Below are 110609 nucleotides of genomic sequence, written 5' to 3' on the forward strand. Positions count from 1 at the left end.
CTTCCCCGCGGGCGGCTTCGTTCTGTGACGGCGTTGTGAGCGCCCCGCCGTCACCCCTTCGTGGCTCCCTGCTCGGTCGACTCCTGCCGGCTGTTCGACCAGGCGGCCCAGAGGGACGCGTAGCGGCCGCCGGCCGCCACCAGCTCCTCGTGGGTGCCGGTCTCGACCACCCGGCCGTCGTCCAGGACGACCACGCGGTCCGCGGTGGCCGCCTGGGGGAGCCGATGGGCCACCACCAGGCCCGTACGGCCCTCCAGCGCCTGCAGCGCGGCGGTCTCCAGGACCCGGGCGCCCGCGCTGCCCGCGTCGGCGGTGGCCTCGTCGAGGATGGCGATCGGAGGGTCGGCGAGCACAAGGCGGGCCAGGGCCAGATGCTGGGCCTGGCTCACCGTGAGCTGGTGCCCGCCCTCGCCCACGACGGTGGCGAGGCCGTCGGGGAGCGCCTCGGCCCACTCCAGGGCCCCGACCCGGTCCAGCGCCGCACGCAGATCGTCGTCGGTGGCCTCGGGCCGTGCCAGCCGCAGGTCCTCCGCGAGCGGGCCGGCGAACACATGGACCTCCTGGCTGATCAGCGTCACCGCACGCCGTACGCCCTCGGCACCCAGCTCCCGCGTGTCCACCCCGCCCAGCGAGATCTGCCCGCCGTCCGGCTCGTGGACACCGGCCACGAGCTTGGCCAGGGTGGTCTTGCCCGCCCCGCTCGCGCCCACGAGCGCGACGCGCTCTCCGCTGCGCACCTCCAGGTCGACGTCGCGGAGCACCACGTGTCCGGGGACGTAGGAGTGGCTGAGGGCGCTGACCTTGACCGAGCCGTCCACCGGCGTGCCGGGCCGTTGTGGCGCGCTCTCCGCCGGGAGGTTCGACACCCCGACGAGGCGGGCGAAGCTGGCGCCCGCGGACTGCGCGTCGTCGAGGAGGAACAGGGCGGCGTTGACCGGGTTGAAGAGGCTGTGGAAGTACAGCGCGGCGGCCGTCGCCGTACCGATGCTCACCGAGCGGTTGTCCACGAGCACGAATCCGGTGCCCAGGACCGCCGCCAGTCCGATGAACTCCGCCAGGTTCAGCCGCGAGAAGAACCCGGTGACGATGTGGATGCCGCGCAGCGCGAGATCGCGCGCCGCCCGCGACCGCTCGTCGAGGAGACCGGTGTGGCTGTCGCTCAGCCGGAAGGCCCGCACGGTCCGCACCCCTCCGACACTGTCGAGCAGCTGGTGCTGCAACGCACCGGTGGCGACGCGGTGTTCGGCGTAGACGGGCGCGGCGCGCCGCAGGTACCAGCGTACGGAGAGCACCTGCACCGGCATGGCCAGCAGCGCGGCCGGCAGGAACCGCCAGTCGAGGACGGCGAGACCGACGAGGGTCAGGACGATGGTGAGGGCGGAGCGGGAGAACTCGGGCAGCGCCTGGCGCACCGACTTCGCGATCACGGAGACGTCGCTGGTGACGCGGGAGACAAGGTCGCCCGAGCCGGCTGCCTCGACCCGTTCGAGCGGCAGCCGCAACGCCCGTTCGATGAACCGCTCCCGCAGCGTCGCGAGCACGGTCTCGCCGAGACGCGCGACGAGCGCGCTGCCGAGCGCGGTGGCCGCGCCGCGCGTCAGGGCGACCACGATCAGCAGGACCAGCGGGACCGTCAGCGCCTGCGCCCCCTGCTTCTCCACGACCAGGTCGACGATGTGGCCGAGCAGGGGGGCCGTGAGCAGGCCGATGCCGGTTCCCGCGACAAGGACGGTGAACGCGACCACCGCGAGGACGCCGTGTCCGCGCAGCATCGTGCGGAGCGCGGCGAGGCTCTCGGCACCGGTTGCGGTGGGCAGGAGTGCGCGCTCGGTGCCGGGTGCGGTCATGGCCTCTTCCGCCTCTGTCTCTCTCGCGGGTGGTTCGTCCTGTCGTCGCGCGTTGGAGCCGGGCCCGTCCGTCGCTTCGTCCGTCGTGTCGCGGGCCGTGGTGTGTCCGGACGTCATGCGAGGACCACCGCCCGGTACGTCGCGTCGGCGGCGGCCAGTTCGGCGTGCCGGCCCTCGGCCGTCACGGCGCCGTCGTCGAGGACCACCACGCGGTCGGCGACCGCGAGGAGCGCCGGGCTGGTCGTGACGAGGACCGTGGTGCGGCCCTTGCGGACTTCGCGCAGGCGGGAGGCGATACGGGACTCGGTCACCGTGTCCACGGCGGTGGTCGGGTCGTGCAGCACCAGGACGCGCCGGTCGGCGGCGAGCGCCCGGGCGAGCGCCACGCGCTGTCGCTGTCCGCCGGAGAGGGAGCGACCGCGCTCGGCGAGCACCGTGTCCTCACCCTCGGGCAGCAGCCGCGCGACCTCGTCGGCGGCCGACGCCCGCAGCGCATCCTCGACCGCGGTCGTCCCGGATCCGGCGCGTACGTTGTCCAGGAGACTGCTCTCGAACAGGTCGGCGTCGTGGTGGGCGACCAGGATGTGGCGGCGCAGGGCGTCGGGGTCGAGGTCGGTCAGCGGCACGCCGTCGAGCGCGACGACTCCGTCGACGGGGTCGGTCTCCCGGGACAGGCAGCGCAGCAGATCGCCGGCGGCGGCCGGGTCCCGGGTGACGATGCCCGTCACGCTGCCGGGGTGGATGTCGAGGTCCAACGAGCGCAGGGTGCCCAGCGAGACGCCCCGCAGGGTGAGGAGCCCCGCCGCTTCGGCGGGCGTCTCCTCTCCGCCTTCCACGGCGGCGGGCGAGGCCAGCACCTCCGCGATCCGGCGGGCGGACGCGCGGCCCTGGGCGAACTCGGCGTTGACGTAGGTCAGAAGCTGGAAGGGACCCAGCAGGAACTGCGCGAGCCCGACCGCGGCCACCAGGTCGCCGACGCTGATGGAGCCCCGCATCGCGAGATAGGCGCCCACCAGTCCGATGAGCGCGATGAAGACCCCGGTCAGGGCGAGAACGGCGCCTTCGTGGCCGGCTCGGCTCCGGGCCGCCCGCAGCGCCGCGGCCAGAGAGTCCTGGCTGGTCTCGCGGTAGCGGTCCACGGCGGCGGACTCGGCGCCCATGCCCTTGAGCACGCGCAGGCCGGTGACCAGGTCGGCGGCGACTCCGGAGGCATGCGCCGCACGCTCCTGCTCGGCCTCGCTGCGTCGCTCGAGCGGGAGGCTGATGCGGTGTCCGAGCCAGAGCAGCGGCGGGATGCCGAGCAGGACGAGCAGGCCGAGGGGGACGGAGATCCGCAGGAGCGCGATCGCACTGACCGCGAGGGCGGCGAGGGCGGCGAGCCCGTAGGTGAGGACGGTCGCCACCGACCCCACGCGGCGGGCGTCGTTGGTGGCGATGCTGGTGAGCGCGCCCGGCAGCCGGTTGGCGTCGGCGCCGCCCCGGGGGTCGAGCACCCGTGTGGTGAGCCGGAGCCGCAGTCGGTGCGCGGCGTGCTCGCCGGCGCCCTCGGTGATCCGGGCACTGGTGCGGTAGCACGTGGACAGGACGAGGAAGAGCCCCGCGAGGACCAGGAGCCAACGCAGCAGTGTGCCGGAGGATCCGGTCGACACCGCGGTGTCGATGATGACGCCGATGACGACAGGGACGAGCGCCTCGCACACCTGGTGGGTCATGCCCAGCAGGGAGGCCGCGACGACCCGGCGGCGTTCCCCTCTGATCGCCTCGCGGAGGACGTGTCCTCCCGTCGGCCCTTCGGCTGACATACGGCTCTCCTCCGTGAACATGGGGAATAGTTAGGTAAGGCTATACTAAGTAGATCCTTTGGGGGAGGGCCCCGGGCCCCATTGTCGACCCGACCTCACCGGTCAAGGTCGCGGCCGGGATGGAGAGTTGTCCGACTCGTCGCCGAGTGCCGCACGTTGACCGCCCTGCCGCATTCACTTAGCCTTACCTAAGTTCCGTCGATCCGTCGCAGTTGCATCCTCGTCGGAACGGCCCATGTCGTGCGGTACACCTGAGTTGACACCAGGGGAGTCGTCGTTGTCGGTGGAAGCCCGGGCGGTGTCCGAAGAGCAGGCGGCCCCTGCGGCCCTCCCTCGAACCGGCAGAGGCGCGACCGCCCTCCGGGGTACGGGGCTCCTCGTACTGCTCGGTGCCCTTGTGGTGGTCGCGCTGCTCAGTGTCTGGGTGGGCACCCGAGGCATCCCGTTCACCGCGACGTGGAGCGTGCTGTGGAATCCGGACGGTTCGGAGACCTCGATCATCATCCATGACTACCGCATCCCCAGGACCCTCCTCGGACTGCTCGTCGGCATGGCACTCGGCCTGTCCGGGGCACTGATGCAGGCCTTGACACGCAATCCGCTCGCCGACCCCGGCATGCTCGGCATCAGCCTGGGCGCCTCCGCCGGCGTCGTCGTGGCCATCGCGTTCCTCGGCGTCGGATCCGTCCTCGGGTACGTGTGGTTCGCCTTCCTCGGCACGGCCGTGGCGTCGGTCGCCGTCTACCTGCTGGGTTCCTCCGGGCGGAAACTGGCCACACCCGAACGCCTGGTCGTCGCGGGCGCGGCGGTCACCGCCGTGCTCTACGCCTTCAACTGGGCGGTACTGCTGCTCAATCCGCGCGCCTTCGACCAGTTCCGCTTCTGGACGGTGGGATCACTGTCGGGCCGCTACTTCGATGTCGTGTGGGTCATCCTGCCGTTCGTCGCCGTGGGCCTGCTGATCGCCCTCGTACTCGCCCCGGCACTCAACGCCCTCGCGATGGGCGACCAGGTCGGCCGGGCCCTGGGGCTGAACGTCGGCCGTACCCGTGCCCTCGGCGCCGTCGCGGTCATGCTGCTGTGCGGCGCCGCCACCGCCGCGGCGGGGCCGATCGGCTTCGTCGGGCTCGCGGTCCCGCACGTCGCCCGGTTCGTCGTCGGCCCCGACCAGCGCTGGGTGCTCACGTACTCGATGCTGCTCGCACCCGTCATGTTGATCGGCGCGGACGTCCTCGGCCGCGTGCTCGGTGCGCCGGGCGAGCTCCAGGTCGGGATCGTCACCGCGGTCCTCGGCGCGCCGCTGTTCATCGCGCTGTGCCGCCGACGGAAGCTGGTGATGCTGTGAGCCCCGTAAGTCCCGTACGGGAGACCGACGCCTCCGGCGCCACGACCACGCGCGAGGCGCGCGTGATCAGCGGTCTGGTCCTGCGCACCCGGAAGGGCGGTCTGTCCGTCCGCGTCCAGGGCCGGACCTTGGCCGTCACGACGGCCATGGTCGCCCTGCTCATGGTCGGAATGGTCGTCACGCTGACGAGCGGCGACTACGAACTGAGCGTCGGCGAAGTGCTCCAGGCCGTGGTGGGCAACGGCTCGGGTGGCGCGGACTTCATCGTCAACACCCTGCGCATGCCACGCCTGCTGACCGCGATGTGCGTCGGCGCGGCGCTCGCCGTCAGCGGGGCGATCCTGCAGAGCCTCACCGGCAACGCCCTGGGCAGCCCGGACATCATCGGCTTCACCAACGGCTCGGCCGTCGGGGCGCTCGTGGTCATCATCGTGCTGCACGGCAGCATGACCCAGATCGCCGTCGGCGCACTGATCGGTGGACTGGCCACCGCCGTCGTCATGTATCTCCTCATGCTGGGCAGGGGCCTGCAGGGCTTCCGGCTGGTGGTCGTCGGCATCGGCGTCAGCGCCCTGCTCCTCGCCGTCAACTCGTACCTGATCACCCGGGCGACCTGGCAGGAGGCCCTGGAGGCCCAGGCCTGGCTGATCGGCAGTCTGAGCAACCGGGGCTGGCCGCACGCCAACGCCATACTCGTCGCCGTCGCCGTACTGCTCCCGCTCGCCCTCGCCCTCTCGCGTCGCCTCTCGATGGTGGAGATGGGCGACACCACGGCCATGGCGCTCGGTGTGGGCGTGGCCCGCACGCGCACGGCGTTGCTGGTCATCAGCGTGGCTCTGGCCGCCTTCGCCACCGCCGTGACCGGCCCCATCTGGTTCATCGCCCTGGCGGCGCCCCAACTCGCCCGAAAGCTGACGGGTGCGTCCGGGCCCGCGCTGCTGCCCGCCGCGCTCATGGGCGCCCTGCTGCTGACCGCGAGCGATCTCCTCGCGCAGCGCCTCTTCGCCCCCGCACTCCTCCCGGTCGGTACGGCGACCGGCATCATCGGCGGGCTGTATCTCATCTGGCTGTTGGTCACCGAGTCCCGAAAGAGCCGCGTATGACGGGCATGACGCACACGATCGACACGACCGGTACGCCCGGGGCGGAGCGTCACGCTCCTCGCCTGCGGGCGGAGGACCTGACGCTCTCCTACGACCAGCGCGTCGTGGCCACCGGTCTCGGAGTCGACATCCCGGACCGCTCCTTCACGGTGATCATCGGGCCGAACGCCTGCGGCAAGTCGACCCTGCTCACCGCGCTCGCGCGGATGCTCAAGCCCCGAGCCGGGCAGGTCTACCTCGACGGCGCCGCCATCGCCTCGTACCGCTCCCGTGAAGTCGCCCGCAGACTCGGCCTGCTCCCGCAGGCCTCCACGGCGCCCGGCGGAATCACGGTCGGCGACCTCGTGGCCCGTGGACGCTATCCCCACCAGCGGATGCTGAAGCAGTGGTCCGCCGAGGACGAGGCGGCCGTGGTCGAGGCAATGCGGCAGACCGGCGTCCTCGACCTCGCCGACCGGCCCGTCGACGACCTCTCCGGCGGCCAGCGCCAGCGCGTATGGCTGTCGATGGTGCTCGCCCAGCAGACGTCCATCCTGCTCCTCGACGAACCGACGACCTTCCTCGACATCGCCCACCAGGTCGAAGTCCTCGACCTGTGCGCGGAGTTGCACGCACGCAAGGGCCACACCATCGTCGCGGTCCTGCACGACCTGAACCAGGCCTGCCGCTACGCCACCCACCTCATCGTCATGAAGCCCGGCGGCACGGTCGCCGCCGAAGGCCACCCCGCGAGCGTCATGACGGCCGAGCTCGTCCAGGACGTCTTCGGACTCCCGTGCCGGATCATCGAGGACCCGGAGACGGGAACGCCACTGATGGTGCCGGCCGCGCCGAGACGGTACGAGCCGTCCGAGCCGGTCGCCGGCGCCGCCGACGCGATGACGGTTGCCGAATCCTCCTAACCCAGGGACGGACCTCTCATGCTCTGCACGAGGCTGACCAACGCACACATCATCACCATGGACCCGGACCGTCCCGTCGCCCACGACCTGGGCATCTGGCGGGGCCGGATCGTGGGCCTGGACGAGGCCGTCACCTCGCTCCCGGCACGCGAGGTGATCGACCTCCAGGGTGCCACCGTGCTGCCCGGGTTCATCGACAGCCATGTGCACCTGGCCTGGACGGGGTTGAAGGCGAGCACGCCGAGCGTCGCACCCTGCGAACGCGTCGAGGACGTGCTGGCGGTCGTCGACGAGGCCGCCTCCCGGAAGGCCTCGCCCGGCGCATGGGTGGACATCGCCGGGTACGACCAGCGGTCCCTGGGCCGCCATCTGACCGCGAGGGAACTGGACCGGGTCAGCCACGGTCGCAAGGTGTTCGTCATGCACGACTCCGGACACGCCTGCGTGGTCAACAGCGCCGTCCTGGACATGCTTCCGGCCGACATCCCCCACCAGGACGGCTTCCTGGCGGAGAGCGCCATGACCGCGGCACGGCGGCTGCGCCTCCCGTACGCGCAGACCGAACTCGCCGACGCGATCGAGCACGCCGCCCGAGTCTGTCTCTCCGAAGGCGTGACCGCCTGCGCGGAGGCCGGCATCGGAGGGGGCCTGCTGGGCCACAGCCCCGTCGAGCTCGGCGCCTACCAGCTGCTGCGCGACCAGGGCCGACTGCCCTTGAGAGTCCAGCTCATGGCGGCCGGTGACACCTTGAGGCCGCTCGGCGCCCACGCGGACGACGGCATCCCGCGCGCCCTGGACCTCGGGGTGCGCACCGGCTTCGGCGACGACTGGCTCTCCCTCGGCGCCCTGAAGATCTACACCGACGGCGGCATGATGGCGCGCACCGCCGCCCTCACCTCCCCGTACGAAGGCACGTCCCGGACAGGCCAGTTGCAGGACGACCCCGACCGTCTGGCCGACCTGATCGTCGACGGACACCTCGCCGGCTGGCAGCTGGCCGTCCACGCCATCGGCGACCGGGCGGCCGACCTCGCCCTTGACGCACTGGAGCGGGCGCAGCGCCTCCGTCCCCGTCCGGAAGCCCGCCATCGCATCGAACACGCCGGCCTGATCCGCCCCGACCAGCTCCCACGCATGGCCCGCCTCGGAATCAGCGCCGTGATCCAGCCCAACTTCCTGCGCTACTTCGGCGACGACTACGCGACGATCATGGGCGAGGAGCGAGCGGCCTGGATGTACCGCGGTCGCGCGTTCCTCGACCACGGCGTCACCCTCGTCGCCAGCTCCGACCGGCCCGTCACGGACGGTGCGCCGCTGCGCGCCATCCAGTTCATGGTGGAACGCGCCTCCACCTCCGGCCGCATCATCGGTCCCGACGAGACCGTCACCGTCGACGAGGCCGTCCGCGCCTACACCGTCGCCGGCGCCTACGCCTCGCACTGGAACGACACCGCCGGCACCCTCACCCCGGGCAAGCGCGCCGACTTCGTGGTCCTGGGCGACGACCCGCACCGCGTGGATCCGTCGAGGATCGGGGACATCGAGGTCGTGTCGACGTTCGTGGACGGCCGGAACGCGACGGACGGCTGGAAGGCGTGAGCACACGGCCCGCGGGCGACCGATGCCGCCGGAGCAGGTGTCCGTAGGGCCTGCTCTAATGCCCTGTACGCGCCCGACCCTGGGCGCATACAGGGGGGAACGCTCATGCGACACGGACTTCGCGCTGCCATCGGAGCGGCGGTACTGCTGCTCACGGTCTCGACGGGCTGCTCGGGCGGCGACGGCAGCCCCGCCGCGCCGACCGCCTTCGGCAGCTCGGCCTCGACCGCCGCGCCGTCTCCGTCGCCTCCGGACCTGACCGAGGTGATCGACCGCACGCGTACCGAACTGATCGCTGCGGTGGGCACGGGAGCCGACGCCCCCGGCCGGCAGGGGCTGATGCTGGTGGAGGCGTGGCCGGACGGCGCCGCCTACGCCTGGGAGACCCGCGACCAGCGCCTGTGCTCGGCCACGGTCGGCGCGATCGCGGTCCGGGTACGGAACTGCGCCCACCGCCCCCTGGACCCGCCCGTCCGGTCCCCCAGGGGAGTTCAGGGGGTCTTCACCCTCTTCACCGATGGCTGGGTACAACTCTTCGCCGCGGACCACCAGGAGGTGACCTCCGCGACCTGCGGCGATACGCCCGTGGAAGTACGCCGGGTCGGCACGGTCGCGAGCGGGGCACGGACGCTGTACGCGGTGTGGTTCCCGGACTACACGAAGGGCAGCATCGCCCTGTCACTGAGCCACGACGGCGCGACATCCGAGGCCCCGTTCGAGCTCGGCGAAGCCGGGGACCACGCCTGCGTACCGACCTCCTGAGCACCGCACGCCGGCCGGGCCCGTCACCGAGCCGTCCCGGACGCAACGCCGGAGCGCGAAATCCCGTGCGACACAACGACGTTCATGCAACTCGCACGGGTGTACGTGTAGCGTGAACGGCACTCCGCAGTTGCTGATGCATGTGCAAAGGGGGGGGGACATGTCATTCGAAGAGGAGTGGGCGCAGCTCAGGACCGAAGCCGCCCGCAAGCAGGACGCGTCCATGCAGCTCGCCTCCGCAGGAGGTGGGCCCACGAGGCCGCCCAGCCTGATGGATATGGATCTGGGCCTGACGGACGGCCCGATACGGACCAAGGCATCCGGCATTCGCACCGCGAACTCCGATGCCAAGGACAAGTCCAAGCTCGATGACGCGGAAGCGGTGGGGAAGCTCCACTCGGGATGGGTCGCCGGTCCCGCGAGCAACGACTGTGTGACCGCCTGGCAGAACCGGCTGCACGAACTCGGCGACCTCGTCGAGGACGCTGCCGCCGCCCTGACCACGGCGATGGACAAGCAGATCAGCGACGACGGCTCCACCGCCCAGCGACTCAGGGCGCAGGCCGACTGGCTGGAGGACGCCTGATGGTCTCCGTCAACGAACTCAGCAGCGCCAAGCCGGACAAGTGGCGGTCCGCCGCCGACGACGCGGTCGCAGCCGCGAAACAATGCGAAGGAATCGGGTCCTACGCCCGGGACGAGGTCGCGTCCACGCTCCGCCAGTGCTGGGTGGGTGACACCGGAACGGCCGCCCGCACCCGGTTCGTGAAGCACGCCGACGACTACGAGGCGGCGGCTCTGGCCCTCAGAGCCATGGCACGGGCCTACGACGACCTGGCCGACGACATCACCGACGCGCAACGGGACCTGACCAGCGCACTCGACTACGCCCGCACCCACGAGCTGAAGGTCGACGACAGCGGACGGGTCCAGCTGGCCAAGGCCGTCGCCGTGCCCGCGGGCAGCACCGAACACCTGGAACCGGTACGCCATGCCCAGGGCATCATCGACGACGCCCTGTCGAAGGCGACCCGCGCCGATACCGAGGCAGCACGCGCCCTGCGGACCGTCGAGGGCCTCACCGCCATCACCGACCCGAAGCTCGTCAAGGAAGCGCTCAACAGCGGCAGCCCGTTGAGCATCGCCCTGCGACTGTCGGGCGGCCTCGACGGGCTGCATCCGATCAACGTGTCGCCGGCCCAACTGGCGGCGGTGGAGCGCGCCGCCCGCGAGACCGGCATGAGCAAGCGGCTCCTCCTCGCCATCCTCTGGCAGGAGCAGCAGTGGTACCAGAACCACAACCCCAGCCTGCGCGGACCGCTCAGCTCCTTCGGCCGGTTCTTCGACTGGACTCTCCAGCAGACCATCAAGCCGGACAAGTCGCTCGGCATCACGCACATGAAGCTGGAGACCGCGAGGACGGTCATCGAGAACAACAGGGAACGCTTCACGCTCGCGGACGGCACATACCTGGGCGACCTCAACGACTCCCAACTCACCAAGTACATAGAAGAGAATCCGAACGAGGACGTCCGGCTGAGCGCCTACCACCTCAAGCAGCTCCAGGAGCAGCCCTACGGCGCCGACACCGACAAGCAGCTGTTCACCCTCTACGCCGCGGACACCCCGGACGTCCGGGAGAAGAACGAGCAGCACGGTGACGAATCCGGAGCCCGAGGCGGCGACATCAAGATCCGCGGCGAGAACTGGGACAAGATACAGCCCCATCTCGACGACGCGATGGCGTGGGAAGCGCTGACCGACGAAGAGCGGTCCCAGGCGATCAAGCAACTGGAATCGGACACTCCCGCAGGACACCATGTCTCCATCGAACCGATCTACGCGGCGGGCGGCCCCACCACAGGCACCGGCAGCGGTGAACCCGAGCCGGGCACACCGTCGCCGAGCCCCAACCCGCCACCGACACCGCCCGGGAACGACTGAACACATGAAGAAGATCACCCTCGCCCTCGCGGCCGTCGCGCTCACGGTCGGCCTGACCGCGTGCGGCCCGGCGGAGACCGGCGGAGGATCCCGCCCGAAGACGCCGATGCCCACCGGCGTCCCGACCGGGCCCGAGTACGCCACGGCGGACGCCGTGATGAAGGCGATGGGCACGGGTGGCCTCGAGTGCAAGCTGCTTCGCCGCGCCCAGGCCAACTTCGGCTCGGGACTCGACTGCATGGCCGAGGTCGACGGAGCGGAGGTGGAGAACGAGATCCATGTTCTCGATCCGGCGAGGTTCAGCCGCGACGACATCGGCGACTCCATCGCCGGCCGACGCCAACCCCCGTACAGCCACACCATCGTGGCCGCGGGCAACTGGTACGTCTGGGTCAGGAACCCGGACTACGCCCCCCAGGTCGCCAAGGCGTTGCAGGGCGTGGTCCTGAAGCCCCTGGGGGAGAGCAAGAGCTGAGAGACGTCCCTGCTGGTGGGCGGCCGCGCGGGTTCGCAGGTGCCGGCCCCCGCCGGCGGGTGGCGCACAGGACTCGCGGCCGTCATGTTCGCCTGAGTATCCGTACTCATGCGCCCGTCCGCGTGATTGGGCATGGTGGCGGGCATGACCCGACCCTCCATGGGATCCGACCGTACCGGCGACCACCCAGACAGGGGCGCCGACATCGGCGCAGGGTGCGGTCTGATGTTCCTTGAGCTGATGCTGCTCGTGGTGATCTTCGGGGGCGTGGGTGGTCTCGGGGTTGTCCCTGGACCCCGCGAACCCTGGCACGACCGATTCGCTGTGGGGCTACCTGCCCTGGGCCGGCGGGGTGGGTGTGCTCGCCTTCGTGGCGGCCGCTATCGCCGCGAAGACCAGGGCCGTGGTGACCGTGATCAGCCAGGGCATCATGGCAACGCTCGTCGCTCTCATCATCGTCGGCGGGGTGACGGGCCAGCAGCACGAGGACGAACGCAACCGGCCCGCCCCCGAACAGCCCGGCATCGTCGTGGGGTGCCGCAGCGGCGGCGACTACAGCGAGTGCGCCCACACCGGGGGATGAAGCCGCCGAAGGCAGTGGCCACGTGCCGGCGTCCCGGCACTGTCGGCTCAGCGTCCGTACGTGTCACGGCAGAGGCTGACGATGCCGGGTGAGACGACACCGTCGGCCTGGCGGCACAGCGATCGCATTCCCGGCGTCTGCTGGGGCGTGCGCTTCGGTGTCGACTTGCGTTGCTTCTTCGGCGCGGGTGCGGCGGGCTTCACGGGCTTGCGGTGCGTCGTCTTCCTCCGCTGAGGCTGGTCGGGATGGACCGGGCGCCGGGGCGGCGTGCTCCGGTGCTGCTGCTTGTCGGGTTCGGTGGACTCGAGAGCCTCACGTGGCGCGGCCTGCCGGGGCGCGGGCCACTCCGCCACCGGAGCCGGAGGGCGTACGGCGGCGGGTGCGAGGTCGGCAGGTCGTGCCGGAGGCGCCGGGGGCGGGGTCCGGGGGAGGGAGATACATCCGGTGGTGATCAGGAGCGCGGCCAGGAGAAGCGGTGCGGCGGTGTGGCGAGGGTGCATGTGCCCACGCTGCCCGACCTGGCGCTGTTCGTGTACGACGCCGGGCATCGGTCCACCGTGACGAGTGAACGCAGGACCCGTCGGCGCACCGCAGATGGACACCGCCCTCCGGCCGACCTACAACATGACGTGCTTGACCTGCGTGTAGTCCAGGAGTCCGGACATGGAGAGGTCACTGCCGTAGCCGGAGTGTTTGACTCCGCCATGGGGCATCTCGGAGACCGTCGTGCCGTGGGTGTTGACCCAGACGATCCCGGTGTGGAGCGCGCGCGTCGCGCGCATCGCGCGGTCGTGGTCCCTGGTCCAGACGCTCGCGGCGAGGCCGAAGCGGACGTCGTCCGCGAGGTGGAGGGCCTCGGCCTCGTCGCTGAAGGGCTGGACGGTCACCACCGGGCCGAAGATCTCCTCCTGGACGATCTCGTCGTCCTGGCGCACACCGGCGACCACCGTGGGTTCGTGGAAGAAGCCGGGGCGTGGGACATGCCCGCCGCCGGTGACGACTTCGGCATGGGCCGGCACGCGGGCCAACAGGGCCTGGACCGCTGCCAGTTGCGACGCGCTGTTGAGCGGTCCCAGGTCCGTCCCGACGCGGAGTTCGCGCGTCGCCGCCACAAAGGCCGCCAGGAACGCGTCGTGGATCCGTTCATGCGCCAGGAACCGAGTCGGGGCGGTGCAGTCCTGGCCGGCGTTGTAGAACGCGACCGCGGCGAGGGCCGACGCCGTCGACTCGATGTCGACGTCGTCATGGACGATGACGGGCGCGTTGCCGCCCAGCTCCAGGTGGACCCGCTTGAGACCCGCCGCCGCGGCGGCCGCGATCTCCTGGCCCGCACGGACGCTGCCCGTGACCGCGATCAGGGCGACGGAGCGGTGGGCGGTGAGGGCCCGGCCCGTGTCACGGTCGCCGCAGACCACGTTGAGGACGCCCGGTGGCAGATGGGCCGCCGCGATCCGGGCCAGCAGCACGGAGGAGGACGGGGTGGTGTCCGCGGGCTTGAGGACGCTGGTGTTCCCGGCGGCGAGGGCAGGGGCGATCTTCCACGCCGCCATCATCAGCGGGTAGTTCCAGGGGGTGATCTGTGCGCAGACCCCGACAGGCTCGCGGCGCAGCAGTGACGTACGGCCCTCGGCGTACTCGGCCGCGGCGACGCCCGGCAGGTTCCGGGCCGCTCCGGCGAAGTAGCGGACGGTGTCGACGATCGCCGGCAGCTCCTCGGTCCGGAACTGCTCCGGAGGCTTCCCGGTGTCCCCGGACTCGGCGGCCGTCAGGGCGTCCGCGTGCGCCTCGATCGCGTCCGCCACGGCGAGCAGGGCGCGCTGCCGGGTGGCCGGAGTGGTCGTGGACCACTCCGTGTACGCGGCCGCCGCCGCGGCGCAGGCGGCGTCCGTGTCCGCCTGGCCGGAGCGCGGCGCGTGGCCGTGCACGCGCCCGGTGGAGGGGTCCACCAGCTCCATCGTCTCGCCGGAGACGGACGGGCGGTCCTCGCCCCCGATGTGGTTCTCCAGAGTGTCAGCCACGGCGCAGCGCCTCCTCGGCGGCGGCGCGTCCGGTGCGGACCGCGCCTTCCATGTAGCCGGCCACCCACTGGTCGGAGCCGCAGACGTAGAAGGGCGGTTCGTGTGTGCCGTGCCGGGGGCCGACGGCCATGACGTCCCCGGGCGTCCACTGGGTCACGTACCCCTGGGTCCACGGGTCGGTGCCCCACAGCCGCAGGAACGTGGCGAGCGGCCGGTGCGCCTCCTCGCCGTAGAGCCGGGCGACGTCGGCGAGGAGTTCGTCCGTGCGCAGTGGGCCGGGGATGCCGAGCAGGACGCCGTAGCGTTCCGGCGGGACCAGGGCCGAGAGTATGCCGTCGCTCTGCGGCCAGGTGCTGCCGAGGACCCCTTCGCATTCCGAGAGGCCGCTGAGACCGCGGTCGTGCCAGAAGGGTCGGGCGTAGGCGGCGGTGAACTTGGCGGCGAGGGCGTGGCGTTGGCGATGGAGCGAGGCGAGGCGCTCGTCGGTCACGCCGGTGACGGAGACCGAGCGGAGCGGACCGACGGGAAGGGCGCTGACGACGGCGCCCGCCGTGAGTGTCTCGCCACCCGCGAGGCGGACCGTGCAGCCACCGGGCCGGCGGACCGCCACAGCTTCGACGGGCGCACCCGTGCGTACCCGGCCCTCGAGCTCCGCCGCCATGCGCAGGGCGACCGTCGCCGATCCCTCGGCCACGCGCAGCCCCTCCCACGCCTCGTAGTCGTAGTGTCCGGGTCCGGGCACGGCCGCGTGCTTGCGCAGGGCGGCGAGCAGGGAGGTCCGTTCGTACGAGCCGTCGGCGAGGGCGAGTTGACCGATCTCCCAGAGACGTACGACCGCCGAAGTCGCGCCCTGCGCGCGCAGCCAGTCGCCGACCGACAGCCGGTCGAGAGCGGTGGCGTCCGGGTGGGCCCACGGGTCATCGGGGTCGACGCTGCCCGCGAGCGCCGAGAAGGCGGCGGTGACCTTCGCGTGGCAGGCGTCGTCCCCGGGACCGAACCAGTGGGGCGGGTCCCCGGCGGAGATCCCTTCCGGGGTGGCACGGACGAGGTCGCCGGGCTCGGCGACGTAACTGGGGACAAGGGTGAGGCCCAGCTCCCCGACGAGGCCGATGTAGGAGGTGTGCGCCCGCCCGACCACCTCGCCGCCGAGCTGGACGAGACGGCCGTCGGGCAGCGAGGCCTGTTCGACCCGGCCGCCGACGCGGTCGCGGGCCTCGACGACGAGGACGTCGGCTCCGCCCGCGGCGAGGTCGCGTGCGGCGGCGAGGCCGGCGAGCCCGGCGCCGAGCACGATGACGTCGTGGTTCATGGGGTGTTCTCCGATCGGTGCCAGGGGCGGGCGGGTCAGTCGAGGACCAGGCAGTGTTCGGGCTTCCACCCGATCTCGACCTGCTCACCGCCGCTCCAGCGGTCCTCCATACGGGAGCGGAAGGTGTTCTGCTCCAGTACGTGCACGGTGATGCCGGGGGCCAGTTCGATGAGATAGGTGGTGGTCGGGCCGGAGTAGACCGTCTCCCGTACGACGCCGGTGACCTTGGCCATGCCCGCTTCGAAGTCGGAGAGCCAGATCTTCTCGGGGCGGAGGGAGAGGCTGACCCGGCTGCCGTCGGCGACGCCGGTGCGCGTGCCGACCGGGAGGGCGGGGCCCTGGTCGAGTACGACCTCGCCGGAGCGGTAGGTGCCGGGGACGAGGTTGGAGGTGCCCAGGAAGGAGGCGGTGAAGCTGCTGGTGGGCCGCTCGTACACGTCCTCCGGCGTGCCGCACTGCTCGACACGTCCCTCGTTCATGACCGCGAGTCGGTCCGACATGGTCAGCGCCTCGTCCTGGTCGTGGGTGACGAACAGGAAGGTGATGCCGACCTCGCGCTGGATCTGCTTGAGCTCGACCTGCATCCGGCGGCGGAGCTTCAGGTCGAGGGCGGCCAACGGCTCGTCGAGCAGCAGGACCTGGGGACGGTTGACCAGGGCGCGGGCGAGGGCGACGCGCTGGCGCTGACCGCCGGAGAGCGTGGCCGGCTTGCGGTCGGCAAGATGTCCGAGCTGGACGAGATCGAGCATGTCGGTGACCCGCTGGCGGATCTCGGCGCGCGCGATGCGCTTGCGCTTGAGGCCGAAGGCCACGTTGTCCGCAAGCGAGAGGTGGTCGAAGAGGGCGTAGCTCTGGAAGACCGTGTTGACGTTGCGCTTGTTGGGCGGGAGGCCGGTCACGTCGTCGCCGCCGAGCAGAACGCTGCCCTCGGTGGGGTCGGCGAAGCCGCCGATCATGCGGAGCAGGGTCGTCTTGCCGCAGCCGGAGGGACCGAGGAGGGAGAAGAACTCGCCCTGGGCGATGTCGAGGCTGATGTCGCGGACGGCGTAGGCGTGTGCGGAGGTGCCGGGGGAGGCATGGGTGGCGGCGGGCGCGCCGGCGTACTGCTTGCTGACCCGGTCGAGCCGGACGGCGGGGTGCGGGTGCATGGAGGTCACTTCCCGGAGAGCAGGTCGAGGCCGCCGCGCCGGCCGAACAGGCGCGGGATGGCGAGCGCGAGGACGATGAGTCCGATGGAGCCGGCCAGCATGAGGGTGCCGACGGCGTTGATGGTCGGCTGGACGCCGAACCTGATCGCCGAGTAGATGCGGACCGACAGGGGCTGTGGGTCGACGCCGGTGGTGAAGTAGGCGAGGACGAAGTCGTCGAAGACGAGGGCGAAGATCAGGACCGCCGAGGCGAGGATGCTGGGGAGCAGCGCGGGCAGGGTGACGAGGCGCAGTGCCTGCCGGCGGGTGGCACCGAGGTCCATCGCCGCCTCCTCGATCTCCGGGTTGAGGGCGGCGATGCGCGAGCGCAGGATCACCGTCACGTAGGAGATGGAGAACGTGATCTCGGCGAGCATCACGGTCGTGGTCGACAAGGTGATGCCCAGGCCCTTGAACAGGAGCATCGCGGCGACGCCGGTGACGATCTCCGGGGTGATCAGCGGCACGAGCATGACCAGACCGGCGAAGGAGCCGAGCCGGCCTCGGCTGCGGACCAGACCGAGCGCCAGGGCCACGCCGAGGACCAGCGAGCCGGCCATGGCGACGAGGGAGACCTGCAGGCTCATGCCGAGCGAGTCGAGGAGCACGTCGTCGCGGAGGAACGCCCGGTACCAGCGCAGGCTGACGTCCTCGAAGACGGTGAGGGACTTCTGCGAGTTGAAGGAGAAGAGGACGACGACGCCGACGGGGAGGTAGAGGAGGGCGAAGAAGAGCGCGGTGACCGCGATGGCGAAGCGCGGCCGGCGTTCGGCTCCGCGGCGCGCCACGCGCTTTCGGCGGACGGGGGGAGGGGCGGACGGGGGCGTGTCAGGAAGCTCCGTAGGGAGTACGTCCGGCGGGTCCGGCTGCGGGTCCGACGGGGCGTTTGCCAGGTCGGGTGGTGGGTCCGCAGTGGTGTTCGCCGGGTCGGGCTGCGGGTCCGACGTGGTGTTCGCCGGGGGAACCGGTCGGGTCATCGGGCCGCCTCCGCCTCGTCCTTGCGGGTACGTCGCAGATAGCCGAGCATCCCGAGGAACAGGACCGCCATCAGCAGCATGGTCAGGGCCGACCCGAGCGGCCAGTTCTGGCCCTGGAAGAACTTGTCCTGGATCAGGTTGCCGATCATGATCTGGTCGGGACCTCCCATGAGTTGGGCGCTGACGAAGTCACCCATGGCGGGCAGGAAGACGAGGACGCATCCGGCCGCCGCGCCCTGCCGGGTGGCGGGGACGGTGACGAAGAGGAAGGTCCGCAGAGGACCTCCGTACAGATCGCGTCCGGCCTCGATGAGCGAGGTGTCCATGCGTTCCATGGCCGCGTACAGCGGGATGATCATGAAGACGATGAATCCGTAGACGAGTCCGGCGACGACGCCGACGCCGGTCTGCAGGATCCGTGTGCCGTCGTCGGCGACGCCGATCGCGCGCAGTGCCCTCAGCAGAGGCCCGTCGTCGGAGAGAACGACGGACCAGCCGTACATCCGTACCAGGTAGTTGGCGAAGAACGGCACGACGATCGCGGCGATCAGCAGGTTCTTGAAGCGTCCGCCGCTCATCGCGATGGCGTACGCGACCGGGTAGGCCACGGCCAGGCAGATGACACAGGTGATGAGCGCGTAGCCGAGGGAGCGCAGCAGGACGGTGCGGTACGCCGGGTCGGCCAGCGCGGCGAAGTTGGCGAAGTCGAGTCCGAACTGCGGGTTTCCGAGCGGGTCCGTGGTGCCGAAGGCGAGGGTGGCCACCAGGATCAGCGAGGCGACGAGAAAGGCCGTCATCCACAAGGTGCCCGGCAGCATCAGCCAGGTCCACAGCCGGTCCGGCCGTCGCCGTCGATTGCGCAGTTCCATGTCAGCCGGCCTTCACATCGGTCCAGGCGGCGTCGCGGGCCTTCTCGCCCTGCGCGGAGCCGTTGCGGTAGAACAGGTCGTCCTTGAGGTCGGACGTGGTCACCTGACACTGCGGGAAGGGCTCCACGAGCGCGGCGTACGTGTCCTCGCTGCCGCGGACCGGCATCGGGTAGCCGATGTACTCGATGTTCTTCTTCACGTTCTCCGGGCGGAGCATGTAGTCGATGAAGAGCATCGCGGTGCCGGGGTGCTGTGCGTCGGCGGGGATGGCGTAGCAGTCGGAGTTGACGGGTGCGCCCTCCCGGGCGACCTGGAAGCCGAAGACGGACGGGTCCTTCGCCTGGGCGAGCATGGCGGCCATGTCCCCGCTCCACGCCTGGGTCATGTCGGCGTTGCCGTTGAGGAGGTTGTTGTAACTGTCGCTGGAGAAGCCGCGCAGTCGGGGGCGGAGCGAGCGGAGGGTGTCGGTGACGATCTCGAGGTCGTCGGGGCTGTCGGTGGTGAGACGGAGGTGGTGCTTGAGCGCGCCGATGCCGAGCACCTCGTCGCGGTCGTCGAGGACGAAGACCTTGCCCTTGGCCTGGTCGTTCCACAGGTCGTCCCAGGAGCCGGTCAGATCGCCGAGCCGGTCCCTGCGCCAGCCGATGCCGGTCTTGTACATGGTGAAGGGGATCGTGTGTGCGGACAGCGGGTCGTACCAGGGGTTGGCGAAGTAGTCGTAGGTGCCGAACACCGCCTCGGCGTTCTTCAGCCGGGTGTGGTCGATCCGGCGCAGTCGGCCTCCCTGGGTGAGGCGCTCCGCCCACTTCGCGGTGGGGAAGACGATGTCGTAGCGGTTACCGGCGTTGAGCTTGGCGACCATGCCTTCCATCGAGTCGAAGTTCGACTGGACGACCTTGACGCCGTACTCCTTCTCGAAGCCAGCGAAGACGGCGGGGTCGACGAAGTCGGCCCAGTTGAAATAGACCAGGTCGCCGTCGACCTTGACGTCGATCGGCTTGTCCTCGGCCGCCTTTCCGGCCGGGTCGCCGGCGGACGAGAATCCGCAGCCGGCCGCCGTGAGGCCGAGGGCCGCGGCGCTTCCGGCGCGGAGCAGTGAACGTCGGGACAGGGAACGTGCCTCGGGGGACATCTGGGTCCTCTCCGTAGGGCCGCGGGGGGACGGCGGAGGAACGAACGGGACGTCGGGGCGCGGTGCGCGGGGACGCGGTGTGCGGGGGTGGGGTGACGCGGAGCGGGGTGCGCAGAGGTGGTCCGGTGCAGCGGGCCTCGGCCGGGTGGGTCGGGTGCAGCCGGGTGAGACGGGGGTAGCCCACCTGGGCCGCGGTGGCTCACCCGTCCGCTGCGTCGAGATCCGCCCGGATGCGCTCGGCGAACCAACCCACCGCCGACTCCCGTCGCGACAGCGGACCCGGCTCGAACCCGGGGGTGGAGAGACCCCGTTGGACGCGGGCGACCAGTTCGGCGTCCTCGTCGTTGGTGATCCAGCCGATGTGGATGTTGAGGCGCCGGGCGAGCCGGGTGCGCAGGCTCGTGCCGCGGCGGGTGTAGAACCCGCCTGGTACGGCCACCCGTTCCGTCGCTGTCGGGATCGCGGTCCAGGCCAGGACGTGGTCGGGGTAGAAGTCGATGAGGGTGTTGGGGTAGATCACCGCGTAACGCCAGACCCGACGGTCGGCCTCGCCGAGGCCGGGCATGGGTGCGGCGATGCGCTGGTAGAGGCGTTCGGCCCAGTTCGAGGACGGTTTGTCCCGCAGGGGCGAGGTGAAGAGCACGTACGACTCCTCGATCTCGCAGGTGTAGCCCTGGTAGTCGAGCAGTCGCATCAGGCCGGGGTGTGCGACCGGGACGTGGTACCCCTCCAGGTAGTTGTCGACCGCCACCTTCCAGTTGGCGTCCTGCACTTCGGCGCGGGCGAGGTCGTGGATCCGGTCGCGGCCGACCGGCACCAGATCGGCTCCGGCGTAGTGGCCGACCGCCTCGGCGAGTCCCGCGCACTGTTCTGCCAGCGGCACGGCGTCGAGGTCGAGGTTGACGAAGACGAAGCCGAGGAACGACTCGACGCGGGCGGGGAAGAGACCGAGTCGGGGCTTGTCGAGGCATGGGATCTGCCGCGCCTCCGGGGCTCCGACCAGGCTTCCGTCGAGCCGGTACGTCCAGCCGTGGTACGGGCATCGGATCGCCTTGCCGGCCGGTTCGGGGTCGGTGACCAGGCGCGTTCCGCGGTGCCGGCACACGTTGAGGTGGGCGGCCAGACCGCCGTCCTCGGTGCGGACGACCAGCACCTCCCGGTCCGCGACCTTGGCGGCGAGCCGGGCTCCGGGGTTCGGCAGGTCGGATTCGTGACAGACGACCTGCCAGGACTTGGCGAAGACATGCCGCATCTCGGCGGAGGCGGTGTCGGGGTCGGTGTAGTACCGGGCCGAGAGTGCGGGACCGGGGACGTCCTCGACGGGCGCGCTCCGGCTCGGAGCGTTCCGGGCTGCGGCGTCCTGCGCGGGGTCGGCCAGGGCGGGGGTGTCCTGGGGAGGGGTGTCGTTCGTAGGGCCGACCAGGGCGGGGGTGTCCTGGACGGGGGCTTCCTGGGCGGGGGCCACGTGGGCCGGAGCGTCCCGGCTGGACGGCTCCCGGCCTGGCGGGCTGAGCGGTGTTTCGGGGGCTCTGGATTGCATCGTGTGACTCCTCCGTGCCGGCCGTGCGGCGATCGGTGTCGGGCATCGATGTAGAGACGACCCAGCTGCGGGCAGGTGGTCGGGGCGGGCGCCGGGACCAGACTGACCGATTGGACAGCCAGAGTGCTGGCTGAATTCCGTCGGGTCAAGACTTGTACGCTGACCGATCGGTCAGCTAGCGTTATTCCTGGCTGACCGATCGGTCAGTGAATCTGCTCCACGTCGCTGCTCCGGCGTTCATCCGCCTCTGACCTGCGCATCTGCTCGTCGGATCGGACGCAGCCCGGCGCGCCCCGCACCCGCCAGGGGGCCGCGCACCTCTTCCTCCCTCCCTCTGCCGCACGCCACCGGCACTCCCGTGGCGAGCCCCGGGCCCACATACCGCGCCCTCGGCTCCCTCGGCCACCCGTCCGGTCCGGCCACGGCATCCCACCTCTCGCGGAGGCACCCATGAGCGCTCGTCGGCGTCTGGACTGGCTCGGGCTCACCCCCGAACCCGAGCGGGAACTGCCCGCGGCGGTCGCCGCGCTGCGCGTCGCCTCGGGTGCCGCATCAGGCACTGCATCGGGTGCCGGGCACACGTCGTCCGCCGCCCGGGCGGAGCTCGCGGCCGCCGAGCGGCGCCGCGTCGAACGCCTGGTCCTGCGGGGCAACCGACACAGCTGGCTGCGCTACCTCGCCGAGGTCACGGCCCTTGTCACAGCCGTGGCGGCACGGACGGTGAGGTCCGGCGACGGCCAGGGCGACTGTGACGGCCAGGGCGACAGCCAAGGCCACGGTGAAGGCCAAGGCCACGGCGAAGGCCGAGCTCAGGGCCAGTTTCAGGGCCAAGGCCGAGCTCAAGGCCAAGTGCCCAACCAAAGCCGCGACCCCGACGCCGTCAAGAAAAGCCCCCCACCCCCGCCCGAAGACCACGCGGCAGCCCTCCTCGCTGCCGAGGTGGTCCTCGACCACCACCACATGCTCATCGGCCTCCCGGGCGCGGGATACGGCCGCACCTCGGGAGACCGCGCCGCGCTGGAAAGGGCGGTACGGACCCTGCGCACCCAGCACCCCCGCACTGGAGAGAGCCGATGACCACGATCCGGTACCCGACGGCACAGTCCCCGGGATCCGTACTCGGAGCGGCGCCGGACGTCACCGAGAGCGCCTCCGCCTACCGCGCGACCGGCGGGTACGCCGAGGCCACCGGCCCGGACGAGCTGCTGCGCCACCTCGAGGCGTCCGGACTGCGCGGCCGCGGCGGGGCCGGCTTTCCGGCCGCCGTCAAGCTCCGTGCCGTACGCGAGCAGGGCGGCGCCCCGGTCGTCGTGGCCAATGGGGAGGAGGGCGAGCCCGGTTCGGTCAAGGACCGCTGGCTGTTGCGGGCCCGTCCCCACCTGGTCCTCGACGGCCTCGCCCACGCTGCCGCGATCACCGGTGCCGTACGCGGCTACGTCTACCTCTCGGACCCGGAAGCGGGCGCACGCGTCCGCCGGGCCCTCGCCGAGCACCGCTCGCCCCTGCCCGTCGAGGTCGTGGAGACCGCCCATACCTACGTCGCCGGCGAGGAGACCGCCGTCGTACGCAGGATCGACGGCGGCCCTGCCCTGCCCACCGCCAAACCGCCCCGCCCCTTCGAGAAGGGCGTCGGCGGCGCCCCGACCCTGGTCGCCAACGTCGAGACGCTCGCCCGGATCGCCCTGACGGCCGCCCGACCCGGTCTGCGCGACCGGATCGCCCGGACCACCCTGGTCACGTTGTCCGGCGGGACCACGACCGCCGTGCTCACCGAAGTCCCGTACGGCGTCCCGCTGCGCACCCTCGCGGCGCTGCAGGGCACCCCCGACGCGGCCGGCGCACTCATGGGCGGGCTGTTCGGCGGACTCGTCGACGCCCGCGCCCTGGACCTCCCCCTCGAACCGGACGCACTCGCCGCGGCCGGCACCGCGCTCGGCTGCGGAGCGATCCGCTTCCTCGCCGCCGACACCTGCCCGGTCTCCACCGCCGCCGACGCGGTGGGCCACCTCGCGGCCGAGAGCGCGCGCCAGTGCGGAGTCTGCGTGTCCGGTACGGCGGCGATCCGCGACGCCCTGGACGCCCTCGCGGCGGGCTCGGCAGGACCCGACACCGCCGCCCACCTCCACCGGTGGTCGCAGGGCCTGCCAGGGCGCGGCGCGTGCGGTCTGCTCGACGCCGCCGCGGGTACCGCCGGCAGCCTCCTGCACGTCTTCCCCGACCTCGTCCCGTACCACCTCGACCTGCCGTGCGCCGCCTGCGCCGCACGTCCCCGCACGGGCGCTCCCGGGCGCCTCACCGTGGCCGTACCAGCGGTCACGGACGCCGCCGCCGCGTCCACCACCCCCGCCACCCCGTCCCGTACTCCGCTGCCCGTGCTGAAAGGAACGCCGTGAAACTCCTGTTGGACTCCACCCTCTGCCAGGGCTACGGACTGTGCCAGGAACACGCACCCGAGCTCGTCGAACTCGACGAGTGGGGGTACGCGAACGTCATCGCCCTCTCCGTCCCGCCCGCCGCCGAGGACGAGGCGCGTGCCTGCGCGGCCAGCTGCCCGAACTCCGCCCTTCGACTGGAGCGTTGACATGGGACGCGACCTGACCTCGCTCTTCGACCCCGGCTCCGTCGCCGTCGTCGGCGCCAGCGACGACCCGGCCAAGTACGGCCACGCCGTCGCCTCCCAGGCGCTGCGCGCCCCCGACCGGCGGCCCGTGCACCTCGTCAACCGGCGCGGCGGCACCGTCCTCGGCCGCACGGCGGCCACCTCCCTCGCCGAGATCGGCGAACCCGTCGAACTGGTGGTGATCTCCGTACCCGGTGCCGGTTTCGAGGCCGCCGTGGACGACGCGCTGGCCTGCGGGGCGAAGGCGATCGTCGGCATCACCGCCGGATTCGCGGAGGCCGGCCCCGCCGGACTGGCCCGGCAGCGGGCGGTCGCCACGCGCGTCCGGGACGCCGGAGCCGTCCTCGTCGGCCCCAACTGCCTGGGCATCGCCGACAACACCACCGAGCTGTACCTCGCCTCGGACCGCTTCGCACCCGGCGGCGTCGCCCTGCTGAGCCAGAGCGGCAACCTCGCCCTCGAACTACAGCTCCGCGGCGCGCCGCACGGCCTCGGCTTCTCCCGCTTCGTCTCCCTCGGCAACCAGGCCGACGTCACCCTCGTCGACCTCGTCGAGGACTGTGCCCGCCACGAGGCCACCTCGGTGATCGCCGTGTACGCGGAGGACTTCGGCGACGGCAGGGCGTTCGCCCGGGCCGCGGCCGAGGCGGGCAAACCGGTCGTCCTGCTCACCGCCGGCCGGGGCACCGCCTCGGCACGCAGCGCCCAGTCGCACACCGGAGCGCTCACCACCTCGGCGGACGTGGTCGCCGCCGCCTGCCGCGACGCGGGCGTCGAACTCGTGCGTACACCACGGGAGATGACCGTGGTCCTGGCCGCCCTGAGCGGCGGGGCGCGTACGAACGGACGGCGGACCGCGGTCTTCACCGACGGCGGCGGACACGGCGCCATCGCGGCCGACGCCGCCGAGGACGCCGGGCTCGACGTGCCGGAGCTCGACGCGCCGACGCAGGACCGGCTGCGGACGGTGCTCTGGGAGCAGTCCGCGGTCGGCAACCCGGTCGACCTGGCCGGGATGGGGGAGCAGCGCCCTCTCTCGTACGCCGACACCGTCGCGGAACTGCTCGCGTCGGAGGAGGTCGACGCCGTCCTCATGACGGGGTACTTCGGTGGCTACGCCGCCTCCGACGGTGGCCTGGGCGGGGGCCCCGCCGGCGGCTCCGTCCTGGCGGAGGGCGAGACACGGGCGGCGAAGGAGATCGTCGCGCACCTCGCCGCCACGCCGAAGCCCCTGGTCGTGCAGTCGATGTACCCGCAGTCGCCGAGCTGTCGGGTGTTGGTGGAGGGCGGGGTCCCGGTGTTCTCCGCCACCGAGGACGCCGCCCGCGCCTTGGCGGCGATGACGGGCCGGGCGGTGGTCGGTTCGCCATCGGAAGCGACGCCCGAGGCACCAGCCGAGGCGACCGCTGACGTGCCCTCCGAAGCTTCATCCGAGACGCCCTCCGGGCCTTCGTCCGGGGCGTCTTCCGGGACCGCGTCCCCGGCGGCCCCCGGGTCGTCGGCACGGCCGTCGTCCGGGTCCACATGCCATACGTCGTCCCGCATCGCGCCGCTGCCCGCTGCCCAGCCGCCGCTGCGGGACCCCGGCTACCACGGGATCCGAGCGCTGCTGGAAGACGCCGGAGTGCCCTTCCCGCCCGCCCGCGAGATCACCGACGAGGCCGGACTGCTGGCCGCGGCGGGGGAGTTCGACGGCCCCTACGTGCTGAAGGCCCTGCACGTGCTGCACAAGTCCGACGCCGGCGGTGTGGCGCTGCGCCTGGCCGACCGCGACGCCCTCCTCGCCGCGTACCGGGACATGCATGCCCGGCTCGGCGCCCCCTCGTACTCGGTCGAGGCGATGGCCGACCTCTCGGACGGTGTCGAGCTGATCGTGGGCGTGAACCGCGACCCGAGGTTCGGGCCGGTGGCCATGGTCGGGCTCGGAGGGGTACTCACCGAGACCCTGCGCGACGTCGCCTTCTCGCTCGCGCCCGTACCCGCCGGGCGGGCCGAAGAGCTGCTCCGCGGGCTGCGGACCGCCGCGCTGCTTGCGGGCGTACGGGGCCGACCGGCCGTCGACGTGGCCGCCGCGGCCGCCGTGATCGAACGCATCACCGCCGTGGCCGCCGCCCACCCGGAGATCGCCGAACTGGAGGTCAACCCCCTCCTTGTACGCCCTGAGGGTGCCCTGGCCCTGGACGCCCGGGCCGTCCTCGGCTGAGATCGCCCAACCCCGAACCGGCCCCGGCCTCCGCCCCCAGCCCGGCGCAAGGCACAGGAGCCGTCCCGGGCCGCCCGCCTCACGCCCCTCCCATCCCCTTTCCCTGGAGGACACATGGACTTCCGCTACACACCCGAGCAGGCCGACCTCAAGGCGCGTGCCGCCGCCTACACCCAGCTGCTGATGACGTACGAGGACCAGTCCGAGGAGGCCGGCGGCCCGCTCCCCGCCGACACCGTCCGCGAACTGACGCGTGCCGCCATCGACGCGGGCGTCTACGCCATCAACATGCCCGCCCAGTGGGGCGGTGCCGGTCTGTCCCTCCTCGACCAGGTCATCGTCGAAGAGGAGTTCGGCAAGGTCACCAACTGCCTCTGGGACATCCCCTGGCGGCCCGCGAACGTCCTCGCGTACGGCACCGAGGCGCAGCGCGAGAAGTACCTGCTGCCCGTGATCCGCGGCGAGCGCTTCGACGCCTTCGCGGTGACCGAGCCCGGGGCGGGCTCCGACCCCGGATCGGGTACCAGCACCGCGACCCGCACCGAGGGCGGCTGGCTGCTGAACGGCGAGAAGTGGTTCGTGACCTGCGGGGACATCGCCGACTTCCTGCTGGTGCAGGCCGATGCCGGTCCGGAGCGGGCCGCGACCCTGTTCTTCGTGGACAAGCAGGCGCCCGGCGTGGAGATGACCCGGGTCCCGCGTTTCATGCACTCCGCGGTCAACGGGCATCCCGAGTTCACCTTCACGGACGTGTTCGTTCCGGACGAGGACGTGCTCGGCGGGGTCGGCAACGGCTACGAGCTGACGAAGGAGTGGTTCACCGACGAGCGGCTGATGATCGCCGCCAGGACCGTGGGGGCGGCCGAGCGGGCTCTGGAGCTGGCCCGCGACTGGGCGGTGGAGCGCCGCCAGTTCGGTTCCCCCATCGCCGACTTCCAGTTGATTCAGGGGATGCTCGCCGACTGCGCCGTCGACATCGCCGTCAATCGCGCCTACACCCACCAGGTCGCCTGGGAGGCCGATCAGCCGCACACCGACCGCAAGACCCTGCACGCCAAGGCCTCGACGGCGAAGCTCGCGGCGAGCGAGGCCGCGGGGCGGGTCATCGACCGGTGCGTGCAGATCTTCGGCGGCCGAGGCTACGACCGCTCGTACCCGGTCGAGCGGATGTACCGCGAGCTGCGCGTCGACCGCATCTGGGAGGGCACCTCCGAGATCCAGCGACTGATCATCGCCAACGAGTTGATCAAGCGCGGCACACAGGCACTCGCGCTGCCCGGCAACTGACGACCGTCCCCCTGCCACGACGTTCCTCCGCACGACGCCCCTCCGCACGACGTCCCCCTCGCGCGACGCCCACCACGCCGTCCTGCCTCCCCACCACGCCGTTCCCACCACGACCCAGAGGACTCACCCCATGGACTTCCGTCTCACCGCCCGTCAGGAAGAGCTCAAGGGCGCGGCGCGCGCCCTGACCGAGTTCATCACCAAGTACGAGCTCGACTGCGAGGAGAACAACGGCCTGCCCCCGCAGGCCCACACCGAGATCCGCGACGCCGTCCTCGACAGCGGTCTGCAGGCGGTCAACATGCCGGCGGAGTGGGGCGGCGCCGGCCTCACCATCCTGGAGCAGGTCACGGTCCAGGAGGAGCTGGGCCGGCTCACCGGCGCACTGTGGGACATGGTGTGGCGCCCGGCCAACGCCCTCTCCTTCTGCACGCCCGAGCAGCGCGAGCGGTACCTCGTGCCCGTGATCCGGGGGCAGCGCCGCGACTGCTACGCGGTGAGTGAGCGGGAGGCCGGTTCCGACCCGCAGAGCCTGCGGACCACGGCGACGCGGACCACCGGCGGCTGGGTGCTCAACGGCGAGAAGTGGTTCGTCACCGTCGGCGACCACGCCGACTTCATGATCGTGCTCGCCGTGGCAGGGGAGGAGCGGGCCCCCACCCTCTTCCTCGTCGACAAGGACACACCGGGCGTCGAGATGACCCGCGTGCCCCGCTGGATGCACACATTCGTCTACGAGCACCCCGAGTTCACCTTCACCGATGTGCACGTCCCCGACGAGGCCGTGCTCGGGGAGGTGGGCAACGGTTACGACATCACCCGCTCCTGGTTCTCCGAGGAACGCCTCATGATCGCCGCCCGGACGATCGGCGCGGCCGAGCGGGCTCTGGAGCTGGCCCGCGACTGGGCGGTGGAGCGCCGCCAGTTCGGCTCCCGCATCGCCGACTTCCAGCTGATCCAGGGGATGCTCGCCGACTGCGCGGTGGACATCGCCGTCAACCGCGCCTACACCCACCAGGTCGCCTGGGAGGTCGACGAGGGCCGGATCGACCGCAAGACGCTGCACGCCAAGGCGGCCATCGCCAAGCTGTCGGCGAGCGAGGCGTCCGGCCGAGTCATCGACCGGTGCCTGCAGATCTTCGGTGGGCGTGGCTACGACCGCTCGTACCCCGTCGAGCGTCTCTACCGCGAGCTGCGCGTCGACCGCATCTGGGAAGGCACCTCCGAGATCCAGCGCCTGATCATCGCGGGCGAACTCGTCAAGCGCGGCACGGGTGTTCTGCAGATGCCGGCCGCGCGGGAGACGGCCAACCGATGACCGACGTCGAACGGGTCGGGATCGTGGGTTGCGGCCTGATGGGCTCCGGCATCGCCGAGGTCTGCGCCCGCGCCGGCCGGGACGTCGTGGTGGTGGAGTCGGACGGGCCGGCCGCGGAGGCCGGCCTGCGCCGCATCACCCGCTCCCTCACGCGGGCCGCGGCCGCCGGAAAGCTGACGGCGGCCGAGCGGGACGCCGCGACCGACCGGATCACGCTGACCACCGACTGGGACCGGATGGCGGACCGGGACCTCGTCGTGGAGGCGGTGGCCGAGGACGAGCGCGCGAAGCTGGAGGTCTTCGCCCGGCTCGACGCGACGGTGGAACGCCGGGACGCCGTGCTGGCGACCAACACCTCTTCCATCCCGGTCATCCGGCTGGCCGCCGCCACTTCGCGGCCGGCGCAGGTGGTCGGACTGCACTTCTTCAACCCCGTACCGGTACTTCCGCTGGTCGAGCTCGTACCGTCGCTGCTCACCGGGGAGGAGACCGCCCTGCGGGCGCGCGTCTTCGCCTCCGACGTCCTGGGTAAACGGGTCATCCGCGCACAGGACCGGTCCGGCTTCGTCGTGAACGCACTCCTCGTGCCGTACCTGCTGGCCGCGGTGCGGATGGCGGAGTCCGGCACGGCGTCCGCGGAGGACATCGACCAGGGCATGACCCTGGGCTGCGCCCACCCGCTGGGACCGCTCGCACTTGCCGATCTGATCGGCCTGGACACCGTCCAGGCCATCGCGCGGTCGATGTACGCGGAGTACCGGGAGCCGTTGTACGCGCCGCCTCCGCTGCTGGCCCGGATGGTGGACGCGGGCCTGCTCGGCCGCAAGACGGGCCGGGGGTTCCACACCTACCCGGCCCGAACGGGCGACGGGCAGGGATGATGGTCCGGCGGGCCCGGCCGCCCGGGCCCGCCCACCCGCACCACAAGCACTGACACGGGGAGTAGCCAACGTGACCAAGGCCGAGCGCGCACTCGAGACGCGTGAGCGAATCCTCACGGCCGCGTGCGAGGTGATCGCCGACATCGGCTTCGAGAACATCAGTATGCGTAAGGTTGCCGAGCACGCCGGTGTGTCGAAGGCCCTGCTGCACTACCACTTCGACACCCGCGAGAAGCTCTTCGCCGAAGCGATGACGCACTCCTTCGCCCAGACCGGCACGGACCTCGACGCCGACGCCGACCAGGTCCCGGCGGCGGTCGTCCTGGCCCGCATCCTGAGCACCATGCTTCCCACGGACGCCGTACTCCGCCAGGACTGGAAACTCTGGCAGGAGCTCTGGGTACGCGCGGGTCGTGACGCGACGGCCCGGCACCTCGCCGTCGACCTCTATGACCAGCTCCACACCTGGGTCGGCGGGGCGGTCGAACGGGGCATCGCCTCAGGTGAGTTCACCGAGTGCGACGTCGCTTCGGTCAGCACCCTGACCCTGGCGCTCTGTGACGGTCTCGGCATCCGCGTGATGCTCGACGACCCCCGCGTCGATCTCGCCACCGCCAGATCGACCATCTGGCGAACGATCGCTCCCACCCTCGGAATCGCACCCGACTTCCCGGTGATCTGACGCCACACGACGAGAGCGCCTTGGCCGAACACGTCTCTCGTGGAGGGGAGATCGATCGTGGGTGCGGATCCGGCTCCCTTCGTGGCACGATGACGACATGCTGATCAGAAAGGGCGATGCCGCGTAGGCGCCCGAAGGCCGTCCGCGCGGAGCGGTGGCGGCCTCGTAGACATGTTGTGGTTCGTCGGATCGGTGGCGTTTCCGCGAGGACTCGTGCAGCCGTCCGCCGCGTCGAGAACGAGCGGATGTGGACCGACGCGGTCGCCGACGCGCTCGACCGTTTCGAGTGGGCGTTCCAACAGCCCGGCCGTTATCTGAACGCGTCCCCCGTCTGGCAGCCGGGATTGGAGGTGGAGTATGCCCGCGACGATCTGGAGGAGGCCATGCTTCACCTCCCTCACGGTGCTCGGCGTGATCTCGGCCGGCTGATCGCTCGCATCGACGACGAGTTCGAGCGTCGCACTCTGCCGAACCCTTGGCAGGCGAACGATCGGACGGCGGGCGGCTGGTGGTGGTCGAGGATCCGCGAGCACTGAGCCTGCCCACGTGTCCCGATGAGCCCTTGTCAGCTCATGGCCCCGTCCCTGGGCGTCGTGCTCCTCGCCGGGCCGTGGCACGGTAAGGGTGGGTGCGGCTCGCGAGAGGGAGCAGGATGACACGCAGGCAGGTATGGGGCATAGCCGCGGCGGCGTTCGTGGTGGGTGGCGCGCTGGGGTTCGCGGTGGCGGTCGTTCAGGAGGACGAGCTGCCTCCGGTGACGGCCGGAGTGCCGCAGCCTGCGGAGTCGGTCGTCCCGAAGACCAGGGCGGGACTGGTCGATGCGTGGACGGCCGAGCTCAAGCGTGCGGGCCAGGAGCTGCCGGCGGGTTGGGCGGCGCTGACCACGGACGAGATCCGGGGACGCTACCTGCACCAGCGGATCGTGAACGCTCCGGCCGCCGAGGACATCGACCCGGACCTGGGTAGCCGCGTGGACGAGTGACGGAACGGATCCGGTCGACTTCCCGTTTGCGTACGGTAGTCGGCGAGGGTGCGCGCCGGCCGCAAGGGTTCGCCGGGTCCCGACCCGGTGCGAGCGTCACGGAGAAGTCGCGTGCGGCCGATTCGCATGTCTGCGAGCATGCGTCGCTGTGGAGATCAACAACTGTGTCGTCCGTCGTTCGGTCGACTCCGATGCCGCTGCGATGGCCGAGGTGTGGCTGCGTTCCTTCACAGCGGCGCTGCCGAGCGTGCGCCGGGCGCATACGGACGACCAGGTCCGGTCCTGGATCGGAGAGGTCGTCGTGCCTCGCCAGGACGCGTGGGTGGCGACGGTCGGGGGCTCGGTGGTCGGGATGATGGTCCTGGACGGCGAGGACCTGGACCAGCTCTATCTCGATCCGGCCTGGCAGGGCCAGGGCATCGGCGGCCGCCTCGTCCACCAGGCGAAGCAGCGTTGTCCGGCCGGGTTGGCGCTGTGGACGTTCCAGGTCAATGAGCCGGCACGCCGCTTCTACGAGCCGCACGGCTTCGTCGCGGCCGAGTGCACCGACGGTCACCGCAACGAAGAACGTGAGCCGGACATCCGGTACGTGTGGCGCCCCGGGCAGGTTCGCGCCGGGGACACCCGGTGACAGCGGCAGTCCGTTTCGATCACATGGCCGCTTGCGGACGCGAGGTGCGGACGGTCACACCGAGGCGCGCACCATGCGCGCGAGGATTGTCCGGCCGCGATAGACGAGGTTCGGTTCCTGCTTCGTGATCCCCGCGGCGAGGTAGGAAACGCCCAGACGTGCGGTGAAGAGGGGCAGAGCCCGCCGCTCGGTGTCGGACAACCCGCGTCCGTAGCCGTCGAGGAAGGCCGGCTTGAGATCCGGGCGCGTGGGCCAGGACGCGCAGCACAGCCAGACGAAGTCCTCGACGGCGATGCCGTGGTCGGACTTCTCGAAGTCGATGAGGCTGTGGGTGCCGCGCCTGTGGTCCCAGAGCCAGTTGCGAGTCGAGTAGTCGCCGTGCCGGAAGACCAGCGGGAGATCCTCGGCGAGCCCGGGCAGCTCGCGGCCCGCTCGCTTGACCAGGTCACGCTGGGCGTCGGTGAGGTGCTCGGAGACGTGCTGCAAGCAGGCTGTGGCCTCGTCCGCCTTCTGGGCGACCGACGTCATGACGTCGTCGCGTACTCCCCGGGTGGCCGGCACGGGATGATCGTGCCACCGCCTGAGCAGCCGGCCGGCGAGTTCGTGTACGCGGGTTTCGGCATCGGCGGTGAGCGGGAAGCCGCGGACTACGTGACCCGACAGAGGCGAGGTCATGATGGCCCGCAGGCCGAGATCCGAGGCCAAGAGGCGAGGTGCCTCACCGGTGGCGAGACAGCGGGCCGCATGGCGGTAGCCGCGTACCTCGCGCGCGAAGTCCTCCGGGGTCGGGCTCAACTTCACGTACACCGCTGCCCTGTCGCAGGTCACGCGCCAGACCTTGGAGTCGCCGCGTGGCCAGGAGACGTCGAGGACGTCCATGACGTTCGCATGGCCGGGCAGACGGTGTGCGACCCACTGCTGCAGGTCGGCGGGCATGGGGGCGTCGAGCGTCACGTACGACCCTCCGAATCGCACGGACACAGGGGAGTGGGTGGGGGTGTCCGCAACGGTGGCCTCCTCTTGCTCTGTGCCGCTCGCCCCGGCGATCGATCCCGCTGCCGGTCGCATCTAAAGGGGCGGTCGCGAGGCCGCTGAACAGGAAGCGCGCACGGCTACGGCGACTCTGGCCTTGTACGTGACCTCGACCGAGGGGCTCGAGCCACCGGCGCGGCGACTTCGCTCGTGAAGCGACTCCCCGCGCTCCCGTCCTACGGCTGCGTTATGAGACATGGGTACCGGCCTCGTGATCGGGGGGCGGACGTCGGCGCTCCGACATTTCCGGCCTACCCGCGCCACACGCCGTCCTACGCGGTGATCGCCCCAGGTTCATCCGAACAGGAACGCCTCGCACCCATCCGCTGACGCCTGCGACGCGGTAGCCGGGCCGTACGGCAGCTGGTTCACCCACCCCAGCGACAACCTGCGCCACACATCCACTCCGGGGAAGTCGCCCTACCCCTCCACGCCCCGGCGCCCGCGGCTCGCCGCGCGATGCGCGGGCGCACCCCGTCCGATGCGACCATTCGGCGGCGGTCGGCTCGGATCTCGGCGTTCTGCTGCACGAACTCCGGGAAGGCCGGGAGCCGGGCCCGGCCCCCGCCCCGTCGGCCGATCCGCTCCCGTACCCCGTCCCGTACCAGGGTGCCCGCGGAACCTGCGCGACCTGGCCCGCCGAAGCCGCGTACCGCTACACCGGCCCGCCGTGGAACGACCCCGCGGCCCGGTTACGTGCTGACTGCCGGAACCCGAGCAAGAGGTGAGAGCCGCGGACCACGGCCGCGGCGCGGCGGCTGCCGGGCTCCCTCCAGTCGCACAGGCGCAGGGCGCCGCCGGTCATCCGGGCTTGCTGCAGTAACCCTGCTGGAAGGCGGCCCAGAAGTCGCTGTCGATCCCGGTATCGACGAACGAGCTCCAGTTGGTGTGGGCGACGAGCTGGCCGCGCCCGTCGCGGCTGTTGAGGGCGAAGGTCAGGTACCCCGGCGCGGTGCCGCCGTGGCCGTACGCGAGGCCGCATTCGGTGGCGTAGACGTACATGCCCAAGCCGTACGCGACGGCCGGTGGGGCGCTGCCGGTCGTGGGGACGGTGTCGGTGAGCATGGCGCGGAGAAGGGGCGAAGGAAGGAGACGTCCTTGCAGCAAGGCCCGGTAGAAGCGTGCCGTGTCGGCCGCGGTGGTCACCAGAGCGCCCGACGCGCCGGCCTCGGACGGGCTGAACGCGGTGACGTCGAATCGCGTGGCGTCCGGCGCGTTCGGCAACAGGAGCGAGACGTCCGCGTAGCCGTGGACATGGGCTCCGTCGATCGTGGTCTGCGCCAGCGGGTACGAGGTGTCGCGCAGTCCGAGAGGCTTGAAGATGCGGCGTTCGAGATGGGTGCGCAGGTCGCGGTCGGTGACCCGTTCGACGATCAGGTCGAGCAGCAGATAGTTGGTGTTGGAGTACCGGAATCGGGTGCCGGGAGCCGGGAAGTAGCGGGGCTGGGCAAGGCCGATGCCGATCAGCTGCTCGCGGGGCCAGTACTGGTCGATGCTGCGGAAGTGCGGAAGCAGCCCGTCGATGTAGTCGTACAGCCCGCTCGTGTGGTTGAGCAGCTGGCGCACCGTGATGGGCGCTCCGGACAAGGCGTTGTCCGCACGGACCTGATCGGGCAGCAGGCTCTGCACGGTGTCGTCGAGCCGTACCCGGTGCTCGGCGACGAGTTGCAGGACGACCGTCGCGGTGAAGGTCTTGGTGACGCTCCCGGCGCGGAACTTCAGGTCCGGTGTCATCGGCGCACCGGTGGCCCTGTCGGCGACGCCGGCGGCGCCGAAGCGGTCGGTCAGACCGTCGTGGGCGAGCAGGAACGCGCCCGGGTTGGGGTTCGGGTCGGCCACGACTTGGTCGACGAGGGCCTGCAGAGCCGGGTCGCGATGGCTTCCCGCCGGCCGTCCTGCGCCGGCCTGGCCCGCGGAAGCCATTCCGGGTGGCAGGAGAAGGGCGACAGCAAGTGCCAGGCCTAACAGGCGGGTTGAGCGTCGTCGGATCACAGGTAGCTCCTCTCCGATAACAATATAGGCGTACGGTTATAGCACGCGGTACGGTCCTCTCGTGCCGAGAGTTGCCGACCATGACGCCCGCCACGGGCAGATCACCGACGCTGTCCAACGCCTGATCGTGCGGGACGGACTCACCGCCGTGACCGTTGCGCGGACCGCTGCTGAAGCGGGCGTGTCCGTGGGTCTGGTGCAGCACTACTTCACGGCGAAGGACGAGATGCTGCTGGCCACGTTCACCCGGGTCAACGGGCGTTTCACCGCACGAGTGGACGAGCTGGTGGACCGGGGTGAGGCCGAGGGCCGCACCATCGCCGAGATGCTGCGGCAGGCGCTGGCCGAGTTGATTCCGCTCGACGACGCCCGCCGCGCAGAGTTCCTGGTCCGACTCGCTTTCGGGGGACAGGCAGCGCACAACGCCCGCCTTGCCACCGTCCAGCGAGAGACCCTCGCGGGCATCCGTTCACGCGTCGCTCGGGCCATCGGCAATGGCACGGTGTGTGGCGAGGTCGCCCGGGGTGTCGACGCGGACGACGCGGCCCGGCGGATCGTCGCGTTCACGGAAGGGCTTGCCCTGCACACGCACATCGACCCCGACCGCACGCCGGTGACGGCGACACTCGCCGCACTGGACGATCAACTCGGCCGCGTATTCACCGGAATCTGCCGACGTGCACAGCTCGGCCGGGGGAGGCTGGGATCCGCTGAGTGACCGGGTGGGTCACAGCGACCACCAGCAGTACAACTGCAGACCGTCTGCCCGCGCGCGACGGGCCAGACCGGCCAGGACCTCCAGAACGACGGCCGCGGTCTTGTCGTCGACCTGGATCTGCTGGAGCTCGGCCGTCATGGACCACGGCTCGGCGAAGGCCGCCAGGTCGTCCGGTGTCGCCGCGACGAGTGCGTCGGTCAGGGTGTCCGACAGGCTGAACACGAACGACCCCTCGGATTCGGGCGAGGACAGCAGCTCCCCCGACCGCGGGCGCGTGCCGGCCTCCTCGTAGCTGCAGCCGGTTGCGATCGCTTCGAGATGGGCGATGGCGACCACGGGGTCGATGTGCTTGAGGTGGACGACGTCGAGCGCGCCCGCGACCGGCCCTCCAGACATCTCGACAACCGCCGCGGCAGCATTGTCGTCGGGGGCGGAGAAGTAGTCGCACAACGTCATGCCGCGATCCTGACATCCACGGCTGACAAGCCGGTCGACCTGTTGACAGGGGCCGGCCTCGGGCGGTCGGCCTGTTGGCGTCTGGAGCACGTGCTGTCGACTGCGAACAACATCGTCGACGACCCGCCCACGCCGTTTCCCGAGTACGCCACGGAACTCCTGGGACGGACTTCCTGGTCGTTCTGGTGGGATTAGGCGTGGACGGCCGGGCTGTTCTGCTTGCGGCCAGGTTCACTCGTCAGAGCATGGCGCGCCTACGTCATGGCGTCGATTGCGGATCCGCGCGACCGAGCATCTCGGCGAGCGGAGTGCCGGTTCGGGCCGCCGCGATTCGGCGCGCCCCCAGTTGGGCTCGGGTACGGGGGCGGAACTTGGGTTCCTTGCCGCAGCCGCAGGATTCGCGGCCCTCGTACCGAAGTCCGGCGTTCAACACCGCGGCCACCACACTCCATGCCCGGGTGTCCCGGCGCCGCGGGGCCGCGAAGTCGTGGCCGGCGCAGAGCATGGGCGCCGAGCATCGGGGGCATCGGTGCTCCCCGGGCCTGGGGTGCCGCTTGAACGCGACGCGACAGGGCACGCACGCGTAGTGCAGCTTGTAGGGCTTCTCGGCGTAGTGGCACACGAGGTGACCGTACCCCGTCAGGAAGTGCCGCCGCCGTGTCGAGTGTTCCCCGGGTGTGTCTGCAACTGGCTGCGCAAGGCGTTGAGTTGATGGGAGTGCTCGACGGCGGAGGTCTCGTCGAGTGCGGTGAGGGCGAGCACGAGTACGTCGGCGACGGCGAGGCCGGTCAGTGATTCGTTGGTGTTGCCGGTGGGAGTGTAGGGGGCGAGAAGGACCGCCTCGACGCGGTCTTCGAAGGCTTCGCGCAGTTCGTCGGTGATGAAGACGACCCGGGCGCCGACCGAGCGGGCCCGTTCCACGAGCACGGTGAGCTCGGACAGGGGCCGTCCGGGCTGGAAGATCACCACCGCGTCGCCCTGTGCAAGGGAGAGGAGCGGGTCGGCCAGCGCGAAGCCGGTGTCGCCGACGAACCGCGCCCGGTGGCCGGCTGCTGCCGCCCCGTCTGATGAAGGAGATGCGAGAGATGCGGCCCATGAACCCCGCGAGGCCCGGGCGCTTCTACGGCCTGGGGCGGGAGAGCAACGGCAACACGTGCCCGTCCGACGGGCCGATCGTCGGACACACGGGGGAGGTCGTCGGATACCAGACCCTCAGCTTCACCTCGGCGGACGGCAAGCGGCAGGTCACCCTGTCCGTCAACACCGGCCTGACCATGCCCGACGAAGCGGCGAAGGCCGCGATGAAGGTGCTCTCCACCGCTCTGTGCCGAGCCCAGTGACCCATATGAATTCAGGTTCTTTGCGGAGGCGATGAACAGATCTCCTCCCGCCCCCGTATGAAAGGCCGGACGCGTCCCCCCGGTTGCCCTCTCGGCGATCGCAGTCCGTACCCCCACACAGGAGGCGAAGAGTTGAGTCACAGGCGAATACCCAAGCGGAAGGCCATTCTTGCGGGTGCAGGGGCGGTGGGCATCGTCGCGGCGGCGATCGTGCTGCCGCAGGCCAATGCCTCGCAGGACGGCGCGGGGGAGCAGTCGGGCTCGCCGAGAAAGATGAGCGCCGCATCGGCCACGCGACTCCTTCAGCAGCTGGGCAAGGAGCTCGGTGACTCCTACGGCGGCGCCTACTACGACGCGGACAAGCAGCAGCTCGTCGTCAACGTCGTGGGTGACAACAACAATGTCAACGTCGAGGTCACGAGGGCCGGCGCGGTCGCACGCAGCGTGCAGAACAGCCGCTCGGCACTCACCTCCGCGATGAACTCGCTGAGCACCAAGGCATCGGTTCCCGGCACCGCGTGGGCGATCGACCCGAGGACGAACCAGGTCCTGGTCACCGCCGACCGTACGGTCACCGGTGAGCGTTGGGACAAGGTCGAGAGCGCGGTCCGCGCGCTGGGCGAGGGCGTCGCCCGCATCCAGAAGTCCAAGGGCGAGTTCAAGCCCTTCATCGAGGGTGGCGATGCCATCTTCGGCGGCGGCTCGCGCTGTTCGCTCGGCTTCAACGTCACCACCCAGGACGGTCAGCCCGGCTTCCTCACGGCGGGACACTGCGGCGTCGCCGTCGAGCAGTGGTCGGAGCAGCAGAACGGCGAGCCGATCGGCACCGTGCAGGAGGCCGTCTTCCCGGGTGAGGGCGACTTCGCACTCGTGACGTACGACGACCCGAACACCGAAGCCCCGAGCGCCGTGGACATCGGCGACGGTCAGATCGTGGAGATCGGGCAGGCGGCCGACGCGGCGGTCGGCCAGGAAGTGTTCCGCATGGGCAGCACGACCGGTCTGCGGGACGGCCAGGTGACCGGCCTCGACGCCACCGTGAACTACCCCGAGGGCACGGTCTCGGGGCTCATCCAGACCAACGTCTGTGCGGAGCCCGGCGACAGTGGCGGCGCCCTGTTCACCCGGGAGGGGAACGCCGTCGGCCTCACCTCCGGTGGCAGCGGCGACTGCACCTCGGGCGGCGAGACGTTCTTCCAGCCGGTGACGACCGCCCTGGCCGCCGTCGGCGCCCAGATCGGCGCGGGTGGCGCCGGTGACGGTGGCGCTGACAACGGTGGCGCCGGTGACGGTGGCGCCGACAACGGTGGCATCGGTGACGGTGGCGCCGGTGACGGTGGCGCTGACAACGGTGGCATCGGTGACGGTGGCGCCGACAACGGTGGCGCTGAGGCCGGTGGCATCGACGACGGTGACAACGGCGGCGACGTCGGCGACGGCGACGGTGGCATCGAGGAAGGCGGCGACGGGCACGGCGTCGGCTGACCGGCGACGGAGGGGAGCGGCCCTGGGCGCGGATTGCTGCCCAGGGCCGCAGCCCGTTGTCCAGGGCGGTGACGGATCGCGACGCGGTCCCTCCCGGAACTTCACCGCAGCCCCCGAGAGGCGGCGGGCCTCCCCCTTGCAGGGTCGCTCGTGTCGAGTGGCAGAGACCGCACCGTACGACGACGCAGCCGGCGGCCGGCCCGTTCAGCGGCCCGCTTCGGGCGGACGAACGCCCGAGACGTAGGCGCGCAGGCCGGTCCAGTTGCCGAGGTCGGGCAGTGGATGGGCCGGCCAGGCGGCGGCGTACGGCGGAGGCCGACCCCCGCCCCACACCACGATCGCGACCGGCTGGTCGAGAGCGGTGGCGGCCAGTCGTTCCGGCGTGATGCTCTCGTCGTGGCCGTCGGGCTGGCGGGAGGCGCAGCCGGCGCGGAACGCGACGCGGATGGCCTCCACGCCGCTGACCACGCACGGCGGCCGTACGCCCAGGGCGTTCAGTTCGGCGGTGACGCGCCCGAGGTCGACCGTGTCGCGGCGCACCCGGTCGGCCGTACTGTCGGCCATCGCGTACTGGATCGCCAGGTGCGCTGTCACGGTCAGGACCACGATCCGGCGCCCGCGCCCCCGGGGCCGGCACGCCCGGACCAGGCCGTACGCGACGGGCAACGCGAGCAGCGCGTAGGCAGGCAGCAGGAAACGCGGTGCCGCGTATCCGACGGTGAACAGGTACGGGGCGGCGAGCACCGTACCGACCACGGTCGCCACCACCACCTCGGTACCGTGGTGACGGGCGCGGACGGCGGCCCGTACACCCGCCGCGACCAGCAGAGGCAGCGCGACGAACCACAGGGTGGCGACGGGATATCGCCAGGGAACGTCACACGGGCGGCACAGCAACCGCCCGCCCAGGGCGCGCACATGGTCGTCGACGGAGAAGTACCAGCCGAGCCGGCCCTGGATCTCGCTGGCCCGGTCCAGCCTCTCGGCGAGCCCGCCGTACGACACGTACGCCTCCGCGATCCATTCGGCGGATCCGACAGCCAGACCCGCGCCGAGCGCGACGATCAGCAGCCACCACCGCCGAGCCCGCATCGCCACGGCCGCGACCGCGAGCGGCAGGGCGAGCCACACGGCGTCCGTGGGACGCATCAGCGCGGCGAACGCCACCCCGGCGGCCATGCCGACCGGCGCCCACCGGTCGTCCGGGTCCCGTACGGCCCGCACGAAGCAGCCGACCGCGGCGAGCGCCCCGTAGGCGACCCAGAGGTTGGGCATCGCCTGCGAGGCATAGAACATGGTGACCCACAGGCCGGCGAACAGCCCGCCCGCGAACCCGAGAACGGGTGCGGGCAGCAGTCGGCGCCATACCCACAGCGCGAGGAACAGTCCGCAGCCGGCCAGCACGGCCATGTAGACGCGTAGCGCTGTGATGGAAGGGGTCAGCGCGGTGAGGGGTGCGACGAGGTAGGTGATGCCGCGGGCACGTGGCGCGCTGAAGAACGCCGCCGGTGCCTCTCCGCTCACCTGGCTGACGTACACCGTCTCGTCCCAGCCGAGCCCGAGCCCCGGCGAGATCAGGGCGAGATGGAAGAGTGTCAGGGCGGCGGAGACGCCGGCGAGCCACGGCAGCGGATTACCGGCGGCCGTGTCGGCAGGCCGCTTCTGCCATGCTCTGCCCGCCACACCGGCCCGCACCTGGCTGATCACGCCGTTGTCCCGCATGACAGTCAGGCTGCCGTCGGCGGCGGGTCGACTCCCGACCCGACGCGCGTTCCATTCAGGTGAGCCACTCCTGCGGGTGCCGACGGCCGCACGGCACGGGGGACAGCGGACACCACCCGCCCGGCCGAACCGTGCTCAGCGGACGGGCCCGCCGTTCACCTCGGACTGAGCGAGGATGCGCCGAAGCCAGCGGGAACGGGCCTCGCGGGCATCCTGACTGAGCGCTGCCTCCGGCGCGAAGGTGTCGAAGCCATGGAAGGCCCCGGGCCATACGTGCAATTCGGCCTGGCCACCGGCCCGCCAGATCGCGTTGGCGTACGCCACGTCTTCATCCCTGAAGGTCTCGGCCGACCCGACCTCGATGTACGCCGGCGGCAGCCCGGACAGATCCGTGGCACGGGCAGGAGCCGCGTAGGGCGGCAGGTCCGCGGCGCCGTAGCGGTCGCCCAGCAGCGCCCGCCACGCGGTCGCGTTGGAGGTCCGGTCCCAGGTGTCGACACCTGCCATCTGGCGACTGGAGAACGTGTCGTTACGGTCGTCGAGCATCGGACACAGAAGCAGCTGACCGATCGGGGTGGGACCGCCCCGGTCGCGGGTCAGCAGGGCGAGCGCCGCGGCGAGACCAGCGCCGGCACTCTTCCCTCCGATGACGATGCGGTCCGCGTCGATGCCCAGTTCGGCCGCGTGCGCGGTCACCCAGAGAAGTCCGGCGTAACAGTCCTCCAGGGGCCCGGGATACTGCACCTGCGGAGCCAGCCCGTACTCGACGGAGACGACCGCCAACCCCAGCGGGAGTGCCCATTCGCGCAGGACCTGCGGAAGCACGGACCATGCGTTGCCCATGATCATCCCGCCGCCGTGCATGTAGTACAGCAACGGCAGGGGGCCGGAGAGCGCGGCGGGCCGTGCGCTCACGAGCGTGACGTCCCGCCCGCCCAAGGCTCCCGGTACCCGCAGCTCAGCCATCTCGAAGAGGCCATCCGCCCGGAGATCGCCGACCGTCGGCCTCGGTCGGGCCGCGGCATCCCGCTCCTGCCGCTCCGCAAGGTTCTCCGGCGTGAACGGCTCCCTCGCCTCGTCCCCGAAAGCCGCCAGGACCGCACGCAGTTCGGGGTCGAACGGGGGCGCGACCCACGTCGTCGGGACAGCACCTGGCTCCGACCGCGCACCACCGTCACTCACGACAGGCCGTCCCGCCGAGAAAGGGAGCACCGGCCGACACCCCGACCGGAACTGGTTGTCGGCACAGCCGCCGTGCACGCAGGGAATGCTCGCGCGAGGTCCATGCGGCGTAGTCAATCACCTCGGTACGACACGGCCGCCCCAGGCCCACGTCGTCTCTTGACCTCAACCAAGCTTCAGATTTTACGGTGCTTGCACCAACGATTCGCGCAAGGGGAGCACCGCACATGACGACCCGACACCTCTCCGACACGGACCTCGCCGCACAGCCCGCCGCGTACTGGACCGGACTGGCCTACGAAGCCCTCATCGCGTCCACACGAGCCCATCTGGTCGAACTGGGCTTCACTCAGCCACAGTTCTGGCTGCTGCGCAACCTGTCGAAGCGCGACATCTCGCCCGACGGCCATGGCATGACGATCCCCGAACTCCAGCAGGCCATGCGCACCTACATCAGGCCCGAGGACGACCTCGAAGCCGAGGCCGAAGCGCTCCTGGAGCGTGGCTTCCTCACCCGTGACGACAGGGGACGACTGTGGATCACCGAATCGGGGGACGAGGCCCGGGCCGAGATCAGGCGGCACGCGCCGGCACTCCGCGGCCGCATCCACCGGGGCATCGACGACGCGGACTACGTCACCACCCTCAAGGTGCTCCGGCAGATGATCCGGAACACCGGCGGCACCCTGCCCTAGGCGGTTTCTGACGCTCGCGCCGTCGGCGCGGAGTTGCCCGGCTGCTTCCCGGTGCGCCTGGGAGGCGCGGGCGAAGTGGTCGAAGAGGACGTCAAGTTGCTCGGGCGAGTATCCGCCGAGGATCTCCCCGATCTTCCGCCGACTCCACGCGGCCGTGTCGACATCGTCGGCGAGGACGTCGGGGCGGTGCTTGAGCGTCCTTCGCACCGTCACGACGGCGCCGTCCTTCGGCAGCGTTTCCCGGTGGGCGTGGAGAGCGACGCGGAGCCGTGGCAGTGGCCGCGTTGACCCGTTCGGCTATTGGTATTAGCTTTAAGCTAATCAAGTTAGCCACTTGGAGGGTGTCGTGACTGAGTACCTTGCCGTCGACAGCGGCACGATCGCTTACGAGGTGGCGGGGTCCGGCCCGCTGATCGTTCTCGCGCACGGCATTGGCGACAGCCGCGCTGCCTACCGTGCTGTGATCCCGCAGCTGGTGGCGGCGGGCTATCGGGTCGCCGCAGTCGATCTTCGCGGCTGCGGCGAGTCCAGCGTCGGGTGGCCGGACTGGAGCCGCACCGCCATCGCCGGCGACCTGCTCGCCGTGATCCGCCACCTGGGCGGCCCGGCCGTGCTCGTCGGCCACTCGGTCTCCGGCGGCGCCGCCACCATCGCCGCGGCGCAGGAGCCCTCGCTGATCACCGCGGTTGTGGAGTTGGCGCCGGTTACCCGCAAGATGTCGATCCGCCTCGGGGACCTGCGGGTGAAGCGCTTCCGGCGGGGCATGCTGCGGCTGCTCGGCACGGGTGTGTTCGGCTCGGTGTCGCTCTGGCGCTCGTACCTCGACGTGGCCTACCCCGGCGTGAAGCCGGCCGACTGGGCCGAGCGGCTCGGCCGCATCGACTCCTTGATGCGCGATCCGAGCCGGATGAAGGCCCTGCAGGGCATGGGCCGCAGCGCCCCGACCGATGCCGGCGCGCAGCTCGGCAACGTCCCCTGCCCGGTCCTGGTCGTCATGGGCGCGCTCGACCCCGACTGGGCCGACCCGCACGCCGAGGGGTCGGCGATCGTCGATGCCCTGCCGTCCGGCCTCGGCCGCCTTGAGATGATCGAGGGCGCCGGGCACTACCCGCACGACCAGTTCTCCGACCAGGTGGTTTCACTCATGCTCTCCTTCCTCCGCTCGACCGCCGCTCGTGCCTAGGGCCGGCCTGGACCCGGCGACCGTGGTCGCGGCCGGCGCCGCCCTCGCCGACGAGGTGGGCCTGGGCAACCTGACGATGGGTTTGCTGGCCGAGCGGCTGGGCGTGCGCACCCCGTCCCTGTACAAGCACGTGGGCGGCCAGGAAGACCTCAACCGGCGCATCGCGGCCCTGGCATTGCGTGAGGCCGCCGACGACATCGGCGGCGCGGTCCAGGGGTACGCGGGCCTCGACGCCCTGGAGGCCGCGGCGCGCTCCTTCCGCGCCTTCGTCCTGGAGCACCCCGGCCGGTACGCCGCGACGATCGGCGTGGAACCGTCCGACCCCGACGATCCGCTGGCCACCGCGGGTCAGCAGCTGCTCAGCGCATTCATGGCGGTCCTGCGCGGCTATGAGATCGCAGAGCCCGACGTGGACCACGCCCTGCGCATGCTCCGCAGCCTCTTCCACGGCTTCTCCACCTTGCAGTCGGCAGGAGGCTTCCAGTGGAGCGCCGACGTCGACGAGAGCTTCGAGTGGCTGATCGCCTTCGCCGACCGGGGCCTGCGCACGCTGTGAGAATGCCGTCGCCGTCGACCGCTTCGACGACATCGGCGGTCCGCCCCGCCTCTGGCCGTGATCATGTACGCGCCAGGCCGTCGAGTCCGGCCCGCCACGCCTCCCGGATACGCGTCCGGACGTCAGCCGAGCCCGTAGGTCCGGGCGAGTGCGTCGACGATGCCGGCCATGGCTCGGCGCAGTTCGGGCGGTGCGACGACCTCGACGTCGATACCGAGCCGCAGCAGCTCGCCGCAGGCATGGTCGGTGCTCTCGGTCGGGATGACGGCCTCGACCCAGCCGTCGTCGCCGACAGCGGTGGCGGTGGATTCAACGGCCCGCACGACCTCGAGGGGCACGTTGTCGGGCAGGCGTTGCAGTCCCCGCGGGGAGAGGCGAACGGTGGCTGTGCCGGTGTAGCGGCGGCTTCGGAAGTCGTCGAGGTAGGAGGCCCAGTACGTACCCAGGTCGAAGTCCCGCGGCCGTTCGAACTGCTCGTCGCTCAGCGCGGCGTCGAGGACCTGGGTGATGCGGTAGGTCGCGATCCGGCTTCTCGTGGCGGCCACGAGGTACCAGACGCCGGACTTGAGTACCAGGCCGTAGGGGCGGACGCGGCGATCCACCTCCTGAGGCGCGCGCCAGCGGCGGTAGCGCACGTCCACCGCACGTCGGGTGAGGACCGCGTCGACGAACAGGGGGAGATGAGGCGTCTCCTCGGGGTCCCGGTACCAGCCGGGTGCGTCCAGGTGGAACACCGCCGCGGTCCGCGCCGCCTCCTCGCGCAGTCCATCCGGCAGCGCGGCCAGTAGCTTCAGCCGTGCCGCCGTCACCTCCGTCGCCAGGCCCAGATCGGCGGCCGGCCCCGGCAGTCCGGCGAACAGCAGAGCCCGCGCCTCGCCCTCGGTCATCCCGGTGAGTCGTGTGCGATAGCCGTCGAGCAACTGATAGCCGCCACCGGGGCCCGGCTCCGCGTACACCGGGACCCCGGCGGTCTGCAGACGCGCCACGTCACGGTAGGCGGTCCGCACGGAGACCCCCAGCTCGTCGGCGATGCCTCGCGCGGACATGCGGCCACGGGATTGCAGCAACAGCAGCAGCGACAGCAATCGACCGGCGGACATGGACTCATTCTCCTCGAAAACACTGACAGCCCCTGACACACGGCCTGTCTACCTTCGATACGAGCCCGGCTCCGCCCGAACGAGCCGGTAGCCACATCCGGTAACGCCCACCGAACAGGAGCCCCGCCGTGCCCTCCACCGACCCCGTCGGCCACCACGCAGTGATCGAGCTCCGCCAGTACACGCTGCGCCCCGGCCGACGGGACGAGCTCATCGACCTGTTCGACCGGGAGTTCGTCGAGACTCAGGAGCAGACGGGGATGATCGTGCTCGGCCAGTTCAGGGACCTCGACGATCCGGACCGCTTCGTCTGGCTGCGCGGATTCCGGGACATGACGGTGCGCCACCGCGCGCTGACGGCCTTCTACGGCGGCCCCGTCTGGGCCGAACACGGACCCCGGGCCAACGCCACCATGATCGCCTCCGACGACGTCCTGCTGCTGAGTCCCCTGTCGGCCGAGACCGGATTCACCGTCTCTCCGGCCCAGCGGCCGCGCGGGAGTGCTGCCGCATCTGACCGGTTCGTGTCCGCCACTGTCTGGTCCTTCCCACCCGGAAAGTCCGACGGCGCCGCACTGATCCGGGACGGCCTCGTTCCAGTCCTACGCACGACGGGGCCCGCGCCGCTGGCCGTCCTCACCACGGAGACGGCGCACAACACATTCACCAGACTGCCGGTCCGTACGGGAGAGAACGTCACCGCGGTCTTCACCGCGTACGCGGACGAGGAAGCTCATCGCCGACACGTCGCCGCGATCCAGGCCCATCCCCTCGCGCGGGACGAGATCCTGCCGGGTATCGGCCGGGAACAGGCATCAGCCCCTCGGATGCTCCGACTGGCGCCCACCGGCCGCTCACTCATCCGCTGATCGGCCGGCCGGCCGATCCGGTCGGTGGGTGACGGTAGTGTTCCGGCGTGACGTCCGTGCCGCGCCGGTTCCCGCCCTACCCGATCCGTGGCGTGCGGGTACGGCATCAACGGCAGAACTGCGCACCGCACTTCGCCCAGATCGAAGTGGACTTCGAGCCCGCGGCCCAGGGCTTCTCGTTCGAGGTGGCCGAGGGGCTGACGGTGGACTACGAACCCCGGGATCGCCTTCCCGGGTTCTTCGCGGCGATCGCCGAGGGGCTCGAGGAGCAGCTGAGCCGCCCCGAGCACGGAATCGTGACCGCCACCCACGTGGTGCTGCGTCAGGTCCGGGCCGAGGAGTTCGGCTCGCACGACCTGGCGTTCAGGATCGCGGGCTACCTCGCAGCCCGCAAGGCTCTGGAGCACACCGAGCCACCGCGCGCCTGAGGGCGGCGATGACGGTTGCGAGGATGGGAGCCGCGGACCTCGCCGGGCCGCCCGGAGCCGGGCCGCCCGGAGCCGGGCAGCCCGGAGCCGGGCAGCCCGGAGCCGGGCAGCCCGGGAGGCGCGTCGCTCGCTCGGCTGCGCTGCCGCTCCCTCATGGGTGCGCCTCTGCCGTTCGCCCGACGCCCGACCCTACGGTGAACACCATGAGCGACCCGGAGCAGAACAAGGACACCGCCAAGGCGTTCTACGACCTGATGTTCAACCAGTGCCGTCCCGCCGAGGCCATCGATCAGTACGCCGGCGACACCTACATTCAGCACAATCCCGATGTTGCCGACGGCAAGCAGGCGTTCATCGACTATTTCGACCGCATGGCTGCCGAGTACCCGGGCAAGCGTGTCGAGTTCAAGCGCGCCTTCGCGGAAGGCGACCACGTCGTGCTGCATTGCCACCAGACCTGGCCCGACGACGAGTACGCAGGCATCGACATCTTCCGCTTCGACGAGAACGGCAAGATCGTCGAACACTGGGACGTCCTCCAGGTCATCCCGCCCACGTCCAAGAACGCCAACACTATGTTCTGACTGTCGACGGTCGGGTCGCACATCGGCCTCTGCCACGCCCGGAAATCCACGAGCCAACGGGGCCGCCGGCCAGGCAGGATGCCCTCCGTGAACCCTGTCCTGCGTGGCCTCGCCGCCAATACCTCACTGCCGTCCGAGCTGGTCGACCGGCTGATCACGGTCGCCGACACCGACACCGACACCGACATCGCCGCAGCGCTGGCCGGTCGCTCGGACCTCAGCCAGGCGCAGGCGGTCGAGTTGGCCTCGCGCTTCGAAGAGAACGCAGGTCGGCTTGCGCACGAGGGCACGCTGACCGTCGCAGACATCGACCCCGTGGCGCAGCCGCACATCGCCCTCGCCCTGCTCCGTGAAGGCGCCGACCGCCCGGAATGGGCGCGCCGCCTCGCGGAGGATCCGATGGTCGAGCGCCGGGCACAACTGGCTGCCTGCCCAGGCCTCCCGCTCGACGTGGCGGAGAAGCTCGCCGTGGACACGGACGTACGGGTCGTCGCGGAGCTCGCTCTGTGGACGACGCCGGAACTCGCTGCGAGGCTCGCGGCCCATCCGCACGCCGAGGTCCGCAGCGGGGTGGCGGCCAACGAGGCAACGCCGCCAGCCGTGCTTGCGGCGCTGATCACCGGCGAGGGGCTGCCTCTCGCGCAGCGGTGCCTCGTCTGCGACCGCGAAGAGACGCCGTTCGTGCATGATCCACAATGTCCTCGGCTCGACTGCGATCTACGGCCGGGCGCGTCCTGCGACGGCTCCCACGACTCCACCATCCTCGACATTCGGCAGGCGGCACTGCGGAACCGGGCCACACCGGCCGAGGCAGTCGTCGACCTTGTCGACCATCCTTCCACGCTGCTTCGCTGGGAAATCGCAGCCCGGACAGACCTGCCGTCGGAGGCATACGAACGGCTCGCCGCAGATGCCAATCCCGGGGTTCGAGCCGACCTCGCCTCGAACTCCGCGATCGACCACGCCCTCATCCGCGTGCTGGCCTCAGACCGCGACCACGACGTGCGGCGCAAGCTCGCGCACAACCCACACGTGCCGCTCGACGTGCTCACCGACCTGGCAGCCACGACCAAGATCGGCCCGACCTTGCTGCCGCGGATCGCCGCCGCCTCTCCCGCAGAGATCGAGGCGTTGGCCGCGTCACCGAACGCGGTGGTCCGGATGCTCCTGGCCCAACGACGTGATCTGCCGCCGGAGATTCGCGATGCGCTGGCCACCGACCCCGATGTGAAGGTGGTCAAGTCCATCGCCACGCATCCGGGCCTCTCCGAGGCCCAGTTGCGCGCCATGGTCGACCGTCATGGAGCTCGGGTCGTCGCACGGGTCGCGACCAACGGGGACGCGACCCCGGCGCTGCTGGAGGATCTGTCACGGCACGAACCGCCGGTGCAGAAAGCGTTCCGCGAGGTCGCACGGCATCGCCATGCCACGGCCCCCGCGCTTCTGGCCTGCCTGGCGGACAAACAGGCAAGGCCCATTGCCGCCGGCCACCCGTCCCTCCCACCGCAAGTCATCGCCGATCTGCTCACCGACGCGGACTGGCAGGTGGCCGAAGCGGCGGCCGCCAACCCGTCGCTACCGCTTGCCGTGATGGCGGAGCTGGTGCCCTGTCCGCCGAGGCCGTAGGGCTACTCGGTCCGAATGGTGTCTGTCGGGACCTCGAAGATGATGTCGAGTCCGTCGCGCTCGTTCCCCCGCTCGCCGACCCGTGTGAACCCGAAGCCCGCGATGGTGGCCAGCGAGGCGTTGTTGTCGGATCTGATGGTGGCCCGTACGGTCCTGACACCGGGTTCGGCAGCGGCCCTGTCGAGCAGCGCCGCCACCATGGCACGGGCATAGCCCTGACGGCGGTACCCGGGCACGACGGTGTAGCCGATCTCGACCACGCCGGCCTCGTCCGGCGGCCCGTGGAACCCGGCATCGCCTACGACGGATCCGTCCGGCTCGGACACCGCGGCCCGTGTGATCCAGGGCGCCACGGACGGGTCCTGGGTGAGCTGGTCTGCGCGATAGCCGAAGATCCAGCGGGCCCGCTCGCCGACGAAGTGTTCGTCGAGGGCGACCCCGGCCTCGGCGCTGCCGCCGGCGAGATCACCGTCGGCAAGCGCCCGCAGCGCCTTTGCGTTGAGCTCGACGAAGCGGACGCGCTTGGGAAGAGAGAGGAGTTCGTTGTTCATCGCGGCGATACTCGCCCAGCACCAGAGGGCTGTCCATCGCTTTACGGCGTCGGCGGGCGCCGTACCCAGCCCAGGTGCATTATTTGCTGATCACACGGCCCGGACCCGGCACCGTCCGAGGGTGGCAGCGGCGGGTGCGCGCGGCCAGACGTCGGCCGGCGGCGAGCCGCCGCGGGTGGCGGAACGCCCACTGCGCGGCCCGCATGGCGGCACGCTCGGCCGCGCGTCCCTTGGCGGGTTCGAGGGTGACCTTGACGCCGACGCGTGCCGCCACCGACGGCGTTCACGCATGGGCAAGTCGTACTTCGGCCGCTTGCCAGGCCGCGGTGCCGCCCCGCGGCTCGTACCGTTCCAACGGTTGTGTGTCTGCGATCAGTTGACGCATCGATGCCAGGTCGCCCACCAGGCCACGGCCCCTGGCCTGCACGAGCACGTTGCCGAGCGCGGCGGCCTCGGTCGGGCCGGCCACGACGGGCAGCCCGCAGGCATCGGCGGTGAGCCGGCACAGCAGCGCGTTGCGCGTGCCGCCGCCGACGATGTGGACGACGTCGACGGGACGGTCGGCGAGTCGTTGGGCGTCCTCGATCGCCTTGCGATGGGCGAGGGCGAGGGAGTCGAGAATGCAGCGGGTGACTTCGGCGGGTGTCACGGGGACCGGCTGCCCGGATCCGCGGCACGCCTCGGCGATGCGCTCCGGCATGCGGCCCGGAGTGAGGAAGACGGTGTCACCCGCGTCGACGACCGAGCGCAGTGCCGGGACCGCGGCTGCCTCGCGCAGCAGTCCGGCCAGGTCCGGGTCGCCCCAGGCGCGTACGCATTCCTGGAGCAGCCACAGGCCCATGATGTTGCGGTGGTAGCGGACGGTGCCGTCCAGGCCGAGTTCGTTGGTGAAGTTGGCGGCGCGGCTGTCCTCCGTGAGCACCGGCGCCGTCAGCTCCAGGCCGGCGAGGGACCAGGTCCCGGTGCAGATGTAGGCGAAGCGTTCCCCGGTGGCCGGGACGGCGGCCACGGCGGAGGCGGTGTCGTGCGACCCGACGGCCGTCACCGGTACGGGACCGGCCAGCCCCGTCATCTCCAGCACCTCGGGCCGTAGGACACCCGCCGGATCGCCGGGCTGACGCAGGGGTGCGAACAGGCTCAGGTCGATGCCGAGCCGGGTGGCGATGTCGCGGGACCAGTCCCGGGTCCGGGGGTCGATGAGCTGGGTGGTGGATGCGTTGGTCAGCTCGGTGCCCTGCTCACCGGTCAGCCAGTACGTCAGCAGGTCGGGGATGAGCAACAGGCGCCGTGCTTGGGTCAGTTGGGTCGAGGAGGCTGCGGCCGTCAGTTGGTACAGGGTGTTGAACGGCGCGTACTGCAGACCGGTCGCCGCGTACAGCTCGGCTGCCGGGACGGTCGCCCACGCCTTCTCCGCGACGCCGTCGGTGCGCGTGTCCCGGTAGTGGACGGGATTGCCGAGCAGAGCCCCGTCGGCGTCGAGCAGTCCGTAGTCCACGGCCCAGCTGTCGATGCCGACGGAATCCACCGCGCCGGCCGCCCTCAGCCCGTCCAGGACTCCCGTGTACAGGGACAGCACGTCCCAGCGCAGTCCCTCGGGCACCCGGACGGGCCGGTTCGGGAAGCGGTGCGCCTCGCTCAGCTCCAGGCTGCCGGGGCCCACGCGGCCGACCATGACACGCCCGCTGGAGGCGCCGAGGTCGACCGCTGCACAGCTCGCCGCCTTCGACTTCACGGCCGCGCTCACCGCAGGAAGGCGGCCGCGACGCCGGCGTCGACCGGGACGTGCAGCCCGGTGGTGTGCGTCAACTCGCCTCCTGTGAGGGCGAATACGGCGTTTGCGACATGCTCGGGCAGGACCTCACGTTTGAGGATGGTCCGTTGCGCGTAGAATTCGCCGAGCCTCTCCTCCTCGATGCCGTACGTCGCGGCTCGCTGGGCGCCCCAGCCACCGGCGAAGATGCCCGAACCGCGCACCACACCGTCCGGGTTGACTCCGTTGACCCGGATGCCGTGCTCGCCCAATTCGGCTGCCAGGAGCCGCACTTGATGTGCCTGATCGGCCTTGGTCGCGGAGTAGGCGATGTTGTCGGGGCCGGCGAAGACCGCGTTCTTGGAAGCGATGTAGACGATGTCGCCGCCCAGTTCCTGCGCGATCATCACGCGGGCCGCCTCGCGGGAGACGAGGAAGGAACCGCGGGCCATGATGTCGTGTTGGAGGTCCCAGTCCTTCGCCGACGTCTCCAACAGCGGCTTGGAGATGGAGATTCCGGCGTTGTTGACGACGAGGTCGACCCCGCCGAAGGCGAGCGCGGCGACCTTGAAGGCATCGGCGATCTGCGCCTCCGAGGTGACGTCGACGGTCACGGCGACGGCCTTGTCCGGTCCGCCCAGCTCGTCGGCCACGGCGGTGGCGTTCTCGGTGTGGAGGTCGGCGACGACGACACACGCGCCCTCGGCCACCAGCCGGCGCGCGATCGCCTTCCCGATTCCGCTGCCCGCGCCGGTGACCAGGGCCACCCGCGTCGCCAGCGCCCCGGGCGCGGGAAGCCGCTGAAGCTTGGCCTCCTCCAATGCCCAGTACTCGATGCGGAACTTCTCCGACTCCTCGATCGGTGCGTACGAGGACACCGCCTCGGCGCCCCGCATCACATAGATCGCGTTGACGTAGAACTCGCCGGCCACGCGTGCCGTCTGCTTGTCCTTGCCGAAGGAGAACATGCCGACACCGGGGACGAGCACGATCGCGGGATCGGCGCCCCGCATGGCGGGGGAGTCGGGCTCGGCGTGGCGCCGGTAGTAGGCGGCGTACTCCTCGCGGTAGGCCGCGTGGAGTTCCTTGAGTCGCGCGATCGCCTCGTCCAGCGGTGCGGTGGGAGCCACGTCCAGGACGAGGGGTCGCACCTTGGTGCGCAGAAAATGGTCCGGACAGGAGGTGCCGAGCGCGGTGAGCCGGGGGTGTTCGGCCCGCGCCACGAAGTCGAGCACGGCGTCGGAGTCGTCGAAGTGTCCGACCTGCGGCCGGTCCTGGGAGGCGATCGCCCGCACATATGGCGCGAGTGCGGCGGCCCGCTCACGCCGCTCGCCCTCGGGCAGCGCCTCGTAGCCCTCGATGACGGGCCCGAAGGGCTCCGGCTTCCCCCGCTCGGCGAGGAACGTCTCCGAGGTCCGGATGATGTGCAGCGAGTTCCGCTCGCACTCCTCGGAGCTGTCACCCCAGGCGGTGATGCCGTGCCCGCCGAGAACGCACCCGATGGCCTGCGGATTGGCCTCCTTGACCGCCGCGATGTCCAGCCCCAGCTGGAATCCGGGTCGCCGCCACGGCACCCACACCACACGGTCCCCGAAGCACTCGGCGGTCAGCTTCTCCCCGTCGGCGGCGCATGCCAGCGCGATCCCGGAGTCGGGGTGCAGATGGTCGACGTGGGCGGCGTCGACGAGCCCGTGCATGGCGGTGTCGATCGAGGGAGCCGCACCGCCCTTGCCGTGGAGGCAGTAGTCGAACGCGGCGACCATCTCGTCCTCGCGCTCGACACCCGGGTATACGTCGACAAGTCCCCGCAGTCGGTCCAGGCGCAGCACGGCGAGCCCGGCCTCGGTCAGCGTGCCGAGGTCACCGCCAGACCCCTTCACCCACATCAGCTCGACGTCCCGCCCGGTGACGGGGTCGGTGTCGGTGCCCTGAGCGGAGGCGTTGCCGCCGGCGTAGTTGGTGTTGCGAGGATCGGCGCCGAGCCGATGGGAACGGGCCAGAAGAGCGGCGGCCTCGGGATGGGGCGTCATGATCGGACTTCCTCCTTGCGTCATCGGAATGGTGCGGGTGTACGCGAGGCGGGGAGTCAGGCGCCCCAGCCGGCCTGGGTGCCGCCGACCCGCTCGGCGGCGATGTGCTGCTGCCAGCCGGAGCGGCGGTAGGCGGCGATCGGGTCGGGGGCGAGCCCCGACTCCTCGCGGAGCTCGGCGAGCAGGGGTCGTACGTCAGTGTCGTAGGCGTCCATGAGCACGGCGTTCGCCGCGAGGACGTCGCCTTCCCGCTGCGCCGCGGCGAGCGCGTCCCCGTCGACCAGCAGCGCCTTCGCCGTCGCCTCCTGCACGTTCATCACCGAGCGGATGATGGCCGGGATCTTGGCCTCGACGTTGTGGCACTGGTCGAGCATGAACGCGACGTCGGAGGTGAGACCGCCGCCGCGCACCACCTCGTACATGATCCGGAAGAGCTGGAACGGGTCGGCCGCGCCCACCATGAGGTCGTCGTCGGCGTAGAAGCGGGAGTTGAAGTCGAACCCGCCGAGCCTCTCCTCGCGCAGCAGGGTGGCGACGATGAACTCGATGTTGGTGCCGGGCGCGTGGTGGCCGGTGTCGACGACGACCTGGGCCTTGTCGCCGAGCTTGAGGCAGTGGGCGTAGGCCGTGCCCCAGTCCGGTACGTCGGTGGTGTAGAAGGCCGGCTCGAAGAACTTGTACTCCAGGAGCATCCGCTGCCCCTCGCCGAGCCGCTGGTACACCTCGGCAAGCCCTTCGGCGAGGCGGTCCTGGCGCTGACGGATGTCGTCCTGGCCGGGATAGTTCGTGCCGTCGGCGAACCACAGCTTCAGATCGCGCGAACCGGTCGCGTCCATGATGTCGACGCACTCCAGCAGATGATCGACGGCCTTGCGCCGTACGGCCGCGTCCGGATGGCAGATGCTGCCCAGCCTGTAGTCGTCGTCCTGGAACGTGTTGGAGTTGATCGCTCCGAGTTTCACGCCGCGCTCTCCGGCGTACTTCGCGAGCGCCGTGTAGTCGTCGACCCTGTCCCAGGGGATGTGCAGGGCGACCGTGGGGGCCGCGCCCGTGAACTCGTGCACCTTGGCGGCGTCGGCCAGCTTCTCCTGCGGGGTGCGGGGCACGCCCTCCTGGGTGAACACCTTGAAACGGGTCCCCGAATTCCCGTACGCCCACGAAGGCGTCTCCATGGCCTGGGTCTTCAGCGCGGCCTTCACCGCGGCAAGGTCGGTCACTCGAGGGCTCCTCCGGCTCGGCGCTCTGAAACGATTCAAGCGGAAGCTAGGCGCTGGCTGCTGAAGGTGTCAACCCCGCCTGACCGCAAGCCCGATGGCAGGACTCGGCAGTGCACTCGCCGCAGGGATCCGCCTCACCGGCGCCTGGCCCCTGGTGGGCGCGGGCGCCGCTCACGAGGCCGACGGCACGGCATCGCACGTCTCGTGTCGGCCGGTGGAGCGGGTGCCGGCCGATGCCGACATCCGGGTGCCGGCCGATGCCGACATCCGGGTGCCGGCCGACGCCGACATCCGGGAGGCGGCGCCACCGGGGTCGAGGAGGGCAGGCGACGGGCAACTCACGCCCACGGTCGCGGCGCGTCGCCCCGGCATGCACGTGCGACGGTCCGGGGAGATCATCCCTACATGGTTGGTACTTCCACACCGTCCGGGCCGCCCGGAGCCGCGACCCCGCAGGCGCCCCGTCAGAAGCTCGCCCTGGCGGCCATGCTCTTCGCGGTGTCGATGACCTTCATCGACCAGACCATCGTCTCGATCGCCGCCCCGAGCATCACGGACGAGCTCGGACTGTCCGCCTCCGGAATGCAATGGGTGGTCAACGCCTACCTGCTCGCCCTCGCCGCCTTCTTCGCCCTCGGCGGAAGGCTCTCCGACCTCTTCGGGCACCGTTTGATCATGCTGCTGGGCACGCTGCTCTTCGTCGTCTCGTCCGTCCTGTGCGGCTGCGTGCCAGCCGGCGACTTCGCGCAGACCTGGCTGATCATCTTCCGTGCCACCCAAGGCCTCGGCGCCGCCCTGATGTTCCCCGCCGCGCTGGCCGTCGTCGTCGCCGTCTTCCCCGTCGACCGGCGCGGCCGGGCCCTCGCCCTCTTCTTCGGGCTGTCCGGCGCCCTGACCGCCATCGGTCCTCTGCTCGGCGGCTGGCTCACCCAGTGGACCTGGCGTGCGATCTTCTGGGTCAACGTGCCCGTCGCCGTCGTCGCGATCGTGCTCACCGTGCTGGCCCGGATCCCGGAGAAGCGCCGCCCGGAACGGCTGGACGTCGTCGGCGCCGTGCTCGTCGCCGCCGGCATGGGCCTGAGCGTGCTGGGCTTCCAGCAGGCGTCGGCCTGGGGTTGGAGCAGCGTCGCCACCTGGGCCTGCATCGTCGGCGGTCTGGTGATCCTGCTGCTGTGCTTCGGCTACGAGAGGCGTACGACGCACCCGCTGATCAATCTCGATGTCTTCCGGGACCGGGCCTTCACGGTCGACAGCCTCGTGCTGTTCTTCGCGATGCTCGCCTTCGTGCCGGTGTTCTTCTTCGCGTCCGTGTACGCCCAGGTCTCGCTGAGCGCCTCGCCGAACCAGGCCGCGCTGTTCCTGCTGTACTTCTTCCTCGGCTTCGGCCTCGCCTCCCAATGGGGCGGGAAGATCCTGGACAAGCGTGGTGCCCGCCCGGCCATGGAGATCGGCTGTGCGCTCGGTGCGGTCGGCTTCTTCCTCTGGGCCCAGAAGCTGACCGACCTTTCGATGCACGACCAGTGGCCGTACGCGGCCATGGCGGGCGCGGGCATCGGATTCCTGCTGGCCCCCGCATCCACCGACGCCGTCAACCGCTCCATCGGCGCCTCGTACGGCGAGGTCACCGGGATCACCCAGACGATCCGTAACTACGCGGCTGCCGTCGGCATGGCCGTCTTCGGTACCGTCCTGACCCACGTCTCCACGGACCGGATCGCCGCAACGCTCCAGGAACGCGGTCTGCCACCGGCGGAGGCCGAATCGACGGCCGGTCAGGTCGCCGAGGCGATCACCGGCCACCCGGACGGGCAGGGCCCCACCGGTGACGGGCCGGTGGCGAAAGCCCTGCAGGGCGCGGGCGACGCGATCCGCATGGACTTCGCCGAGGCCAACCAATGGGTCTTCTACGGCATGGCGATCGCGCTGGCCGTCGCCTTCCTGTGCGCATTGGCGCACCCCGGGACGCGAGTCACCGAGCAACCGCCGCAGAGCGGCTGACCCCACGTAGCTCCGCGAGCTCCGCCGGGGCCTCAACCATGGGTGGGAGACGACGAGAGACCTGCGCTGCCGCCGCATGCCCCAGAGGTGGCTGCGGGTGTGCGGCGGAGCGGGACACCGTTGGACCGCAGCATGTCGCGGACATGGAGGATCAACGGGAACACCTCCTGGTTCCAGTCCGCACCCTGCTCGTCCCAAGCACGCTGTTCTGCCTCGACGGCCATCCGGTCCTCGGCGAAGACCCGCTCGGTGAAGCGCCGGATCAACGGCCATGCGAGATGAAGGGCCCCGGGGATGGACGGTTTGGCGATCGACAGCAGCCCGAAGGTGTGGTTGACGCGCTGCTCGGCATCCTGGGGAACGTAGGCCGCCCACAGCGAGAACGCCGGGAGCGTGGCATTCTCGGGGACCGCTTGCAGGGTCTGGTAGGGGTACTGGGAGCGGACGGTGACGACGTCGGGCGTCGAGCCGCCGCTCATCCCCTCGGCGGACAGCAGGCCGGCACCGCGGTCCTTCCGGCCCCCGCCCGGTACGAACAGGTACCGGGCCTCGACGAAGTCCGGGCCCGTGTCGTACCCGAGGAGCTTCGGCTGGATTCTGCCGAGCACGCCCCGGTGCAGGAACTGGTGATTCATGTCCAGCAGATTCTCGTGCATGAACGTGTAGTGGCAGCGAACGGTGCGGGAGAAGGTCATCGTCCTGTGCCCGGGGGAATGGAACGCGGGCAGCTCAGGGAGCCCGGATCCGAACGCCTTGTCGGGATCGCCGGGAAAGACGAAGACGAGACCGTACGCCTCGCGGACCGGATAGGCGCGCACACCGCGCGGCGGCCGATCCGTCCCCTTCGGGAGATAGGGGATCTGCGAGATGCGGCCGTTCCCCCGATAAGTCCAGGCGTGATAGCAGCAGCGCAGCGCCTCGCCCTCCACGACGCCCATGCTCAGCGGTACCTGACGGTGGGCGCACCGATCCTCCAGCGCGTAGACCGTCCCGCCCTCGCCCCGGTACAGGGCGATCCGCTCACCAGCGAACACGGCGGGAAACGTTCCTCCCTTGGGGACGCTGCCCGACACCGCCACCGGGTACCAGAAATTCGGATCGATTCCCGTGCGTCGAAGGTCGGCGACCTCTTCCGAGCTGCGATCCGACCCGGCCGGCATCGTCCCATCACCCCTGTCAGTTCGGGCCTCGGTCATGTGCTGCTCCCTCGCGAACAGGCCAGGCTCTTGCTCATGCCTTCCCCTGCGCCGCGCCGGGCAGGCTCCCCCCACCGAGTGACAGACGGCCTGGCAGCCAGTCGGTAACATCTGTTACCATGCGTGTCATGGCGAAGACACAGCTGGGTGCGCGAGTGGATCAGGACGTCGCGGAACTGGCGAAGAAGCGCGCCGCGGACCTCGGTCTGAGCGTCGGTGACTACCTCGCCCGCCTGGTGCAGGACGACGCCAGCGGCCTGCGCGCCCGCGCGGTGGACGCCGCCGCCCGGTTCCTCGCCGAGCACCAGGACGTCTTCGACGAAGCCGAGAACGCACAGCAGGCGTCCCCCGGGGTGCGCGCCGCCTGATGGAACTGCACATCGACATCCCCTGGATCCTGCAGGTCGCGGAAGCAGCCGGGGCGAACGATCCCGCCCCCGACGACTACGGCGTCCCCGTCGCCGCCGTCGCGCGCCACCGCGCCGAGATCTTCGAGCAGTCCGTCTACGACAGCCCCTACGCCAAGGCCGCAGCCCTCGTACACACCTTGGGCCGCTGCCGCTGGCTGGAACGATCCAACATGGCCGTCGCCGCCGCCACCGGCGTCATGTACCTGGAAGCCGCCGGTATCACGGTCAAGCCCACCCGCGACGACGCCATCGCCCTCAAGGACCTCCTGATCGACCCCACCTGCACCGTCGGAAGGATCAACGCGCTGCTGCGCACCTGGTCCCGCGCGAACTGAGGACGTTGGCGGCCGAGACCTCGGCGTATCAGCGCAGGTCGAGTCGCATCAGCACCCTCGGAAAGCCGGCCAGCACCGAGGTGGTGTCAGCGGCATGGGTGAACCCGGCACGCTCGAAGTTCTTCCTGATCCCCGCGTACGCCATCGTCATGTCGACCTTCGCGCCACCGCTGTCGATCGGGTACGCCTCGATCACCGGCGCGCCGTGCCCGCGGGCGAACTCCACCGCCCCGGCGATGAGAGCGTGCGAGATGCCGCTCTTGCGATGGCCGGGCCGCACACGGATGCACCACAGCGACCAGACCGGCAGATCGTCGACGTGCGGGATCCTGCGACTGCGCGCGAACGACGTGTCCGAGCGCGGGGCCACGGCGGCCCAGCCGACCGGCTCGTCACCGTCATAGGCCAGCACCCCGGGAGGAAGCTGCCCGCAGCACAGCTCGGCGACGTACTCACCGCGCGCCGGCCCCCGCAGCTCCTGGTTGAGCTTCGACGGGATCCGATAGCTCAGGCACCAGCAGACATTGGCTCCGGCCGACTTCGGGCCGAGCACAGCCCGGACATCCTCGAAGACCGAAGCAGGTCGAACCTCGATCGCCATGCCCACCACGATGCCACGCCCCGCAAACCGATGCCGCCCGGCGGGCGAGGCCTGCCCGCTCCCGGGGAGATGTGTCCCGCTCGACGCGTCCGACTGATCTCGTGACGTCAGGTCTCGTACGGGTTGAGGCCGACGCTGTCCGCTCCCACGGTGATCTCCACCCACGTCCTGTCCCTGTCGCGGGGGACCGGTGAAGCGAGGTCGAACAGCACGGGCCAGGAGCCCAACTGGAGATGGGCGGCGCCATCCGGCGTGAGCAGGAGGAGGCCGCGCATGACGACCTGGGCACCGTCCTGTCGGAGCCCCGGCTCGGCAACAGAGGTCGGCCGCGCGTTCTCGCCCCAGTCGATGTCGTCGTCGACGGTCCATTCGACGAGGTGGCGGCCGTCCGCTTCATGCGGATCGCCATGCCAGAGCACGACGGCGACGCCGATCGGCGTGTGAACACGAACCGTCATGTGCCGCCCCGACGCCTGCGGCAGGCTCTCCGTGCGGACCAACATCACTGCGCCTTCCATGACTTCATGCTGCCTGCGTCAGGCCGGCTGGTCCCGCTTGTTCCTGTCTCCGCCCGTCGGGTCCCAGAGTCCGTCGGCCTCGCCGCGGGCGAGGTGCTCGGCGTAGACGCCGACCTTCCAGGCGATGACGGAACGGCACTCCTCCAACGCATGGATCTGCGCGTCGACGCGCTGCCGATGGGTGTCGAGCAGCCGCAGCCGTTCCACCTCGTTGCCCGGACCGTGCCGCACCAGCTCGGCGAAGCGCTTGAGGTCGGCCAGCGGCATCCCGGATTCACGCAGCTTGACGCAGATCAGCAGCCAGTCGACATCCGACGCGGTGTACCGCCGCCAACCGCCGGAGGTGCGCCGGACCGGTCCGACCAGCAGGCCCTCACGCTCGTAGAAGCGCAGGGCGTGCACGCTGAGCCCTGTCCGCTCGGCCACGTCACCGATGCTCAGTGGCTCCGCAGAGGTCTCGGGAGTCGCCATGCCGGCCAGTCTAGGACTTGATCTAGACCTCGCTCCAGATCGTAGCTTCGACGGCATGACCAGCACTCATCAGCAGCCGCTCGGCTCCCTCTTCTCCGCCACCAGCACCGCCGAGGACGTCATGACCGGCCTCGACCTCTCCGGCACCAGCGCCGTCGTGACCGGCGGCTACTCCGGACTCGGCCTGGAAACCACCCGCGCCCTCACGGCAGCCGGGGCCCAGGTCATCGTTCCGGCACGCCGACCCGACATCGCCCGCGCCGCGCTCGCCGATGTGGACGGCTGCGAGATCGTCCCCATGGACCTGGCAGATCTCGACAGCGTGCGCGCCGCCGCCGCGCTGATCAGCGACTCCCGCACCGGACTCGACCTCTTCATGGCGGTCGCCGGAGTCATGGCCACCCCCGAGCGGTACGTCGGACCCGGCTGGGAGAGTCAGCTCGCCGCCAACCACTTCGGGCACTTCACCCTCGCCTGCGAGCTCTATCCACTCCTGGCCACCGCCGGTGCGCGCGTCGTCGTCAACAGCTCCGCCGGACACACCCTGACCGACATCCGCTGGCACGACCCGCACTTCCGTACCGGCTACGACAAGTGGCTGGCGTACGGCCAGGCGAAGACCGCCAACACCCTCTTCGCCGTACAACTCGACGCCCTCGGACGGGGCGACGGCGTCCGGGCATTCGCTCTCCATCCGGGCAAGATCATCACCGGCCTTCAGCGGGAGATGACGCTCCGGGAACAGATCGAACGCGGCTGGGTCGACGCGCACGGCAACGTGATCGGCGCCGACTTCAAGACGCCCTCCCAAGGCGCCGCCACCGGTCTGTGGGCAGCCACGTCCCCCCTCCTCGACGACCGCGGCGGCCTCTACCTCGAAGACTGCGACATCGCGCGCGTCTCCGCCCCCGACGCGCCGATGGACGACGGCGGTGTCCGCGCGTACGCCATCGACCCCGACGCGGCCGCACGGCTCTGGGACCTGTCCATCACCGCGACCGGCGCCAACCCGATCACCCGATGAACCCGCGCGCGGCCCGCACCGAGCCCCAGTGATCCGGCCACCATCTCCGCCTCCCTCCGCACCCGAGTCCACAGGCCCGAGTCGAGGGGGCTGTGCGCGGGCCCGTACGGAAGCCTGAACGCGCCGCCGCACGCGCCGTGCTCCCCGACCTCGGCGTCGAAGGGGCGTGACGCGACGGTGCTCGACGTCGCGGGCCTACTGTTCGGGCCTGTTCACGCGGATGAGTGTCTGCTGGCCGTTGGCGACGAGCTTGCGTGCCCCGTCCTCCTGGACACCGACCACCTCCAACTGGCACACGGTCAAGGTGCGTCCGGCCTTCAGCACGGTTCCGACCGCCTCAAGGTGGTCGCCAGTGGCTGGCGCGAGAAGGTTGATCTTGTACTCGACGGTGAGCACCTCGGTGTCCTCGGGGAACAGCGTGTAGGCGGCGTAGCCGCCGGCGGTGTCCGCGACGGCGCTGGTGGCGCCGGCGTGGAAGTAGCCGTGCTGCTGGGTCACTTCGGGCCGGCTCGGGAGGACGATGTGCACGCGGCCGGGGCCGATGTGGGTTATCCGGGCACCGAGGTGCGCCATCAGCCCCTGGCGATCGAAGCTCGCCTGGATGCGCTTCTGCGCTTCGGGGCTCGCCGGTTCGTGCTGCGTCCGGTCGTCCATGCGCTCTCCTTCGTATGCGTACAGGGCGAGGTGGGCGCGTCGGCCGGCCAGATGTTGCACCAGCAGGACCCCCGATGGTGATCATCATGCACCGGATGCGAGGGTGACCGCTTGGGGCCGAGGGCCTGGCCTTCAGGACGGTGCGGGCCGGCGCACCGACGGCGAGGTGGAGCAGCGCGCAGGCCGTCCCGCGGAGTGTGCCGAGCAGCCCGGTCTGCGCGCCCACCGGCCAACCGCCCGCGGTATCGATGAGGCTGTACGACCGGCGGCCGGCCACGCTGCCCGGCGTCCAGCGCCTGAACTCCCCGCTCGTCATGGAGAACGTCACATCGCCGACCGGCCGCCGCCGGAACGGCGGGTACGGCCACGGAGCGCACCGCCCGGCCGACTATGAGGTGTGGCCGGGTGGGCCGAAGCTCCGTCGAGTCCAGTGGGGTGATCCGGTGCCGAGTGCTGCTCTGCTGTCGCTCAAGCGGCGGCACCCGGCGCCGAGGGGCTCGCCTCGGGACTGGCCCCCTGTGCGGGGCCGACGACGCTGAGAGGGATGCCCAGGTGCTCGCACAGCCGCCGGGCGCGCGTGAGCGCGCTGAGAGAGGCCGGCGACGGATCGAACGTGGGCAGCTGTACGCGGACGTGCCGAGGGCGGTGGGCGTGGACGAGCGCCTCGGTTTCCAGGGAGGCCGCGGCCCGGGTGGTGATGTCGAGGTCGCGCAGCAGTGTCACGTGCAGGACGCCGTCCTCGATGGCGTAGCTGATGAGCATGACGGTCTCCTTCTGTGCCGCGTCCCTGCTGGGCGGGACGTTCCATGCCCAACGGGGGCGGCCCGGGAGGGGCCATCGATCATTGTCCCGGGTCGAGCGGACTTCTGCACGCCACGGAATTCCGCGTGCGATGCAGCTCCCGCGCGGGACGCTGATCTGCGAAGGGATTCAGGCGGCACCGCGATTGCGGGCCGTGGAGCGCGGGGCGTGGTCGAGATGGGTGATCCAAAGAGCCCCGGCTTCGAGCTGATGCAGGTCGAGTCCGGTTTCCTGACTGAGATCGGCCATGCTGATGCCGTAGTGGTGCCGTGCCATGACCTGGGTGATCTTCGCGAACCACAGCTCCGCCTCGTGGTACGGACGGCCTCGTACCTTTTCCTCGAGGCGCGCGAGGTGCTCGCTGCTACAGGCCAGCAAGGGGCGCCGGCCGTCGTGACGGGGGTCGTGCGGGTCTACGTACGAGGAATCAGGCACACGTCCCTTGTGCGGGTGCGGGCCGATGGGGCATCCGCATACCCCACAGGGGATGTGGCGGTCGTCGGAGGTCATCATGCACCCCCAGCAGGACTGCGAGGCGGTGTGTACCGCTCGGGGCCGGGTCGGAATCTGTCGGAGCACTCCACCCGCAATGGTGCCCGTATCTCCGATATACGTCAAGGAATACATGAAAATCAGGACGTATGCTGAATGATCCACCGCAGGGAGGGGCAGTGGTAGGACATGGCACATGGTGCTCGCCACCACCCGAGCTGGACGTTTCTCACCAATCACGCCCGGGTCCTCCTCATGCTCGCCAGGGATCCCGGTATCCGGCTGAGGGACGTCGCGACCGGGTGCGGGGTGACCGAGAGGACCGTGCAGGCGATCGTCGCCGATCTGGAGGCGGACGGATACGTCACGCGCACTCGCGGCTCGGACGGCCGCCGCAACCGCTACGAGATCAACGCCAAGGCCCAGTTCCGGCACCCTGCCGAAGCGGGCCATGAGATCGCCGGCCTCCTGGCCCTGCTGTCCGCTCCCGCCGGGGCGACCAGCACCCCGTCAGGGCGTACGCCCGCCACGGCCGGGACGGGCCACGGCGGGCCGGACCCGAGACGATCGGCCCGACGGCCCGGCCCCGGGGAGTGAGTGCAGGCACTCCCGCGCACCGGGCCTTCGGCGGGGCGCGTTACGGACACCGGACGTGAAGCAAACCATTCCGTTCAGGCGGTCACGGAGCTCCGCCACGGTTTCCGCGAGCATGCATTCCAACGCCCTCCCTTCACGCGACCGCCTCGTCCTCGCGACGCCGACCGCCGACCGCCGTCGAGACCGGACCGAATGTCGATCGGTTGAGCAACGACGGTTGATTTCGCGGGTAGTTGTGGTCATCGGTGATGGTGATCGATCCAGTGGCGGTCGATCGTCCCGTTTGCATAAGCTGCTCGCGAATCGTTGGCCAACGGCTACTGATGTCTTCGGGGGATGAGCAATGCGCGCAGGGGTCTATCTCGCACACCCACGGCCGGGCAGCTTCAACCATGCTGTCTTCGACGCCGTCGTGGAAGAACTGCGCGACCGAGGGTGCGAGGTGCTCGCACACGACCTCTACGCCGAAGGGTTCGCACCCGCGCTTGCCGCCGACGAGACGCGGACGGTCCAGCCGGTCTCGGACGCGGCTGACTCGCAGGTGGCGCTGCATCGCGAGGAAGTGGCCACACTCGACGCCATGGTGTTCGTGCATCCGAACTGGTGGGGAATGCCGCCCGCAGTCCTCACGGGCTGGGTGCAGCGCGTACTGGCGCCCGGCGTCGCGTACAAACTCAGCACTGCGGAGGGCGAGCCCGCAGGGCTGTTGCAAGCCGGCCGGGCCCTCGTCCTGAACACCTCGGACACTCCCGCCGACCGCGAAGAGAGCGAGTTCGGCGACCCGCTGGACAGGATCTGGTCGGCCTGCGTGCTGCCGTACGTGGGGGTTACCGATGTCCGCCGGGTCGTCTTCCGTACAGTCACCGATTCGACCGATGAAGCGCGCGCATCCTGGCTGCACCAGGCGCGGGGGCACGCAGCCGCACTACTGGTGTGACATCGTCCGAGCCGAGCAGTCCGCGCCCGGTCGTCGTACGAAGGACTGCCGAGCATGGCGTGGCGAACGCATGTCCTCGATCCTGTGTGCTCGGCAAGCAAGGAGGAGCGCATGGGGCTGGTTCTCTTCCCGGGCGACGGAGACAACAGCAGTCCGGACGTCTCCTGGTCCTACAGCGGCTTTGCCGCCTTCCGGCGGCGTCTGGCCGAGACCGAGGGGTTCGTGCTGTCGGAGATGTGGGGCTTCGGCGGCGAGCGTCCGTGGAGCGAGGTGTCCACCGCTCTGGAGCCACTTCTCGATCATCCGGATGACGGCGGTGACGACCTCTCGCCTGCCGAGTGCGTGTCGATTCTGGTCCGGCTGGAGGCGATCACCGACCAGTGGGCACAGGAAGGCGGCGACCAGCTCCTCCAGCAGCACATCGAGGACGCCCGCCGGCTTGCGGGCGTCCTGCGGCTCTGCATCGAGAAGGAGGTCCCGCTGGCCTTCCTCTGAAGCCCACCGCCAACGGGACCACTTGCAGGACAACTCTCAGGCGCCCCACCGGCTTCGAAACCGGAAGCATCACGGCCGCGCTGATCTCTCCGGCGTCCCCGCCGTAAACGGGCCGCTGATCTGCTCAGTCGTCAGCGGCGACGAGCAAAGTGATGTGCCCCGCTGAGGAGTTGATGATCACGAGCTCATGGAACTCCCCGTGCACACCACCCCAGTCGTGAAACGCCTCGCTCCCGAGCCCGCTCAAGTAGTGGATACGGTCGGCTGCGGCCAGGCGGTCGAACGCCTCGCGCCGCAGATTCGCCTCCAACTCGGCGGGCACGGCTCCGAACTGGTTCAACCACTCCCGCAGGATGAGCTCGCTCTTCTCCCGACTGACCGCTTCGTACGCGTCGGGGGTGACCAGCCTCAGCCAGTACGGGCCGTGCCTGGTCCCCTCCGGAAGGACTCCACCACCTGCGTAGTCGTCCCGGAACTGTTCATGCCCGATGAGAGCGGCAAGCAGTTCTCTGTCACCGACAGACTCCGAGGGGAACCGCAGATGCTTGGCATCGACCCACCTGAAGGCGTGCGTACTCGCATCCTGGAACTTGTAGTTCCGAAAGTTGATGAACGCGCTGCCTTCGTGGGTGAGCCAGTTCTCCATAGGACCTCAGATTAGAAGCGGGCCAGGCACGGCCTGCGGACCCATCGGATACTCACCGCGCCGGGGCGGGGCCGCTCAGGCGATGCGAGTCCCGGTTCCGCTCACCCGCACCTGGGCCTCGCCTTCGCGTAGTTCCACGGTCAGGACGCCCGGGCGGCCCATGTCGGCGCCCTGGTGGAGCGTGAGGACCGAGGCGTCCGGGACCAGGCCGAGTTCGCGGGCGTAAGCGCCGAAAGCGCCGGCCGCCGCGCCGGTTGCCGGGTCCTCCACGACGCCGCCGACGGGGAAGGGGTCGCGTACGTGGAAGACAGTCCGGGACTCGCGCCACACCAACTGCACGGTGGTCAGGTCGAGTCGGTGCATGAGCGCTTCGAGACGGGCGAAGTCGTACGCGAGGTCTGCGAGGCGCTCCCGGGTCGCCGCACCGACGACGAGGTGGCGGGCGCCCGCGAAGGCGATACGCGGGGGCAGGGCGGTGTCGAGGTCGGCGGCGGGCCAGTCGAGGGCGGCGAGCGCCTCGGCGAGGTCCGCGTCGCCGATCGCCTCGATGTGCGGTTCGACGGTCGTAAGTGTGGCCCGCATGACGCCGGCGTCCTCGGTCACGCTCACCGGCACAGTCCCCACCCGGGTGGCGAACACCAGGTCGCCGGGGCCGATGCGGTCGCCGAGGGCGACGGCCGTCGCCACGGTGGCATGACCGCAGAACGGGACCTCGGCCTTGGGGCTGAAGTACCGGATGGTGAAGGCCCGCCCACTCGCGTCGTCGAGGTCCTCGGGCGGGGCGGTGAGGAACGCCGACTCGCTGTAACCGAGATCTGCTGCGATGGCGAGCATCGCGTCGTCGTCGAGTCCGGCCGCGTCCAGGACGACCCCGGCGGGGTTGCCGCCGTGGGGGTCGGAGGAGAACGCGGTGTAGCGCAGGATTGCGGGCTGTGTCGTCACGATCGACGCAACTCCGCGGCCCGGCGGATTGTTCCCGCCCCGGTCCTGAGCCGATCGGGACATGGCGGCGGCGGCAGATTCACAATCCCGACGTCCCGACGTCCCGATATCCCGGTCGCCCAGGACAGGGCGGGCCTGGCAGGGTGTCCGTCATGAGCTCCGAGCCCGCGCACTCCCAACCGGTCCGCCACCACGACCACGGCAGGTGGCTCGTCCAGTACACCGGCCGGATGCTCGTGGTCTGCCCGAAGTGCGGTGGCCGCGCGCTCGTCGTGCCGCTGCCCGGCCTCGCGGCGCCGAAGTACTTCAGTGAGCTGTTCGTCCAGCCCCGGCGGCTTACGTGCGCCGGCTGCGGCGCGGTCGCCGAATGGACGGCCGAGCAGCGGGGCGCCGGTCTGGTCGGCGCGGTGCCCGGTGGCACCGAGGACCCCTTCTTCCGTCGGCCGCTGTGGCTTCAGACCCGCTGCGCGGGACGCATCCTGTGGGCCTACGGCGAAGAGCACGTCGACGCCCTCACCGCCTACGTGGGCGCCCGGCTTCGCCAGCGTCACGCGTCCCCGACCAGGGGGATGTTCGCCCGGCTGCCGGCGTGGATGAAAGCGGCGGACCGTCGTGACGAGGTGCTGGCAGGCCTGGACACCCTCCGGGCGCTCGCCCGCCGTTCGGCCCCCGCCGACCGCTCCGACGCGGCACACGAACGCGGCGACCGCCCACGCCACCACGGCAGCCTCTACTTCCGCGGCGGCCCTTACCAGCAGCTCCAGCAGCACTAGCAGCGACGAACACGCGGCGAGTCGGATGAGCGCGCCCCCGAGCGCGGGAGTGCGGCCGATCGGCCACCCAGCTCGCTCGGCGGCGCCCCCAGGGCGATGTGACGGACCGCGAACGAACAGGGGGCTTTTCATGGCACTGCATCCGGAAGGCATGTTCACCAGCGGACCGATCGCGCACCTCGTCGGGCTCGCAGCCGGCGGGACCGACCCGTTGGAATGGGAGATGTTGCGCTTCAAGAGGGTCTCGCGGACCAATCATTGGGACGCGTCCTGGCGTTGCGCCCTCCAGCCGCTCGCCTCCCAACTGGACTACCTGGCCACCGCGTTCAGCGACGAGTTCTTCGCGACCTGTCCGGACGACACGCGACGGGTATGGACAACAGCCGCCGGAAGCAAGCCCCTTCCCGAGTTCATGACCGAGCTGGCGATGCTGCTGCGGCTCGCGGACCGTGGGAGGCACGCCTCGTACGAGGAGGTACCGCTCGCCGTATGGGAAGTGCGCACGCAGTTCCCGCTGCTGCGGGGGCTGGACGACTGGACGTACGACGGCGAGCACGCCTCGTACGAGGACAGCGTGAGGGCGTTCATCGAGAGCGAGCACCCTTTCTGCTTCTACGAGTTGATACCGCGCCTCACCCAGGCTCTGGAGGCGCAGGCCCTCTGCACGCAGTCGGCCGCCTTCGCCGCGTCCTTCCGGACCCTCGTACCGGAGGCGACACCGGAGGTTCTGAACACCCTCGCCCGCACCACCTTCGCCCACATGGCGGAGCACCATGGCTGAGCAGACGACCTCGTACGCCGTCTTCCACGACGAGCCCTTTTCCGAACTGCACGGGCACGCGTCCCAGGCGGTCGTCAGCGCCGACGAGCAGTGGATCGCGGTGAGTTCGGTGCTGCAGGGAAGCAGCCGCGTCGCGCTCTTCCACGCCGCCGACCTGTCCTGCGCCCACCTGCTGACATTCACGATGGACGCCGAGTCGATCGCCTTTCACCCCACGCTCCCACTCCTCGTCGTCGGCCTGGACAACTATGACGAGTACCGACGCGAAGGCGGCCTCACCCTCTTCGAACCCGGCACGGGCCACCGCGTCGACTTCGCCGACCCCGCCTGGGGCATCGAGCCGGTCCGCTGGCTGGACGACCGCACGCTCGAGCTCACATTCTTCGCCCTGCACCCGGACGACGAGTACACGCACCTGATGTCCCGGGCCACCGTCGTACGCGACAACTGGCTCGGCCTCACCCCCGACGCCCTCGACCTGACGGCGCTCTACCGGACCCCGCTCGACCCGGACGGACCGTCCTTGTACGACGACATACCGCCCGCGCAGCCGCTGCTGCGCGAACTCGCCGAGCGGGCAGGCCGGACGTACGACGCGCGGGGCGGGGTCCGAGCCGTGGCCGGGCTGCGTGACGGCCGTGTGCTCGCCACCCGCATGCACACGGCGGTGGAGTGCTGGGCCCCCGACGGATCGCTGCTGTGGAGCGTCCCCGCGCCCTCGGCGAGCGGCGGCACGCGGATCGAGCTCGCAGCCGACGAGCGGACGGTACGGGTCGCCGTTTCCGGCCCGGACTCCCGCACGCGGACCGACTTCCCGCTCGTCGCCACCTCGGACGGCACGGTTCTCGACCGCCCATCCGTGCCCTTCTCGGCCGCGCTGTCCGCCCGTACGGACGGGGTCTGGGCGATCCGGGACACCTACGACCGCAGCTTCGGGACCGAGCCGCCCACCCCACCCAACACCCGGATCTTCGCCGCCGACGGCACCCGGCTCGGCGGGGTCCAGGAGCCCGACAGGTACGACCTCGTCCCGCTCGACGTCCGCCGCTGCCCCGAGCTGCTGTACGGACGGCGAGGACGGGAGGTGATCGCCCTCGACCCGACCGGCACCATCGAGACGGCGCTCTTCACGGTCGACGCGCCTCTCGGCAGAGCGGTCTACACCGACGACGCGGCCGGCCCGGCGCTGTTGCACGGACGGACGGAGCTGGTCCGCAGGGCCTTCCCGTCGGGCGAGATCCTCTGGAGCCGTCCGCTGGACTCCGAGGTCAAGGACCTCGACACACACGCCGGGGCTCTGTACGCCCTCTGCCTCGACGGCACTCTCGTCTCCTGCGACACGGCCGACGGGACGTTCCTCGGCCGTCGCGCGCTGCCCCCGTACGGCCCCCTCTCGCTGCACGCGGCCCCGGACGGCACGATCCTCGTCGGCACCGCCGCCGGCCAGATACTGCGCCTTCCGGCGGACTCCCGCCCGCCGACCGGTCCGGCGGGCCGGTAGCAGCGGTGCGGGACACCGCGGTGGGAGAGGGGGCCTGCGGCGCCGATTGCAGGACGTACAAGCGCAGCGAGGTCTTCGCCCCGCCGACGTAAGCGGCATCGAAACGACCCGCACGGCTCGTCCGCCAGGTGTGAGGGGAAGAGTTGACTAGTCGTCAAAACGTGTCTCCAGAGCGCCTACTGACCACGGTCGCCGGCCTGTGCGGCGGAGGTCACCGGGGTAGGAACGCGTCTGGGGTTTCGTCGTCGCGCTCCATGTGGCAGCGTGAGCGCCGTGATCATCAGGATTAGTGAGGCCCGTGTCCGTCCTGATCGCTTCGAGGCGTTCCGCGACGTGATCGTCAGTGCAGTGAGTGAATTCCCGGCTCTCCACCCCGGGTTGGTGGACCACGAGGTTCTGGTCGCGCCGCCGGACGGACTGTTGTACGTCAGTCGCTGGCGGAGCGAGGAGGATCTGGTCGCCTATGCCGGCGAGAACTGGCGGGACCAGCCGGTGGTTCTTCCCGGCGAGCAGGAGTACTTGGTGGCGCCACTTCAGGTTCGGCACTTCACGGTCGCACCGTTGACCTGACGCCCGGCAGCGATGGCGCCGGCGCAGCGGTAGGCGCCGGTGCCTCGCCTGAAGTTGCGGGTCTGCTACTTCTCGTGCTGGCGACGCACCATCTCGGCGATCCAGGCGGGCGCGAACGGGGACGTGCAGTTCGGGGGAGTCGGGTAGTCCTTGAGCACTTCCAGGCGCTCGCCGATGTCGATCGCGCGGGCGCGGTACTCGGCGTGCTGAATCCCGATCTGCGCCAGACAGTGGTTCATCGCCCACTGCAGACGATCGGGCGCGTCCTTCATCTCCACTTCGATGACGTCGAGCAGTCCCGCGAGGTCGAGGCCCTCGGGCTTCTTCGCCACCCGCTCGGTGGTCAGCGCCCAGCCGGCGCTCGCGACCACAGGATCCGGGTCCTTGAACCAGGCGAGGCGCAGTTCTTCGGAGGCCGGGTTCTTCTTCACCACGTAGTTCACGAGCCAGTCGTGAACCTTGGGGGCGCGTGCCTCCCGCACCATGGTGTCCAGCTCGTCGCGCTCGAATGCCTTCGGACGGCAGATCAGCATTGCCAGGAGCCTCGCCGCGGTGTCTTCCGTCGCCCAGAGTTCGCGCGCGAGATCCTGCTGCGTCTTGAGCTGCTTCGCGAGTGCGCGCAGCTTGCCGAGGTTCACACCGTGATCGTCACCGCGCTTCTCATTCGCCGCGCGCATCTTCGGGTCCTCAAGCGCGGCCAACTCAGCCATGACCTGCGCCACCGTCGTCCCGGCCACGTCAGCCTCCTGTCCGTCGAGCATGGAATCCAGCCTACGGCTCGACGGTGACGGGCAGCCCTTGGTGACCCCGGGGCCGGATCGTCGTACCCATCCGTCCGAGTACGAGCGGGACCGCACTCGGACCACAGCGAACCGGGGTTGCCCTTCCTGGCGCTGGTGGATGTGATGTCGATCACTCCCTGTGATCCGTCTGCGCGCGCCGGCGGCTGGTGCCACCCCATGGGCGGTGCCGTGCGACTCAGACCACGGGAAGGGATGGATCGGGAGTCCAGGGGGTTGGTGCGGTGATGGCCCAGCGTTCGTGGTCCCGCCAGCCCCCGTCGATGTAGAGGTACGAGGGCGAAACCCCTTCGTAGTGGAAGCCCAGCCGCTTGACCAAGGCCAGGGACGCCTTGTTACCCGGTTGAATGTTGGCTTCGAGTCGGTGGAGCCGCAGGTCGGTGAAGGCGTACTGCAGGGTGGCGGTGAGCCCCTCGGTCATGTAGCCGTGCCCTGCGGACGGGGCGAAGGCCGCGTAGCCGAGGGACGCGCCCTGGTAGCGGCCCCGGATGATCGAGTTGATGTTGACCATGCCGGCCGCTGCGCCGGTCTCCCGGACACGAATCAGGAAGCCCCGGTTGGTGGCGTCGTCGAAGCGGCCCATCCAGGCCTGGAACTCCTCGGCGGTCCCGGGTAGTTGCATCCATTGCCCGTGCAGCTCGGAGCTGGCCTGCACGAGCGTGCAGAACTCGTCCTGGTCGGAGCGGGTCAGCGGGTGGAGTTCAACGCGTGACGGCATCTTGAGCATGGACCAACGTTAGGGCCTGAGAGTGCCGGGGCACCCGAGTGATCCACTGATGCGATGACCTTGGCGTGGGTCGTGGCGATGTGACCGGGGCGCAGAGGGCGGGGCTGGAATCGGGGCTGCCGGGCCGCCGGGGCCGCCAGGGCACCGCGGCTACCGGCCCGGGCCCAACGCCGACGGTTGCGCGTCGAGCAGATCGGAAACCCGTGTCGGCCCTGTGAGCTTCGGCCGGCGCCCGCCGCCGCCCCCCCGGGCCCGCGCGGAGGCAGGCCCGTCGTTCGTGTTCGCCACGATCAGCTCGCGCTGGAGCTCTGCCAGTACGGACAGCATCCCGAACTTCGCTCGCCCCTCCATGGTGGCGGTGTCGGTACCCCGCTCGATGACATGCAGCCCGATACTGCGCTCGCGCAGCTCGGCGCCGAGGGTCACCAGGTGCGCACGGAGCGGGAGAGTCGGTCGAGCCGGGTCACCTTCAGCGTGTTGCCTTGGCGCCGCAGTGCAAGTCTTGCCGAATGATCGACGTAGAGGGCTATAGTGCTAGGCAACTAGATAAATGGAGGAACCGCGGTGATTGAGTTCCACCTGAACGGCCGGTCCGGCCTGTCCCCGTACCAGCAGCTGGTCCAGCAGGTGCGGCATGCTCTGCGCCTGGGCCTGCTGAAGGAGGGAGACCGGCTGCCGACGGTCAAGGACGTCGCGAGGCAGATGGCGGTCAACCCGAACACGGTGCTCAAGGCGTACCGGGAGCTGGAGCACGACGGCCTGGTGGCCGCCCGTCCCGGCGTGGGCACGTTCGTGACCCGCACGCTGGCCGACGCCTCGCTCGCCGCGCACGGGCCTCTCCAGAAGGACCTGCAGCGCTGGCTGACCAAGGCCCGCCTGGCCGGGCTCGACGACGAGAGCATCGAGGCGCTCTTCGTGAACACGTTTCGTAACGCCGCCGGGGAGGACGTAGCGTGAGCACTGTCTTGCGAGCCCAGGGCCTGGGCAAGAGGTACAAGCAGCGCTGGGCGCTGCAGAACTGCGACCTGGATGTCCCGGCAGGCCGGGTGGTCGGCCTGGTCGGCCCCAACGGCGCCGGCAAGTCGACCTTGTTGAACCTGGCCTCCGGCATGCTGACCCCGACGGCCGGCACCATCGAGGTGTGCGGTGGCCGTCCCGCCGAGGGTGTGGAACAGCTCGCCAAGGTCGGCTTCGTCGCCCAGGACACCCCGACTTACGCCGCGCTGAGCGTCGCCGACCACCTCAACTTCGGCAAGCGTCTCAACCCGAACTGGGACGACAGTCTGGCGCGCGACCGAATCCGTCGCCTCGGTCTGGACCCCAAGCAGCGGGCCGGCAAGCTGTCCGGCGGCCAGCGCGCGCAGCTCGCTCTCACCCTGGGCATCGCCAAGCGCCCGGAACTGCTCATCCTGGACGAGCCGGTCGCGGCTCTGGACCCGCTCGCCCGACGGGAGTTCATGCAGGACCTTATGGAGGCCGTCGCCGAGCACCAGCTGAGCGTCGTGCTCTCCTCCCACCTGGTCTCCGACGTGGAGCGAACCTGCGACTACGTCATCGTGCTGGTCGACTCCCGGGTGCAGGTGGCCGGAGACATCGACGACCTGGTCGCCTGCCACCACCGGCTCACCGGACCGCGCCGGGACCCGGACACGCTCCCGCCCGGTGTGCACGTCATCACCGCCAGCCACACCGACCGGCAGACCACCCTCCTGGTGCGTATCGACACCGCGGTCCACGATCCGTCCTGGACCGTCAGCCCGCTCGGTCTGGAAGACATCGTCCTGGCCTACATGACCCGGCCCGCCGATGCGGTACGTGACACCCGGCCCGCACTGGAGGTACTCCGATGATCTGGCTGACCTGGCGCCAGTTCCGTACCCAGGCCGCCGTGATGTTCGCCGCGGTGGCTGCCCTCGCCGCCACCCTCGCGGTCACCGGCCCGCAGCTGGCCGACCTCTACCGAACTGCAGGCAGCGGCCTGGTGGACCAGGTCTCCAGTTCGGACCAGTCCCTCTACTACGCCGGGCTGCTGGTCGTGCTCGCCGTGCCGGCGGTCATCGGGATGTTCTGGGGCGCGCCGCTGATCTCCCGTGAGCTGGAGACCGGCACCCACTACCTCGCGTGGAACCAGGGCGTCACCCGCACGCGGTGGCTGGCGACCAAGCTGGGCCTCGGTGCGGCAGCCGCCATGACCGCTGCTGGACTGGCCGCACTCGCAGTGAGCTGGTGGAGCAGCCCCATCGACCGGGCCGTCAACGGCGGCGGCGCGACGGACACGTACTTCCCGCGGCTCGACCCCGTGGCCTTCGCCGCACGGGGCGTGGTCCCCATGGCCCATGCCGCCTTCGCCTTCGTCCTGGGCGTCGCCCTCGGCCTCCTCATCCGCCGCACCCTGCCCGCGATGGCAACCACGTTCGCTCTCTACGCCGCCATCCAGATTGCCGTGCCGATGTGGATCCGGTCCCACCTGGCCGCCGCGGACCGGACCACGCTGCCGATCGAGCCCGATGGCGCCCCCATCAGCATCCAGGACGGCGCCAAGCAGATCGTCGCGCACCTCGAAGAAGTGCCCGGGGCCTGGGTCACCTCCCAGCAGACGCTGAACGCCGCCGGTCAGCCGGCCCCCGTGCCGTCGTCCTTCGCCGACTGCCTGCACACCGAGTCGGGCCCGCCGACCTTGCAGCAAGTCGAAGGCTGCGTCGCCGACCTCGGCGCCCAGGGCTACCAGCAGCAGGTGACGTACCAGCCCGCCGACAACTTCTGGGCCCTTCAATGGGCCGAGACCGGGCTCTACCTCGGCCTCGCCCTGGCCCTGACCGGGTTCTGCGCCTGGTGGATCCGCCGCCGACTGACCTGACAGACGCCAGTTTCACCACAGGACCAACCGTGAGGGGCGGCTCTCCGACTGCGGCTGCCCCTCACCGCGCCGCCGCAGTCGGAGAGCCGTCCTGCACGAAGGCAGTGGTGTCGGCGGCGCTGACCCGGCGTCCGTACTGTTCAGTGGGCATGGCTGCCGTCGACCTCCGCGTACTTCTCCAGCAGCTTCATCGCGTCCATCACCGGCCGGTGGGCGGTGTTGTTGCACCTGAAGCCCAGCGTCCTCAGCGGCGGCGGCAGCATCTGCCGGTAACAGGGCCGTGCGTCGGCATGGACCGACGTAGTGCGAAACTCGGGCCATGACCTCACCCGAGCTCAGCGAACTGGACTATCTCCGGGAGATTGAGCGCCTCGCCAACCGCGTCAGCGTGGAGGCGTCCAACGAAGGTTGGCTCTCGTTCCCGGCAGACCCGGAAGATTCGACACCGTTGCAGCACAGCGTGAACGTGCTTGCTCAGGCTCTGCGCCACTACCACTTCGCAGGCGATGGCTGTATGGAGGAGGACCGGTCTCTCGTCCGGCTCGTCGGAGCCTCGGTGCTGAAACCCGGGGTCATGCCTGCCGGGGTGGAGGAGGCGTACGAGGAGGTGTGCGCCCGGATCGGCGTCGAGCCCAGGGCTGAGGGCTGGGCACTGTGGAACACCTGGAGCGACGAGGGGTCGGCGGTGACCATGGTGGTGTCGGCTGTCGAGACGACTCAGGGTCTCTTCGGGAACTGGTCACGCGGGAGGGCGGTCGATCCGGTGTCACCGCTGCCCTCCCAGATCGCCGTGATCCGTCAGGGCTGGATAGGGCCGATGACCTTCTCGCCCCGCGGCGTCCGCCGGATGGGCCTTGGCGGGCAGCCGCTGTCCTAGGTTCTGGCTCTCGGTGGGCGACGGGCCACATGACGATCGTGGCGAAGTGCGGTGCGGCCTGTGGGTGATGGCGAGTTCGCCGGTTCGCCCAAACGGTCGAGCGGTACCTGGAGCCGGTTCCAGGCTCCGGCAGACGAAACCGACGGCCCGTCCCGCGTCAGGGTGGATATCGACACCCACAGCGCGGTCGTCCTCGCGGAACGCGAGGAGCACCGTCTGGCCATACTCGCGGGTAGGGTCGGTGTTCATGACACGTGTTGCGCTAGTGGGTGTGGGTGCGGTGGGGGGCGTCATGGCCGCTGGCCTGGCTTCGACCGGGCGGCTGGAGGTGACCGCGTGCGTGCGCTCGCCACTGGGCGAGCTGCGGATCGACCGGCCCGAAGGCGCAGTTGAGAAGGTATCGATTCCGCAGGTCCTCGACCCTGCCCAGGCGTCTGCGGTCGATTGGGTGGTGCTGGCGACCAAGGCCCACCAGACGGCGGGCGCGAAACCGTGGCTGGAGCGGCTGTGCGCCGCCGGCACTCGTGTCGTGGTGCTGCAGAACGGCGTCGAGCATCGGGAGCGCGTCGCCCCGCTTCTGGGCGCTGCGGCCCGCGTGCTTCCGGCCGTGGTGGAGATCTCCGCCGAGTCGCCGCAGCGTGGCCACATCCGGCTGTTCAACCGCCCGAGGATCGTGGTCCCCGAGGAAGACGACGGTGTGGAGTTCGCCGCCCTGTGCCAGGGCAGTGGCATCACCGTGTCCCTGACCGACGACTTCGTGACTGCCACCTGGGAGAAGCTGTGCCTGAACGCGGCCAACGGCGCCATTACCGCTCTGACGACGCGCCGTATGCCGGTCTTCGACAATCCGCGCGTCGCACAGTTGGGCCGCGCGTTGGTGGAGGAGGCGCGGCAGGTTGCTACCGCTTCAGGTGCGAACCTGCCCGATGACCTGGCCGACCAGGTCATCGCCCGGCTGCGCACGATGCCGGCGGAGTCCGGCAGCAGCATGCTGTGGGACCGCCTGGCCGGCCGCCCACTGGAATACGACGCTCGCAACGGCGCTGTCGTGCGCGCGGGTGCCCGCCTGGGCATCCCCACGCCGTACAACGACACTGTCACCGCTCTGTTGGAGGCCGTCAGCCCATCAGGGGCGTGACGCAGCGTCACCAGTCACAGGACTTGGTGACCTGAGTCGCACGGGGCTCAGTCCCACCAGAGCGACCACATCGTCGAGCGGACCATGCCGTCGCCGACGCGCTGCGGGTCCTGCACCGTGTCGCTGCAGTAGCCGAACAACTCCGTGGCAGCCTGCGCAGCTGCCCGGGGATCCAAGGGGGGCCTGTCGACGACCAGCTCCATGTGGGCGCCCTGAGCGAGGAAGAGCTCGGCTCCCCACTGCTCGTGCCAGCGCCTGAGCAGGGCTGCATCATCGGCGAGGGCCAGGAGCCGGTCGCCGTAGCCGTACCAGTTGCCCGTCCCGATCAGGTAGGGCAGCACGACAGGAACCTCATAACCCCCTCGCGCCGGTACGAAGTTGAGCCATCGCGGACCCGAGCTCCAGACATCCTGGTCATCGGACGCCCAGCGCGACACCCCAGGGAGCGGCTCCGCGAGCGCGGGGCCCAGTAGCGGTGCCAGTCGGTCCGGGTCGTAGTCGTCGCGCCAGCCCTCCTGGTCCTCCACGTCCCCACCGGCGCAGTCCATCGACCAGCGGAAGCTCGACACCACGACGGACGCAGCGCGGGCGTCGTGGTCCTGGCACACCACCTCGGCCATCAGGTCCTCCAGGGCATCGGCATCAAACTTGTGGTGCAGACTGCCGCGGGCCAGGTCGTCCGGCGACTCCCAGGAGGCGTAAGGCCACCAGCCGGTCTCCGGGTGCCTCCTGCGCCACTCGTCCCAGACGCCGTGCATGCGCCCTCGCGCCACGGACACCCCGATCACCTCGACGCCCGCGGCCGTCGTGGCCCGCTTCAGCGTCGCGTGTCGAAAGCGTGTGCGCAGGGCGTGAAGGAGCTCGTCGGCGGGGACAAGCGGCTGGTGGAGGAAAGTGCTCACGAGTTCAGGACCCTACGGACCACCCCGCCCCCACGCATTCCTTTATCTCCCACGACGGCAGCCCCTGGAAAGGGAGGACTCAACAAGGAAACAGGCCCTGGACGACGTGCGGCGGCGGCTGCGGCACCGCTCTTCGAAGGGGCGGTGCGCAGCAGGCGGGAGCGCCGCCCACCGCTGATGTTGCGGCAGTGCTAGAGCGGTCGGCGAGGGTGCGGGACGGTGGGTGCGGAGCGGGACGGCCTGCCGAGCCGCACCGGGACTCCGGGGGAGTACAGGACGCTGACCGGAGCCTCGCGTGGCGTCGGGAGGCCGGCCGAAGCGAGCAGGTTCTCCTCGCACATGAGCAGTTCCGCTCGGTACAGCGGCCAGCGCGGATGGTCGTTCGGCAGATACGCAGCCCCGCCGAAGAAGCCGTTGTGCATACCCCAGCGGGCGGTGAGGAAGTGCTCCAGCTCGGTGGGCTCGTTGATCCGCTCGCCCCTGGCCACCGTGATACGGCTGTGCGCACCGCGCGGGCCGGGCCAGCGGCGGGAACTGGCGTATTCGACGGTGGCGCCGTCGGTGCGGACGCTCATCCGGGACCACAGATACGGCAGCCGGAAGCCGACCCGCCCCATCACGACCGGGATGAGCCGTGACGCGTCCATCGACCGGAACACGACACCGCGCCGCCCGTGCGCGTCGACCGAGTACAGGCGCACATTGGTCTCGGGGAACGAGCCGAGGTACGGCACTCCGGGCAGCCGGAGCCAGCCGACCCGGTGCATCCGGAAGGCCACGAGCCCCACGTGGCTGACCCCGTCGTATGTGTCGGGCGCGGTCCCGCTCGGCAGCAGCGGGGCCACGACGTCCGGATCGACGGCCCAGTGGATGAACGCGAGGTCGAGCCACTCCTGAGTGAGGAGCGGGCTCCGTATGGGGGAGGGGGCGTCGGGAGTCACGGACGAGGGGGGCTGCACGGCGCAAAGAATGACAGAGCGCCCGCGCGCTGCCGCTCCACGCCCCCTCCGGTCGCCCGAAATGCCCGATCTGTGGACTGCTGTGGAAGAGCCCCTGCGCGGACCGAATCTCCTAGGGGCGGGGCCCAAGGGTCTGCGGAGGCCCGCCGCCCCAGTACCGCGCTCCCCCTCGACGGGCTCGTAGTGGTCGAGGACCACGACCAGAGCGGATACGCGACCTGGCCGAGGCCATCCGCAACCTGTGAGCGAACCCCTTCTGCCACATTCACAACAAAGGCCCTAGCCGCCCAGGTCGAATTCGGAGCTGGGGTGCACCTTGATCGGGAGGCCAAGGCCTGTCACCCGCGTGGGTAGGTCGTGTGGCCCTTCCGCCTGGACCACCATCTCGTCGTCACCGAGCGGCACGGGGTCGATGTCCAGGAGGGTGCCGCCGACGGTGGACAGCTTGGCCGCCAGGTCGCCGAGGTCGGTGCCGACCGGCACCGTCAAAAGCCACTTCATCGACACCTCTCGGGTCACGCGATCCATGGGGCCCGTTCTCCGTCGTATCCGGATTCACCGTATCCGCGCCGAGCTTTCCGCAGCTCAGGGCTTCCGCAGCAGGAATGAGTACGATGCCGCGGCGTTCACGATCCCACGGCCGTAGCCCGGATCCCAGGCCTTGCCGGTCGTGTTGACCAGCCCGGCCAGCAGCGCCTCGCGCAGCTCCTCCGGGCTGAGTCCGGGGAACGCGGAGAGCATCAGTGCCGCGACTCCTGCCGCAACCGGTGTGGCCGCCGACGTCCCGTTGTCGAAAGGCGACCTGGGGGGCGCCGGAACTCCGCCGGGGCGCCCCGGGCCGAAGTTCCCGAAGAGGTGCGTGTACGACGCGAAGTCCGGCTTCTGCGACTCGAACATGCCGGGCCCTTGAGAGGAGTATCCGACGCGCTCTTGTTGGCTGTTGACCGCGGCGACCGTGATGACCTCCAGAAGGCTGTTGGAGGCGTGGACGGAGCGGCCGGGGCCGATACCGGAGCGGTCGCAGGCACCGCTCGGGCACTGTGCGCCGCAGTTGCCCGCCGCGAAGAACGCCGCCGCACCGGAGGCCACGACCTCGCGCACCTTGCGGTGGAGCGGGTGGTCGAGGTCCCAGATCTCGTGACCGGGCGCCAGCTCGCGGCGCGGGACGCCGGTGAACCCGTAACTGTTGTTCGTCAGGTGCGGCGTGCCGTCGAGTCGACGGTGCTCCAGCACCGCCTGGAACATCGTCAGGGCCCCGCCCGAGTCGGGCTGCCCGAGGAAGGGGTAGTCGTACAACCTGGCCGAGGGTGCCGCGACGAGGACGTCAGCGGCGCACATCGAGCCGTGGCTGGTGATCGGGGCGGCCCCGGGCTGGAGGGTCGCTCCCGGACGGGTGAAGCCGCCGGAGACCGGATAGACCTGCCCGTTCACGCCTTCGTCGATGATGCCGACGACGACGTTCTGCCCTCGGAAGCCGTCCTGCCACGGCCGGGCGACGCCCAGCAGTGCTCGGATGGTGTCAAGGGTGGCCCCGGGGCGGAACGGCCGGCAGTCGAGGCCTGTACGCGAGCGGGCGAGGTCGAACGCGTTCGCCTCGACATCCACGCCCGGCTCGCCCGGACTGCCCTCGTCCTCGTAGAGGTGGAGCGGGGAGCTCGCCCATACGCGGACACCTTCGCGCTCGCGCAGCTCCGCCAGTTTGGTGGGGTCCACTTCCACCGGGAGCACGACCGAGGTCGGTGCGATGTCGGGGTTGGTTTCCGGAACCGCGAACTCCCGCAGGGAGCCCAGGGGCTCGGGGCTCCCACCACCTTCCCGGGGTGGGCTGAACATGGGGACGGGTACGAAGTTCTCGCCCGGCTCGACACCGAGCCCTGACACCCTGTCGAGTTCGGGAAGGGCCTGGTCGAGGGCCGAGGTCTCGGAGGCCACGGCTGCCCTGAAGGCACCGAACCCCTCGGGCTGGATGTGTGACGCTTCGGTTTCGAGCAGCACCTTGATCTTGGCCATGGTTCGGCTCTTCTCTCCGTCCGTCGGGAACCAGGCTGTTGCGTGGCCCTCTGGCGCGGCCGGAGCGTGCTGTGGCATCGCGGCCGCGCGTCGGACAGTCGTACTAGCACCTGCGAATTCGCGGTCGGGTCGGACCGGGACCGCTCAGTGTCGTAACCCCTCGGTCGGACGTCGAGGCGGTCCGTCGTCGAGTCGGTCGGACGTCGGGTGGGTCGGACGTCGGGTCGGCCGGGGTCACGGCAGGACTGGGGAAGCGCACCGGAGAATCGGCACCTACCACAAATCTATTGATATCGCCCATCATGCGCAACTCTGATGAGGTAGTTGACAGTTGCACGGCGGCTGTCCGTGATCAGTGCCGATACCTTGGTCGCCATTCCCGTGACGCGTCCGTGAATCGCCGCCCGGATGGATGAACGCGGCGGGCGTACGTCCCCGGTCGACCGCATGGCCTTCGCCGCACACGCCGACAGCCCGTCGCCGGCCCCGGCGCGCCGACGTGCTCCAGGAACTTGCAGCCCCCGTCGCCCTGTCGTACGCGCCGTGCACCTTCGAACGCTCCGGCGCCCTGCCGTGCGCGCGGTGTACTTTCGAACGCTCCGGCGCCCAGTCCTCCGCGCCGTAGGGCTTGACGCCAGGTCAGGGGGCCGGCCCCGTGTCCCATGGGCAACGCTCGCCCGGGGCCTCAGTCGGCGGCGAGCACCTCGATGCCGCGCGCCGTGAGCTGCTCGATCACCGGGTCGTGCGGGGCGGCGTCGGTGATCAGGCCGTTGATCTCTTCCCAGGGCAGGACGCGGAACCGTGAAGCGGTTCCGATCTTCTCCGAGGAGGCGAGGACGTAGGTGTCCGCGGCCCGTGCGGCCAGGGCGCGCTTCATCGCGGCCTCCTCGGCGTCGCCGGTGGTCAGGCCCGCGTCCGGGTGGACACCGGTGACCCCGAGGAAGCAGAGGTCGGCGGAGACGTTCTGCGCGGCCTCGACCGCGGCCGCACCGCACGCGACCGCGGAGTGCTTGAAGATACGGCCACCGAGCAGGAAGACCTCCGCCTGCGGATGGTCCAGGAGGGCGGCGGCGATCGTCGGACTGTGAGTGATCACGGTGCAGGTCAGGTCCCGGGGGAGCGCGTGGACGACCGCGAGGGCAGTGGTGCCGCCGTCGAGGATCAGCGCGCCGCCCGGCCGCACCAGCCCAGCAGCTACGGACGCGACCTTCCGCTTCCCGTCCGGGGCGACGGACTGCCGGGCGTTGTAGTCGGCCACGGCAGGTGAAGCGGGCAGTGCCCCGCCGTAGACCCGCTGGCACAGCCCCTCGCTCGCGAGATCGCGCAGGTCGCGCCGCACGCTGTCCTCGGAGATCCCCAGCGAGGCGGCGACGTCCTTGGCGATGATCTTGCCCTCGCGGGCGAGCAGATCCAGCAGGTGGTCGCGCCGTTCGGCAGCCAGCATCCGTACTCTCTCCTGTTCTTGCACGTTTCTGCATGTATCGTAGCGCGCCATGACCGACAAGCCCATGCTCGTCCTCATTGCCGGGCCCTATCGCTCCGGCACCGACGGCGACCCGCAGGCCATGGCTGCCAACCTCGCCCGACTCGAAGCCGCCGCGTGGCCGATCTTCGCCGCGGGCCACCTCCCCGTGATCGGGGAGTGGATCGCCCTGCCCGTCCTGCGCTCGGCCGGCGCCGGCCCCACCGACCCCCTCGCCGACCAGGTGCTGTACCCGGCCGCCGAGCGCTTGCTCGCCCACTGTGACGCCGTACTGCGGCTGCCGGGCGACTCCACCGGTGCCGACCAGGACGTCGCCACCGCTCGCCGCCGCGGCCTGCCCGTGTACCACGACGTCACGCAGATCCCGCCCCGCACCCCGAAGGAGGACGCGTGAGCCCACACCCCGGCATCGACGCCCCCGACCACCGCGGTCGCACCGACCTCGACCGCGCCGGACGCGACCTGGACCGGAACCCCGATGTCGTGATCCGCGACGTCGAGCTCACCTCCCAGGGGTGGCACGTCCTGCGACGCACCACCTTCGACTACCGCCGCCGCGACGGACGCTGGGTCACCGAGCAGCGCGAGACCTACGACCGCGGCAACGGCGCGGTCGTCCTGCCCTACGACACCGAGCGCGGGCGCGTCCTGCTCACCCGTCAGTTCCGCTACCCGGCCTACGTCAACGGCCACCCCGACGGCATGCTGGTCGAAGCCGCTGCGGGGCTGCTCGACGCGGACGACCCGCCGGCCGCCGTCCGACGTGAGAGCGCCGAGGAACTCGGCGTCACCCTCGGCCCGCTCACCCACGTCCTCGATGCCTTCATGAGCCCCGGCTCCGTCACCGAACGGCTCCACTTCTTCGCCGCCCCCTACACTCCGGCCGACCGGACCGGCGCCGGCGGCGGACTCGAGGAAGACGGCGAAGACATCGAGGTCCTCGAACTGCCCTTCGCCGAAGCTCTCGCCATGACCCGCGACGGACGTATCACCGACGGCAAGACCATCCTGCTCCTGCAATGGGCAGCCTTGGACGGCCCTTTCGCCCCGGCAGCCGTCCACTGACGGCACAGCCCGACCCGGCCCGGCCGGACCTGCTGGCGGTCTTGCCGCAAGGGCGTGAGAGAGGGGCCGCTATCGGCCTTGGACGCGGAGGGATACGAGTGTCAGGTCCCGGAGTTCGTCGGGGGCTTGGGGGTGGAGCCCGGCTGAGATTTCGGCAAGGGTGCTGAACTGGCCGGGGTAGACCATGACCGGCAGGTCGCGACGCGTGAGACAGCAGAAGACGGCGAACTCTTCGAGGAAGTAGGCGCTGGACGTGTCGATGCGCTGTCGGCGTTCCGCGGCACTCACCATGGGGGAGTGTTTGGCGTGGTAGGCGCGCCCGAAGGCTTCCACCGAGGCGCGGAAGGCGTCGTCCTTGGCGAACAGGGTGCGCAGTTCGTAGTGGAACTCCGCGTACTCGGCGGTCTCCTGGACCTGGCTGCACGTGACGACGGTGAAGTCGGTCGCCGCACGGTATGCATCCAGGAGTGGCTGTTGGGCTTGGACGAACTGCCGACCTAAGTCGAGGGCGTGCTCGAGAGCCTGGTCGGGGTCCATGCCGCCGGTCGAGGCCAGCGTGAGGCGGTGGATGCTGTCGCCGATCAGCACGGTGCAGCGGCTGAAGTGGCGCGAGACCCACTTGAGCATGCTGTCGAACCTGGCCGGGGTGAAGCTGCTGTTCTCCAGGCTGACGCCGAGGAAGCACGCTTCGTGGTCGCCGAAACCGTTCAGGTGGGCAGCGGGGGAGACCGAATGGATCGCGGTCCTGTAGCGAGTCCGGCGTCTCCTTTCCGGACACGTGGAGGAGAGGGGAGTGGCAGGGAGAGCATTTGCGGGGTCCACGGTGAGGTTCCGCCTGAAGGAGTGGCCTGGCACGGGTAGTCGCTCTGCTTGATGACGTCCGGTGCGGAAGCGTTCCTTCAATCTCGCCGGCGCGGCGCGGCGCGGCTCGGGGAGCGGGGCCCCGGCCGGGAAGGGGGCCCGGCCGGGGCGGTGCCGGGTGTCAGTTTTCGGGGCACTCCTTCCACGCCAGGTGGTAGACGGTGCTGATGTCACCGTCGGTGGAGTCCATGGTCATGTAGCTGGTGGTGGCAGGGTTCGACGTGCCGGCGCTCACGCGGAGCTCGGTGTTGATGTTGAAGTTCCGCTGCACACCGCAAGGCGCCCACACGAGCTGCGCCCAGTCGGTGTCGTCGGTGGCCTGCCAGTTGTCCTCGTACGGGCCTCGGAAGGTATGGGTCCGGGACGCGGTGTTCGGCGAGCCCTGGAAGTAGTACGAGGCCTTCTCGGTGCTGCTCGCGCCGGGCCGGAGCGACGCGTAGCCGCGGTAGTCGGCGCTGGCGATGGCGTACGTGAACCCCTGGGGCACGTGCACCAGCAGGTTGAGCTGACAGTTTCTGCGGGCTGCCGTGGGCGGGGAGTTGCCGCCCACCTGCGCCAGGTACTCGCTGTAGGTGACGGTGAAGGCGGTGTTGTCCTCGGACACGGCGATGGCGGCGGTGCCCAGGGGGCAGCCGGAGCCGTTGACCGTGGCGATGTCGATGACGATCTTGTCCGGGGGCGGGTCGACGATCGACGACGGGCTCGCCTGTGTGGGCAGGGCCGAGGCGAACAGAGCGGCGATCGCTCCGCCCACGAGCAGGGGGACTCTCATGGTTCTCCCATCCAGTGCTTCACTGCCTGGCGATCGCGGGCACACGGATGCGTCCGGTCGCGGGGCGGGTTGCAGCGCGCCGCAGGTGCGGGCGGCAGTCATGGACCTTTTGCGGTGGATCGAGGAGCCGGCGGTGCGGAGGGTAGTCCAACAGCAAACCGTTGAACTATCATGTACATGTCAGGTTTGGGATTCCGGAGCTCCCACCAGTGCGGGCGGGAGTGGTCGAATGCTAGAAGCCCGGGCGCGGAAGGGCAGGGGGGAGCCCGGCCAACAATCGCCGCGCGAACGGCTCTCCTTTGGCTCGGAACGGTGGTTGTCGCCCCTGGCGTCCCACATGAACCAAGCGACCCATACGAACCGGGCGCCCCGCGCGTCACGCGTGCCCCTCACGTCACTTCTGCGTTCCAGGCGTTCTCTACGTCCGGCGGGCGCCCGGCCGGCACAGCCTTCAACCGAGCTGCTCGGCCAGGCCGACGATGATTCCCTCGGGGCCGCGGACGTAGCACAGCCGATAGACGTCCTCGTACTGCGCCAGCTCGCCGACGAGTTCGGCGCCGTGGGTGCGCAGGCGGGCTACGACGTCCTCGATGTCGTCGACAGCGAACATGACGCGACGAATGCCCAGCGTGTTCGCCGGCGCGTCCTTCGGCTCGCTACGGATCGCCTTCGGCTGGTGGAACATCGCGAGCTCGATTCGGCCGTGGCCGTCCGGTGTCCGCAGCATGGCGATGTCCTGTCGGACGTCGTCGATCCCGATGACACGCTCCACCCAACGTCCCTCGATCGGCGCCTTGCCCTCCAGTTCCATGCCGAGTTCGACGAAGAACGAAATGACGGCGTCGATGTCCTCGACAACGATGAGGACGTTGTCCATCCGCTGGATCGTCATGCCGGGTCTCCTTGGTGTCGTACGGCCACGGTGACCGCTTACGCCCCTGAGACGGAGGCGCCACGCCGTTCTCGACATCCCTGCCGCAACTTCTTCGCGTGCCGGGTGGGATCGTGGGACGCCTGGAAACCCCGGCCCGGGCCACACCCGTGAGGCCTGGGCCGGCACGCCATCCAGGCCCGGCACCCAGCGACCCGGGCCCGGCACCGAGCGACGGGGGCCCGGCACCGAGCGCCCCGGCCAGCGGCCGGGCGCCCATCGCGATGAGGATCGCACCGTGAGGACGCGGTACAGGAGCGCCGACCGTTCAACGCGCACTCGCCCCCACCGCGCGATCAGGGACGGGAGGCGGCCCCGCGCTCAGGGACGGGCGGCCGCGCCGGCGAGATCGGTGGGGTCCGCCATCCCCTGCTCACGAAGCGACCCCGTGGCAGCGTCAGAACCTGTGCCGGCGCCGCAAGCCCATGGGGCGGCCGTCCGGATCGACGAGGAGGTGGTGCAGGGGCGTCGCCAGCACCCTCTCCGTCCTGGGCAGTTCCGGAGGGACGTACCGGCGCAGGCGGCCCGACGGCCGAGGGCCATGACGCCCGCTCTCGTACCAGGCGTCCAGTGCGGCGGCGGTCTCCTCGAAGGCACCGAAGGCGGTCACGGGATCGCACAGGCCGTCCGGCGTCCACTCCTCCGTATCCCCGGCCGCACCCCTCCGCCCGCCCGCATCGTCGAGGGCTCCCAGGTGCTCGGACATCAGACCCAGGCGGAGGTTCCGGGCGAAGGCGCGCGCGCCGTCTCCGAGTCCCGCCGGGTCGCGTGGCCGCCGTGGGTCCGGACTCCTGTCGATCACGGCGCAGCTGAGTTCGGAATCGTGGGTCCACGAGCGGAGGTTGATGTTGTCGGAGCCGACGGACGCCCATACGTCGTCGATGACGCACACCTTGGCGTGCACGTAGACAGGGGTTCCGGCCCGGTTCACCAGGCCGTACACCGCGACCCGGTCACCGCCGGCGCGGCGGAGTTCGTCCAGCGCTTTGATCCGTCCGATCAGGTTCATGGGCAGCGTGATCCGGCCGTCCTGCTCCGGAACGGAGGGGATGACGGCGATCAGCAGCAGTCGCGGATGCGCGGTCAGTGCCCGGGCGAAGCAGGCCACCACGCGCGGGGACCACAGGTACTGGTCCTCGACGTAGATCAGCGTCCGGGCGCGTCGCAGCGCCTTGAGGTATCCCCGTGCGATGCTGCGCTCCCCGTCGGGGGCGAAGGGATATCCGCGCAGCAGCCGGTTCGGATAGGTGCGGAGCACCTGCACGGTGTGCGTACCGCAGGGGGCGGGATCGGCTTCCTGCGGGGGCAGGCGGCCCGCGTCGGTGTCCTCCCGGTGCACCAGCTGACGCAGTCGAGTCAGCGGGCTGCGGGTGAGCGGCGACGGGTCCTCCCACCGTTCGCGGAAGACGGCTTCGACGTCCCCGACCACCGGTCCGCGAAGGGCGAGCTGGACGTCGTGCCACGGCGGGTGCGGGCCGTAGGCGGACGCCATGCTCAGCGACTGGCGGTCGCCGCGGTGGGTGGCGTCGTCGTTGCGGTTGTGGCAGAGGTCGATTCCGCCGACGTACGCGACATCCAGCTGCTCCCGGCCGGGATGGCGCAGCACCACCATCTTCTGGTGGTGGGAGCCCCCGGGCCGCACCCGCATGTCGAGCAGACACTCGCCGCCGGCTTCCTCGATCTCCTCGCCGAAGTGGAGGTTCTGCTCCTGACTGAAGTGGAAGTTGTCCAGGTGGGAGCGCCACAGCAGACCCTTGACGATGACGCCGCGCTCGGCCGCGTCGCACAGGACCGTGCCGATCTCGGTGCCGTGCCCGTCAAGCCTCTCGTCGGGGTCGCCGCGCCAGTCGGTGAACAGGAGCAGGTCGCCGGCGCGCATCGCGCGGACGGCTGTCAGGAGCTCTGCGAAGTAGGCAGCGCCGTGGACGAGCGGCCGTGCCTCGTTTCCCTCGGACCAGGCGACCCCGCCCGCGCGGCGTTCGTCCAGGCGCGTCGCGGAGTTGCCGCGTTCACCGGACAGCAGAAGCCACTCAGCGTGGGTCACGACATCGGCCCTCCGATGTGCCCCTACCCACCACACCGCGTCTCACCCGACCCGGCAGGGACTGACCGGGTCGGCTGACCGGGTCGGGGGCTGACCGGTCCGGTCGGCCCGACCGATGGCGCGCCCTGTGAGCCTCGGAGGACGGTGTCCGGTCTCCGAGTGGCGGAATGGGCGGAGAGCCGTTGCGATGGGGCTCATGGACGAGCCGATTGCCCGCACGCGGTCCGTGCCGCCGCCGGCTGGTACGTGGACGGAATTGCCGCCCGCGGCGGGCGCCGTGGTGATGGCCACCGGCATCCTGTCCGTGGGCTTCCATCTCGACGGCCGTGAGGGGCTCTCGCGCGTCCTGCTGTGTCTGGCCGCACTGGTGTGGCTGCTGCTCGGTTGGGACTTCGGCGCCCGTCTGTTGGGCAGTCGGAGCCGCTGGCTGGCGGACGCCGACACCCCGCCTGGGCTGACCGCTGTCGCCGCCACCACCATCATCGGCGTTCGCGTCGCCCTCCTCGGCTGGAGCGCCTTCGCAGGGGTGCTGTTGGCGCTGGCTGTGGTGCTGTGGGCTGTGCTTCTGACGGCGGTGCTGCGGCATCTGCGGCGGCACATGCCAGGAGCCGTGTTCCTGATCTGTGTCGCCACGCAGGCGCTCGCTGTTCTGGCGGCGACCCTCGCGCCCGTCGGGGGCGACTGGCTCGCCTGGGCGGCGCTTGTCGCCTTCGCTCTCGGGCTGCTGCTCTACGTGGACGCTCTGGCGCGGTTCGACTTCGGGCAGATCGCCCGGGGGGCGGGCGACCAGTGGGTGGCCGGCGGAGCGCTGGCCATCTCGGCGCTCGCCGCGTCCAAGCTGCTGGCGAGTGCAGTGTGGTCCGGGTCTGCCTCCACGGCGCTGCGTACGGCCACTCTCGTGCTGCTCGCCCTCGACCTCGTCTGGTACGTCGTGCTGCTCTGCTCCGAAGTGCTGCGTCCGCGCCTTCGGTACGACGTCCGGCGCTGGGCGACGGTCTTCCCCCTCGGTATGTCGGCGGTCGCGTCCCTGTCCACCTCGGCCGTCACGGGTATCACCTGGCTCGACACGCTGGGGAGCGTGCTCCTGTGGGTCGCCGCGTCGGCCTGGCTGCTGACCCTGTGTGGGCTGCTGCGTGGGCTGGTCGCCCCTGCTGCCCCGCCGGTCGGCCGGTGAAGGCCGGTGGAGCAGCGAACCAGGGGCAACGGTGGGTTTCTCGGCGCGCGTGCCCCGATCCTGTGGAGCCGGTGGTGGAGGAGATGCAGGCAGTGCGGGGTGCCACCCGTACCCATGGCGCCATCGTGACGACACTCTGGCCCACCGTGGCGCCATGGAGCTTGCAATGGCGCCACGATGGTGCCACTATTGCGTCATGGACCTCACCCCGTATGTCGACAACCTTCGCCATGAACTCGGCGTCGCCGCCGAGGCGGGCGGGGACGAAGCCCGTGCTCTGGCCGACCGGCTGACCGGTCAGCTGGAGTCGGCCGCACGTCTGACGCTGCTGAACGCCCTGTCCGACGCCATGGACGAGATCACCCGCGACCTGGCGCCGGGCTCGGTCGATCTGCGGCTGCGCGGCCTGAACCCCGAATTCGTGGTGACCGCGCCGCCCGCCGCCGACGCCTTCGAGGAGGTCGGCACTCCGGTGCAGGCCCCGCCGGTGGCGGCCCCGGTGGAGGTCGAGGATGGCGCCACGTCGCGGATCAACTTCCGGCCGCCGGCTCAGCTCAAGGTCCGGGTCGAGGAGGCCGCGAGCCGCGAGGGTCTTTCGGTCAACGCCTGGCTGGTACGGGCGGTGGCCGCGGCCCTTGAGCCCGGAACGGCGGGCCGTAGCCGGAAGGATTCGACGGGCCAGGGCGTCGGACAGGGCTTCACCGGCTGGGTCCGCTAGCCGCACCCCGGAACCGCCTCACGATTGCACCGGCGCAGTCCGGGTGCGCCGGTCGCACCCGGAACGCCTCAAGTCACTGTCGCACCACGGCACTTCACCCGAGCGCCTGCGTCCATACGGCCACTCGGCTGCTCAGTACTCGGTCGCTCAGCTCGGTCACTCAGTCACTCGGTCAACAGCCACTCAGTCAAAGGGACGGCACAGCCATGCCTACTTTCGAAACCCCCGAACCCCTCTCCGCCACCGTCGAGCTCGAGATCGGGCGGGCCCGGATCGTGGCGGGCGAGCGCACCGACACCGTGGTCGAGGTGACGCCGAGCGACCCCGGCGACAAGCTGGACGTGCAGGCCGCCGAGGAAACCAAGGTCACCTGCGCGGGTGGGAAGCTGCTGGTCAAGGGCCCCAAGAAGCGCTCGCTCTTCGGCAAGATCGGCGCGGTCGATGTGACGGTCGAGCTGCCCGCGGGCTCGGACCTGACCGGCAGCACGGGCCTGGGCGAGTTCATCGGCGAGGGCCGGTTCGGGAACTGCCGCCTCACGACGGCGGCCGGGGACATCCAGCTGGACGAGGCCGCGGCGGTACGGCTGAAGACTTCGCACGGCGACGTCCTCGTGGACCGTACGACGGGCGAGACCGACATCCAAGGGTCGGGCCGCGTACGGGTCGGCCGGATCGAGGGGTCGGCGACCGTCAAGAACCTCAACGGCGAGACCGTGATCGGTGAGATCGGCGGGGAGCTGCGCGTGAACTCCTCGAACGGTCCGATCAGCGTTGTACGCGCGTCGTCCTCGGTGACCGCGAAGACCGCCAGCGGGGCCATCCGCCTCGGTGAGGTCGTACGCGGCCGGATCACGCTGGACTCCGCTGCCGGAGGCCTGGAGGTCGGCATCGCCGAGGGGACCGCGGCCTGGCTCGACGTACGCTCCACCGCCGGCCGCGTACGCAATGAGCTGGGGGCGGCGGAGGGCCCGGGGGAGTCCGAGGAGACGGTCGAGGTCCGGGGTCGTACGAGCGTCGGCGACATCGTCGTCCGCCGCGCGTAGGCGCTCTTGGCGGCGCGCGTGCAGGCGTGCGCACAGGCGGAGTTGGGGCTGAAGCGCCGGCACGGCGTACACATCGAACTGAGGGGTGGGGAGAGGGATGGAACGCGGATCACAGACCGGCGCACTCGGCGCACCCAGCACCCCCGGCGCACCCGGAACCTCCGGTGTGCCCGGAACCCCCGGTGCCTTCGCCTCCTTCGTCCGCTTCGTGATCTTCGGCGGCGGAGTCGGCCTCGCCTCCAGCGCGGCCGTCGCCCTGCTCGCCACCTTCCTGCCTTTCATCCTGGCCAACGCGCTGATCGCAGTGGTCTCGACGATCCTCGCGACCGAGCTGCACGCGCGGTTCACCTTCGCGTCGGGCCGGCGGCCCGACGTGCGCGGGCTGCTGCGCTGCGGCCTCCGCCACCACTTGCAGTCCGCCGGGACGGCCGTGGCCGCCTTCGCCGTGACCTCCCTCGCGATGCTCGTCCTGTACGCGTTCGAGAGCGCACCCCCTCTCGCGGTCGAGCAGACCGTCTACCTCTCTGCCTCGGCCCTCGCCGGCATCGGCCGCTTCCTGGCACTGCGCTTGTACGTCTTCGCCACCACCCGCAAGCAGCCCACCCCGGTCACCCTCGACCTGCACCGGCACCCGACCTGCCGCGAACTGCTCACCACCGCGTCCTGAACCGGACCGGGAACCGGGCGAAGGCCCGGGGACCCTCGTCCGGCCGTGACGGGATGCCGTGACGGGATGCCGTGACGGGATGCCGTGATGCGGATGCTCGCCCCGCACCTCTAATGCGCCAAACCGACGCCAGACACACGCCGAGGCGCCATGTCGCGCTGCCCGGCGCCGAAGGCCCGGCCCGCCCGTCGCCCAACGGCCCACCGTTTCGACCGGCAGCCGCTCTGACCGGCCACCACCCATCCGATGTGTCCGCCGAACCGTTTCGACGGACCATCCGCTCCGACCGACCACCGACCCAACGGGAGTTTCTCCGTGGCTACGTTCCTTTCCAGACTGGGCCGACTCGCCTTTCGTCGCCGGGGGGTGACCCTGCTGCTCTGGCTGCTGATATTCGGCGGCGTGGGCTTCGCGGCCTCGTCCGCGCCGGCGCCGCCCGCCGACACGTTCTCGATGCCGGGCACCGAGTCGCAGGAGGCCTTCGACCTGCTGACGGAGAAGTTCCCCGACGCGAGCGCCGACGGCGCCAGTGCCCGGGTGGTCGTCCGGGCGCCCGAGGGCACGAAGATCACCACGCCCGTGCAGCGGACGAAGGTCGAGCGCCTCGTCGCCGAGCTGGGGACGTCGTCCCCGCAGGTGGTGGGCGTCGCCGACCCGTACAAGACCCCCGAGATCAGCATCAGCAAGGACGGGACGACCGCCTACATGGTGGTGACGTACAAGGTCCCTGCGATGGAGGTCGGCGACAAGGCGCACGACGCGCTGGACGCGGCCACCGAGCGGGCCCGCGAGGCGGGGCTGACCGTCGAGGCCGGCGGTGACGCCGTGAAGATCGAGCAGGCCATGGGCGGCACCGGCGAGCAGATCGGCATCCTGGTCTCCGCGTTCGTCCTGGTCCTGACCTTCGGTTCGATGATCGCGGCCGGCATGCCGCTGATCACCGCGCTGATCGGCGTCGGCATCGGTATCTCCGGCATCACGGCGCTCGGCTCCACACTGGGCCTGTCCGGCACCACCTCCACCCTCGCGATGATGATCGGTCTCGCGGTCGGCATCGACTACGCGCTGTTCATCGTGTCCCGCTTCCGTGCCGAGCGGGCCGAGGGGCGTACCCCTGAAGAGGCCGCGGGACGGGCCGTCGGAACCGCGGGCTCGGCCGTCGTCTTCGCCGGTCTCACGGTCATCGTCGCCCTGGCCGGGCTCGCCGTGGTGGACATCCCGATGCTCACGAAAATGGGCCTGGCCGCGGCCGGCACCGTCGCGGTCGCCGTACTCGTCGCGATCACGCTGGTCCCCGCCCTCCTCGGCCTCGCACCGGTCAAGGTGATGGCCCGCAAGGGACGCCTGCAGTACGCCGTCAAGCCGCTGTCGGAGCGCAAGCAGCGCAGGGCAGCCAAGCAGGCGGCGAAGCTGGCCAAGAAGACCAAGCCCAACCTGGGCTCCCGCTGGGCAAGTTACGTCCTGCGCCACCCCGTGGCCGTCCTGCTCGTCGGTGTGATCGGCCTCGGCACGGTCGCCGTGCCGGCCGCGAGCCTGGAGCTCGGTCTGCCGGGCGAGGGCCAGATGTCGACCGAGACCACCCAGCGCAAGGCGTACGACCTGCTCTCTCAGTCCTTCGGGCCCGGGTTCAACGGACCCCTGATGATCACCGTGCAGGCCAAGGACGCCAAGGCGGCCGGAGACCAGGTCGGCGAGGCCCTCAAGGGGACGGACGGCGTGGCCTCGGTCTCCCCGGCCACCGCCAACAAGGCGGGCGACACCGCGATCCTCACCCTCATCCCCACCACCGGCCCGACCGAGAAGAAGACCGAGGAGCTCGTCCGCGAACTCCGCGACACCGCGGGCGACCTGGAGCGGGGAACCGCGTCCCGGATCCTCGTGACCGGTCAGACGGCCATGTTCATCGACTTCTCCCAGACCCTCGACGACGCGCTGCTGCCCTACCTGGGCCTGGTCGTGGGTCTCGCCTTCCTGCTCCTGATGGTGGTCTTCCGCTCGGTCCTGGTCCCGCTCAAGGCCGCCCTGGGGTTCCTGATCTCGGTGGCCGCGGCACTGGGCGCCGTCGTGGCGGTCTTCCAGTGGGGCTGGCTCGCCGATGTCTTCGGCATCGACGCACCGGGCCCGATCATGAGCACGATGCCGATCTTCATGATCGGCGTGGTCTTCGGTCTCGCGATGGACTACGAAGTCTTCCTGGTCAGCCGGATGCGTGAGTCGTACGCCCACGGAGCCCGCCCCGCCGAAGCGGTCGTCGACGGCTTCCGCTACGGCGGCCGGGTGGTCAGCGCGGCCGCGGTCATCATGATGAGCGTGTTCTCCGGCTTCATCATGGAGGACAACGACTTCGTCAAGATGATCGGCTTCGCCCTCGCGATCGCCGTCCTCTTCGACGCCTTCATCGTCCGCATGGCGATCGTGCCCGCGCTCTTCGCTCTCCTCGGCAAGTCCGCCTGGTGGCTGCCGAAGTGGCTGGACCGGATCCTGCCCCGGGTGGACGTCGAGGGCGAGAAGCTCGGCCGGGCGCAGGCCGCACCGCCCTCGCACCGGGAGCGCACCCTGGTCGGCTGACGACCTCACGGTCCGCGCGGCACACCTTTGGCGCCAATGGTGCCAGGCCTCGCCTCTCCGGCGTCGGACCCGCCAGAGGTTGCCGTGCCCCGCCGGGCCCAGGCCCGGGCCAGCCGGGCCATCCAGGCCAGCCAGGCCCGTCGGCGGGCCGTACCCCGCCAGACCCACCCAGGCCCGTCGGCGGGCCGTACCTCGCCAGGCCCCCTAGACCCGCCGACGTGGCCGCACCCCGCCAGGCCAGCCAGGCCCGCCGATGTGGCCGTACACCTCCAGACCCGTCAGCCCGTCAGACCCCGCCGACCTCAATGGTCCCGCCACCGCCCCGACTACCCCGACCGCCCCGCCCCTTGAACTCCCCGAAGAGAAAGGCCCGCCCACCATGAACACCGCGACCACAGCGGCCACCAGCACACGCTCCGCGGCGATCTCAGCGATCGGCCTGCGCAAGTCGTACGGCGACAAGGTGGTGCTCGACGGCATCGACCTGCGGATTCCCGAGGGCACGATCTTCGCCCTCCTCGGCCCCAACGGAGCAGGCAAGACCACCACCGTGGAGATCCTCTCCACACTCATCACGCCGGACGCCGGCCAGGCGCACATCGCGGGCCACGACGTGACCACCGACGCAGCCTCGGTACGCCGTCAGATCGGCGTCACCGGACAGTTCGCCGCCGTCGACGGGCTGCTCACCGCCGAGGAGAACCTCCTCCTCATGGCCGACCTGCACCACTTGGGCCGCGGCGAGGGCCGCCACCGCGCCGCCGAGCTCCTGGAGCGGTTCGAGCTGACCGAGGCGGCCCGCAAGAACGTCGCCACCTTCTCCGGAGGTATGCGCCGCAAGCTCGACCTGGCGATGACCCTGGTGGGCAGGCCGCGGATCATCTTCCTCGACGAACCGACCACCGGCCTCGACCCGCGCAGCCGCCGCGTCATGTGGGAACTCATCCGCAACCTGGTCACCGAGCAGGGAGTGACCATCTTCCTCACCACGCAGTACCTGGAGGAGGCCGACCACCTCGCCGACCGCATCGCGGTCCTCGACCACGGCAAGCTCGTCGCCGAAGGCACCGCACAGGAACTGAAGCGGCTGATCCCCGGCGGCCATGTCCGCGTCCAGTTCGCCGAGGAGAGCCACCTCGCCACCGCCGCCGCGATCTTCGGCGTGGCCACCCGCGACGACGAGTCGCTCACCCTGCAGATCCCCAGCGACGGCTCGATCGCCAACCTCCGCGCCGTCCTCGACGCTCTCGACACCACCGGCGTGCCGGCCGAGTCGCTCACCGTGCACACACCCGACCTCGACGACGTCTTCCTCACCCTCACCGGCCGGCACAACACCCCCACCGCGTCTGCCCCCGCCGTGTCCGCCACCGCTCAGAAGGAGTCGAACCGATGAGCGCCGCCACCCTCACCCCGGCCAAGCCCACCAAGGCCACCCGCTCATACGCCCTGCGCGACTCCATGACGATGCTGCGCCGCAACCTCAAGCACATGCAGCGCTACCCCTCGATGACTATCTCGATCCTCGTGATGCCGCTGCTGATGCTGCTGCTGTTCGTGTACGTCTTCGGCGGCGCGCTCGGCACCGGCATCGGTGCGGGAGCCGACCGCGGCGACTACATCAACTACCTGGTGCCCGGCATCATCCTGATGTCCGCGACCTCGGGGGCCGTTGCCACGGCGGTGTCCGTCTGCACCGACATGACCGAAGGCATCGTCAACCGCTTCCGTACGATGTCGATCTCCCGCGGCTCCATCCTCACCGGCCATGTCCTGGGCAGCGTCATCCAGGTCGCGGCGGTCCTCGTCCTGATCACCGGGGTCTCCCTCGCGATCGGTTTCCGGCCCGACGCCTCGGCCGTCGAGTGGGCGTCCGCAGCGGGCCTGCTCCTCTTCCTGGCCTTCGGCATGGCCTGGCTGTCCGCCGCGATGGGTATGGGCGCCAAGACCGTCGAGTCCGCGAGCAACGCCCCGCTGCCGCTGACCTTCCTGCCCTTCCTCGGCAGCGCGGTCGTCACCCCGGACTCCATGCCGACCGCCCTGCGCTGGTTCGCCGAGTACCAGCCCTTCACCCCGATCAACGAGACCCTGCGCGGCCTGCTGCTCGGCACCCCGATCGGTAACGACGGATGGATCGCCCTGGCCTGGTGCACGGGCCTCGCCCTGGTCGGTTACCTGTGGTCCCGCGCCGCCTTCAATCGCGAGGTCACACGCTGATCCCGACAGGGCAGGCACGGCGAAGGGCGGCTCCCGACCGATTCCGGGAGCCGCCCGACGGGCGCGGCCCCGCTTCCGGCTCCGGGCCTTGCCCGGTCAGTACAGTGCAGGCGTGCCCCCTCAGCCGTCTTCGCCCAACTGGCACTTCCTGTTCTCGCGCCGGGGCTGGATCTGGTGGATGCCCATCATCGCCGTCCTCATTGTCCTGATCACGGAGATGGCCGTCCAAGGGCGGGAACCGGTGAGCTTCCTGCTCACCGGTGTGCCCCCCTTGGTCTCCGCGACACGTGGGCCGAGGGCAACCGCATGGTCGGCCTTCGGCTGCCTGGCGCTGCAGATGCTGATGGCGGCGGCCCGTCCGGGCCACTTCGACGAGCAGCACCACGTGGCCCTGTACATGGCCACCCTCGTCATCGGCGTCGTCAGCATCCTGCTTGCCAGGCAACGCCAGAACACCGAGAAGCACCTGATCAGGGCGAACTCGGTGGCCGAGGCGATGCAGCGCACCCTGCTGCGCCCGGTGCCGTCCCGCCTCGCCCATGTCAGCGCCGCCGGCTACTACTCGCCGGGTGAGGGCGGCACGTTCGTCGGCGGCGACCTGTACGACATGTGCGAGACGCCGTTCGGGGTCCGGGTCATCATCGGGGACGTTCGGGGCAAGGGCCTGGACGCGGTACAGACGGTCGCAGCGGTCCTGGGGAGTTTCCGCGTGTCCGCCCATGAGTGGCAGGACCTCTCCGTCCTGGCGGACCGGCTCGAGCTCAGCATCGTCCGCAACGGCCCCAAGGCGGGCACCGGTGATCCCGAACTGTTCGTGACGGCACTGGTCATGGAGTTCGCCGGTGACAGCGTACGTATCGTGGACCGCGGTCATCCGGCACCGGTCGCCGTCGGCCCGCACGGGGCCCGCCATCTGGCCACTGCTCCCGCGCTGCCGCTGGGACTCGGAGAGCTTTCCGCCGGCCGGGTCCCGGCCACGGAACACGTCCTGCGGCGCGGTGAAGTCCTCGTCCTGTATACCGACGGCCTCAGCGAGGCCCGCAACACCGACGGCACCTTCTACCCCGTCATGGAACGGCTCGGCGAGCACTTCCGCACGAGCGAGCCGGATCCCCAGACGGTCGTGTCGTTCCTGCGGACCGACAGCGACAGTTGGTCGGCGGCCTCCGAGGAAGACGATCAGGCAGTCCTCGCCATCACACTGACCCCGCCGCCACCACGGCATCGCGTACACAACTGAGCTCCTGTGGCGGCGGGTTCAGCCTCGGTGTGCAACCGCGGGGGCATGTCACGGCGACGCTACCCAAGAGTTGTCTGTACAACTCGGCGTCGCTGTTCTCCGACTCGTCGTCGCGAGTTCACTCCCGACTGCTGCGATACACGCGCCATTTGAACAGCGCTTGATCGAGGAGGCTCGAGTGAATCTCGTAGTCAACGGCGACGCGGAGAGCGGGCCCGGCGGGTCCGCCGAGCCGGTCACCGGCGTGACCGGCTGGGAAGTGCGGGAAGGAGCGCCCGCGCTCATCGCGTACAGCCTGGGCAACGGCTACCCCGGGGCTGCCGACCCCGGGCCCGCCACCCGCGGCAGCCGGTTCTTCTCCGGCGGCAACAGCCCGCGGACCGCACTCGTCCAGGACATCACGCTGCCGACGCGCGGCGCCACCGGCCGCCGGTCCGTCGACGCAGGGAAGGTCCGTTACACGCTCTTGGGCTGGTTGGGCGGATACGCGACACAGGAGGACGGCGCCCGGCTGTCGGTGGAGTTCCGGGACGCCGACGGCACCCCGGTCGCCCTGTCCGTGCTCGGCCCCGTGACGGCTGCCGAGCGGCTGTCCCGTACCGCCCTCCTGGAGCGCACCGCGACCGCCACGGTGCCGCCCGGCGCGCGCACCGCGCGCGTACTGCTCGTCTTCACCCGCAGCGGTGGCGGGACGTCCAACGACGGTTACGCCGACGCCATATCGCTCACGCTGCACACCACGGAGGGACCCCAGTGACCAGGCTCAACCGCCGAGATCTGCTCAAGGCCGCCGGGGCCGCGGGTGCCCTGAACCTCGCCTGGCCGCTGGCTGCCGGTCTGTCGCCCGCACAGGCCCTGGAGGCCGCCCAGGCGCTCGGAGCCGACTACGACCCGGCGCCGTTCACCCTGGGCGTCGCCTCCGGCGACCCGCAGCCGAACAGCGTCCTGCTCTGGACCCGGCTCGCCCCCGAGCCGCTCGCCGCCGAGCAGAAGCTGCCCGAGATCGTCGAGGTCGACTGGGTCGTCGCCGCCGACCCCCACCTGCGGCGCGTCGTCGCACGCGGCACCGCGCCCGCCTCGGCGACGCTCGGCCACAGCGTGCACGTCCCGGTCTCCGGGCTGGCCCCGAACACCCGCTACTGGTACGCCTTCAAGGCGCTGGGCAAGCAGAGCCGGATCGGCCGCACGAAGACCGCGCCCGTCGGCAACGTCTCCTCCGTCCGCTTCGCCGCCGCCAACTGCCAGGCGTTCCATGACGGCTTCTACGCCGCCCACCGGGGCATCGCGCGCGAGAACGTCGACTTCGTCGTCCACCTCGGCGACTACATCTACGAGCACGGGCAGGTGGGCGGAGTCCCCGCCGACCACGTCCGCGACCACGAGGGCCCCGGGATCTTCACGGTCGCCGACTACCGCCGCCGCCACGCGCTCTACAAGGGCGACGCCTCCCTGCGCGAGGCGCACGCCGCCCACCCCTGGTTCCTGACGTGGGACGACCACGAGGTCGTCAACGACTACTCCGGGACAGGTGGGGGCGCGCCGTTCATGCAGCGGCGGGCGGCCGCGTACCAGGCCTGGTACGAGAACATGCCGCACCGCGACGGCGGCGCCGGAACCGCCACCGCGCTGCCGGACCCCGAGATCCACCGGGTCCGCCGCTGGGGTGACCTGCTGGAGCTGACCGTCCTCGACCTCCGCTCGTACCGCTCGGCGCAGAACCTCTCCGACGGAACGATCCTCGGTGCCGGGCAGAAGGGGTGGCTGAAGCGGAACATCGACCAGGCTCCGGACACCTGGCACGTCTGGGCGAACTCGATCATGCTCAGCCAGCTGCGGAGCCGTCCCGGCGGCTCGTACATGTTCACCGACCAGTGGGACGGCTTCCGTACCGAGCGCAAGGAGGTCCTCGGCCATGTGCACAGCGCCGGCATGGAGGACCTCGTCGTCATCACGGGCGACTGGCACTCGGCGTTCGTCGACGACATCCGGCCGGACTTCGACGACGTCTCGTCCCCGGTCATCGGTACGGAGTTCACGGCGCACTCGGTGACCTCGGGCGCCTACTCGGCGAGCTGGAACGCCACGAACGGACCGGTCATGGGCGCGGGCAACCCGCACCTGAAGTACTTCGAGGGCAACCGCTACGGCTACGACGTCTACGAGGTCACCCCGGAGCGCTTCAGCGCCCACATGCGGGTGATCGACGACCGACGTGACCCGGCGTCCCCCGTATCCACGCTGACCACGTTCCACGTCGACCGCGGGCAGGCGGGCTCCTACGAGGACCCGGCGACGAAGAACTCGCCGGCCCAGTACCGCAGGGACTGACACACCGAAACGCCCGTCCCTCCGGTCCGGACCGGAGGGACGGGCGATTAGGGCGGGGTGCTTGCCGGCCACATCCACATCATCAGGCCATGGAGGAAACGCCTCATGAGTCACGGACGGTCCTCTGAGGCAAATGTCAGGTCGACTTCTCGAAAACAGAGACCACGGTCGGAGTCGACTCCCCGTAAGGGGCACCGGTCAACCCGCCGAGGCTGGCAATCCGTCGCAGACCTGCTGCATCAGCAAGCTCAAGAAGTCGTTCCTCGCTGATGAGCAACGCACGCTCGGGGAGGATGCGTACATCTTCGTCATCGATCCAGACCTGCTTGCAATTCCAGTGCTCACCCTCAAGCTCTGAGAAGATGACCATGCCGCGCCTGACGCCAGGGTAGGGCATGAACATGCTCCCGCCGTTCTCCTCAAGCTTTTGAACCCATGGGAGGTTGTGCGTCTCGGTGATCAACAACCCGCCAGGTGCGAGATGCTCGGAAAATGTCCGCATCGCATCCAGTTGGGCCGCCGGATCCGTGAGAATCGCCAGGCTGCCGCATACGCAGAGGACCAGGTCGTACTGCTGTCCGTCCCGGTAGTGCTGCATGTTTCCGAGCCGCGGCGTGATCGTCGGGAACTCGCGCTCAGCCAGAATCGACAGCATTTCCTGCGAGGCGTCGATCCCGACCAGTGAAGCGTCCACGCCCTCATCGCGGAGCCGCTCCGCGAGTGGGATGAGGACGCGTCCCGTGCCGACTCCGAATTCCGCGACGGAGGGGGATGTGCGGCCGCGGAGCTGATGTGCGAGCCACTCGATTTCGGCTGGTTCGAGCGGCGGGAAGATCGAGTCGTAGACTTTGGAAAAGCGTTTCCCGTAATTGCCGCTGTCACGTAAATCGCCGGGGGAATAAGCGCCTTCACTGTCTAACGCCATGGCTGAGCGACCTCCAATTGCGGGTGGAATTTGAGGTTAGCACGGCCCTTGTTGGTGATCGAGTGGCCGACCGGCGGATGTGGAAAACGTGCGGCCGGACATGAAGAATGCATTGAACTCTGGCGTCGGCGTCCGCGCCATCGAAATCGCCTGGCGATCAGGATGAGAAAAGGGCCAGTTGCCTGGCCGGACCCTCGACCCGAGGCGTGGTGCGCGCTCCAGCCTGAGCGGTGGGTGTCGCCTTCAACCCGCTGTGCTCCTCCTGTCGGGAGCCGGGGTGCTCGGATCGTCCTCCCAGTCCCATGTGCCGATGTAGGCCGCCACCCCCGACCGGCGGGCCTCCATGACCGCGGTGAGCCGGGCGAAGTCCCGCGTCGGCATGAGAGGCGCCCAGTCCTCCAGCGGGAGCACGCGGACCTGGTCGTGTTCCTCGGGGGCCAGGGTGATGCCCGCGATCTGCCGGTCGGTGAGCCGCCCGCCGTCGAACACGTAACCCGCGGTCGCGAGCGGCCAACCCGCCCCGGGCAGGCCGAAGACGGCCGCGAGCAGCCTTGGCGGCCCGGTCACCAGGAGCCCGGTTTCCTCCCGGGTCTCCCGCACGGCGGTCTCCCACGGACGCTCGCCGGCCTCGGCGGTCCCGCCCGGCCACTGCCATGGATGCTCCGTGCTGTAGACCGCGTGCAGGTGCACCGGGCGATCCTGCTCGTCGGTGAAGAAGACTCTTCCGAAGAGTGTGGCCTTCGGCAGCGTCGCCGCGTACTCCTCGGGAGGCAACCAGGTGCCGCTCACGCCGGATCCCCTTCCTGGGGAGGAGGGTCCGGCGGGTGCTTCGTCGGGAACGGTGGTCACAGTTCATCTCCATGGGTGCGAGAGGGGTTGCCCAGCGGCCAGGCCAGAGTCCCGCAGCGGCTTGCCACCCACTGGTCTCCATCCGAGTCGAACTCCAGCCTGTACGTGTCCGGTGAGCCGGCCGCGCGCCAGCGGTCGGCGATGTCGTGGATCTCCGCCCAGATGTCGCGCGGCCCGGCGCTGGTGACCTCCCAACGGCGGTGCCCGACGCGGCGTGCCCGGATCCACGACCCGCACCGGGGTGCGCCGATCGTCAGGTCGTCCGTACCGAAGTGGCGTACGAGCCCAGGGTGGAGGTGATCCAGGGCCAGCCACATGCCGCGATCGGTGTCCGTCGGGGGCTCCATTCGGCTGCGCCGGGTCCGGCCACCCTCGGAATTGTCGATCCTGCGACGGAAGTCGGCGGAAAGGAACAGCCGGTCGAAACCGGCGCCACCGCGGTGTCCGAACTCCACCGCGACCAGCTCCGCTCCCAACACACCCTCCCCGGTTCTTGTGACGACGGCCAGGCCCGGCCAGGACGGCGACGAAGTGCCCAACGTCATCAGTGCCCGTCCGCCCGGCGCCAGCTGCGCCACGAATGCCGACGGGACTCGGGGGACGGCGAAGGACACGAAGATCCGGTCGTACGGACCCTCCGTGGGCCGGCCGTCGAGGCCGTCTCCGGTCACCACTGTGGGCCGGTACCCGAGCGTCGAGAGACGTGCTCGCGAGGCCTCGCTGACGTACCCGTCGATGTCGATGGTGACAACCCCGTCGTGGCCGCAGACGAAGCAGGCCACGGCGGCGGTCACGCCGGCACCCGTGCCGACGTCCAACACCCGCTGCCCGCGGCGCAGATCCAGGCGCTGCAGTAGCCCCGCCGTCATGCCCATCGTGCTCGACATCGCCGTCATCGAGCCCCCCGACCTGGGCCCCGGGAGACGGCCCAGGATGTTCTCGCCCGCGTGCTGGACCGACACGCTGTCCCCGCTGTGGAGCAGCCGCATCAACTCGTCCCGGTCGCCCGGCCGCGACCAGTCCAACAGGTCCCAGTACGGCGGCTCGTCGGGGGCGCTGCGCCGTACATACGCCTGCGGCATCAAGACCTCGCGCGGCAGCGCGAGCAGGGCGTCGCGCACCGGGCCGGCGGTCAGCTCACCGGCCTCTTCCAGACGGCCCACCATCGCCGCCCGGGCCGCCGCGACACCGGCCCCTGGAGCGACGTCCGCAACCACGGCATCCCCTGGTCGGGCGGGGACCGGCACCGCAGCACGCGGCTCGTGCGGGGCGGGCGCGGGACCTGGCTCCGCACCGCCGGGATTCGACTGCGTCACGACGCCCCTCCGTCCCGCGAGCCCTCCACAGTTACCAGGTCACCGACGATCATCCGCCGTCGATGCGCGCTCGGGCGGCGGCCTGCTGTCGCCAACACGAACGCTGTGTTGTGCCCTACGAGCCGAGCTTCGGCAGCGGCTCACCCGGGGCCGCAGGGCGGCCCTCGGCCAGCCAGAACGTGTAGTCGCGCAGGTACTCCTCGAGCCCTTGGGTCAGGTGGGTGAGGTACGCCCGGGCGCCGGCCGCGGCGTCCCGCAATTCCTCGCGCTCGCACGTCGCCCACTCACCCCACCCCATGCGCAAGGCCCACTCCCGGACCCTGCCGCGCTCGCGCCACCAGTCCCGGACCAGATCCGGGGTCCAGTGGCAGTCGCCGTCCCCGCCGTACGCCGCGAACGGGTCGCATTCCGCTGCGCAGGTCAGCTGGTGGACCTCGGATGCCCCGACCGGTTGACGGTAGACGAACTCGGCGCAGAACCCGTCCTCGTACGCCACATGGTGGGGTGCGCACAACCGTCCGGTGAAGCAGTTGTCGGTGTTGGCCGTGTAGAAGGGGCCGGGAATGTTCCGCCAGTCCCGCATCTCCCAGCCTTCGGGCGCAGGTTGGGACCAGTCGTGCCTCACCAGGTCGCCCTGCCACAGTGGATGGGGCTCGCCCACCAGGGCGCGGACGGTCGGCAGCGGGTCCCAGTAGGTCATGCCCTGCAGGATGTCAGACGGCAGTGTGCACAGGCCCTCCTGGGCTCGGCGCCGCCCCCTGCCGGCCGGTGCGGCATGGAAGGGGGCTCGGGGGTACGACCCCGGGGCCCCCTTCCGTCATCCGGTCGCTTCGACGCGCGCGCTGGCGGTGTGCGACTCGTTCCTTGGCGGTTTGGTGCCGAAGGTGCGTTCAAAAGATCGGAACGCGTGCTCCTGCTTCCACTCCGCCGTGGCCTTGACGCTGGACGCGAGGAACCGGGCACAGCTCGGACCGGGGTGGGGCGCACCGAGACGGTCCCGCGCGCACTCCGACACGACCTGGTAGCCATCACTGTTGGATTGAGGGGGGCATGCCGATCACCTCAGGCAGTCGCGCCGCGAGGAGAATGTCCGACATGCCGCCTGTCACTCGTGCGGGACGCATCCGGCTGAACCGCAGACGCGGACGCTCCGACCGGACTCCGCTGCGCCTACGTCAGAAGATCCGCTGACCCGGCGTGAGGACACCATCGGGGTCGTATCGGTGCCGTGCCGCCTCGAACTCGGCCCAGAAGGGGCCGAAGTGGTGCACCCAGTCGTCTCTGGTCAGCGGTACCGAACCGATCGGGTACCAGCAGCCGCCCGCGGCGACGGTGATGTCGTACTGCCTACGGTTCGCGGCGACCATCTCCTCGGCGGAATCCGCCCCGGGGGAGGCGGTCTTGAGGAGGGAGAAGAGGTAGGCGAGTTCCTCGTCCGGCATGACCGGGAGCGGGGTCCTGCACTGCGCGGTAAGTACGGGGTACAGCAGGACGACCGCGCTGTCGCCGAGCGCGCCGGCCTTGAGACCGGAGAGTGTCTCCGTGACGACGTCGTTGACGGTGGACGCGGGGAGCAGGCTGTCGTACCAGGGGTGCGGCCGCTTCCACTCGCCCATGGACTCGAAGGCTTCCAGCACCGGGGCGATCCGGTTCAGGAAGTCGAAGTACGGCACGTCCTGGGCCTCGATCGAGGTGTACTCCAGGTCGCCCGTGAGCCGGGCGTCGTCGGCGGACACACCGTCGTACGCGGCGGCCTCGATCATGTACGTCCAGCCGTCGGGCGTGGGCAGGGCCTGGCCGACGAGGGAGTCGAACCGTCTGTCCTCGATCAGCTTGGCCTGCTGCGCCGTGAGGGCGGCGACGCTCCCGAAGAACATGACGTAGTGCCGTACGGAGCGGGGTGCGGGGACCAAGGAGAGGGTGGCGCGGGTGATGATCCCGCACTGTCCCAGGCCGCCGAGGACGGCTCGGAAGAGGTCCGGGCGCTCGGTGGGGGAGCAGGTCGTGAGCTCGCCCTCACCGGTGACGACCTGAAGTTCGAGCACGTTGTCGACCTGCGTGCCGTAGCGACCGACCTGCCCGCCCAGGCCGCCGGCCGACAGCGTGCCGCCCACGGAGAGCTCGAGATAGTCGGTGAAGGCCGGCGGGGTGAGGCCCATGGGCAGGGAAGCCTGGACCAGAGTGCTCCACCGCGCCCCGCTCTGGACTATGGCGGTGTTGTCGCGGATCTCGATGGAGTCCAGCGAGCCGAGGTCGATGACGAGACCGGAGGGCACCTGGGCCTGTCCGTTGGTGGAGTGCCCCTGGCCCCGTCCAGCGACCTTCAGCCCACGCTCCCGGCAGTAGCGGACCATCGTGGCGACGTCCTGGGCAGAGCCGGGGCTGAGGACCGCGGCGGGCGGTCGGCTGACCATGTGGCCGAAGTCGGTGGACGCTGCGTCGATGGCGGCCTGGTCGAAGCGCAGCTCCCCGTCCAGGGCAGGAACCGCGTCGAAGGCGCTGCCTGCGCCGGGCGCGGGGTCGGTCGGGTCCGGCTGCGCGGCAGGAAGGTGTGGAGGCGTCACGCCTACTCCAGATCAACTCGGTTGCAGGGACTGCCCGCAGCGCGATCGGTCGCCCCGGGCTATGGCACAGTTCCTTCACATTGTGATCGTTTCTGCGCGGGAAGGTCGCCAAATACCCAAATTTGACGTTGTCGGAAGCTCCGCGGGCGCGCACCGGCCCACGCCGCGGGAAGGAACACAGCGGAGTCGGGGCCGGGAGAAGGCAGGGATCTACGGGCAGCGGCGACTGCGACCAAGCGCCACGAGGCCGTCCGCCGTCCGGGCCGCCGCTCGACCGATCTCCGCACCCCGGCCGTCTACGAAGGCGGACGCTCCACCCCCTCAGCGGCACAGCGCCGTGTGCCACCGCGCTCGATCAGTACGGTCCCTGCTCGACCAGGTGCTGAGGTCTGAAGCCCATATGACCGCTGGGCCCTTGGGCCGTGCGAGTCGACGTCTGAGTTCGGCTGCGGTCCTCCAGACAGGGTCCGGATTCCCGCCGCTCGCCGGGGGCTCCGGCCCCCAGTGGCTGTTGTTGTTCCGAACTTGAGGAGTACTGGTCGAACGGGAGTCACCTGAACTCCCGACCCGACCGGTCCTCCCCCGCCATCGTGACCTCCGCGTCCATCACATCGAGCGGCAGCATGACCGGGCGCACCGGGTGGATGTCACGTCGCCGAGGTGCCCGGCCGCACGGCGAGGCCAGAGCACCCACAGGCACGACGCCTGGCGTACCGCCACCACCAGCGTCCTCGCAGCAGTGCGCAGCTCGTCACCCGAGCGGTGGGAGGCGAGGACGTCTGCAGTGGCCAACCGGCGGCGACTGTGAAAACCGCTGTCCGATCACCGGAGCACGGTGATAGACACCTGGCGTGGAAAAGAATCTTGAGTTCCCTGACCTGTTGCGACTGATCGATGAACGGTCGACCGCCTTCCGCGCCGTGGTCGCCGCCGCGCCCGGTCTCGACGCGCAGGTGCCGACCTGCCCCGGGTGGACGCTGTTCGATCTGGTGAAGCACCTGGGTGGGGGAGACCGTTTCTGGGCCGCCATCGTCGGCGCGGGGTCTGCCGACGCTCCCCCGGCCGAGGCCGTCGCCGCGCGCGCCGCGCTGGAGGTGCCGCAGGAGCGTGAGGCCCTGCTGGCCTGGCTGGACGCGTCGACGCAGCTTCTCCTGGGCGCCCTGCGCGCGGCGGGACCGGAGAGCGGTTGCTGGACGTGGTGGCCCGCGTCGCAGTCACCGCAGACCGCCGGCGGCACCGCCCGGCACCGGGTCCAGGAGACCGCGGTGCACACCTACGACGCCCAGCTCGCCGGGGGCGCCCCGCAGCCGCTGCCGGTCGCGCTGGCACTCGACGGTGTGGAGGAGTTCCTGTTCACCGTCTGCGCAACGCCGAGTGCCTGGCCGCACAAGCCCACGGCCTTCGACTTCCACGCCGCCGAGGGCCGCTCCTGGCGCCTCACCGTCGACGGCAACGGCGCACGCATCACCCGCATCCCCGCGCCCACCGCCGCGACCGGCGAAGACTCGGACGCAGCCGGCGCCTCCGTCCACGGCACGGCCAGTGAGCTGGTCCTCTACCTGTACGACCGGATCCAGGCCGACTCCTTGCACGTTGACGGAGACGCAGGGCTGCTCGACCTGCTTCGCGCCTGGGAGCCGGAGGAGAAGTAGGACGTAGCGGGGGCGGTTGGCCGCGCCTCGAGCCGGTAGGACGCGACTCTTCGCCAGGTTCGTCAGTCGCGGCACCGGGCGCAAACCCGCGAGGCGGCCTCGGGGCGTCACCAAGCCGACCGTCTACCTGGATGGCAGTGCGAATTCGTCCGTCCCAGCGATCACGAGAAGCGACGCGACTGCCGTCGTCCCGATCTCGTCGAGAAGTCAGTCGATCGGGTGACTCCGGCGGCTGCCGTGCAAGCAGGGCCTCTTGGTAGCTCGAAGGGTGTCGAATCCAACGTGCCGTCCAGGAGGCCCTGTTGTCGCATTTCTACGGCAACGCGGGAGTGGGGTCCACTTCAGCCACTCTCGCATGTGACTGTCTGGCTCACAGGTTCGGGAACGCCAGAGACCACGGGGCGCGCGAGCGTCGGTATCCCACCGACATGTCGGACGCCGAGTGGGCGGTGGTCCGGCCACTGCTGCCGGTGCCGGGCCGGCTGCGGGGCCGGGGCGGGCAACCGGAGGCTTATTGCCACCGCGCGATGCTGGACGCGATCCGCTACCTGGTCGACAACGGCACGAAGTGGCGGGCCATGCCTGCCGACTTCCCACCGTGGGACCGGGTCTACGCGGTCTTCCGGCGCTGGCGCAACCACGATCTGGTCCGCGAGTTCCACGACCGGCTCCGCCGCCTGGTCCGCGAGCGGGCCGGGCGGGACTCGGAGCCGGGCGCGGGCGTGATCGACTCGCAGTCGGTCAAAGCGGACGCGGTCGTCGGCTCTGACAGCCGCGGCTTCGACGGCGGCAAGCTGATCAACGGGCGCAAGCGGCACGTCGTGGTCGACACCCTTGGCCTGCTGCTCGCGGTGATGGTCACCGCAGCGGATGTGGGCGACCGCGCCGCGGCCCAGGTCCTGCTCACCCAGGTCACTGCCGCACACCACCTGCCGGCCCTGGTCTGGGCCGACAGCGGATACACCGGCAGCCTCGTCGGGTACTGCCTCGCGGCCCTCGCCCTGGTCCTCGCCATCGTCAAACGCAGCGACAACATGCGCGGCTTCGTCGTGCTGCCCAAGCGTTGGATCGTCGAGCGGTTCTTCGCCCACCTGATGCGAAGTCGCCGTCTCGCGCGCGACTTCGAGCGTTCCATCACCAGCGCGGAGGCGAAGGTCTACTGGTCGATGACGATGCTCATGACCCGCCGCGTTGCCCGGCCACATCCTTCGCGAGCGTGAATCGGCCAGTTGCCGGCTCGATCAGCCAGCCGCGCGCCGTCAGCCGCTTGGCCTTCGATCGCAGTGCCTCCGCCTTTCCCGGTACGGGGTCCAGGCCGAAGCAGGCGGCCATCTCCTGGCACGTCAAAGCTCCTTGACCGAGTCGGTCACGGTCGCTGAGGGCCTGCAGGACGCGCTGGTAGTCCACCGACAGCGCCGACGAGGCCAGCCCCGCGCGCCACACCGGCACCACTGTTTTCGGCTTCGCCGCCTCCGCCGGTTCGGGCCGCGCCGGCTGCACACCGGGAGCCGGCAGACCCTCGGAGGCGGCGGGGCCGACGACGGCGTCGTTGCCCGGGGCCAGTACCTCGCCAACGCGTGAGCGGGCGATGACCCACTCGTTCCACTCCCGCTCAGCCACGGCCAGCTCCGCCTGGAGGCGGTCGGCCTCCTCCCGTAGATCGTCGACACGACGGCGAGCGGTGAGCTCACGCTGTTCCAGCAGTCCCACGACCGACGGCATCCTCGACCTCCACCAAAGCAACGACACGACACCTCACCACTGCCACGAGCCCGCCGACCCTATGCCTGACCAGCGAGAACGCAGTCCTCAAGCCCGGAAAGACAACAACCTCTCAGGGGTCACCCAGGCGTACGGCGAGGGCGGCGATGTCGTCGTCCAGGCGTCCTCTGCTGTAGCGGAGGAGGTCGCGGTGAAGAGCCGTGAGCAGTTCGCGGGGTGGTGTCGGGGGCTGTCCACGCATCCAAGCTGTCAGCGGGAAGAACTCGCCGTCGCGGGCGCGGGCCTCGGCGATCCCGTCCGTATACAGGAGCAGCAGGTCGCCGGGGGCGAGGTCGAACGTGTCGACGTTGTAGTGATCGCCGATCAGCTCCGCGAGGCTGAGCAGCGGCGAGGGCGAGGCGGACTCGAGAACGCGGAGTCCCCCGCGGTTCAGGAGCAGCGGCGGGGGGTGTCCGCAGTTGAGGATGTGGATACGTCTTCCCTCGTGCGGGATCTCGGCGAGAAGAGCGGTGGCGAAGCGCTCCATCGGTCCGTCGGGGGGAAAGGCGGCGTTGTATCGGGTGCTGCTGGCGTCCAGCCTGCGTGCGACCTCGACCATGTCGGTCTCGTCGTAAGCCGCCTCCCGGAAGGCGTTGACGATCGCCGCGGCCGCCCCCACTGCCGGCAGACCCTTGCCCCGCACGTCACCGATGAGCAGCCTCACCCCGAATGGCGTGTCGACCACCTCGTAGAAGTCCCCGCCGATGCGGGCCTCCGCCGCGGCCGCGAGGTACAGCGACTCGATCTCGACGTTTCGGAAGCGGCGTGGCATGGGGCTGAGAACCACCTGCTGCGCCGCGTCTGCGACGAGCCGTACCTGGAAGAGGGTGCGCTCCCGCTGGAGCCGGACGTGGCTTCCGTACGCCGCGGCCACGGTGACCGCGATGATCCCCGCGGCCGTCCACCACGTTCCCAGGTCGGGGAAGACGAGGCCGAGGCCGATCATCAGAAGGAGGCAGACCGTCCCGAGCAGGACGGTGGGGAGGACCGGCCACATGGAGGCGGCCAGGGCTGGTGCCGCGGGCAGGAGGCGGCTGAAGGCCATTTCCGGCGGAGTGGCGTACGCCAGGCTGGCGATCACGATGGTCAGAAGGACCGGCGACAGCCGAACGAACCCCCACCGGCCGTAGCGCCGACGGAGCCGCGGCCGTCCGGACTCGATCACACCCCCCAGAGTATCTGTGCAATTACGGCATAGCGCTCTGGCGAAGAGTGTCGACTGCCTGCTCCTCCCGCTTCACAGCTGATGAGCGCCGCTACCCCCGGTTCCAGAAGTCGGTGACCTGGCTGTTCGGCCGTTTGGGCTAGTGGCGGGCGGCCGGCTGAATGGATGGTGAGGTCGTTGGGCGATGTGGATGGCGCCGACTGAGGTGGGGACCTCGATGACACTTCCGGCGCGGCTGGTGCGGCTGATGCCCGCGCCGGCGAGTTCCTGCAGGGCCGTGCCGCGGGAGATGGCCAAGCCTTTGGTTCCGTAGCGCGTCGCCCCGGGGTCGTCGGAGGCAGGTGCCGTCGGAGGTGTCGTACGCCTTCATGCGGACTCCTCGGTGGGCTGTGTAGCACTTCGGGATGACCCTGTGCCCGTACGGAGATGGACTTTCCGGCCCGCAGGGAACCTCCGCCTCCCCTCGCCGTCTTGATCACCAAGTTCGGCTGGAGGAGGGTTCTGATGGCACATCAGGTATTCGAGGCGGGACGGGCGAAGGCGTCCGCACCGGAGTACCAGGGGGTTCTCGGGTCGATGTCGGTCAACGCCCCGCTGGCGGAGGTGCTCGCCCGGGGCATCGACGAGCTGCGGGCCGCGGAACGGGCCGGTGACCGACAGGGGGCGGCGCGCTGCGGGCTCGCCGTCGCGGAGGCCTGCAGGAGGCTGGGGCGGATCGAGGAGGCCGACCGGGCGTGGAA

The 110609-nt window shown here is 70.5% G+C and carries 111 protein-coding genes and 1 pseudogene (1 of these 112 running past the window's edge); 61 read left to right on the top strand and 51 right to left on the bottom strand.

The features are described from left to right. Window positions 1–50 precede the first annotated feature (50 nt). Together ACFC0D_RS00005 and ACFC0D_RS00010 are read right to left on the bottom strand one after the other, a co-directional pair. A complete protein-coding gene (locus ACFC0D_RS00005; RefSeq protein WP_376429898.1) occupies window positions 51–1964 on the bottom strand; it encodes an ABC transporter ATP-binding protein in 1914 nt (637 codons plus the stop codon). After that, window positions 1961–3649: an ABC transporter ATP-binding protein gene (locus ACFC0D_RS00010; protein ID WP_376429900.1), complete on the bottom strand. Its 1689-nt coding sequence runs from the start codon at window positions 3647–3649 to the stop codon at window positions 1961–1963. The genes ACFC0D_RS00005 and ACFC0D_RS00010 overlap by 4 nt, the downstream gene beginning before the upstream one ends. 235 nt (window positions 3650–3884) lie before the next feature. On the opposite strand from ACFC0D_RS00010, the gene ACFC0D_RS00015 reads away from it, so the two are divergent. The 9 genes from ACFC0D_RS00015 to ACFC0D_RS00055 all read left to right on the top strand — a co-directional run bounded on the left by ACFC0D_RS00015 (window position 3885) and on the right by ACFC0D_RS00055 (window position 12362). Next, window positions 3885–4994 carry a FecCD family ABC transporter permease gene (locus ACFC0D_RS00015; protein ID WP_376429902.1) on the top strand — a complete coding sequence of 370 codons (1110 nt, stop codon included), beginning with the start codon at window positions 3885–3887 and terminating at the stop codon, window positions 4992–4994. Next, complete coding sequence (locus tag ACFC0D_RS00020) at window positions 4991–6097, top strand: FecCD family ABC transporter permease (protein ID WP_376429904.1); 1107 nt, start codon at window positions 4991–4993, stop codon at window positions 6095–6097. Before ACFC0D_RS00015 ends, ACFC0D_RS00020 begins: the two co-directional genes overlap by 4 nt. A 5-nt stretch (window positions 6098–6102) precedes the next feature. Next, window positions 6103–6999: an ABC transporter ATP-binding protein gene (locus ACFC0D_RS00025; protein ID WP_376430339.1), complete on the top strand. Its 897-nt coding sequence runs from the start codon at window positions 6103–6105 to the stop codon at window positions 6997–6999. An 18-nt stretch (window positions 7000–7017) separates the two neighbouring features. Further along, window positions 7018–8598 carry an amidohydrolase gene (locus ACFC0D_RS00030; protein WP_376429906.1) on the top strand — a complete coding sequence of 527 codons (1581 nt, stop codon included), beginning with the start codon at window positions 7018–7020 and terminating at the stop codon, window positions 8596–8598. 105 nt (window positions 8599–8703) lie between these two features. Next, on the top strand, window positions 8704–9360 hold the full coding sequence (locus tag ACFC0D_RS00035; RefSeq protein ID WP_376429908.1) for a hypothetical protein: 657 nt from the start codon (window positions 8704–8706) through the stop codon (window positions 9358–9360). 160 nt (window positions 9361–9520) lie between these two features. Next, window positions 9521–9946, top strand: coding sequence for a hypothetical protein (locus ACFC0D_RS00040; protein WP_376429910.1), 426 nt, complete (start codon window positions 9521–9523; stop codon window positions 9944–9946). Continuing rightward, window positions 9946–11304, top strand: a complete 1359-nt coding sequence (locus ACFC0D_RS00045) for a hypothetical protein (protein WP_376429912.1) — start codon at window positions 9946–9948, stop codon at window positions 11302–11304. The genes ACFC0D_RS00040 and ACFC0D_RS00045 overlap by 1 nt, the downstream gene beginning before the upstream one ends. A gap of 4 nt (window positions 11305–11308) precedes the next feature. Further along, window positions 11309–11779, top strand: coding sequence for a hypothetical protein (locus tag ACFC0D_RS00050; protein WP_376429914.1), 471 nt, complete (start codon window positions 11309–11311; stop codon window positions 11777–11779). Window positions 11780–12050: 271 nt separating this feature from the next. Next, window positions 12051–12362: a DUF6234 family protein gene (locus ACFC0D_RS00055; protein ID WP_376429915.1), complete on the top strand. Its 312-nt coding sequence runs from the start codon at window positions 12051–12053 to the stop codon at window positions 12360–12362. Between the two features lie 47 nt (window positions 12363–12409). On the opposite strand, the gene ACFC0D_RS00060 is transcribed toward ACFC0D_RS00055, so the two are convergent. The 8 genes from ACFC0D_RS00060 to ACFC0D_RS00095 form a co-directional block, all read right to left on the bottom strand. Continuing rightward, entirely contained in the window at window positions 12410–12910 is a 501-nt protein-coding gene (locus tag ACFC0D_RS00060; RefSeq protein WP_376429917.1) for a hypothetical protein, read from the bottom strand. Between the two features lie 69 nt (window positions 12911–12979). After that, window positions 12980–14380 carry an aminobutyraldehyde dehydrogenase gene (locus ACFC0D_RS00065; RefSeq protein WP_376429919.1) on the bottom strand — a complete coding sequence of 467 codons (1401 nt, stop codon included), beginning with the start codon at window positions 14378–14380 and terminating at the stop codon, window positions 12980–12982. Beyond that, a complete protein-coding gene (locus ACFC0D_RS00070; RefSeq protein WP_376429921.1) occupies window positions 14373–15689 on the bottom strand; it encodes a flavin monoamine oxidase family protein in 1317 nt (438 codons plus the stop codon). Before ACFC0D_RS00070 ends, ACFC0D_RS00065 begins: the two co-directional genes overlap by 8 nt. 35 nt (window positions 15690–15724) lie before the next feature. Further along, entirely contained in the window at window positions 15725–16837 is a 1113-nt protein-coding gene (locus ACFC0D_RS00075) for an ABC transporter ATP-binding protein (RefSeq protein ID WP_376430341.1), read from the bottom strand. Window positions 16838–16842: 5 nt separating this feature from the next. Beyond that, window positions 16843–17664 (bottom strand): ABC transporter permease, encoded by an 822-nt coding sequence (locus ACFC0D_RS00080; RefSeq protein ID WP_376429923.1) that lies wholly within the window; start codon window positions 17662–17664, stop codon window positions 16843–16845. Between the two features lie 185 nt (window positions 17665–17849). Continuing rightward, window positions 17850–18722, bottom strand: a complete 873-nt coding sequence (locus tag ACFC0D_RS00085) for an ABC transporter permease (protein ID WP_376429925.1) — start codon at window positions 18720–18722, stop codon at window positions 17850–17852. Window position 18723: 1 nt separating this feature from the next. Next, the gene (locus ACFC0D_RS00090; protein ID WP_376429928.1) at window positions 18724–19854 is read right to left on the bottom strand and encodes a spermidine/putrescine ABC transporter substrate-binding protein; all 1131 of its coding nucleotides are present in this window, start codon (window positions 19852–19854) and stop codon (window positions 18724–18726) included. A gap of 199 nt (window positions 19855–20053) precedes the next feature. Further along, window positions 20054–21394 (bottom strand): SRPBCC family protein, encoded by a 1341-nt coding sequence (locus ACFC0D_RS00095; RefSeq protein ID WP_376429930.1) that lies wholly within the window; start codon window positions 21392–21394, stop codon window positions 20054–20056. 450 nt (window positions 21395–21844) lie between these two features. Here ACFC0D_RS00095 and ACFC0D_RS00100 point away from each other — a divergent pair, with 450 nt between their 5' ends. From ACFC0D_RS00100 to ACFC0D_RS00150, 11 genes are all read left to right on the top strand, one after another. After that, window positions 21845–22471 (top strand): hypothetical protein, encoded by a 627-nt coding sequence (locus tag ACFC0D_RS00100; RefSeq protein WP_376429932.1) that lies wholly within the window; start codon window positions 21845–21847, stop codon window positions 22469–22471. Beyond that, window positions 22468–23787, top strand: coding sequence for an NADH-ubiquinone oxidoreductase-F iron-sulfur binding region domain-containing protein (locus ACFC0D_RS00105; RefSeq protein ID WP_376429934.1), 1320 nt, complete (start codon window positions 22468–22470; stop codon window positions 23785–23787). The genes ACFC0D_RS00100 and ACFC0D_RS00105 overlap by 4 nt, the downstream gene beginning before the upstream one ends. Further along, a complete protein-coding gene (locus tag ACFC0D_RS00110; RefSeq protein WP_329124485.1) occupies window positions 23784–23975 on the top strand; it encodes a ferredoxin in 192 nt (63 codons plus the stop codon). The genes ACFC0D_RS00105 and ACFC0D_RS00110 overlap by 4 nt, the downstream gene beginning before the upstream one ends. Window position 23976: 1 nt before the next feature. Beyond that, window positions 23977–26217 carry an acetate--CoA ligase family protein gene (locus tag ACFC0D_RS00115; protein ID WP_376429936.1) on the top strand — a complete coding sequence of 747 codons (2241 nt, stop codon included), beginning with the start codon at window positions 23977–23979 and terminating at the stop codon, window positions 26215–26217. A 114-nt stretch (window positions 26218–26331) separates the two neighbouring features. Beyond that, window positions 26332–27504 (top strand): acyl-CoA dehydrogenase family protein, encoded by a 1173-nt coding sequence (locus tag ACFC0D_RS00120; protein ID WP_376429938.1) that lies wholly within the window; start codon window positions 26332–26334, stop codon window positions 27502–27504. A gap of 130 nt (window positions 27505–27634) precedes the next feature. Next, a complete protein-coding gene (locus ACFC0D_RS00125) occupies window positions 27635–28822 on the top strand; it encodes an acyl-CoA dehydrogenase family protein (RefSeq protein ID WP_376429940.1) in 1188 nt (395 codons plus the stop codon). Next, a complete protein-coding gene (locus tag ACFC0D_RS00130) occupies window positions 28819–29703 on the top strand; it encodes a 3-hydroxybutyryl-CoA dehydrogenase (protein ID WP_376429942.1) in 885 nt (294 codons plus the stop codon). The genes ACFC0D_RS00125 and ACFC0D_RS00130 overlap by 4 nt, the downstream gene beginning before the upstream one ends. A 70-nt stretch (window positions 29704–29773) precedes the next feature. Continuing rightward, a complete protein-coding gene (locus ACFC0D_RS00135) occupies window positions 29774–30385 on the top strand; it encodes a TetR/AcrR family transcriptional regulator (RefSeq protein WP_376429943.1) in 612 nt (203 codons plus the stop codon). Between the two features lie 245 nt (window positions 30386–30630). Next, window positions 30631–30921 (top strand): hypothetical protein, encoded by a 291-nt coding sequence (locus tag ACFC0D_RS00140; RefSeq protein ID WP_376429945.1) that lies wholly within the window; start codon window positions 30631–30633, stop codon window positions 30919–30921. Window positions 30922–31037: 116 nt separating this feature from the next. Continuing rightward, window positions 31038–31367, top strand: a complete 330-nt coding sequence (locus ACFC0D_RS00145) for a hypothetical protein (RefSeq protein ID WP_376429947.1) — start codon at window positions 31038–31040, stop codon at window positions 31365–31367. Window positions 31368–31515: 148 nt separating this feature from the next. Beyond that, window positions 31516–31998, top strand: coding sequence for a GNAT family N-acetyltransferase (locus ACFC0D_RS00150; RefSeq protein WP_376429949.1), 483 nt, complete (start codon window positions 31516–31518; stop codon window positions 31996–31998). A gap of 54 nt (window positions 31999–32052) precedes the next feature. On the opposite strand, the gene ACFC0D_RS00155 is transcribed toward ACFC0D_RS00150, so the two are convergent. Together ACFC0D_RS00155 and ACFC0D_RS00160 are read right to left on the bottom strand one after the other, a co-directional pair. Next, entirely contained in the window at window positions 32053–32952 is a 900-nt protein-coding gene (locus ACFC0D_RS00155; RefSeq protein ID WP_376429951.1) for an aminoglycoside phosphotransferase family protein, read from the bottom strand. An 879-nt stretch (window positions 32953–33831) separates the two neighbouring features. Beyond that, window positions 33832–34953 (bottom strand): serine hydrolase domain-containing protein, encoded by a 1122-nt coding sequence (locus ACFC0D_RS00160; RefSeq protein WP_376429953.1) that lies wholly within the window; start codon window positions 34951–34953, stop codon window positions 33832–33834. 130 nt (window positions 34954–35083) lie between these two features. On the opposite strand from ACFC0D_RS00160, the gene ACFC0D_RS00165 reads away from it, so the two are divergent. Then, window positions 35084–35740, top strand: coding sequence for a TetR/AcrR family transcriptional regulator (locus ACFC0D_RS00165; RefSeq protein ID WP_376429955.1), 657 nt, complete (start codon window positions 35084–35086; stop codon window positions 35738–35740). Between the two features lie 9 nt (window positions 35741–35749). Here ACFC0D_RS00165 and ACFC0D_RS00170 read toward each other — a convergent pair whose 3' ends face one another. Further along, on the bottom strand, window positions 35750–36196 hold the full coding sequence (locus ACFC0D_RS00170) for a hypothetical protein (RefSeq protein ID WP_376429957.1): 447 nt from the start codon (window positions 36194–36196) through the stop codon (window positions 35750–35752). 639 nt (window positions 36197–36835) lie between these two features. After that, window positions 36836–37243 (bottom strand): annotated as a pseudogene (locus ACFC0D_RS00175) (transcriptional regulator); the annotation flags it as partial. Between the two features lie 38 nt (window positions 37244–37281). Here ACFC0D_RS00175 and ACFC0D_RS00180 point away from each other — a divergent pair. Beyond that, window positions 37282–37536 (top strand): hypothetical protein, encoded by a 255-nt coding sequence (locus tag ACFC0D_RS00180; RefSeq protein ID WP_376429958.1) that lies wholly within the window; start codon window positions 37282–37284, stop codon window positions 37534–37536. Between the two features lie 132 nt (window positions 37537–37668). After that, on the top strand, window positions 37669–39021 hold the full coding sequence (locus ACFC0D_RS00185; protein ID WP_376429960.1) for a S1 family peptidase: 1353 nt from the start codon (window positions 37669–37671) through the stop codon (window positions 39019–39021). Window positions 39022–39225: 204 nt separating this feature from the next. On the opposite strand, the gene ACFC0D_RS00190 is transcribed toward ACFC0D_RS00185, so the two are convergent. Both ACFC0D_RS00190 and ACFC0D_RS00195 read right to left on the bottom strand, forming a co-directional pair. Then, on the bottom strand, window positions 39226–40743 hold the full coding sequence (locus tag ACFC0D_RS00190; RefSeq protein WP_376429962.1) for a hypothetical protein: 1518 nt from the start codon (window positions 40741–40743) through the stop codon (window positions 39226–39228). A 135-nt stretch (window positions 40744–40878) separates the two neighbouring features. Next, window positions 40879–41850, bottom strand: coding sequence for an alpha/beta hydrolase (locus ACFC0D_RS00195; protein ID WP_376430343.1), 972 nt, complete (start codon window positions 41848–41850; stop codon window positions 40879–40881). 302 nt (window positions 41851–42152) lie between these two features. On the opposite strand from ACFC0D_RS00195, the gene ACFC0D_RS00200 reads away from it, so the two are divergent. The 3 genes from ACFC0D_RS00200 to ACFC0D_RS00210 all read left to right on the top strand — a co-directional run bounded on the left by ACFC0D_RS00200 (window position 42153) and on the right by ACFC0D_RS00210 (window position 44359). After that, window positions 42153–42620: a MarR family transcriptional regulator gene (locus ACFC0D_RS00200; protein WP_376429964.1), complete on the top strand. Its 468-nt coding sequence runs from the start codon at window positions 42153–42155 to the stop codon at window positions 42618–42620. 346 nt (window positions 42621–42966) lie between these two features. Continuing rightward, window positions 42967–43803, top strand: coding sequence for an alpha/beta fold hydrolase (locus ACFC0D_RS00205; RefSeq protein WP_376429965.1), 837 nt, complete (start codon window positions 42967–42969; stop codon window positions 43801–43803). Between the two features lie 22 nt (window positions 43804–43825). Continuing rightward, entirely contained in the window at window positions 43826–44359 is a 534-nt protein-coding gene (locus tag ACFC0D_RS00210; protein WP_376430345.1) for a WHG domain-containing protein, read from the top strand. Window positions 44360–44481: 122 nt separating this feature from the next. On the opposite strand, the gene ACFC0D_RS00215 is transcribed toward ACFC0D_RS00210, so the two are convergent. After that, a complete protein-coding gene (locus ACFC0D_RS00215; protein ID WP_376429967.1) occupies window positions 44482–45459 on the bottom strand; it encodes a helix-turn-helix transcriptional regulator in 978 nt (325 codons plus the stop codon). 128 nt (window positions 45460–45587) lie between these two features. Between ACFC0D_RS00215 and ACFC0D_RS00220 the strand changes: the two genes are divergently transcribed. The 4 genes from ACFC0D_RS00220 to ACFC0D_RS00235 all read left to right on the top strand — a co-directional run bounded on the left by ACFC0D_RS00220 (window position 45588) and on the right by ACFC0D_RS00235 (window position 48966). Next, on the top strand, window positions 45588–46328 hold the full coding sequence (locus ACFC0D_RS00220; RefSeq protein WP_376429968.1) for an NIPSNAP family protein: 741 nt from the start codon (window positions 45588–45590) through the stop codon (window positions 46326–46328). Between the two features lie 47 nt (window positions 46329–46375). After that, complete coding sequence (locus tag ACFC0D_RS00225; protein WP_376429970.1) at window positions 46376–46756, top strand: hypothetical protein; 381 nt, start codon at window positions 46376–46378, stop codon at window positions 46754–46756. A 203-nt stretch (window positions 46757–46959) separates the two neighbouring features. Beyond that, window positions 46960–47340, top strand: coding sequence for a nuclear transport factor 2 family protein (locus ACFC0D_RS00230; RefSeq protein ID WP_376429971.1), 381 nt, complete (start codon window positions 46960–46962; stop codon window positions 47338–47340). A gap of 87 nt (window positions 47341–47427) precedes the next feature. Beyond that, window positions 47428–48966, top strand: coding sequence for a hypothetical protein (locus tag ACFC0D_RS00235; RefSeq protein WP_376429973.1), 1539 nt, complete (start codon window positions 47428–47430; stop codon window positions 48964–48966). A 2-nt stretch (window positions 48967–48968) separates the two neighbouring features. On the opposite strand, the gene ACFC0D_RS00240 is transcribed toward ACFC0D_RS00235, so the two are convergent. The 5 genes from ACFC0D_RS00240 to rhaI form a co-directional block, all read right to left on the bottom strand. Further along, window positions 48969–49517: a GNAT family N-acetyltransferase gene (locus tag ACFC0D_RS00240; protein WP_376429974.1), complete on the bottom strand. Its 549-nt coding sequence runs from the start codon at window positions 49515–49517 to the stop codon at window positions 48969–48971. A 79-nt stretch (window positions 49518–49596) separates the two neighbouring features. Continuing rightward, window positions 49597–49791, bottom strand: coding sequence for a lactate utilisation protein LutB domain-containing protein (locus ACFC0D_RS00245; protein WP_376429976.1), 195 nt, complete (start codon window positions 49789–49791; stop codon window positions 49597–49599). Between the two features lie 9 nt (window positions 49792–49800). After that, window positions 49801–51189, bottom strand: coding sequence for a rhamnulokinase family protein (locus ACFC0D_RS00250; RefSeq protein WP_376430347.1), 1389 nt, complete (start codon window positions 51187–51189; stop codon window positions 49801–49803). A 68-nt stretch (window positions 51190–51257) separates the two neighbouring features. Beyond that, on the bottom strand, window positions 51258–53297 hold the full coding sequence (locus tag ACFC0D_RS00255; protein WP_376429978.1) for a bifunctional aldolase/short-chain dehydrogenase: 2040 nt from the start codon (window positions 53295–53297) through the stop codon (window positions 51258–51260). A 56-nt stretch (window positions 53298–53353) separates the two neighbouring features. Then, window positions 53354–54514 (bottom strand): L-rhamnose isomerase, encoded by a 1161-nt coding sequence (rhaI, locus tag ACFC0D_RS00260; protein ID WP_376429980.1) that lies wholly within the window; start codon window positions 54512–54514, stop codon window positions 53354–53356. A 405-nt stretch (window positions 54515–54919) separates the two neighbouring features. Between rhaI and ACFC0D_RS00265 the strand changes: the two genes are divergently transcribed. Beyond that, window positions 54920–56512, top strand: coding sequence for an MFS transporter (locus tag ACFC0D_RS00265; RefSeq protein ID WP_376429982.1), 1593 nt, complete (start codon window positions 54920–54922; stop codon window positions 56510–56512). A gap of 32 nt (window positions 56513–56544) precedes the next feature. On the opposite strand, the gene ACFC0D_RS00270 is transcribed toward ACFC0D_RS00265, so the two are convergent. Further along, window positions 56545–57708 (bottom strand): Rieske 2Fe-2S domain-containing protein, encoded by a 1164-nt coding sequence (locus ACFC0D_RS00270; RefSeq protein WP_376429984.1) that lies wholly within the window; start codon window positions 57706–57708, stop codon window positions 56545–56547. Between the two features lie 128 nt (window positions 57709–57836). Here ACFC0D_RS00270 and ACFC0D_RS00275 point away from each other — a divergent pair, with 128 nt between their 5' ends. After that, the gene (locus ACFC0D_RS00275) at window positions 57837–58076 is read left to right on the top strand and encodes a hypothetical protein (protein ID WP_376429985.1); all 240 of its coding nucleotides are present in this window, start codon (window positions 57837–57839) and stop codon (window positions 58074–58076) included. Next, entirely contained in the window at window positions 58076–58453 is a 378-nt protein-coding gene (locus tag ACFC0D_RS00280; protein WP_329124569.1) for a fic family toxin-antitoxin system, toxin component, read from the top strand. The genes ACFC0D_RS00275 and ACFC0D_RS00280 overlap by 1 nt, the downstream gene beginning before the upstream one ends. 28 nt (window positions 58454–58481) lie before the next feature. Here ACFC0D_RS00280 and ACFC0D_RS00285 read toward each other — a convergent pair whose 3' ends face one another. From ACFC0D_RS00285 to ACFC0D_RS00295, 3 genes are all read right to left on the bottom strand, one after another. Further along, window positions 58482–59054: a GNAT family N-acetyltransferase gene (locus ACFC0D_RS00285; protein ID WP_376429987.1), complete on the bottom strand. Its 573-nt coding sequence runs from the start codon at window positions 59052–59054 to the stop codon at window positions 58482–58484. A gap of 107 nt (window positions 59055–59161) precedes the next feature. After that, entirely contained in the window at window positions 59162–59572 is a 411-nt protein-coding gene (locus ACFC0D_RS00290; RefSeq protein ID WP_376429989.1) for a hypothetical protein, read from the bottom strand. Between the two features lie 18 nt (window positions 59573–59590). Beyond that, entirely contained in the window at window positions 59591–60043 is a 453-nt protein-coding gene (locus ACFC0D_RS00295; protein ID WP_376429991.1) for a MerR family transcriptional regulator, read from the bottom strand. A 55-nt stretch (window positions 60044–60098) separates the two neighbouring features. Here ACFC0D_RS00295 and ACFC0D_RS00300 point away from each other — a divergent pair, with 55 nt between their 5' ends. Continuing rightward, entirely contained in the window at window positions 60099–61067 is a 969-nt protein-coding gene (locus ACFC0D_RS00300) for an SDR family NAD(P)-dependent oxidoreductase (RefSeq protein WP_376429993.1), read from the top strand. Between the two features lie 195 nt (window positions 61068–61262). Here the strand turns inward: ACFC0D_RS00300 and ACFC0D_RS00305 are convergent, their stop codons facing one another. From ACFC0D_RS00305 to ACFC0D_RS00315, 3 genes are all read right to left on the bottom strand, one after another. After that, entirely contained in the window at window positions 61263–61721 is a 459-nt protein-coding gene (locus ACFC0D_RS00305) for a PaaI family thioesterase (RefSeq protein WP_376429995.1), read from the bottom strand. Between the two features lie 468 nt (window positions 61722–62189). Next, on the bottom strand, window positions 62190–62483 hold the full coding sequence (locus tag ACFC0D_RS00310) for a hypothetical protein (protein ID WP_376429997.1): 294 nt from the start codon (window positions 62481–62483) through the stop codon (window positions 62190–62192). Window positions 62484–62651: 168 nt separating this feature from the next. Further along, window positions 62652–62957: a hypothetical protein gene (locus tag ACFC0D_RS00315; RefSeq protein WP_376429998.1), complete on the bottom strand. Its 306-nt coding sequence runs from the start codon at window positions 62955–62957 to the stop codon at window positions 62652–62654. Window positions 62958–63203: 246 nt separating this feature from the next. On the opposite strand from ACFC0D_RS00315, the gene ACFC0D_RS00320 reads away from it, so the two are divergent. The 3 genes from ACFC0D_RS00320 (at window position 63204) to ACFC0D_RS00330 (ending at window position 65043) form a co-directional block, all read left to right on the top strand. Continuing rightward, window positions 63204–63611, top strand: coding sequence for a helix-turn-helix transcriptional regulator (locus tag ACFC0D_RS00320; RefSeq protein ID WP_376430000.1), 408 nt, complete (start codon window positions 63204–63206; stop codon window positions 63609–63611). Window positions 63612–63954: 343 nt separating this feature from the next. Further along, entirely contained in the window at window positions 63955–64548 is a 594-nt protein-coding gene (locus ACFC0D_RS00325; RefSeq protein WP_376430002.1) for an NAD(P)H-dependent oxidoreductase, read from the top strand. Window positions 64549–64659: 111 nt separating this feature from the next. Further along, window positions 64660–65043, top strand: coding sequence for a hypothetical protein (locus tag ACFC0D_RS00330; protein ID WP_376430004.1), 384 nt, complete (start codon window positions 64660–64662; stop codon window positions 65041–65043). Between the two features lie 124 nt (window positions 65044–65167). Here ACFC0D_RS00330 and ACFC0D_RS00335 read toward each other — a convergent pair whose 3' ends face one another. After that, window positions 65168–65689, bottom strand: coding sequence for a hypothetical protein (locus ACFC0D_RS00335; RefSeq protein ID WP_376430006.1), 522 nt, complete (start codon window positions 65687–65689; stop codon window positions 65168–65170). Between the two features lie 75 nt (window positions 65690–65764). Beyond that, a complete protein-coding gene (locus ACFC0D_RS00340) occupies window positions 65765–66631 on the bottom strand; it encodes a PhzF family phenazine biosynthesis protein (protein WP_376430008.1) in 867 nt (288 codons plus the stop codon). Window positions 66632–66783: 152 nt separating this feature from the next. On the opposite strand from ACFC0D_RS00340, the gene ACFC0D_RS00345 reads away from it, so the two are divergent. The 4 genes from ACFC0D_RS00345 (at window position 66784) to ACFC0D_RS00360 (ending at window position 70256) form a co-directional block, all read left to right on the top strand. Beyond that, window positions 66784–67404, top strand: a complete 621-nt coding sequence (locus tag ACFC0D_RS00345) for a hypothetical protein (protein WP_376430009.1) — start codon at window positions 66784–66786, stop codon at window positions 67402–67404. A 130-nt stretch (window positions 67405–67534) separates the two neighbouring features. Then, window positions 67535–68185, top strand: a complete 651-nt coding sequence (locus tag ACFC0D_RS00350; RefSeq protein ID WP_376430011.1) for a hypothetical protein — start codon at window positions 67535–67537, stop codon at window positions 68183–68185. Then, window positions 68178–69686, top strand: coding sequence for a hypothetical protein (locus tag ACFC0D_RS00355; RefSeq protein ID WP_376430013.1), 1509 nt, complete (start codon window positions 68178–68180; stop codon window positions 69684–69686). The genes ACFC0D_RS00350 and ACFC0D_RS00355 overlap by 8 nt, the downstream gene beginning before the upstream one ends. Before the next feature lie 264 nt (window positions 69687–69950). Further along, window positions 69951–70256: an antibiotic biosynthesis monooxygenase family protein gene (locus ACFC0D_RS00360; RefSeq protein WP_376430015.1), complete on the top strand. Its 306-nt coding sequence runs from the start codon at window positions 69951–69953 to the stop codon at window positions 70254–70256. A gap of 65 nt (window positions 70257–70321) precedes the next feature. Here the strand turns inward: ACFC0D_RS00360 and ACFC0D_RS00365 are convergent, their stop codons facing one another. The 3 genes from ACFC0D_RS00365 to ACFC0D_RS00375 form a co-directional block, all read right to left on the bottom strand. Beyond that, window positions 70322–71017: a DNA alkylation repair protein gene (locus ACFC0D_RS00365; RefSeq protein ID WP_376430017.1), complete on the bottom strand. Its 696-nt coding sequence runs from the start codon at window positions 71015–71017 to the stop codon at window positions 70322–70324. 217 nt (window positions 71018–71234) lie between these two features. Further along, window positions 71235–71783 carry a GNAT family N-acetyltransferase gene (locus ACFC0D_RS00370; protein WP_376430019.1) on the bottom strand — a complete coding sequence of 183 codons (549 nt, stop codon included), beginning with the start codon at window positions 71781–71783 and terminating at the stop codon, window positions 71235–71237. A 150-nt stretch (window positions 71784–71933) separates the two neighbouring features. Further along, window positions 71934–72209, bottom strand: a complete 276-nt coding sequence (locus ACFC0D_RS00375; protein WP_376430021.1) for a recombinase family protein — start codon at window positions 72207–72209, stop codon at window positions 71934–71936. Between the two features lie 138 nt (window positions 72210–72347). Here ACFC0D_RS00375 and ACFC0D_RS00380 point away from each other — a divergent pair, with 138 nt between their 5' ends. Genes ACFC0D_RS00380 through ACFC0D_RS00390 form a run of 3 tightly spaced genes read left to right on the top strand, consistent with a single transcriptional unit; the run spans window position 72348 to window position 74640 of the window. Continuing rightward, entirely contained in the window at window positions 72348–72740 is a 393-nt protein-coding gene (locus ACFC0D_RS00380) for a GntR family transcriptional regulator (RefSeq protein WP_376430023.1), read from the top strand. Next, the gene (locus ACFC0D_RS00385; protein WP_376430025.1) at window positions 72737–73633 is read left to right on the top strand and encodes an ABC transporter ATP-binding protein; all 897 of its coding nucleotides are present in this window, start codon (window positions 72737–72739) and stop codon (window positions 73631–73633) included. Before ACFC0D_RS00380 ends, ACFC0D_RS00385 begins: the two co-directional genes overlap by 4 nt. Next, the gene (locus ACFC0D_RS00390) at window positions 73630–74640 is read left to right on the top strand and encodes a transporter (protein ID WP_376430027.1); all 1011 of its coding nucleotides are present in this window, start codon (window positions 73630–73632) and stop codon (window positions 74638–74640) included. The genes ACFC0D_RS00385 and ACFC0D_RS00390 overlap by 4 nt, the downstream gene beginning before the upstream one ends. A gap of 140 nt (window positions 74641–74780) precedes the next feature. Here ACFC0D_RS00390 and ACFC0D_RS00395 read toward each other — a convergent pair whose 3' ends face one another. Next, window positions 74781–74903, bottom strand: coding sequence for a hypothetical protein (locus tag ACFC0D_RS00395; protein ID WP_376430029.1), 123 nt, complete (start codon window positions 74901–74903; stop codon window positions 74781–74783). Between the two features lie 56 nt (window positions 74904–74959). Here ACFC0D_RS00395 and ACFC0D_RS00400 point away from each other — a divergent pair, with 56 nt between their 5' ends. Beyond that, on the top strand, window positions 74960–75517 hold the full coding sequence (locus ACFC0D_RS00400; protein ID WP_376430030.1) for a hypothetical protein: 558 nt from the start codon (window positions 74960–74962) through the stop codon (window positions 75515–75517). A gap of 247 nt (window positions 75518–75764) precedes the next feature. Next, entirely contained in the window at window positions 75765–76655 is an 891-nt protein-coding gene (locus ACFC0D_RS00405) for a 2-dehydropantoate 2-reductase (protein WP_376430032.1), read from the top strand. Between the two features lie 47 nt (window positions 76656–76702). Here ACFC0D_RS00405 and ACFC0D_RS00410 read toward each other — a convergent pair whose 3' ends face one another. The 5 genes from ACFC0D_RS00410 to ACFC0D_RS00430 all read right to left on the bottom strand — a co-directional run bounded on the left by ACFC0D_RS00410 (window position 76703) and on the right by ACFC0D_RS00430 (window position 81970). Next, window positions 76703–77557: a DUF4253 domain-containing protein gene (locus tag ACFC0D_RS00410; RefSeq protein ID WP_376430034.1), complete on the bottom strand. Its 855-nt coding sequence runs from the start codon at window positions 77555–77557 to the stop codon at window positions 76703–76705. Window positions 77558–77748: 191 nt separating this feature from the next. Then, window positions 77749–78516 carry a YqjF family protein gene (locus ACFC0D_RS00415; protein WP_376430036.1) on the bottom strand — a complete coding sequence of 256 codons (768 nt, stop codon included), beginning with the start codon at window positions 78514–78516 and terminating at the stop codon, window positions 77749–77751. A 279-nt stretch (window positions 78517–78795) separates the two neighbouring features. Then, a complete protein-coding gene (locus tag ACFC0D_RS00420; RefSeq protein ID WP_376430037.1) occupies window positions 78796–79044 on the bottom strand; it encodes a hypothetical protein in 249 nt (82 codons plus the stop codon). Window positions 79045–79101: 57 nt separating this feature from the next. Next, a complete protein-coding gene (locus ACFC0D_RS00425) occupies window positions 79102–80526 on the bottom strand; it encodes a S8 family serine peptidase (protein WP_376430039.1) in 1425 nt (474 codons plus the stop codon). Window positions 80527–81211: 685 nt separating this feature from the next. After that, window positions 81212–81970 (bottom strand): DeoR/GlpR family DNA-binding transcription regulator, encoded by a 759-nt coding sequence (locus ACFC0D_RS00430; RefSeq protein ID WP_376430041.1) that lies wholly within the window; start codon window positions 81968–81970, stop codon window positions 81212–81214. A 49-nt stretch (window positions 81971–82019) separates the two neighbouring features. Between ACFC0D_RS00430 and ACFC0D_RS00435 the strand changes: the two genes are divergently transcribed. Beyond that, window positions 82020–82403: a DUF4406 domain-containing protein gene (locus tag ACFC0D_RS00435; RefSeq protein ID WP_376430042.1), complete on the top strand. Its 384-nt coding sequence runs from the start codon at window positions 82020–82022 to the stop codon at window positions 82401–82403. Continuing rightward, entirely contained in the window at window positions 82400–83074 is a 675-nt protein-coding gene (locus tag ACFC0D_RS00440; RefSeq protein WP_376430044.1) for an NUDIX domain-containing protein, read from the top strand. Before ACFC0D_RS00435 ends, ACFC0D_RS00440 begins: the two co-directional genes overlap by 4 nt. Window positions 83075–83143: 69 nt before the next feature. Here ACFC0D_RS00440 and ACFC0D_RS00445 read toward each other — a convergent pair whose 3' ends face one another. The 4 genes from ACFC0D_RS00445 to ACFC0D_RS00460 all read right to left on the bottom strand — a co-directional run bounded on the left by ACFC0D_RS00445 (window position 83144) and on the right by ACFC0D_RS00460 (window position 87682). Then, window positions 83144–84109, bottom strand: coding sequence for a tRNA-dependent cyclodipeptide synthase (locus ACFC0D_RS00445; RefSeq protein ID WP_376430046.1), 966 nt, complete (start codon window positions 84107–84109; stop codon window positions 83144–83146). Beyond that, a complete protein-coding gene (locus ACFC0D_RS00450; protein ID WP_376430048.1) occupies window positions 84057–84707 on the bottom strand; it encodes a DUF4360 domain-containing protein in 651 nt (216 codons plus the stop codon). Before ACFC0D_RS00450 ends, ACFC0D_RS00445 begins: the two co-directional genes overlap by 53 nt. 451 nt (window positions 84708–85158) lie before the next feature. After that, window positions 85159–85599 carry a VOC family protein gene (locus tag ACFC0D_RS00455; RefSeq protein WP_376430050.1) on the bottom strand — a complete coding sequence of 147 codons (441 nt, stop codon included), beginning with the start codon at window positions 85597–85599 and terminating at the stop codon, window positions 85159–85161. Window positions 85600–86035: 436 nt separating this feature from the next. After that, window positions 86036–87682: a phospholipase D family protein gene (locus ACFC0D_RS00460; RefSeq protein WP_376430052.1), complete on the bottom strand. Its 1647-nt coding sequence runs from the start codon at window positions 87680–87682 to the stop codon at window positions 86036–86038. Window positions 87683–87878: 196 nt separating this feature from the next. Here ACFC0D_RS00460 and ACFC0D_RS00465 point away from each other — a divergent pair, with 196 nt between their 5' ends. The 10 genes from ACFC0D_RS00465 (at window position 87879) to ACFC0D_RS00510 (ending at window position 99637) form a co-directional block, all read left to right on the top strand. Beyond that, window positions 87879–88856 (top strand): tellurite resistance/C4-dicarboxylate transporter family protein, encoded by a 978-nt coding sequence (locus ACFC0D_RS00465; RefSeq protein WP_376430054.1) that lies wholly within the window; start codon window positions 87879–87881, stop codon window positions 88854–88856. A gap of 196 nt (window positions 88857–89052) precedes the next feature. After that, window positions 89053–89574 (top strand): hypothetical protein, encoded by a 522-nt coding sequence (locus ACFC0D_RS00470; RefSeq protein WP_376430056.1) that lies wholly within the window; start codon window positions 89053–89055, stop codon window positions 89572–89574. Window positions 89575–89780: 206 nt separating this feature from the next. Further along, window positions 89781–90617 carry a DUF4097 domain-containing protein gene (locus tag ACFC0D_RS00475; RefSeq protein WP_376430058.1) on the top strand — a complete coding sequence of 279 codons (837 nt, stop codon included), beginning with the start codon at window positions 89781–89783 and terminating at the stop codon, window positions 90615–90617. A 97-nt stretch (window positions 90618–90714) separates the two neighbouring features. After that, window positions 90715–91284: a hypothetical protein gene (locus tag ACFC0D_RS00480; RefSeq protein WP_376430060.1), complete on the top strand. Its 570-nt coding sequence runs from the start codon at window positions 90715–90717 to the stop codon at window positions 91282–91284. 315 nt (window positions 91285–91599) lie between these two features. Beyond that, window positions 91600–93852 carry an MMPL family transporter gene (locus ACFC0D_RS00485; RefSeq protein WP_376430062.1) on the top strand — a complete coding sequence of 751 codons (2253 nt, stop codon included), beginning with the start codon at window positions 91600–91602 and terminating at the stop codon, window positions 93850–93852. A gap of 379 nt (window positions 93853–94231) precedes the next feature. Continuing rightward, entirely contained in the window at window positions 94232–95248 is a 1017-nt protein-coding gene (locus ACFC0D_RS00490) for an ATP-binding cassette domain-containing protein (protein WP_376430064.1), read from the top strand. Further along, a complete protein-coding gene (locus ACFC0D_RS00495) occupies window positions 95245–96069 on the top strand; it encodes an ABC transporter permease (protein WP_376430066.1) in 825 nt (274 codons plus the stop codon). The genes ACFC0D_RS00490 and ACFC0D_RS00495 overlap by 4 nt, the downstream gene beginning before the upstream one ends. 112 nt (window positions 96070–96181) lie before the next feature. Further along, window positions 96182–97309, top strand: a complete 1128-nt coding sequence (locus ACFC0D_RS00500; RefSeq protein ID WP_376430068.1) for a PP2C family protein-serine/threonine phosphatase — start codon at window positions 96182–96184, stop codon at window positions 97307–97309. A 178-nt stretch (window positions 97310–97487) separates the two neighbouring features. Then, window positions 97488–98066, top strand: a complete 579-nt coding sequence (locus ACFC0D_RS00505; protein ID WP_376430070.1) for a phosphoesterase — start codon at window positions 97488–97490, stop codon at window positions 98064–98066. Further along, complete coding sequence (locus ACFC0D_RS00510) at window positions 98063–99637, top strand: alkaline phosphatase D family protein (protein ID WP_376430072.1); 1575 nt, start codon at window positions 98063–98065, stop codon at window positions 99635–99637. The genes ACFC0D_RS00505 and ACFC0D_RS00510 overlap by 4 nt, the downstream gene beginning before the upstream one ends. Before the next feature lie 136 nt (window positions 99638–99773). Here the strand turns inward: ACFC0D_RS00510 and ACFC0D_RS00515 are convergent, their stop codons facing one another. The 5 genes from ACFC0D_RS00515 to ACFC0D_RS00535 all read right to left on the bottom strand — a co-directional run bounded on the left by ACFC0D_RS00515 (window position 99774) and on the right by ACFC0D_RS00535 (window position 105291). After that, entirely contained in the window at window positions 99774–100562 is a 789-nt protein-coding gene (locus ACFC0D_RS00515) for a class I SAM-dependent methyltransferase (RefSeq protein ID WP_376430074.1), read from the bottom strand. A gap of 243 nt (window positions 100563–100805) precedes the next feature. Continuing rightward, a complete protein-coding gene (locus tag ACFC0D_RS00520; RefSeq protein WP_376430076.1) occupies window positions 100806–101351 on the bottom strand; it encodes an NUDIX domain-containing protein in 546 nt (181 codons plus the stop codon). Window positions 101352–101407: 56 nt separating this feature from the next. Continuing rightward, a complete protein-coding gene (locus ACFC0D_RS00525) occupies window positions 101408–102628 on the bottom strand; it encodes a protein-L-isoaspartate O-methyltransferase (protein WP_376430078.1) in 1221 nt (406 codons plus the stop codon). 214 nt (window positions 102629–102842) lie between these two features. Then, window positions 102843–103427, bottom strand: a complete 585-nt coding sequence (locus ACFC0D_RS00530) for a ferredoxin (RefSeq protein WP_376430080.1) — start codon at window positions 103425–103427, stop codon at window positions 102843–102845. Between the two features lie 475 nt (window positions 103428–103902). Further along, window positions 103903–105291, bottom strand: a complete 1389-nt coding sequence (locus ACFC0D_RS00535) for an FAD-binding protein (protein WP_376430082.1) — start codon at window positions 105289–105291, stop codon at window positions 103903–103905. An 851-nt stretch (window positions 105292–106142) separates the two neighbouring features. Here ACFC0D_RS00535 and ACFC0D_RS00540 point away from each other — a divergent pair. Together ACFC0D_RS00540 and ACFC0D_RS00545 are read left to right on the top strand one after the other, a co-directional pair. Next, window positions 106143–106943 carry a maleylpyruvate isomerase family mycothiol-dependent enzyme gene (locus tag ACFC0D_RS00540; RefSeq protein ID WP_376430084.1) on the top strand — a complete coding sequence of 267 codons (801 nt, stop codon included), beginning with the start codon at window positions 106143–106145 and terminating at the stop codon, window positions 106941–106943. A gap of 428 nt (window positions 106944–107371) precedes the next feature. Continuing rightward, window positions 107372–108163, top strand: coding sequence for an IS5 family transposase (locus ACFC0D_RS00545; RefSeq protein ID WP_376430086.1), 792 nt, complete (start codon window positions 107372–107374; stop codon window positions 108161–108163). On the opposite strand, the gene ACFC0D_RS00550 is transcribed toward ACFC0D_RS00545, so the two are convergent. Next, window positions 108120–108665, bottom strand: coding sequence for a hypothetical protein (locus tag ACFC0D_RS00550; RefSeq protein WP_376430088.1), 546 nt, complete (start codon window positions 108663–108665; stop codon window positions 108120–108122). The genes ACFC0D_RS00545 and ACFC0D_RS00550 overlap by 44 nt on opposite strands. A gap of 112 nt (window positions 108666–108777) precedes the next feature. After that, on the bottom strand, window positions 108778–109869 hold the full coding sequence (locus tag ACFC0D_RS00555) for a PP2C family protein-serine/threonine phosphatase (RefSeq protein WP_376430090.1): 1092 nt from the start codon (window positions 109867–109869) through the stop codon (window positions 108778–108780). A 504-nt stretch (window positions 109870–110373) separates the two neighbouring features. On the opposite strand from ACFC0D_RS00555, the gene ACFC0D_RS00560 reads away from it, so the two are divergent. Next, window positions 110374–110609, top strand: partial view of a tetratricopeptide repeat protein gene (locus tag ACFC0D_RS00560; RefSeq protein WP_376430092.1) — the start only. Its footprint extends 916 nt past the window's final position; the window shows 236 of its 1152 coding nt (coding positions 1–236); it begins with the start codon at window positions 110374–110376; its stop codon lies beyond the right edge, outside the window.

Source organism: Streptomyces sp. NPDC056222 (assembly GCF_042264065.1).
GTDB lineage: Bacteria > Actinomycetota > Actinomycetes > Streptomycetales > Streptomycetaceae > Streptomyces.

What these genes read in the sequence shown, in the direction of transcription:
- ACFC0D_RS00050 (WP_376429914.1), top strand. Translation starts at nt 11,309, where the DNA reads ATGAAGAAGATCACCCTCGCCCTCGCGGCCGTCGCGCTCACGGTCGGC.
- ACFC0D_RS00060 (WP_376429917.1), bottom strand. Translation starts at nt 12,910, where the DNA reads ATGCCCGGCGTCGTACACGAACAGCGCCAGGTCGGGCAGCGTGGGCAC.
- ACFC0D_RS00145 (WP_376429947.1), top strand. Translation starts at nt 31,038, where the DNA reads ATGACACGCAGGCAGGTATGGGGCATAGCCGCGGCGGCGTTCGTGGTG.
- ACFC0D_RS00345 (WP_376430009.1), top strand. Translation starts at nt 66,784, where the DNA reads ATGAGCTCCGAGCCCGCGCACTCCCAACCGGTCCGCCACCACGACCAC.
- ACFC0D_RS00295 (WP_376429991.1), bottom strand. Translation starts at nt 60,043, where the DNA reads ATGGCGACTCCCGAGACCTCTGCGGAGCCACTGAGCATCGGTGACGTG.
- ACFC0D_RS00240 (WP_376429974.1), bottom strand. Translation starts at nt 49,517, where the DNA reads ATGAACAACGAACTCCTCTCTCTTCCCAAGCGCGTCCGCTTCGTCGAG.
- ACFC0D_RS00170 (WP_376429957.1), bottom strand. Translation starts at nt 36,196, where the DNA reads ATGACGTTGTGCGACTACTTCTCCGCCCCCGACGACAATGCTGCCGCG.
- ACFC0D_RS00450 (WP_376430048.1), bottom strand. Translation starts at nt 84,707, where the DNA reads ATGAGAGTCCCCCTGCTCGTGGGCGGAGCGATCGCCGCTCTGTTCGCC.
- ACFC0D_RS00265 (WP_376429982.1), top strand. Translation starts at nt 54,920, where the DNA reads ATGGTTGGTACTTCCACACCGTCCGGGCCGCCCGGAGCCGCGACCCCG.
- ACFC0D_RS00190 (WP_376429962.1), bottom strand. Translation starts at nt 40,743, where the DNA reads ATGCGGGACAACGGCGTGATCAGCCAGGTGCGGGCCGGTGTGGCGGGC.
- ACFC0D_RS00275 (WP_376429985.1), top strand. Translation starts at nt 57,837, where the DNA reads ATGGCGAAGACACAGCTGGGTGCGCGAGTGGATCAGGACGTCGCGGAA.
- ACFC0D_RS00085 (WP_376429925.1), bottom strand. Translation starts at nt 18,722, where the DNA reads ATGGAACTGCGCAATCGACGGCGACGGCCGGACCGGCTGTGGACCTGG.
- ACFC0D_RS00180 (WP_376429958.1), top strand. Translation starts at nt 37,282, where the DNA reads ATGCGGCCCATGAACCCCGCGAGGCCCGGGCGCTTCTACGGCCTGGGG.
- ACFC0D_RS00335 (WP_376430006.1), bottom strand. Translation starts at nt 65,689, where the DNA reads ATGGAGAACTGGCTCACCCACGAAGGCAGCGCGTTCATCAACTTTCGG.
- ACFC0D_RS00490 (WP_376430064.1), top strand. Translation starts at nt 94,232, where the DNA reads ATGAACACCGCGACCACAGCGGCCACCAGCACACGCTCCGCGGCGATC.
- ACFC0D_RS00105 (WP_376429934.1), top strand. Translation starts at nt 22,468, where the DNA reads ATGACCACGATCCGGTACCCGACGGCACAGTCCCCGGGATCCGTACTC.
- ACFC0D_RS00200 (WP_376429964.1), top strand. Translation starts at nt 42,153, where the DNA reads ATGACGACCCGACACCTCTCCGACACGGACCTCGCCGCACAGCCCGCC.
- ACFC0D_RS00465 (WP_376430054.1), top strand. Translation starts at nt 87,879, where the DNA reads ATGGACGAGCCGATTGCCCGCACGCGGTCCGTGCCGCCGCCGGCTGGT.
- ACFC0D_RS00420 (WP_376430037.1), bottom strand. Translation starts at nt 79,044, where the DNA reads ATGGATCGCGTGACCCGAGAGGTGTCGATGAAGTGGCTTTTGACGGTG.
- ACFC0D_RS00115 (WP_376429936.1), top strand. Translation starts at nt 23,977, where the DNA reads ATGGGACGCGACCTGACCTCGCTCTTCGACCCCGGCTCCGTCGCCGTC.
- ACFC0D_RS00010 (WP_376429900.1), bottom strand. Translation starts at nt 3,649, where the DNA reads ATGTCAGCCGAAGGGCCGACGGGAGGACACGTCCTCCGCGAGGCGATC.
- ACFC0D_RS00400 (WP_376430030.1), top strand. Translation starts at nt 74,960, where the DNA reads ATGACCTCACCCGAGCTCAGCGAACTGGACTATCTCCGGGAGATTGAG.
- ACFC0D_RS00030 (WP_376429906.1), top strand. Translation starts at nt 7,018, where the DNA reads ATGCTCTGCACGAGGCTGACCAACGCACACATCATCACCATGGACCCG.
- ACFC0D_RS00095 (WP_376429930.1), bottom strand. Translation starts at nt 21,394, where the DNA reads ATGCAATCCAGAGCCCCCGAAACACCGCTCAGCCCGCCAGGCCGGGAG.
- ACFC0D_RS00475 (WP_376430058.1), top strand. Translation starts at nt 89,781, where the DNA reads ATGCCTACTTTCGAAACCCCCGAACCCCTCTCCGCCACCGTCGAGCTC.
- ACFC0D_RS00325 (WP_376430002.1), top strand. Translation starts at nt 63,955, where the DNA reads ATGCGCGCAGGGGTCTATCTCGCACACCCACGGCCGGGCAGCTTCAAC.
- ACFC0D_RS00395 (WP_376430029.1), bottom strand. Translation starts at nt 74,903, where the DNA reads ATGCTGCCGCCGCCGCTGAGGACGCTGGGCTTCAGGTGCAACAACACC.
- ACFC0D_RS00215 (WP_376429967.1), bottom strand. Translation starts at nt 45,459, where the DNA reads ATGTCCGCCGGTCGATTGCTGTCGCTGCTGCTGTTGCTGCAATCCCGT.
- ACFC0D_RS00255 (WP_376429978.1), bottom strand. Translation starts at nt 53,297, where the DNA reads ATGACGCCCCATCCCGAGGCCGCCGCTCTTCTGGCCCGTTCCCATCGG.
- ACFC0D_RS00310 (WP_376429997.1), bottom strand. Translation starts at nt 62,483, where the DNA reads ATGCTCATCAGCTACGCCATCGAGGACGGCGTCCTGCACGTGACACTG.
- ACFC0D_RS00355 (WP_376430013.1), top strand. Translation starts at nt 68,178, where the DNA reads ATGGCTGAGCAGACGACCTCGTACGCCGTCTTCCACGACGAGCCCTTT.
- ACFC0D_RS00090 (WP_376429928.1), bottom strand. Translation starts at nt 19,854, where the DNA reads ATGTCCCCCGAGGCACGTTCCCTGTCCCGACGTTCACTGCTCCGCGCC.
- ACFC0D_RS00280 (WP_329124569.1), top strand. Translation starts at nt 58,076, where the DNA reads ATGGAACTGCACATCGACATCCCCTGGATCCTGCAGGTCGCGGAAGCA.
- ACFC0D_RS00125 (WP_376429940.1), top strand. Translation starts at nt 27,635, where the DNA reads ATGGACTTCCGTCTCACCGCCCGTCAGGAAGAGCTCAAGGGCGCGGCG.
- ACFC0D_RS00045 (WP_376429912.1), top strand. Translation starts at nt 9,946, where the DNA reads ATGGTCTCCGTCAACGAACTCAGCAGCGCCAAGCCGGACAAGTGGCGG.
- ACFC0D_RS00305 (WP_376429995.1), bottom strand. Translation starts at nt 61,721, where the DNA reads ATGGACGACCGGACGCAGCACGAACCGGCGAGCCCCGAAGCGCAGAAG.
- ACFC0D_RS00320 (WP_376430000.1), top strand. Translation starts at nt 63,204, where the DNA reads ATGGCACATGGTGCTCGCCACCACCCGAGCTGGACGTTTCTCACCAAT.
- ACFC0D_RS00270 (WP_376429984.1), bottom strand. Translation starts at nt 57,708, where the DNA reads ATGACCGAGGCCCGAACTGACAGGGGTGATGGGACGATGCCGGCCGGG.
- ACFC0D_RS00230 (WP_376429971.1), top strand. Translation starts at nt 46,960, where the DNA reads ATGAGCGACCCGGAGCAGAACAAGGACACCGCCAAGGCGTTCTACGAC.
- ACFC0D_RS00330 (WP_376430004.1), top strand. Translation starts at nt 64,660, where the DNA reads ATGGGGCTGGTTCTCTTCCCGGGCGACGGAGACAACAGCAGTCCGGAC.
- ACFC0D_RS00530 (WP_376430080.1), bottom strand. Translation starts at nt 103,427, where the DNA reads ATGACCTACTGGGACCCGCTGCCGACCGTCCGCGCCCTGGTGGGCGAG.
- ACFC0D_RS00285 (WP_376429987.1), bottom strand. Translation starts at nt 59,054, where the DNA reads ATGGCGATCGAGGTTCGACCTGCTTCGGTCTTCGAGGATGTCCGGGCT.
- ACFC0D_RS00025 (WP_376430339.1), top strand. Translation starts at nt 6,103, where the DNA reads ATGACGCACACGATCGACACGACCGGTACGCCCGGGGCGGAGCGTCAC.
- ACFC0D_RS00365 (WP_376430017.1), bottom strand. Translation starts at nt 71,017, where the DNA reads ATGCTCGACGGACAGGAGGCTGACGTGGCCGGGACGACGGTGGCGCAG.
- ACFC0D_RS00035 (WP_376429908.1), top strand. Translation starts at nt 8,704, where the DNA reads ATGCGACACGGACTTCGCGCTGCCATCGGAGCGGCGGTACTGCTGCTC.
- ACFC0D_RS00250 (WP_376430347.1), bottom strand. Translation starts at nt 51,189, where the DNA reads ATGGTCGGCCGCGTGGGCCCCGGCAGCCTGGAGCTGAGCGAGGCGCAC.
- ACFC0D_RS00405 (WP_376430032.1), top strand. Translation starts at nt 75,765, where the DNA reads ATGACACGTGTTGCGCTAGTGGGTGTGGGTGCGGTGGGGGGCGTCATG.
- ACFC0D_RS00435 (WP_376430042.1), top strand. Translation starts at nt 82,020, where the DNA reads ATGACCGACAAGCCCATGCTCGTCCTCATTGCCGGGCCCTATCGCTCC.
- ACFC0D_RS00370 (WP_376430019.1), bottom strand. Translation starts at nt 71,783, where the DNA reads ATGCTCAAGATGCCGTCACGCGTTGAACTCCACCCGCTGACCCGCTCC.
- ACFC0D_RS00130 (WP_376429942.1), top strand. Translation starts at nt 28,819, where the DNA reads ATGACCGACGTCGAACGGGTCGGGATCGTGGGTTGCGGCCTGATGGGC.
- ACFC0D_RS00075 (WP_376430341.1), bottom strand. Translation starts at nt 16,837, where the DNA reads ATGCACCCGCACCCCGCCGTCCGGCTCGACCGGGTCAGCAAGCAGTAC.
- ACFC0D_RS00140 (WP_376429945.1), top strand. Translation starts at nt 30,631, where the DNA reads ATGTGGACCGACGCGGTCGCCGACGCGCTCGACCGTTTCGAGTGGGCG.
- ACFC0D_RS00005 (WP_376429898.1), bottom strand. Translation starts at nt 1,964, where the DNA reads ATGACGTCCGGACACACCACGGCCCGCGACACGACGGACGAAGCGACG.
- ACFC0D_RS00515 (WP_376430074.1), bottom strand. Translation starts at nt 100,562, where the DNA reads ATGGCGTTAGACAGTGAAGGCGCTTATTCCCCCGGCGATTTACGTGAC.
- ACFC0D_RS00430 (WP_376430041.1), bottom strand. Translation starts at nt 81,970, where the DNA reads ATGCTGGCTGCCGAACGGCGCGACCACCTGCTGGATCTGCTCGCCCGC.
- ACFC0D_RS00480 (WP_376430060.1), top strand. Translation starts at nt 90,715, where the DNA reads ATGGAACGCGGATCACAGACCGGCGCACTCGGCGCACCCAGCACCCCC.
- ACFC0D_RS00070 (WP_376429921.1), bottom strand. Translation starts at nt 15,689, where the DNA reads ATGAACCACGACGTCATCGTGCTCGGCGCCGGGCTCGCCGGCCTCGCC.
- ACFC0D_RS00350 (WP_376430011.1), top strand. Translation starts at nt 67,535, where the DNA reads ATGGCACTGCATCCGGAAGGCATGTTCACCAGCGGACCGATCGCGCAC.
- ACFC0D_RS00100 (WP_376429932.1), top strand. Translation starts at nt 21,845, where the DNA reads ATGAGCGCTCGTCGGCGTCTGGACTGGCTCGGGCTCACCCCCGAACCC.
- ACFC0D_RS00545 (WP_376430086.1), top strand. Translation starts at nt 107,372, where the DNA reads ATGTCGGACGCCGAGTGGGCGGTGGTCCGGCCACTGCTGCCGGTGCCG.
- ACFC0D_RS00425 (WP_376430039.1), bottom strand. Translation starts at nt 80,526, where the DNA reads ATGGCCAAGATCAAGGTGCTGCTCGAAACCGAAGCGTCACACATCCAG.
- ACFC0D_RS00390 (WP_376430027.1), top strand. Translation starts at nt 73,630, where the DNA reads ATGATCTGGCTGACCTGGCGCCAGTTCCGTACCCAGGCCGCCGTGATG.
- ACFC0D_RS00040 (WP_376429910.1), top strand. Translation starts at nt 9,521, where the DNA reads ATGTCATTCGAAGAGGAGTGGGCGCAGCTCAGGACCGAAGCCGCCCGC.
- ACFC0D_RS00495 (WP_376430066.1), top strand. Translation starts at nt 95,245, where the DNA reads ATGAGCGCCGCCACCCTCACCCCGGCCAAGCCCACCAAGGCCACCCGC.
- ACFC0D_RS00015 (WP_376429902.1), top strand. Translation starts at nt 3,885, where the DNA reads ATGTCGTGCGGTACACCTGAGTTGACACCAGGGGAGTCGTCGTTGTCG.
- ACFC0D_RS00160 (WP_376429953.1), bottom strand. Translation starts at nt 34,953, where the DNA reads ATGGCTTCCGCGGGCCAGGCCGGCGCAGGACGGCCGGCGGGAAGCCAT.
- ACFC0D_RS00120 (WP_376429938.1), top strand. Translation starts at nt 26,332, where the DNA reads ATGGACTTCCGCTACACACCCGAGCAGGCCGACCTCAAGGCGCGTGCC.
- ACFC0D_RS00455 (WP_376430050.1), bottom strand. Translation starts at nt 85,599, where the DNA reads ATGACGATCCAGCGGATGGACAACGTCCTCATCGTTGTCGAGGACATC.
- ACFC0D_RS00300 (WP_376429993.1), top strand. Translation starts at nt 60,099, where the DNA reads ATGACCAGCACTCATCAGCAGCCGCTCGGCTCCCTCTTCTCCGCCACC.
- ACFC0D_RS00290 (WP_376429989.1), bottom strand. Translation starts at nt 59,572, where the DNA reads ATGGAAGGCGCAGTGATGTTGGTCCGCACGGAGAGCCTGCCGCAGGCG.
- ACFC0D_RS00550 (WP_376430088.1), bottom strand. Translation starts at nt 108,665, where the DNA reads ATGCCGTCGGTCGTGGGACTGCTGGAACAGCGTGAGCTCACCGCTCGC.
- ACFC0D_RS00470 (WP_376430056.1), top strand. Translation starts at nt 89,053, where the DNA reads ATGGACCTCACCCCGTATGTCGACAACCTTCGCCATGAACTCGGCGTC.